107 protein-coding genes and 1 tRNA gene (2 of these 108 cut by a window edge) are annotated in these 112,155 nt (G+C 68.1%); 41 read left to right on the top strand and 67 right to left on the bottom strand.

From position 1 onward, the window contains the following. The 3 genes from hisD to thiL all read left to right on the top strand — a co-directional run. Nucleotides 1-606, top strand: the final stretch of a protein-coding gene (gene hisD, locus BM009_RS17465) for a histidinol dehydrogenase (protein WP_093298135.1). Its footprint begins 681 nt before the window's first position; only the last 606 of its 1,287 coding nucleotides appear in the window; its start codon lies beyond the left edge, outside the window; its stop codon occupies nucleotides 604-606. Nucleotides 607-618: 12 nt separating this feature from the next. Beyond that, a complete protein-coding gene (nusB, locus tag BM009_RS17460; protein ID WP_093298134.1) occupies nucleotides 619-1,080 on the top strand; it encodes a transcription antitermination factor NusB in 462 nt (153 codons plus the stop codon). Between the two features lie 235 nt (nucleotides 1,081-1,315). Continuing rightward, entirely contained in the window at nucleotides 1,316-2,215 is a 900-nt protein-coding gene (gene thiL, locus BM009_RS17455; RefSeq protein ID WP_093298222.1) for a thiamine-phosphate kinase, read from the top strand. A gap of 45 nt (nucleotides 2,216-2,260) precedes the next feature. Here the strand turns inward: thiL and ruvB are convergent, their stop codons facing one another. Together ruvB and BM009_RS17445 are read right to left on the bottom strand one after the other, a co-directional pair. After that, complete coding sequence (gene ruvB / locus BM009_RS17450) at nucleotides 2,261-3,283, bottom strand: Holliday junction branch migration DNA helicase RuvB (RefSeq protein ID WP_093298132.1); 1,023 nt, start codon at nucleotides 3,281-3,283, stop codon at nucleotides 2,261-2,263. Further along, nucleotides 3,280-3,543, bottom strand: a complete 264-nt coding sequence (locus BM009_RS17445; RefSeq protein ID WP_093298131.1) for a hypothetical protein — start codon at nucleotides 3,541-3,543, stop codon at nucleotides 3,280-3,282. The genes ruvB and BM009_RS17445 overlap by 4 nt, the downstream gene beginning before the upstream one ends. Nucleotides 3,544-3,602: 59 nt before the next feature. Between BM009_RS17445 and BM009_RS17440 the strand changes: the two genes are divergently transcribed. Then, nucleotides 3,603-4,493, top strand: a complete 891-nt coding sequence (locus BM009_RS17440) for a 2-hydroxyacid dehydrogenase (protein ID WP_093298221.1) — start codon at nucleotides 3,603-3,605, stop codon at nucleotides 4,491-4,493. A 155-nt stretch (nucleotides 4,494-4,648) separates the two neighbouring features. Here BM009_RS17440 and BM009_RS17435 read toward each other — a convergent pair whose 3' ends face one another. The 14 genes from BM009_RS17435 to yghU form a co-directional block, all read right to left on the bottom strand. Further along, entirely contained in the window at nucleotides 4,649-5,206 is a 558-nt protein-coding gene (locus BM009_RS17435) for a DUF4337 domain-containing protein (protein ID WP_093298130.1), read from the bottom strand. Between the two features lie 176 nt (nucleotides 5,207-5,382). After that, a complete protein-coding gene (gene ruvA, locus BM009_RS17430) occupies nucleotides 5,383-5,979 on the bottom strand; it encodes a Holliday junction branch migration protein RuvA (RefSeq protein WP_093298129.1) in 597 nt (198 codons plus the stop codon). A 121-nt stretch (nucleotides 5,980-6,100) separates the two neighbouring features. Next, nucleotides 6,101-6,343 (bottom strand): hypothetical protein, encoded by a 243-nt coding sequence (locus BM009_RS17425; protein ID WP_093298128.1) that lies wholly within the window; start codon nucleotides 6,341-6,343, stop codon nucleotides 6,101-6,103. Beyond that, nucleotides 6,340-6,558 (bottom strand): type II toxin-antitoxin system antitoxin, encoded by a 219-nt coding sequence (locus tag BM009_RS17420; RefSeq protein ID WP_093298126.1) that lies wholly within the window; start codon nucleotides 6,556-6,558, stop codon nucleotides 6,340-6,342. Before BM009_RS17420 ends, BM009_RS17425 begins: the two co-directional genes overlap by 4 nt. A gap of 9 nt (nucleotides 6,559-6,567) precedes the next feature. Continuing rightward, on the bottom strand, nucleotides 6,568-7,470 hold the full coding sequence (locus BM009_RS17415) for an SPFH domain-containing protein (RefSeq protein ID WP_093298125.1): 903 nt from the start codon (nucleotides 7,468-7,470) through the stop codon (nucleotides 6,568-6,570). A 132-nt stretch (nucleotides 7,471-7,602) separates the two neighbouring features. Then, entirely contained in the window at nucleotides 7,603-8,115 is a 513-nt protein-coding gene (gene pal, locus BM009_RS17410; RefSeq protein ID WP_093298123.1) for a peptidoglycan-associated lipoprotein Pal, read from the bottom strand. Nucleotides 8,116-8,180: 65 nt separating this feature from the next. Next, nucleotides 8,181-9,578 carry a Tol-Pal system beta propeller repeat protein TolB gene (gene tolB, locus BM009_RS17405; protein ID WP_093298122.1) on the bottom strand — a complete coding sequence of 466 codons (1,398 nt, stop codon included), beginning with the start codon at nucleotides 9,576-9,578 and terminating at the stop codon, nucleotides 8,181-8,183. Between the two features lie 10 nt (nucleotides 9,579-9,588). Continuing rightward, entirely contained in the window at nucleotides 9,589-10,521 is a 933-nt protein-coding gene (locus BM009_RS17400; protein ID WP_093298219.1) for a cell envelope biogenesis protein TolA, read from the bottom strand. Between the two features lie 13 nt (nucleotides 10,522-10,534). Then, nucleotides 10,535-10,975 carry a protein TolR gene (tolR, locus tag BM009_RS17395; protein WP_093298120.1) on the bottom strand — a complete coding sequence of 147 codons (441 nt, stop codon included), beginning with the start codon at nucleotides 10,973-10,975 and terminating at the stop codon, nucleotides 10,535-10,537. A gap of 4 nt (nucleotides 10,976-10,979) precedes the next feature. Beyond that, complete coding sequence (tolQ, locus tag BM009_RS17390; protein ID WP_093298119.1) at nucleotides 10,980-11,666, bottom strand: protein TolQ; 687 nt, start codon at nucleotides 11,664-11,666, stop codon at nucleotides 10,980-10,982. Between the two features lie 6 nt (nucleotides 11,667-11,672). Then, nucleotides 11,673-12,125, bottom strand: a complete 453-nt coding sequence (locus BM009_RS17385; protein ID WP_093298117.1) for a YbgC/FadM family acyl-CoA thioesterase — start codon at nucleotides 12,123-12,125, stop codon at nucleotides 11,673-11,675. Nucleotides 12,126-12,336: 211 nt separating this feature from the next. Beyond that, a complete protein-coding gene (locus BM009_RS17380; protein WP_093298116.1) occupies nucleotides 12,337-13,101 on the bottom strand; it encodes an exonuclease domain-containing protein in 765 nt (254 codons plus the stop codon). Between the two features lie 189 nt (nucleotides 13,102-13,290). Beyond that, entirely contained in the window at nucleotides 13,291-15,888 is a 2,598-nt protein-coding gene (topA, locus tag BM009_RS17375) for a type I DNA topoisomerase (RefSeq protein ID WP_093298114.1), read from the bottom strand. A gap of 94 nt (nucleotides 15,889-15,982) precedes the next feature. After that, nucleotides 15,983-16,882, bottom strand: coding sequence for a glutathione-dependent disulfide-bond oxidoreductase (gene yghU, locus BM009_RS17370; protein ID WP_093298112.1), 900 nt, complete (start codon nucleotides 16,880-16,882; stop codon nucleotides 15,983-15,985). Between the two features lie 130 nt (nucleotides 16,883-17,012). On the opposite strand from yghU, the gene BM009_RS17365 reads away from it, so the two are divergent. Then, complete coding sequence (locus BM009_RS17365; RefSeq protein ID WP_139216666.1) at nucleotides 17,013-18,386, top strand: hypothetical protein; 1,374 nt, start codon at nucleotides 17,013-17,015, stop codon at nucleotides 18,384-18,386. Between the two features lie 4 nt (nucleotides 18,387-18,390). On the opposite strand, the gene dprA is transcribed toward BM009_RS17365, so the two are convergent. Beyond that, a complete protein-coding gene (gene dprA / locus BM009_RS17360; RefSeq protein ID WP_093298109.1) occupies nucleotides 18,391-19,470 on the bottom strand; it encodes a DNA-processing protein DprA in 1,080 nt (359 codons plus the stop codon). Further along, nucleotides 19,463-20,047, bottom strand: coding sequence for a glycerol-3-phosphate 1-O-acyltransferase PlsY (gene plsY / locus BM009_RS17355; RefSeq protein ID WP_093298107.1), 585 nt, complete (start codon nucleotides 20,045-20,047; stop codon nucleotides 19,463-19,465). Before plsY ends, dprA begins: the two co-directional genes overlap by 8 nt. A gap of 141 nt (nucleotides 20,048-20,188) precedes the next feature. Here plsY and murI point away from each other — a divergent pair, with 141 nt between their 5' ends. Next, nucleotides 20,189-20,986, top strand: a complete 798-nt coding sequence (gene murI / locus BM009_RS17350; protein ID WP_093298106.1) for a glutamate racemase — start codon at nucleotides 20,189-20,191, stop codon at nucleotides 20,984-20,986. Between the two features lie 3 nt (nucleotides 20,987-20,989). Here the strand turns inward: murI and BM009_RS22695 are convergent, their stop codons facing one another. Continuing rightward, nucleotides 20,990-21,160 (bottom strand): hypothetical protein, encoded by a 171-nt coding sequence (locus BM009_RS22695; protein WP_175488095.1) that lies wholly within the window; start codon nucleotides 21,158-21,160, stop codon nucleotides 20,990-20,992. Between the two features lie 295 nt (nucleotides 21,161-21,455). Here BM009_RS22695 and hemA point away from each other — a divergent pair, with 295 nt between their 5' ends. Together hemA and BM009_RS17340 are read left to right on the top strand one after the other, a co-directional pair. Next, complete coding sequence (gene hemA, locus BM009_RS17345; protein WP_093298104.1) at nucleotides 21,456-22,700, top strand: 5-aminolevulinate synthase; 1,245 nt, start codon at nucleotides 21,456-21,458, stop codon at nucleotides 22,698-22,700. Nucleotides 22,701-22,802: 102 nt separating this feature from the next. Beyond that, entirely contained in the window at nucleotides 22,803-24,815 is a 2,013-nt protein-coding gene (locus BM009_RS17340) for an HAD-IIIC family phosphatase (RefSeq protein ID WP_093298103.1), read from the top strand. Here the strand turns inward: BM009_RS17340 and BM009_RS17335 are convergent. Together BM009_RS17335 and BM009_RS17330 are read right to left on the bottom strand one after the other, a co-directional pair. Next, a complete protein-coding gene (locus tag BM009_RS17335) occupies nucleotides 24,799-25,464 on the bottom strand; it encodes a class I SAM-dependent methyltransferase (protein WP_093298101.1) in 666 nt (221 codons plus the stop codon). The genes BM009_RS17340 and BM009_RS17335 overlap by 17 nt on opposite strands. Beyond that, entirely contained in the window at nucleotides 25,461-26,705 is a 1,245-nt protein-coding gene (locus BM009_RS17330) for a BtaA family protein (RefSeq protein WP_093298100.1), read from the bottom strand. Before BM009_RS17330 ends, BM009_RS17335 begins: the two co-directional genes overlap by 4 nt. Nucleotides 26,706-26,932: 227 nt before the next feature. On the opposite strand from BM009_RS17330, the gene msrB reads away from it, so the two are divergent. Beyond that, nucleotides 26,933-27,424, top strand: a complete 492-nt coding sequence (gene msrB, locus BM009_RS17325) for a peptide-methionine (R)-S-oxide reductase MsrB (protein WP_093298098.1) — start codon at nucleotides 26,933-26,935, stop codon at nucleotides 27,422-27,424. On the opposite strand, the gene BM009_RS17320 is transcribed toward msrB, so the two are convergent. Then, complete coding sequence (locus BM009_RS17320) at nucleotides 27,425-27,910, bottom strand: CHAP domain-containing protein (protein ID WP_254772340.1); 486 nt, start codon at nucleotides 27,908-27,910, stop codon at nucleotides 27,425-27,427. It lies immediately after the preceding gene. Nucleotides 27,911-28,375: 465 nt separating this feature from the next. On the opposite strand from BM009_RS17320, the gene BM009_RS17315 reads away from it, so the two are divergent. Further along, nucleotides 28,376-28,927: a hypothetical protein gene (locus BM009_RS17315; RefSeq protein ID WP_093298095.1), complete on the top strand. Its 552-nt coding sequence runs from the start codon at nucleotides 28,376-28,378 to the stop codon at nucleotides 28,925-28,927. A 6-nt stretch (nucleotides 28,928-28,933) separates the two neighbouring features. Here the strand turns inward: BM009_RS17315 and BM009_RS17310 are convergent, their stop codons facing one another. From BM009_RS17310 to BM009_RS17265, 10 genes are all read right to left on the bottom strand, one after another. Continuing rightward, nucleotides 28,934-29,665: an extensin-like domain-containing protein gene (locus BM009_RS17310; protein ID WP_093298094.1), complete on the bottom strand. Its 732-nt coding sequence runs from the start codon at nucleotides 29,663-29,665 to the stop codon at nucleotides 28,934-28,936. Further along, complete coding sequence (locus tag BM009_RS17305; RefSeq protein ID WP_093298092.1) at nucleotides 29,662-30,396, bottom strand: NUDIX hydrolase; 735 nt, start codon at nucleotides 30,394-30,396, stop codon at nucleotides 29,662-29,664. Before BM009_RS17305 ends, BM009_RS17310 begins: the two co-directional genes overlap by 4 nt. Nucleotides 30,397-30,665: 269 nt before the next feature. Then, nucleotides 30,666-31,718, bottom strand: coding sequence for an SMP-30/gluconolactonase/LRE family protein (locus BM009_RS17300; RefSeq protein ID WP_093298091.1), 1,053 nt, complete (start codon nucleotides 31,716-31,718; stop codon nucleotides 30,666-30,668). Between the two features lie 13 nt (nucleotides 31,719-31,731). Continuing rightward, the gene (locus BM009_RS17295) at nucleotides 31,732-33,075 is read right to left on the bottom strand and encodes a GntT/GntP/DsdX family permease (protein ID WP_093298089.1); all 1,344 of its coding nucleotides are present in this window, start codon (nucleotides 33,073-33,075) and stop codon (nucleotides 31,732-31,734) included. Further along, nucleotides 33,075-35,309, bottom strand: coding sequence for a glycoside hydrolase family 3 N-terminal domain-containing protein (locus BM009_RS17290; RefSeq protein ID WP_093298088.1), 2,235 nt, complete (start codon nucleotides 35,307-35,309; stop codon nucleotides 33,075-33,077). Before BM009_RS17290 ends, BM009_RS17295 begins: the two co-directional genes overlap by 1 nt. Nucleotides 35,310-35,320: 11 nt before the next feature. Beyond that, nucleotides 35,321-36,418, bottom strand: a complete 1,098-nt coding sequence (locus BM009_RS17285) for a Gfo/Idh/MocA family protein (RefSeq protein ID WP_093298086.1) — start codon at nucleotides 36,416-36,418, stop codon at nucleotides 35,321-35,323. A 112-nt stretch (nucleotides 36,419-36,530) separates the two neighbouring features. Further along, nucleotides 36,531-37,865, bottom strand: a complete 1,335-nt coding sequence (locus BM009_RS17280; RefSeq protein ID WP_093298085.1) for an ATP-binding protein — start codon at nucleotides 37,863-37,865, stop codon at nucleotides 36,531-36,533. Next, entirely contained in the window at nucleotides 37,862-38,584 is a 723-nt protein-coding gene (locus tag BM009_RS17275) for a response regulator (RefSeq protein WP_175488105.1), read from the bottom strand. The genes BM009_RS17280 and BM009_RS17275 overlap by 4 nt, the downstream gene beginning before the upstream one ends. 67 nt (nucleotides 38,585-38,651) lie before the next feature. Continuing rightward, on the bottom strand, nucleotides 38,652-39,953 hold the full coding sequence (locus BM009_RS17270) for a M20/M25/M40 family metallo-hydrolase (RefSeq protein WP_093298082.1): 1,302 nt from the start codon (nucleotides 39,951-39,953) through the stop codon (nucleotides 38,652-38,654). 40 nt (nucleotides 39,954-39,993) lie between these two features. Beyond that, entirely contained in the window at nucleotides 39,994-40,449 is a 456-nt protein-coding gene (locus BM009_RS17265; RefSeq protein ID WP_093298081.1) for a universal stress protein, read from the bottom strand. A gap of 130 nt (nucleotides 40,450-40,579) precedes the next feature. Between BM009_RS17265 and BM009_RS17260 the strand changes: the two genes are divergently transcribed. The 4 genes from BM009_RS17260 (at nucleotide 40,580) to lpdA (ending at nucleotide 44,015) form a co-directional block, all read left to right on the top strand. Next, nucleotides 40,580-41,884, top strand: coding sequence for a pyruvate dehydrogenase complex dihydrolipoamide acetyltransferase (locus BM009_RS17260; protein ID WP_093298079.1), 1,305 nt, complete (start codon nucleotides 40,580-40,582; stop codon nucleotides 41,882-41,884). 19 nt (nucleotides 41,885-41,903) lie between these two features. After that, a complete protein-coding gene (locus BM009_RS17255) occupies nucleotides 41,904-42,128 on the top strand; it encodes a hypothetical protein (RefSeq protein ID WP_368085934.1) in 225 nt (74 codons plus the stop codon). Then, complete coding sequence (locus tag BM009_RS17250; protein ID WP_093298076.1) at nucleotides 42,121-42,516, top strand: acyl-CoA thioesterase; 396 nt, start codon at nucleotides 42,121-42,123, stop codon at nucleotides 42,514-42,516. The genes BM009_RS17255 and BM009_RS17250 overlap by 8 nt, the downstream gene beginning before the upstream one ends. Before the next feature lie 101 nt (nucleotides 42,517-42,617). Next, a complete protein-coding gene (lpdA, locus tag BM009_RS17245) occupies nucleotides 42,618-44,015 on the top strand; it encodes a dihydrolipoyl dehydrogenase (RefSeq protein WP_093298074.1) in 1,398 nt (465 codons plus the stop codon). A 165-nt stretch (nucleotides 44,016-44,180) separates the two neighbouring features. Here lpdA and BM009_RS17240 read toward each other — a convergent pair whose 3' ends face one another. Next, a complete protein-coding gene (locus BM009_RS17240; protein ID WP_093298073.1) occupies nucleotides 44,181-45,002 on the bottom strand; it encodes a lectin OAA family protein in 822 nt (273 codons plus the stop codon). 377 nt (nucleotides 45,003-45,379) lie between these two features. Between BM009_RS17240 and BM009_RS17235 the strand changes: the two genes are divergently transcribed. Next, nucleotides 45,380-46,867: a hypothetical protein gene (locus BM009_RS17235; RefSeq protein ID WP_254772339.1), complete on the top strand. Its 1,488-nt coding sequence runs from the start codon at nucleotides 45,380-45,382 to the stop codon at nucleotides 46,865-46,867. A 67-nt stretch (nucleotides 46,868-46,934) separates the two neighbouring features. Continuing rightward, the gene (locus BM009_RS17230) at nucleotides 46,935-48,512 is read left to right on the top strand and encodes an alpha-N-arabinofuranosidase (protein WP_093298071.1); all 1,578 of its coding nucleotides are present in this window, start codon (nucleotides 46,935-46,937) and stop codon (nucleotides 48,510-48,512) included. Nucleotides 48,513-48,670: 158 nt separating this feature from the next. Here BM009_RS17230 and araD1 read toward each other — a convergent pair whose 3' ends face one another. Then, entirely contained in the window at nucleotides 48,671-49,666 is a 996-nt protein-coding gene (araD1, locus tag BM009_RS17225; protein ID WP_093298070.1) for an AraD1 family protein, read from the bottom strand. 123 nt (nucleotides 49,667-49,789) lie between these two features. Between araD1 and BM009_RS17220 the strand changes: the two genes are divergently transcribed. Continuing rightward, nucleotides 49,790-50,548 carry a FadR/GntR family transcriptional regulator gene (locus tag BM009_RS17220; protein ID WP_093298215.1) on the top strand — a complete coding sequence of 253 codons (759 nt, stop codon included), beginning with the start codon at nucleotides 49,790-49,792 and terminating at the stop codon, nucleotides 50,546-50,548. A gap of 266 nt (nucleotides 50,549-50,814) precedes the next feature. Here the strand turns inward: BM009_RS17220 and BM009_RS17215 are convergent, their stop codons facing one another. Beyond that, entirely contained in the window at nucleotides 50,815-52,116 is a 1,302-nt protein-coding gene (locus BM009_RS17215) for a sugar MFS transporter (protein WP_093298068.1), read from the bottom strand. Nucleotides 52,117-52,262: 146 nt separating this feature from the next. Here BM009_RS17215 and BM009_RS17210 point away from each other — a divergent pair, with 146 nt between their 5' ends. The 5 genes from BM009_RS17210 to BM009_RS17190 all read left to right on the top strand — a co-directional run bounded on the left by BM009_RS17210 (nucleotide 52,263) and on the right by BM009_RS17190 (nucleotide 58,828). Beyond that, entirely contained in the window at nucleotides 52,263-53,396 is a 1,134-nt protein-coding gene (locus tag BM009_RS17210) for an aldose epimerase family protein (RefSeq protein WP_093298067.1), read from the top strand. A 26-nt stretch (nucleotides 53,397-53,422) separates the two neighbouring features. Next, entirely contained in the window at nucleotides 53,423-55,216 is a 1,794-nt protein-coding gene (locus BM009_RS17205) for an IlvD/Edd family dehydratase (RefSeq protein ID WP_093298065.1), read from the top strand. A gap of 269 nt (nucleotides 55,217-55,485) precedes the next feature. Continuing rightward, entirely contained in the window at nucleotides 55,486-56,025 is a 540-nt protein-coding gene (locus BM009_RS17200) for a GNAT family N-acetyltransferase (RefSeq protein ID WP_093298064.1), read from the top strand. A 307-nt stretch (nucleotides 56,026-56,332) separates the two neighbouring features. Then, the gene (locus tag BM009_RS17195; protein ID WP_093298062.1) at nucleotides 56,333-57,832 is read left to right on the top strand and encodes an OprO/OprP family phosphate-selective porin; all 1,500 of its coding nucleotides are present in this window, start codon (nucleotides 56,333-56,335) and stop codon (nucleotides 57,830-57,832) included. Between the two features lie 138 nt (nucleotides 57,833-57,970). Further along, entirely contained in the window at nucleotides 57,971-58,828 is an 858-nt protein-coding gene (locus BM009_RS17190; RefSeq protein ID WP_093298061.1) for a PhzF family phenazine biosynthesis protein, read from the top strand. Here the strand turns inward: BM009_RS17190 and BM009_RS17185 are convergent. The 5 genes from BM009_RS17185 to cpdR all read right to left on the bottom strand — a co-directional run bounded on the left by BM009_RS17185 (nucleotide 58,812) and on the right by cpdR (nucleotide 63,053). After that, a complete protein-coding gene (locus BM009_RS17185; RefSeq protein ID WP_175488094.1) occupies nucleotides 58,812-60,032 on the bottom strand; it encodes a dicarboxylate/amino acid:cation symporter in 1,221 nt (406 codons plus the stop codon). The two genes, BM009_RS17190 and BM009_RS17185, sit on opposite strands and share 17 nt — an antisense overlap. A gap of 79 nt (nucleotides 60,033-60,111) precedes the next feature. Then, nucleotides 60,112-61,026: a hypothetical protein gene (locus BM009_RS17180; RefSeq protein ID WP_093298059.1), complete on the bottom strand. Its 915-nt coding sequence runs from the start codon at nucleotides 61,024-61,026 to the stop codon at nucleotides 60,112-60,114. Continuing rightward, nucleotides 61,023-62,180: a glycosyltransferase gene (locus tag BM009_RS17175; RefSeq protein ID WP_254772338.1), complete on the bottom strand. Its 1,158-nt coding sequence runs from the start codon at nucleotides 62,178-62,180 to the stop codon at nucleotides 61,023-61,025. Before BM009_RS17175 ends, BM009_RS17180 begins: the two co-directional genes overlap by 4 nt. Nucleotides 62,181-62,548: 368 nt before the next feature. Further along, nucleotides 62,549-62,623: transfer RNA gene (locus BM009_RS17170), tRNA-Val, on the bottom strand. A gap of 55 nt (nucleotides 62,624-62,678) precedes the next feature. After that, complete coding sequence (cpdR, locus tag BM009_RS17165) at nucleotides 62,679-63,053, bottom strand: cell cycle two-component system response regulator CpdR (RefSeq protein ID WP_093298212.1); 375 nt, start codon at nucleotides 63,051-63,053, stop codon at nucleotides 62,679-62,681. A gap of 112 nt (nucleotides 63,054-63,165) precedes the next feature. On the opposite strand from cpdR, the gene BM009_RS17160 reads away from it, so the two are divergent. Beyond that, complete coding sequence (locus BM009_RS17160; protein WP_093298057.1) at nucleotides 63,166-64,011, top strand: N-formylglutamate amidohydrolase; 846 nt, start codon at nucleotides 63,166-63,168, stop codon at nucleotides 64,009-64,011. Nucleotides 64,012-64,373: 362 nt separating this feature from the next. On the opposite strand, the gene BM009_RS17155 is transcribed toward BM009_RS17160, so the two are convergent. Together BM009_RS17155 and BM009_RS17150 are read right to left on the bottom strand one after the other, a co-directional pair. Further along, nucleotides 64,374-65,147 (bottom strand): SapC family protein, encoded by a 774-nt coding sequence (locus BM009_RS17155; RefSeq protein ID WP_093298056.1) that lies wholly within the window; start codon nucleotides 65,145-65,147, stop codon nucleotides 64,374-64,376. Nucleotides 65,148-65,200: 53 nt separating this feature from the next. After that, entirely contained in the window at nucleotides 65,201-66,649 is a 1,449-nt protein-coding gene (locus BM009_RS17150; protein ID WP_093298054.1) for an FAD-binding oxidoreductase, read from the bottom strand. A 75-nt stretch (nucleotides 66,650-66,724) separates the two neighbouring features. On the opposite strand from BM009_RS17150, the gene BM009_RS17145 reads away from it, so the two are divergent. Both BM009_RS17145 and BM009_RS17140 read left to right on the top strand, forming a co-directional pair. After that, entirely contained in the window at nucleotides 66,725-67,174 is a 450-nt protein-coding gene (locus BM009_RS17145) for a hypothetical protein (RefSeq protein ID WP_093298053.1), read from the top strand. Between the two features lie 83 nt (nucleotides 67,175-67,257). Continuing rightward, nucleotides 67,258-68,766: a DEAD/DEAH box helicase gene (locus BM009_RS17140; protein ID WP_093298052.1), complete on the top strand. Its 1,509-nt coding sequence runs from the start codon at nucleotides 67,258-67,260 to the stop codon at nucleotides 68,764-68,766. Nucleotides 68,767-68,783: 17 nt separating this feature from the next. Here the strand turns inward: BM009_RS17140 and BM009_RS17135 are convergent, their stop codons facing one another. From BM009_RS17135 to BM009_RS17100, 8 genes are all read right to left on the bottom strand, one after another. After that, entirely contained in the window at nucleotides 68,784-69,650 is an 867-nt protein-coding gene (locus tag BM009_RS17135; protein ID WP_254772337.1) for a metallophosphoesterase, read from the bottom strand. After that, nucleotides 69,651-72,206 (bottom strand): TonB-dependent receptor, encoded by a 2,556-nt coding sequence (locus tag BM009_RS17130; RefSeq protein ID WP_093298050.1) that lies wholly within the window; start codon nucleotides 72,204-72,206, stop codon nucleotides 69,651-69,653. 138 nt (nucleotides 72,207-72,344) lie between these two features. Next, on the bottom strand, nucleotides 72,345-74,000 hold the full coding sequence (locus BM009_RS17125) for a tetratricopeptide repeat-containing sulfotransferase family protein (protein WP_175488093.1): 1,656 nt from the start codon (nucleotides 73,998-74,000) through the stop codon (nucleotides 72,345-72,347). 201 nt (nucleotides 74,001-74,201) lie between these two features. After that, nucleotides 74,202-74,837, bottom strand: a complete 636-nt coding sequence (locus tag BM009_RS17120; RefSeq protein WP_093298049.1) for a glutathione S-transferase family protein — start codon at nucleotides 74,835-74,837, stop codon at nucleotides 74,202-74,204. Nucleotides 74,838-74,929: 92 nt separating this feature from the next. Then, nucleotides 74,930-75,793, bottom strand: coding sequence for a dienelactone hydrolase family protein (locus BM009_RS17115; RefSeq protein ID WP_093298048.1), 864 nt, complete (start codon nucleotides 75,791-75,793; stop codon nucleotides 74,930-74,932). A gap of 216 nt (nucleotides 75,794-76,009) precedes the next feature. Further along, a complete protein-coding gene (locus tag BM009_RS17110; RefSeq protein WP_175488102.1) occupies nucleotides 76,010-76,663 on the bottom strand; it encodes a DUF1013 domain-containing protein in 654 nt (217 codons plus the stop codon). 119 nt (nucleotides 76,664-76,782) lie between these two features. Then, a complete protein-coding gene (locus tag BM009_RS17105; protein ID WP_093298205.1) occupies nucleotides 76,783-77,805 on the bottom strand; it encodes a glycosyltransferase family 4 protein in 1,023 nt (340 codons plus the stop codon). A gap of 23 nt (nucleotides 77,806-77,828) precedes the next feature. Beyond that, nucleotides 77,829-78,707: a UDP-2,3-diacylglucosamine diphosphatase gene (locus tag BM009_RS17100; RefSeq protein ID WP_093298047.1), complete on the bottom strand. Its 879-nt coding sequence runs from the start codon at nucleotides 78,705-78,707 to the stop codon at nucleotides 77,829-77,831. A gap of 188 nt (nucleotides 78,708-78,895) precedes the next feature. Here BM009_RS17100 and BM009_RS17095 point away from each other — a divergent pair, with 188 nt between their 5' ends. Together BM009_RS17095 and BM009_RS17090 are read left to right on the top strand one after the other, a co-directional pair. After that, nucleotides 78,896-79,324: a hypothetical protein gene (locus tag BM009_RS17095; RefSeq protein WP_093298046.1), complete on the top strand. Its 429-nt coding sequence runs from the start codon at nucleotides 78,896-78,898 to the stop codon at nucleotides 79,322-79,324. A 20-nt stretch (nucleotides 79,325-79,344) separates the two neighbouring features. Then, on the top strand, nucleotides 79,345-79,767 hold the full coding sequence (locus BM009_RS17090) for a hypothetical protein (RefSeq protein ID WP_093298044.1): 423 nt from the start codon (nucleotides 79,345-79,347) through the stop codon (nucleotides 79,765-79,767). Here the strand turns inward: BM009_RS17090 and BM009_RS17085 are convergent, their stop codons facing one another. Then, nucleotides 79,768-80,778 (bottom strand): NAD(P)H-quinone oxidoreductase, encoded by a 1,011-nt coding sequence (locus BM009_RS17085; protein WP_175488092.1) that lies wholly within the window; start codon nucleotides 80,776-80,778, stop codon nucleotides 79,768-79,770. Nucleotides 80,779-80,857: 79 nt separating this feature from the next. On the opposite strand from BM009_RS17085, the gene BM009_RS17080 reads away from it, so the two are divergent. From BM009_RS17080 to BM009_RS17065, 4 genes are all read left to right on the top strand, one after another. Then, nucleotides 80,858-81,055 (top strand): DUF1192 domain-containing protein, encoded by a 198-nt coding sequence (locus tag BM009_RS17080; RefSeq protein WP_093298042.1) that lies wholly within the window; start codon nucleotides 80,858-80,860, stop codon nucleotides 81,053-81,055. Nucleotides 81,056-81,193: 138 nt separating this feature from the next. Continuing rightward, complete coding sequence (gene clpA / locus BM009_RS17075; protein WP_093298041.1) at nucleotides 81,194-83,515, top strand: ATP-dependent Clp protease ATP-binding subunit ClpA; 2,322 nt, start codon at nucleotides 81,194-81,196, stop codon at nucleotides 83,513-83,515. A 136-nt stretch (nucleotides 83,516-83,651) separates the two neighbouring features. Beyond that, the gene (locus tag BM009_RS17070; protein WP_093298039.1) at nucleotides 83,652-84,131 is read left to right on the top strand and encodes a nuclear transport factor 2 family protein; all 480 of its coding nucleotides are present in this window, start codon (nucleotides 83,652-83,654) and stop codon (nucleotides 84,129-84,131) included. Nucleotides 84,132-84,142: 11 nt separating this feature from the next. Beyond that, a complete protein-coding gene (locus BM009_RS17065; protein ID WP_093298038.1) occupies nucleotides 84,143-84,745 on the top strand; it encodes a cysteine hydrolase family protein in 603 nt (200 codons plus the stop codon). 381 nt (nucleotides 84,746-85,126) lie between these two features. Here the strand turns inward: BM009_RS17065 and galE are convergent, their stop codons facing one another. Next, the gene (galE, locus tag BM009_RS17060) at nucleotides 85,127-86,125 is read right to left on the bottom strand and encodes a UDP-glucose 4-epimerase GalE (RefSeq protein ID WP_093298036.1); all 999 of its coding nucleotides are present in this window, start codon (nucleotides 86,123-86,125) and stop codon (nucleotides 85,127-85,129) included. Between the two features lie 69 nt (nucleotides 86,126-86,194). Between galE and msrA the strand changes: the two genes are divergently transcribed. After that, nucleotides 86,195-86,740 (top strand): peptide-methionine (S)-S-oxide reductase MsrA, encoded by a 546-nt coding sequence (msrA, locus tag BM009_RS17055; protein WP_093298035.1) that lies wholly within the window; start codon nucleotides 86,195-86,197, stop codon nucleotides 86,738-86,740. Nucleotides 86,741-87,237: 497 nt separating this feature from the next. Here the strand turns inward: msrA and BM009_RS17050 are convergent, their stop codons facing one another. Further along, nucleotides 87,238-88,170 carry an L-threonylcarbamoyladenylate synthase gene (locus BM009_RS17050; RefSeq protein ID WP_254772336.1) on the bottom strand — a complete coding sequence of 311 codons (933 nt, stop codon included), beginning with the start codon at nucleotides 88,168-88,170 and terminating at the stop codon, nucleotides 87,238-87,240. Nucleotides 88,171-88,218: 48 nt separating this feature from the next. Here BM009_RS17050 and BM009_RS17045 point away from each other — a divergent pair, with 48 nt between their 5' ends. Next, a complete protein-coding gene (locus BM009_RS17045) occupies nucleotides 88,219-89,913 on the top strand; it encodes an acyl-CoA dehydrogenase family protein (protein WP_093298032.1) in 1,695 nt (564 codons plus the stop codon). Between the two features lie 69 nt (nucleotides 89,914-89,982). Further along, entirely contained in the window at nucleotides 89,983-90,414 is a 432-nt protein-coding gene (locus BM009_RS17040) for an endonuclease domain-containing protein (protein WP_093298030.1), read from the top strand. Between the two features lie 81 nt (nucleotides 90,415-90,495). Here BM009_RS17040 and BM009_RS17035 read toward each other — a convergent pair whose 3' ends face one another. Genes BM009_RS17035 through BM009_RS17005 form a run of 7 tightly spaced genes read right to left on the bottom strand, consistent with a single transcriptional unit; the run spans nucleotide 90,496 to nucleotide 96,472 of the window. After that, complete coding sequence (locus tag BM009_RS17035) at nucleotides 90,496-91,719, bottom strand: threonine synthase (protein ID WP_093298028.1); 1,224 nt, start codon at nucleotides 91,717-91,719, stop codon at nucleotides 90,496-90,498. Nucleotides 91,720-91,762: 43 nt separating this feature from the next. Continuing rightward, complete coding sequence (gene adhP / locus BM009_RS17030) at nucleotides 91,763-92,788, bottom strand: alcohol dehydrogenase AdhP (RefSeq protein WP_093298027.1); 1,026 nt, start codon at nucleotides 92,786-92,788, stop codon at nucleotides 91,763-91,765. 19 nt (nucleotides 92,789-92,807) lie between these two features. Next, nucleotides 92,808-94,328: an aldehyde dehydrogenase family protein gene (locus BM009_RS17025; protein ID WP_093298202.1), complete on the bottom strand. Its 1,521-nt coding sequence runs from the start codon at nucleotides 94,326-94,328 to the stop codon at nucleotides 92,808-92,810. 58 nt (nucleotides 94,329-94,386) lie between these two features. Next, nucleotides 94,387-94,638: a hypothetical protein gene (locus BM009_RS17020; protein ID WP_139216665.1), complete on the bottom strand. Its 252-nt coding sequence runs from the start codon at nucleotides 94,636-94,638 to the stop codon at nucleotides 94,387-94,389. A 5-nt stretch (nucleotides 94,639-94,643) separates the two neighbouring features. Next, complete coding sequence (lepB, locus tag BM009_RS17015) at nucleotides 94,644-95,486, bottom strand: signal peptidase I (RefSeq protein ID WP_093298023.1); 843 nt, start codon at nucleotides 95,484-95,486, stop codon at nucleotides 94,644-94,646. Between the two features lie 4 nt (nucleotides 95,487-95,490). Continuing rightward, nucleotides 95,491-95,853 carry a GntR family transcriptional regulator gene (locus tag BM009_RS17010; protein ID WP_093298200.1) on the bottom strand — a complete coding sequence of 121 codons (363 nt, stop codon included), beginning with the start codon at nucleotides 95,851-95,853 and terminating at the stop codon, nucleotides 95,491-95,493. A gap of 37 nt (nucleotides 95,854-95,890) precedes the next feature. Continuing rightward, nucleotides 95,891-96,472, bottom strand: coding sequence for a nitroreductase family protein (locus BM009_RS17005; RefSeq protein WP_093298021.1), 582 nt, complete (start codon nucleotides 96,470-96,472; stop codon nucleotides 95,891-95,893). A gap of 124 nt (nucleotides 96,473-96,596) precedes the next feature. Between BM009_RS17005 and BM009_RS17000 the strand changes: the two genes are divergently transcribed. Beyond that, nucleotides 96,597-98,192: a peptide MFS transporter gene (locus BM009_RS17000; protein WP_093298019.1), complete on the top strand. Its 1,596-nt coding sequence runs from the start codon at nucleotides 96,597-96,599 to the stop codon at nucleotides 98,190-98,192. A gap of 83 nt (nucleotides 98,193-98,275) precedes the next feature. Here BM009_RS17000 and BM009_RS23185 read toward each other — a convergent pair whose 3' ends face one another. The 3 genes from BM009_RS23185 to acs form a co-directional block, all read right to left on the bottom strand. Further along, nucleotides 98,276-98,410 carry a hypothetical protein gene (locus BM009_RS23185; protein WP_302847371.1) on the bottom strand — a complete coding sequence of 45 codons (135 nt, stop codon included), beginning with the start codon at nucleotides 98,408-98,410 and terminating at the stop codon, nucleotides 98,276-98,278. Nucleotides 98,411-98,598: 188 nt separating this feature from the next. Then, nucleotides 98,599-100,629, bottom strand: coding sequence for a M13 family metallopeptidase (locus tag BM009_RS16995; RefSeq protein WP_093298017.1), 2,031 nt, complete (start codon nucleotides 100,627-100,629; stop codon nucleotides 98,599-98,601). Nucleotides 100,630-100,905: 276 nt separating this feature from the next. Continuing rightward, the gene (gene acs, locus BM009_RS16990) at nucleotides 100,906-102,843 is read right to left on the bottom strand and encodes an acetate--CoA ligase (RefSeq protein WP_093298016.1); all 1,938 of its coding nucleotides are present in this window, start codon (nucleotides 102,841-102,843) and stop codon (nucleotides 100,906-100,908) included. A 135-nt stretch (nucleotides 102,844-102,978) separates the two neighbouring features. Here acs and BM009_RS16985 point away from each other — a divergent pair, with 135 nt between their 5' ends. From BM009_RS16985 to BM009_RS16970, 4 genes are read left to right on the top strand one after another with little or no spacing between them, the layout of a single operon-like run. Continuing rightward, on the top strand, nucleotides 102,979-104,460 hold the full coding sequence (locus BM009_RS16985; RefSeq protein WP_093298014.1) for an efflux transporter outer membrane subunit: 1,482 nt from the start codon (nucleotides 102,979-102,981) through the stop codon (nucleotides 104,458-104,460). Then, the gene (locus tag BM009_RS16980) at nucleotides 104,450-105,778 is read left to right on the top strand and encodes an efflux RND transporter periplasmic adaptor subunit (RefSeq protein WP_093298013.1); all 1,329 of its coding nucleotides are present in this window, start codon (nucleotides 104,450-104,452) and stop codon (nucleotides 105,776-105,778) included. Before BM009_RS16985 ends, BM009_RS16980 begins: the two co-directional genes overlap by 11 nt. Before the next feature lies 1 nt (nucleotide 105,779). Further along, nucleotides 105,780-106,484, top strand: coding sequence for an ABC transporter ATP-binding protein (locus BM009_RS16975; protein WP_093298011.1), 705 nt, complete (start codon nucleotides 105,780-105,782; stop codon nucleotides 106,482-106,484). Nucleotides 106,485-106,488: 4 nt separating this feature from the next. Then, nucleotides 106,489-107,691 (top strand): ABC transporter permease, encoded by a 1,203-nt coding sequence (locus BM009_RS16970; RefSeq protein ID WP_093298010.1) that lies wholly within the window; start codon nucleotides 106,489-106,491, stop codon nucleotides 107,689-107,691. Here BM009_RS16970 and BM009_RS16965 read toward each other — a convergent pair. Together BM009_RS16965 and BM009_RS16960 are read right to left on the bottom strand one after the other, a co-directional pair. Then, complete coding sequence (locus BM009_RS16965) at nucleotides 107,660-108,274, bottom strand: nucleotidyltransferase family protein (RefSeq protein ID WP_093298008.1); 615 nt, start codon at nucleotides 108,272-108,274, stop codon at nucleotides 107,660-107,662. The genes BM009_RS16970 and BM009_RS16965 overlap by 32 nt on opposite strands. Beyond that, nucleotides 108,261-109,172, bottom strand: coding sequence for an XdhC family protein (locus BM009_RS16960; RefSeq protein WP_093298007.1), 912 nt, complete (start codon nucleotides 109,170-109,172; stop codon nucleotides 108,261-108,263). The genes BM009_RS16965 and BM009_RS16960 overlap by 14 nt, the downstream gene beginning before the upstream one ends. A gap of 135 nt (nucleotides 109,173-109,307) precedes the next feature. Between BM009_RS16960 and BM009_RS16955 the strand changes: the two genes are divergently transcribed. Beyond that, nucleotides 109,308-110,297 (top strand): glycerophosphodiester phosphodiesterase, encoded by a 990-nt coding sequence (locus BM009_RS16955; protein WP_254772335.1) that lies wholly within the window; start codon nucleotides 109,308-109,310, stop codon nucleotides 110,295-110,297. An 11-nt stretch (nucleotides 110,298-110,308) separates the two neighbouring features. Next, on the top strand, nucleotides 110,309-110,533 hold the full coding sequence (locus BM009_RS16950; RefSeq protein WP_093298004.1) for a hypothetical protein: 225 nt from the start codon (nucleotides 110,309-110,311) through the stop codon (nucleotides 110,531-110,533). An 11-nt stretch (nucleotides 110,534-110,544) separates the two neighbouring features. On the opposite strand, the gene BM009_RS16945 is transcribed toward BM009_RS16950, so the two are convergent. Together BM009_RS16945 and BM009_RS16940 are read right to left on the bottom strand one after the other, a co-directional pair. Beyond that, nucleotides 110,545-111,531 carry an SGNH/GDSL hydrolase family protein gene (locus BM009_RS16945; RefSeq protein WP_093298002.1) on the bottom strand — a complete coding sequence of 329 codons (987 nt, stop codon included), beginning with the start codon at nucleotides 111,529-111,531 and terminating at the stop codon, nucleotides 110,545-110,547. 31 nt (nucleotides 111,532-111,562) lie between these two features. Continuing rightward, on the bottom strand, nucleotides 111,563-112,155 hold the 3' portion of the coding sequence (locus BM009_RS16940) for an iron-containing redox enzyme family protein (RefSeq protein ID WP_093298001.1). It continues 304 nt past the right edge of the window; the window shows 593 of its 897 coding nt (coding positions 305-897); the start codon falls outside the window, past its right edge; its stop codon occupies nucleotides 111,563-111,565.

Raw genomic sequence — 112,155 nt, 5'->3', positions numbered from 1 at the left:
GGCATCGACATGGTCGCGGGTCCTTCGGAGATCGTGGTGGTGGCGGATGGCAAGAACGATCCCGAGTGGATCGCCGCCGACCTGCTCAGCCAGGCCGAGCACGATCCCACCAGCCAGTCGATCCTGTTCACCGACGACGCCGGCTTCGCCGACAAGGTCGCCGCGGCTGTCGACGCGCAGATCGCCACGCTCGCCACCGGTGCCACCGCGCGCACCAGCTGGGACGCGAACGGCGCGATCATCCTGGTGCCCGACCTGCCCACCGCGATGCCGCTGGTCGATCGCCTCGCCCCCGAGCATCTCGAACTCGCCTGCGACGATGCCGAGGCGCTGTTCTACATGGTCCGCCATGCGGGCTCCGTCTTCCTAGGCCGGTTCACGCCGGAAGCCGTCGGCGACTATGTCGCTGGCCCCAACCATGTGCTGCCCACCGGGCGGCGCGCGCGCTTCGCGTCGGGCCTGTCGGTGCTCGATTTCATGAAGCGTACCTCGTTCCTGAGCCTGGATCCGTCCGGGCTCGCCGCGATCGGCCCCGCCGCCGTGGCGCTCGCAGAAGCCGAAGGCCTGCCTGCGCACGCAAAGTCGGTCGCGATCCGTTTAAAGTGATAGATTGAGATTATGGCCAGTCCGCAAGCAAAGTCCCGTTCCAAGGCCCGCGCCGCCGCGCGCCTCGCCGCCGTCCAGGCGCTCTACCAGCGCGAGATGGAGGGCACCTCGATCCCCGCGCTGCTGCACGAGTTCCACCAGCACCGGCTCGGCGCGATCATCGAGGACGTCGAATATGCCGAAGCGGACATCGCCTTTTTCGACGACATCGTCAGCGGCGCCGATGCGCGCCGCGAGGAGATCGACGGCATCATCGCAGGCAAGCTGAGCACCGGCTGGACGCTGGAGCGGCTCGACAAGCCGATGCGCCAGATCCTGCGCGCCGGCACCTACGAACTGCTCGCCCGCCCCGACGTGCCGACCGCGGCGGTGATCAGCGAATATCTGGATGTGACCGACGCCTTTTACGATCGCCGCGAAAAGGGGTTCGTGAACGGCATCCTCGACGCGATCGCCAAGGACGCACGCCGTTGACGCGCCCGCCTGCCCCGTGCCGGGCGGGCGGCACCGTGGATAGCACCAATCCTCCCCTGCGCCGCAGGGGAGGGGGACCGCGCGCCGAAGGCGCGTGGTGGAGGGGCCGCGGCGGCACGCCGCGGCTGCCCGCGCTCCGGGCAACGTCCGCGCCATATGGCGCGGCCCCTCCACCACGCTGCTGCGCAGCGCGGTCCCCCTCCCCCAGCCATGCTGGGGGAGGATTGGCATGCCGATGAACGAAGCCGCGTTCCTCGCTTACCTGCGCCACCTGCCGCTCCATGCCGGCGCGCGCGGGCTGCGCGACGATGCGGCCGTGCTCGGCGATCTCGTCCTCACCCATGACGTGCTGGTGGAGGGGGTCCATTATCTGCCCGACGATCCCGCGGAGGACGTCGCCTGGAAGCTGGTGGCGGTGAACCTGTCCGATCTCGCCGCCAAGGGCGCGGTGCCGGAGGGCGTGCTGCTCGGCTATCCGCTTGCGGGCGACGACGCTTGGGATTCGTCGTTCCTGGCAGGGCTGGACGCAGCGTTGGCGGCCTTTGCCTGCCCGCTGATCGGCGGGGACACGGTGAAGGCGCCTGCAGGCGTGCCGCGAACGCTGTCGCTGACGGCGCTCGGGCGCTCGACCCATGCGCCGGCGCGAAGCGGCGCGCAGGCCGGCGACCTGCTCTACGTGACCGGAACGATCGGCGATGGCGGGGCCGGGCTCGCAGTGGCGATGGCGGGCGAGGGCCCGGCGACGCTGCTCGCGCGCTATCGTCGTCCGACGCCGCGGCTGGAAGAAGGACAGGCGCTCGCCCCGGGCGTCCACGCGATGATGGACGTGTCCGACGGACTGCTGATCGATGCCGCACGCATGGCCGAGGCGAGCGGGCTGGCGGTGACGATCGACCTCGCCGCCGTGCCGCTGTCGGCGGACTATCAGGCGGTGCGCGGCGGAGATCGCGACGCGCGCCTCGCCGCGGCGACCGCAGGCGACGATTATGAGCTGCTGTTCGCCGCGCCGCAGGGTCCGCTCCCGCTGGCGGCGACCTGCCTCGGCGCGTTCAGTGAAGGCGAAGGCCTGACGCTCCACGATGCAGGCACGCCGCTCGCGCTGCCCGGGCGGCTAGGCTTCGAACACGGCGGGTGACCTAAAGCGTATCCTCCCCCGCCAGGGGGAGGATAGGGGCAAACCTCAGTCGAACAGCCCGTCCTGCGACCCTGCCGGCGGGTTGAGCCCGAGATGCTTCCAGCCCGGTCCGTTCAGGCACCGCCCGCGCGCCGTGCGCGCGATCAGGCCGAGCTGGATCAGATAGGGCTCGATCACTTCCTCGACGGTGTCGCGCGGCTCGCTGAGCCCGGCGGCGAGCGTCTCCACCCCCACCGGGCCGCCGCGGTAGACGTCGGCGATCATCATCAGATAGCGCCGGTCCATCGCATCGAGCCCCAGCCCGTCGACTTCCAGCCGATTGAGCGCCGCATCGGCCACCTTGGCATGCACCACCGCCTCGCCGAACACATTGGCGAAGTCGCGCACCCGGCGCAGCAATCGCCCGGCGATACGCGGCGTGCCCCGCGAGCGCCGCGCGACTTCCCGCGCGCCGTCGGCCGCGATCTCCAGGCCGAGCAGCCCGGCCGCGCGCGTCACCACCCGCTCCAGTTCGTCTACCGTGTAGAATTGCAGCCGCACCGGAATGCCGAAGCGATCGCGCAGCGGCGTCGTCAGCAGCCCCTGCCGGGTCGTCGCGCCCACCAGCGTGAAGCGCGGCAGATCAATCCGCACGCTGCGCGCCGACGGCCCCTCGCCGATCATCAGGTCGAGCGCGCGGTCCTCCATCGCCGGATACAGCACCTCCTCCACCGCCGGATTGAGCCGGTGGATCTCGTCGATGAACAGCACGTCGCCGTCCTCGAGATTGGTGAGCAGCGCCGCTAGGTCCCCCGACTTGACGATCACCGGCCCCGAGGTGGAGCGGAACCCCACCCCCATTTCGCGCGCGATGATCTGAGCGAGCGTGGTCTTGCCGAGCCCCGGGGGCCCGAAGAACAGCACATGGTCCAGCGCATCGCCGCGCGCCTTGGCGGCATCGATGAACACGCGGAGATTCTCGCGCGCCGCCTTCTGCCCGACAAACTCGTCGAGCGACTTGGGACGCAGCGCGGCGTCGACGTCTTCGGCACGGCGGCCGGCGGTGAGGAGGCGATCGGTATCGGTCATGCAGTCCAGATGGTTTGATAGCCGCTAGGGCCGAGTTGGTCGATCACGTCGAACCGCAGGCGAAGATAAGCGAGCACCGCGTCCGGCACCGGCCCCTGCCGCATCACCGCCACCCGCCCCGGCGTATCGAGATAGGCGCGGGCGATATGGTCGTCGCCGAAGTCGTAGACGAGATAGTTATAGTCCTCCTCCACCCCGCCGTCTGCATCAAGGATACGGTCGCGCAGATGGACGATGACGGGATCGGTATGCCCGCTCATCGCACGTTTTCCGTTGTTTGCGGCTGGCCAGCGGCGCCGGACAGGCGCATCAGATCGCCATGCCCGACCTGTACCTTGCGACGCCCGCATCGCCCAGCCTTCGCGCCGAGCTCGACCGACGCTTCACCGTGCATGACAAGGATCCGCCCCCGACCACCCGCGCGATCGTCGGCGGTGGGCAGCTGCAGCTGGGTGCCGAGATGCTCGAACGGTTTCCGACGCTCGAGATCGTGGCGATCAACGGCGTCGGCTATGACGGGCTCGACCTCGATGCGCTGCGCGCCCGCGGGGTGCGGGTGTCGACCACCCCCGACGTGCTGACCGACGACGTCGCCGATCTCGCCATTGGGCTGATGCTGGCGGTGCAGCGCCGGATCGCCGCCAACGACGCGCTGGTGCGCCGTGGCGGCTGGAAGGCGCCGCTCGGCCGGCATGCCAGCGGGCGACGGATCGGCATTTTCGGGATGGGCAAGATCGGCGCGGCGATCGCCGCCCGCGCCGCGCCCTTCGCGCGCGAGGTGCTCTATACCGCCCGCAGCGCGAAATCGGTGCCCTGGCGGTACCTGCCCGACATCGCCGCGCTGGCGGAGGAAAGCGACGTGCTGATCCTGGCGGCACCCGGCACGGCCGCGACGTCGCACATCGTCGACGCCGCGGTGCTGGACAAGCTCGGCCCCGCCGGCGTGCTGGTCAACGTCGCGCGCGGCAGCCTGGTGGACGAGGACGCCCTGGTCACCGCGCTCTGGGCAGGCACCATCGCCGGTGCGGGACTCGACGTGTTCGCCGACGAGCCGCACGTGCCCGAGGCGCTGCGATCGATGGAACAGGTCGTGCTGGCGCCGCATCAGGGCAGCGCCACGGCAGAGACGCGCGCGGCAATGGCGGCGCTGGTGCTCGCCAATCTCGATGCGCATTTCGCCGGCGAGGACCTGCCGACGCCGCTGCTCTGAAAATACGATCCTCCCCTGGAAGGGGAGGTGGCAGGCCGAAGGCCTGACGGAGGGGTGTCGCCAGTCGAAACGCAGGTCTGCCACACCAGCGTGGACACCCCTCCGTCGCTTCGCGACACCTCCCCTTACAGGGGAGGATCTTGGCGATCCCTCCCTCATCCCAGCAACGTGCTCAGCACGTCGGGATGGAAACCCCAGGCGGCGAAGCCGCACAGCCCCATGAACAGTCCGAACGCGCCGAACACCCAGGCGACGACCAGCAGCCAGCTGCTCTCCGCCAGCGCCGATACCGCGGCGACCGAGATCGCGGTGGCGATCGCTGCGTCGCTGGCATCGAACTGGTCGTCATGCACGTTGAGCGCGTCATATTGCGCCGCCTGCGCCTTGGCCTGCTCGGCGAGCTTGGGCGCCTCGACCTTGTACTTGGCGATGTCCCCATCGAGCCCCTTCAGCACCGGCGCCACCTTCGCTGGATCGCTCGCCACCGCGGCGATCTGCGCGCGGCTGGTTTCGGCGAGGTGCTGCTTGGTCTTGGTCGCCTGATACTCGTTCCACAGGTCGACCGAGCTCGATTGCGCCTGCTGCATCGCCTGGACGATATTGCCGTCCTTGATGCCGCACACACCGGTGAAGACCGACAGGATCACCACGGTGATCGCCACGCGGCGGTTGAGGCGCTTGTCCTTGGCTTCGGCGGAGACTTCGATTTCCATGGGGGGGTCCTATACCCGCTTGGTCCAACAGATCCTCCCCTGAAAGGGGAGGTGGCAGGCCGAAGGCCTGACGGAGGGGTGTCGCCGCCCGATACGGAGGAACACCGCTATGGCGGTGACACCCCTCCGTCGCTTCGCGACACCTCCCCTTCCAGGGGAGGATTGCGACGCAGACTTCACTTCGCCGCCTTGCGCAGTGCGAGCCGCACCAGCGCGTCGAGCGTTGCCGCGGGGCCCAGTTCGTCGCTCGCGGCATTGACCGCGGCGCTGGCTTCCGCAGGCTTGAAGCCGAGGTTGAGCATCGCCGACACGGCATCCGCCGCCGCCCCGCCGCTCGGCGCGGCCGCCGCGCCCACCCCGCCGAGCGCGAGCCCGCCGGCCTTGTCCTTCAACTCGTTGACGATGCGCTGGGCGAGCTTCGGCCCCACCCCGTTCGCCCGCGCGATCGTCGCCGAATCGGCGCGGGCGACGGCGGTGCGCAGCTCTTCCGGCGCGAGGATCGAGAGGATCGCCAGTGCCACCTTCGCGCCCACTCCCTGCACGCTGGTGAGCAGCTTGAACCAGTCGCGTTCGTCGGCGGTGGCGAAGCCCATCAGCCGGATCGAATCCTCGCTGACCAGCATCTCGGTGTGGATGGTTACCTGCTCGCCCACCGCGCCCAGCTTGTCGAGCGTCTTGGCCGAGGCACCGACCAGATAGCCGACGCCGTTCACGTCGATCACCGCATGGTCGGCCCCGCTGGACGCCAATGCGCCACGAAGATGCGCGATCATCGGCAAGGCTCCGAAACGACGGAGCGCGGCGGCAGGGGAGAGGCGAAACGCAGCATCGCAGGTACATAAGCGGAACAGCAACCGGGAGGAAGCGATTTCCGCGAGGCCCGACGTCGGTCGCTCAGGGCCGCCAGCGCCACCCGCCGTCGGTCTTCGCCCAGCTGATCCAGATCAGCGCCAGCGTCAGCGGCACCAGCAACGTCAGGAACAGCGGGTGCCGCGGCATTGCGAAACGCACGGTCAGCCCCGTCAGCAGCACGAACAGCGCCACGACCAGCCAGCCCTGCCACGTCGCCGGCGTGGCGCCATAGCCGAACGCCTTGGGCTTGAACCAGAAGCCCGGGCGCACATCCTCCTCGGTCATTCCTCGTCTCCTTCCACCTGCCTGGGCGGGCGGCCGCGCTTGGGCCGCACCGGATCCGCCAGCTTCACCCCCCGCCGCGCCAGCGCCTCGCGCAGCAGGCATTCCACCTGCGCGTTGACGCTGCGCAGGTCGGTCCCCGCGCTCCGCTCGATTGCGGCGTAGAGCGCCGGGTCGAGGCGAAGCGGGAAGGCCTTTTTCTGCGGGGGAACGCTCACGCTACGGCCTTACTGATACAGCGAGCCAGCATTCACCACCGGCTGGGTGTCACGCTCGCCGCAGAGCACCACCATCAGGTTGGAGACCATCGCCGCGCGGCGTTCGTCGTCCAGCTCGACGACATTCTTCGCCGAAAGCTGCTCCAGCGCCAGCTCGACCATCCCCACCGCGCCTTCGACCAGCGTCTTGCGCGCTGCGACCACCGCCTGGGCCTGCTGGCGCCGCAGCATCGCCCCGGCGATCTCCTGCGCATAGGCGAGATGGGTGAAGCCGCATTCGTCGACGGTGATGCCCGCCACCGCCAGCCGCGCGATCAGCTCGGCGCGGAGTTCGCCGCCGACCTGGTCGTGATTGCCGCGCAGGGTGACTTCCTGATGCTCGAAATCGTCATAGGGATAGCGCGAGCCGATGGTGCGCACCGCCGCCTCGATCTGGACGTTCACGAACGCCTTGTAATCGTCGACGTCGAACAGCGCCTGCGCGGTGTCGGTCACCCGCCACACCACCTGCGCCGCCATCTCGATCGGGTTGCCGCGCAGGTCGTTCACCTTGATCTTGTCCGAAATCATGTTGTTGGCGCGGACCGAGACCTTGCTCTTGATCAGCCATGGCCAGGACCAGCGCAGCCCCGTGGTGCGATCGGTGCCGCGACAGTCGCCGAACAGCAGGATCGCGGCCGCCTGGTTGGGCTGGAGCAGATAGAAGCCGGCGAGGACGAGCAGGAACACCAGCGCCGCGGCCACGAGCCAGCCGACCACCAGCCAGTCCGGCAGGCGGTTGATCTGCGGCAGCGCCAGTGCGCCGACGACCAACGCGGCCGCCGCGACCAGCAGCATGCCATAGCCGCTGGCGGTATGCGCCGCCGTCTCGCGGCTCTCCCGCAATGCGGGTGCGGTGCTCCGTGCGTCCATCCTCTTTCCCTCCTTAATTATGATATCATATTTATATCGGCTCAGAGGGTCGGGCAAGCGGATTCGGCGCGCACGAAAAAGGCCGCCGGAGCCTCTGCCCCGGCGGCCTCGCTTTCGGCCTCAGGCCTGAACTCAGTTCAGGACGAGCGTCACCGCGCGGCGGTTCTGCGCCCAGGCGGCTTCGTCCGAACCCATCGCGACCGGGCGTTCCTTGCCGTAGCTGATCGTGGTGATGCGATCGGCCGAGACGCCCTGCGCGGCGAGATAGTTCTTCGCGGCGTTGGCGCGGCGGTCGCCCAGCGCGAGGTTGTACTCGCGGGTACCGCGCTCGTCGCAATGCCCTTCCAGGGTGATGCGGACATTCGGGTGCGCGACCAGCCACTTGGCCTGGCTGTCGAGGATCGCGCGCGACTGCTGGTCGACGTCATACTGGTCGAGGCCGAAGTGGATCGTGTCGCTCGTCACTTCGCGGCGGAACTGCTCCGACATCGGCGTCGTCTGCGTGGTTTCGCCATTGCCATAGGGCTGGCTCGGTGCCGGGGTCTCGGTCGGCGCGGGCGGCAGTTCCTTCGGCGGCTTCTTCGAGCAGGCCGCGGTGGCGACGAGCGCCACGCCGAGCATCAGGCTGGGGACGAGCTTGGTCATGAAATCCTCCTTTTACGGGTGTCGCGCATGCCGCGCATTCGTTACGCTAGAGTTTCTACTCGGTGTCAGGGACGCACGGCGCCCCAATTTGGATCCGAACCATCGAGCGGCGTCGGCACTTTTCGCGTCGCGCGGCCGGTGAGGTCCACCGTCCACAGGTCCGGACGGCCCGATCCCTGCGCGGAGCGGAAGAAGATGATCACCCGGCCGTTGGGCGCCCAGCTCGGGCCTTCGTCGCCCCAGCTGTTGGTGAGCAGCTGCTCGCCGCCGCCCGAGGGGTTCATCACGCCGATGCGGAACGCGCCACCGCCCATGCGGGTGAAGGCGATCTGGTCGCCGCGCGGGCTCCAGGCCGGCGCCGCATAGCGCCCGCCGCCGAAGCTGATGCGGTGCTGGTTGGAGCCATCCGCGTTCATCACGTACAGCTGCTGGGTGCCGCCGCGATCGCTTTCGAACACGATCTTGGAGCCGTCGGGCGAGTAGGACCCGCCGGTGTCGATGCCGGGCGAGGTGGTCAGCCGCTGCGGGGTGCCGCCGCTCGAAGGCACGCGGTAGATGTCGGTATTGCCGCCGACCGCCATCGAGAACACCACCCAGCGCGCATCCGGCGACCAGTGCGGCGCGAAGTTGAGCGCGACATTCGCGACGAGCGTGCGATCCTGGCGCGAGGCCAGGTCGTAGATGTGGATCGACGGGCGATCGCGCTCGAAGCTCATGTAGAGGATCGCGTTGAGCCTGGGGCTCAGCCGCGGGGTCAGCACGATCGACTGGCCGTTGGTGAGGAAGCGGTGGTTGGCGCCGTCCTGGTCCATGATCGCGAGCTGCTTGCGGCGGCGGTTCTTCGGCCCGCTCTCGGCGATATAGACGACCTGGGTGTCGAAATAGGGGCCCTCGCCGGTGAGCCGCGCATAGATCGCGTCGGCGCATTTGTGCCCCGCACGACGCCAGTCGCCGGGCGAGACGACGAAGCCCTGGCGGATCAGCTCCACCTTGGACGACACGTCGTAGAGGTAGCAGCCGACCGTCAGCGTGCCGTTGGAATTGGCGCGGACATAGCCCTGCACCAGCGACTGCGCGCCGGTGCCGCCCCAATAGTCATAGGCGGGCGCGGTCACTTCGGAGAAGGCGACGGTGCGCAGCTGCGCCGGCGGCACTGGCGTGAACAGGCCCGAGCCGCGCAGATCGTTGGTGATGATGTCGGCGAGCTTCTGGCCCAGCACGTCGGTCGAACCCGCGGGGGTGTCGACCACCGCGGACGTCGGCATCGTGGGGATCGCGATCGGCATCGGCGCGGAGATGCCGCCGACGATGTCGATCACCGGCTGGCCGCCGCCCTGCTGCGCCGGCTGCGCGGCCTGGGCCTGCGCCTGCGGGCTGTTGGCGATCGGCGGCGGCGGGGTCGTCTGGGCGTGGGCCGCGGTTGCGAAGCAGACCGTCGCAACGGCCGCAAATTTGAATTTCATCGCTTCATCCTCATCCAGGCAGCTTGTAGCGAAGAGCTAGGCTCTTCCAGCCATTTGGTACGGCGTAGAGATCAGCAGGCAGTCCGCGTATCGGTGTACAACCCTTGAAGGTCGCCAGAGCGAGGTCCTTCACACGGGCCACATACCGAGCGTTGCTCGCATCGTCCCCGTCTACTCCCCTGATCTGGGGCTCGCTGGCCAACGAGCCGTCGGGCTTGAAGTTCAGGAGAACCGTTACCCGTATGCGCTCCGCACCGGGCCCAGGAGTGACTTGTCGATCAGCGCAAGGCTGGACCTGTCTTGTAATCAAGCCAACGAAGCTCGCAACTTCCTGTGCCGAGGCCTTGCTACCCGGGTTCTGCAGCGCAGTACTGTTGGTCTTGTTGTTCGATCGGCCGAGGTCGAGCCCGGCGAGGTTGCCGGTCGGCTTCACCGGACGCCGTTCGCTGCCCGTCGCCGCGCTCTGCGACGGCGCGTTGCTCGGCTTGGCAGGCGCTGCCTTGGCCGGCGGCGCCGGCTTGGCGGGCTGCGCGGGCTTGGCCGGCTGCGGCTTTTCGGCGGGCGCCGGCTTGGGCTTGGGCTGCGGCTTCTCCGCCGGCGCGGGCTTTGGCTGGGGCGGCTGCGGTTTTGGCTGCGGAGCCGGCTGCGGCTGCGGCGGCGCGGGCTGCGGCTTGGGTTGCGGCTGCGGCTCGGGCGAGGGCGGCGGCGCCGCCTCGGGCTCGACCGGCGCCTCGACCGGCGACTTCTTGGCGGCCAGCTCTTCCTGGCTCGGCACCGGCGCGCTGCTCTCCAGCCCCACCTTTTCGGCGAGCGAGATGTCGATCGGGATCGCCTTGGGCGGCTCCTGCGGCGGCGTCTTCGCGAAGCTGAGCGCCAGCGCGGCGAAGACCGCGGCATGCGCCACGATCGAAACGCCGAGCCCTACTCGCTCGCTACGGTCCATGGTCTCGCTCACCTCAGCGCTGGTCGCTCGGTTCGGTGAGCAGCGACACCTTGTTGAGCCCGGCCTGGTTGAGCTCGCCCATCACCCGCATCACCTTGCCATAGCCGAGCGCGGTGTCGCCGCGCAGATAGATGGCGGCGGGCTTGCCGTCGGGCCCCTTCTTCGCGGCGATCGCTTCCAGCCTGGCCGGCAGCTCGGCGTCGCTCACCGCATCATTGTCGAGGAACACCTGGCCCTTGTCGTCGATCGAGATCTGGACGGGCTTCTGCTCCTGGTCGAGCGCCTTGGCGCGGCTCTCTGGCAGGTTCACCTGCACGCCGGCCGTCAACAGCGGCGCGGTGACCATGAAGATGATCAGCAGCACCAGCATCACGTCGACGAGCGGGGTGACGTTGATCTCGGCCATCGGCGCGCGGCGGCCGCGGCCCTTGCCGGAGGGGAGGTGCATGGCCATCGGCTTAGCCCTCCATCTCCAGGCGGCGACTGAGCGTCGCGTGGAAGCCGTCGGCGAAGCGGTTCAGCCGCGCCTCGACGCGGTTCACGGCATGGCTGTAGCGGTTGTACGCGATCACCGCCGGGATGGCGGCGAACAGGCCGATCGCGGTGGCGAACAGCGCCTCGGCAATACCCGGTGCCACGACCGCGAGCGACGAGCTCTGCGCCGCGGCGATGCCGGTAAAGCTGCGCATGATGCCCCACACGGTGCCGAACAGGCCGACGAACGGCGCGACCGAGCCGACCGTAGCGAGGAAGTTCAGCCGATCCGAAAGCCGATCGATCTCCATCGCGACGGTGGCGCCCATCGCGGTGGCGAGGCGCTCGCGCGTGCCCTCGCGGTCGATCGTCTTGCCCGCGGTCGAGCGGCGCCATTCGCTGACGCCGGCGGCGAACACGCGCGCGATCGGCTGGTCGCGGCCGGCGGCGCGGCGGTGGAACTCGTCGAAGTCATCCGCTTCTCGATATTCGGTCTCGAAGCGCTGCATTTCCTTGCGCAGGCCGCTGACCTTCAGCGCGAAGCCGACAATGATCGTCCAGGTCCACAGGCTGGCGAGCAGCAGGCCGATCATGACCAGCTTCACGACGATGTCGGCTTCCAGGAACAGATGGATCGGCGACAGGACGGCACCGGTTGAGACGGACGGCATGGACGCTTAACTCTCCTTCCACACGAGCGGTTCGAACGCGGCCAGCCACTCGGCCGGCTGCCGCCGCGGGCGACCGCCGGGGGCGACGAACGCCACCTCCACGGTTGCTTCGGCGACTATGGTTTCGTCCCGCATGACTCGTTGCTGAATAGTGACGACGGCGGCGCGCAGGCGGGTCAGTCTGCTGACAACCACCAGCGTGTCGCCAAGTTTCGCCGGCGCGCGGTAGCGGATGTCTAGCCCGGCGACCGCATAGGCACCGCCGCCCGCCTCGAACACGCCGCGCTGGTCGATGCCTGCGACGTCGAGCATGTCCGATCGGGCGCGCTCCATGTAGCGCAGATAATTGGCGTGATAGACGACCCCGGTGAGATCGGTGTCCTCGAAATAGACGCGCAGCGCAAAGCGGTGCTCGCGGCCGTCGAACCGGCCGGCAGGGGCTTGGTCGCTGCAGGTCATGGATTGGCCTCTAGCGGAGGCGGAACGCTAGCGGAACCCCAAAGGGGGCTAAGCTTTGGTGGGTGGAAGGATGTTGGTAGTTGGCGGCGCTTCAAGCCCCTCCCCTTCAGGGGAGGGGTTGGGGTGGGGCAGTGTCTCACCGAAACCAACAGAGGTTCTGGAACCCCTCCACCCCCAACCCCTCCTCCGAGGAGGAGGGGCTTAAGGTAAGTCAGAACAACAGCCGCTGCGTGGAACTTCCCCGCCCCACCGGCGCCCCGCCACGCCGCCTTGCCAGCTCGGTTTCCGCGGTGAACCGCACATCCTCGTCGCGATCGGTGAGGAAGCCTTCCAGCGAATCCTCGGAGATCTCGCTCCACTCCTTGCCGCGATCGGGGCCGTAGCGGACGCGGGGCAGCAGCCCGGGCTGGCTCGACCATTCGACCAGCTGCGCGACGCTCGCCTCGTTGAGCATGTCGCGCAGGTGGAACGCGGTTACATAGGCGTCCGGGAAGGCACGGTGGGCGGGCAGGCCGCGTTCATGCTCCATGCCTTCGGGCCGGCGCCAGTAGCGCAGCATCTGGTTGGAGAAGCCCGGGCTGTCCGGCCACAGCCGCAGCGCGCATTTCCAGGTGCAGATCCAGTCGGCGCCGCGGGTGAGCGCGGGCGTGCAGAACTGCTCCTCGAAGCTCGCTCGATGCGCGGCGAGCGCGACGCGGCGCGGCCAGGGATCGAGGATCGGGCGGGCGACGTCGTGCCAATAGGGGGCCTCCGCCACGTCCTCGTCGCGGATATGGTGGATCGCCATGGTCAGCGGCGGGATGCCCCGGCCGGGATTGACGAGGCGGCTGCCGCCCTCGCCCTGCAGTTCCCAGCGGCCATCGGGCCCAAGCGCGACATCCTGCCAGCCGATCTCGCACACGGCATGGGCAGGCGGCTTGTCGCCGGTGGTCTCTAGGTCGATGACGCGGATGATCGAAGGAGGTGGCGGAGCCATGGCCGCGATGTGGGGGTTTTCGGGGGGAATTGCCAGCCGAAAGCGGCGCGGGGGAGGCTAAGCGCTCTTAAGCCCCTCCTCCTGGGAGGAGGGGTTGGGGGTGGAGGGATTCCAGAACCTCCGTTGGTCTCGGTGAGACACTGCCCCACCCCAACCCCTCCCCTGAAGGGGAGGGGTTGAGCGTGCGACTTACTCCGCCGCCTTCTTCTTCGCCGGCGCCTTCTTCGCGGCAGGCTTCTTGGCCGCCGGGGCCTTCTCGCCCGCCGCAGCCTTGGCCGCCGGCTTCTTCGCCGCGGCCTTCTTCGCCGGCGCCTTCTTCTTCGCCTTGCCCTTGGCCGGCCCCTGCGCCGCCTTGGCGTCGATCAGCTGGGCGGCTTCCTCCAGCGTCAGCGCGTCCTTGTCGATCGTCTTGGGCAGCGTCGCATTGGTCTCGCCGTCGGTGAGATAGGCGCCGTAGCGGCCTTCCATCAGCTTGATCTCGGCCTCGGTGCGCGGATGCTTGCCGAACACCTTGAGCGGCTCGCGTGCCGCGCCGCGCGCCGGGCGACCGCCGCCCGCCGCCGCTTCGGCCAGCTTGACCACCGCCGCGTTCATACCCGTCTCGAACACCTCGGCGGTCGACTGGAGCCGGGCATATTTGCCGTCATGCGCCAGATAGGGCCCATAGCGGCCGATCGAGGCGGTGATCGGGTTGCCGGTCTCCGGATGGTTGCCGATGGTGCGCGGCAGCTTGAGCAGCTTGAGCGCCCATTCGAGGTCGAGATCGACATCCTTCGGAATCGAGGCGCGCGCCGCATCCTTGCCCTCGCCGAGCTGGATATACGGCCCGAACCGCCCCGACTTGCGCTCGACATTGAGCCCCGTCTCGGGGTCCTGGCCCAGCACTTCCGGCCCCGTGTCCTCAGACCCCTCGCCGCCCGGCTGGCCGAAGCGGCGGGTATATTTGCACTCGGGATAGTTGGAGCAGGCGACGAACGCGCCGAACCGGCCGCCGCGCAGCGCCAGCTTGCCGACGCCGCAATTCGGGCACAGCCGCGGATCGCTGCCGTCCGCCTTGGCGGGGAACAGGTACGGCTCGAGGAACTGGTCGAGCGCCGCGGTGATGTCGGAGGGCTTCTGCTCCATCACCTCGGTGGTGCGCGGCTTGAAGTCGCGCCAGAAGGCTTCCAGCACCGCCTGCCACGCCGCACGGCCGCCGGAGACGTCGTCCAGCTCTTCCTCCAGCTCGGCGGTGAAGTCGAACGACACATATTTCTCGAAGAAGCGCTCCAGGAACGCGGTCAGCAGGCGGCCGCTTTCCTCGGCGAAGAAGCGGTTCTTCTCCACCCGCACATAGGCGCGGTCCTTGAGCACCTGGATGATCGAGGCATAGGTCGAAGGCCGGCCGATGCCGAGCTCTTCCAGCCGCTTGACCAGCGAGGCTTCGGAGAAGCGCGGCGGCGGCTGGGTGAAGTGCTGCTCGGCGTTGACCGCCTTCTTGGCGGGCGAGGCGCCTTCGGACATGCGCGGCAGGCGGCGGCTGTCCTCGTCGCCCTCGTCGTCCTTGCCCTCTTCGTAGAGCGCGAGATAGCCGGGGAAGAGCACCACCTGGCCGGTGGCGCGCAGGCCGTGCTGGCCGGTGCCGTCCGCCAGATCGACGGTCGTGCGCTCCATCCGCGCCGAGGCCATCTGGCTGGCCAGCGCGCGCTTCCAGATCAGGTCGTACAGCCTGGCATGGTCGCCCGAGCCCGCGCGGTCCTTGCCAAAGTCGGTCGGGCGGATCGCCTCGTGGGCTTCCTGGGCGTTCTTCGCCTTGGTCTGATACTGGCGCGGCTTGTCCGGCACGTACGAGCCGTCATAGCGATCGGCCACAGCCTTGCGCGCCGCCTGAATCGCCGAGGGGTCCATCTGGACGCCGTCGGTACGCATATAGGTGATCGCGCCGTCCTCGTAGAGCGCCTGCGCGATCCGCATGGTGTGGCTGGCCGAGAAGCCGAGCTTGCGCGCCGCTTCCTGCTGCAGCGTGGACGTCGTGAACGGCGGCGGCGGATTGCGCATCGCCGGCTTGGTCTCGACCGCGACGACGGTGAAGCGGCCTTCCTCGACCGCCTTCTTGGCCGCCTCGGCGCTGCCCTGGTCGCCGATCGACAGCCGGTCGATCTTCTCGCCCTTCCACTTGACGAGGCGCGCCTGGAACGGCGTGCCGTCCGATTCCATCTCGGCGATGACCGACCAATATTCCTGCGCGACGAAGCTTTCGATCTCGCGCTCGCGCCCGACGATCAGCCGCAGCGCCACCGACTGGACGCGGCCCGCCGACTTCGCGCCGGGCAGCTTGCGCCACAGCACCGGCGAGAGCGTGAAGCCGACCAGATAGTCCAGCGCGCGGCGGGCGCGATAGGCGTCGATCAGGTCGGTATCCAGCTCGCGCGGATGCTGCATGGCGTGGAGGATCGCCGGCTTGGTGATCGCGTTGAAGGTGACGCGCTCGACCTCCTTGGGGAGCGCCTTCTTGTTGCGCAGCACTTCCTGCACGTGCCAGCTGATCGCCTCGCCTTCGCGATCAGGGTCGGTCGCGAGGATCAGGCGATCGGCCTTCTTCGCCTCGTCTGTGATCGCCTTCAGCTGCTTCGACTTGTCGGCATAGGTCTCCCACTCCATCGCGAACGATTCGTCGGGGTTCACCGATCCGTCGCGGGCGGGCAGGTCGCGGACATGGCCATAGCTGGCCAGGACGCGGTAATCCTTGCCGAGATACTTCTCGATGGTTTTCGCCTTGGCGGGCGATTCGACGATGACAAGCTGCATGAAGTGGTTAGACCGATCCCTACGTGTACGCGTGCGAGGATGACGACCGGCACCGCACCGCGTCAAGCGGGCGCGGCGCCAGTCTTCGGAGCGATCAGGCGGTAGCCCGCATCCGCTCCAGCACGACATCTATATCGTGTGCCGAATGGCGTTCGGGAACCCGCTGGTCTTCGGGGCCGGTGCCGCGATTGACCAGTCGGCCGCGTTGCACCGGCTCGCGCTCGGCGATCTCCGCCGCCCAGCGCAGCAGGTTCGGATATTCCTGGGCGTTGAGGAACACGTCCGCCCCGGCATAGGTCTCGCCACGCACCACTGCGCCGTACCAGGGGAAGATCGCCATGTCGGCAATGGTATAGATGTCGCCCACCATGTAGCGGTTGTTCGCCAGATGCGTGTCGAGCACGTGGAGCTGGCGCTTGGCCTCCATCGCATAGCGATCGATCGCGTACTGGATCTTGATCGGCGCATAGGCGAAGAAATGACCGAAGCCGCCGCCGAGGAACGGCGCCGAGCCCATCTGCCACATCAGCCAGCTCAGCGTCTGCGCGCGCTTGGCCGTGTCGGTCGGCAGGAAGGCGCCGAACTTCTCCGCCAGATGGATCATCATCGCGCCGCTCTCGAAGATCGGCAGCGCAGGCGTGATCGAGTGGTCGACCATCGCCGGGATCTTCGAGTTCGGATTGATCGCCACGAAGCCGCTGCCGAACTGGTCGCCCTCTCCGATGCTGATCTTCCACGCGTCATACTCCGCGCCCGCGTGACCGGCGGCGAGCAGCTCCTCGAGCAGGATCGTCACCTTCTGGCCATTGGGCGTGCCAAGCGAGTAAAGCTGGATGGGGTGCTTGCCGACCGGCAGTTCCTTGTCGTGCGTCGCGCCCGAGACCGGCCGGTTGATGTTGGCGAACTGGCCGCCATTGCCGGGCGCCCATTCCCAAACCTGGGGCGGCACATAGCCGGCGGGGAGGTTGTTGGCGGGATCGGGGGCGTCGGCCATGTGGGTGTCTCCTCGGAGGAACTTGCCGGCGGCATGTAGGGCGCGGACGGCGACTTGCCAGTCCCACGCGCCGGTCTCGCACAACTTCCCCCGCTTGCGGCCGCTCGGTTCGCCGGGCAAAGGCGCCAGCATGACGGCAGCCCACCGCCTCCTCCGCATCGCCGGGTTCGCGCTGGTCGCGATCCTCGGCACCTATGCGATCGCGCTGATCCCCCGCGAGGTGCATCCGCTGGAGCTGACGTTCAACTCGATGCTCGACCATCTGCTGCGCGGCCGGTTCGACGTGTACCCGGGGACGGTGGGCCGCGAAGGGTTCACGATCCACGGGCAGGTCATGGCCTATTGGGGACCGCTGCCCGCGCTGCTGCGGCTACCGATGATGGTCTTTCCCGGCTGGCACATGCTCGATTTCACCATCGGCTCGTGCCTCGTGGCACTTGCCGGCATGATCGCGACCAAACTGTGGACGCTGCGGCTGATCCGGCGCGAACTGCCCGGCGTGCCCGCATGGTTAGGCCGCGCGATGGCGGTGGTGCTGGTGCTCGCGGGCGCGCAGACCTGCTTCCTGCGCTTCAGCCTCTACCAGGAAGTCTGCCTGTGGGCGGCGCTGTGGGGCGCTTTGTTCGTCGCGGCGGCGATCCATGCCCAGCTGCGGGGACTCGGGCGCGGGGCGCTGCTGGTGATGGCGCTGGCGGCGGGCCTTGCGATGCTGACCCGCGTGTCGCTCGGCATCGGGCTGGTCGCGGCGTTCGGCGGCGTGCTGCTGGTCGAGGCGGTGCGCAGCCGCGCGGATCTACGCGGCTGGCTTGCCGCTGCCGGCCTGCCGGTGCTGCTGCTGATGCTGTTCGGGCTGGTTACCGCCGGGGTGAATATCGGGCGCTGGGGCAATCCCTTCACCTTCGCCGACTATCACCATTACAACTACAACGCCTGGTACCCCGACCGGATGGTGCGAATGGCCGAACAGGGGCTGTTCAACCTCCACCGGGTACCGTTCGGGCTGGTCTATTATTTCGCACCGATCTGGGTGCTGCGCGGGGCCGACGGCCAGCTGCTGCTCGAGGCCACCCGCACCAAATGGATCGACGCCGCCGAACTGCCGCCGAGCAGCTTCCTGCTGACCGATCCGCTGCTGCTGGTGCTGGGAGCGCTGACGATCCTCGGCTGGGCCCGCCATGCGACCGCCGACCGCGCCCGCGGCATCGCGATCGCGCTGGGGCTGGCGATCCCCGCCGGGCTGATGCTGTGCGCCGTGAGCATGAACTTCCGCTACCGACTGGATTTCTACCCGCTGTTCGAGTTCCTCGCCTTTTCGGGTCTGATCCTCGCCGGGCGAGGCGGCCCCGCGCCCGGCCCGCGCTGGACGGCCGCCTTGGCGACCCTCTCAGTCCTCGCCTCGCTGTTGGTCGGCGCCGCCTATCTGGTCGGCCGTCTGGGTCCAGGCCAGCTGCTGATCGGCGACGGCATCGCCGCCTATTATCTCCAGGCCTTCGGGCTGCGCTGAGCGGCTAGCGCAGCGACACCCGCGCGCCGGCGTGCCGATCAAGCCGTGCCGCCAGTTCGAGCTCGAGCAGCACCGTCTGCACCACCGCCGGCGCGCAGCCCGACTGGCGGATCAGCTCGTCCACGCCCACCGGCACCGGGCCGAGCAGCCCGGTCACGCGCCGACGATCGGCGTCGCTGGCATCCTCCGGCGGCGCCGCGCCGAAGCGGTCGCCCGGCGCGCGCACCACGCGCGAGTCGATCGGCCGCACCTGCTCCCAGATGTCATCGGCCGACTGGACCAGGATCGCGCCCTCGCGGATCAGCAGATTGCAGCCCTGCGCGCGCGGATCGAGCGGCGAGCCAGGCACCGCCATCACCTCGCGCCCCGCCTCGGCGGCGATCCGCGCGGTGATCAGGCTGCCCGAACGCGGCGCCGCCTCGACCACCACCGTGCCCAGCGACAGCCCGGCGATGATGCGGTTGCGCGCCGGGAAGAAGCGCGCGAGCGGCTCGGTGCCCGGCGGCTGTTCGGTGACGAGCAGGCCCTGCCGGGCGACCCGCTCCTGCAGCTCGGCGTTCTCGGGCGGGAAGACGATGTCGATGCCGCTGGCGATCACCCCCACCGTGCCCCCGGCGAGCGCGCCCTGGTGCGCTGCGGTGTCGAACCCCCGCGCCAGGCCGGAGACCACCGTCGCGCCCTGCTCGACCAGCCCGATCGCCAGCTGGCGGGCGAAGCGGCATGCCGCCGCAGAGGCGTTGCGTGCGCCGACCATGGCGACGCAAGGCCGCTCCAGCAGTGCGGTGTTGCCGCGCAGGATCAGCGCCGGCGGCGCATTGTCCAGCTCGGCGAGCAGCGGCGGATAGGCGGGATCGTCGAGGAACAGGTAGCGCGCGCCGAGCCGCTCGACCGCGGCGATCTCGCGCCGCACCGCGCCGGCATCGGCGATCTGCGGCGCCCGCCCGCCGCCGCGCGCGGCGAGCATCGGCAGCGCCTCCAGCGCCGCCTCGGCGGTGCCGAAGCGGGCAATCAGCTGGGCATAGGTAACGGGACCGACATTGGCGGAGCGCAGCAGCCTCAGCCGCGGCTCCCGCCCGTCAGCCACGCTTGCTGCCGACCCGGGGTTCGGCGCCGCTGAGCAGCCGGTCGATATTCTCGCGATGCTTCCACAGCACGATCAGCGCCAGCGCCAGCAGCATCAGCACCAGGTCCAGCCGGCCGAAGAACGCCGCGCTCACCGGCGCGCTCACCGCCGCCGCCATGCCGGAGACCGAGGACATCCGCACCGTCGCCAGCAGCCCCAGCCACACCGCCGCATAGACCAGCCCCGAGGGCCAGTAGAGCGCGAGCACCACGCCCATCAGCGTCGCCACGCCCTTGCCGCCGCGGAACTTGAGCCACACGGGGTAGCAATGGCCGATGAACGCTGCGGTCGCCGCCAGCGCCGCCGTGCCGGGCAGGAAGGCGGCGGCGAGCAGCACCGCCACCGCGCCCTTGGCCATGTCGAGCAGCAGCGTCGCCGCCGCGAGGCCCTTGCGACCGGTACGCAGCACGTTGGTCGCGCCGATATTGCCCGATCCGATCTGGCGCAGGTCCCCCGCCCCCGCGGCGCGCGTGAGCAGCACCCCGAATGGGATCGAACCGAGCAGATAACCGAGCAACAAGGCCCCGGCCGGGGCCATCCATGGAACTTCCGTGGGCAATGCGGCCCCCTTTCGTTCCTCCGTTTAGCCGCATCCCTTACCCAAACGCAATGATCTGCATCAGCGTGCAGACGGGGCCTCTTGTTGACGCTGGCGCGGTGCCTCGGCCATGGCGGGCGCATGGCCGATCGTCGTCCCGTGCTGTTCTTCGATTCCGGTGTCGGCGGGCTGTCGGTGCTCGGACCCACCACCGCGCTGCTGCCCCAGGCGCCTTTGGTCTATGTCGCCGATTCGGCGGGCTTTCCCTATGGCACCAAGAGCGAGGCGGAAATCGCCGCGCGGGTGCCGGCGCTGCTCGGCCGGCTGGCGGAGCGCTACGATCCGCGCCTGATCGTGATCGCCTGCAACACCGCCTCGACGATCGCGCTCCGGCATGTCCGCGCCGCGCTCGACCTGCCGATCGTCGGCACGGTACCCGCGATCAAGCCCGCGGCGGAGATCAGCCGCACCCGCACCATCGGCGTGCTCGGCACTGCGGCGACGGTGCGCCAGCCCTATGTCGACGATCTCGCCGCGGGCTTCGCGGGCGACTGCACGGTGCTGCGCCACGGCTCGGCCGCGCTGGTCGAGCTGGCCGAGGCGAAGCTGGCGGGCGAGACGATCGCGCCCGAGGTGATCGCCAACGAACTCGACGGCCTGTTCCACCAGCCGGGCGGCGACCGCATCGATGTGATCGTCAATGCCTGCACGCACTTCCCGCTGCTGGAACCGGAAATGCGGGCGGTGGCGCCGGCGGGCATGCAGTTCGTCGATGGCGGCCCCGGTATCGCGCGCCGAGTCGCCTATCTCACCCGCGCGCAGAGCTGGCCCGCCGATCTGCCGCCCGGCCGCGCCGTGTTCACCGCGCGCGACCATCGTGCCGATGCGCTCGCCCCGACGCTCGCCCGCTATGGGCTCAGCCGAATCGAGACGCTGTAGCGCTCAGGCGAAGTCGCCGAGCACTGCCTGCGGATCGCGCACGGCGACCTTGGCGGTATAGCGATCGGCCATTTCCTGATGCACCCGCCGGGCGCTGCTGTCGTCGCACTTGCCTGCGCGCTCACGCTCCTGCCGCGCGCGCCGTTCAAAATATTCGATGTCGTTCTTCGCCATGGGCCGCTCTCCATGCCAGGCGGGAGCTCAGCGTCTCTCAGCCGCGGACATGCTGGCGCCCGAGTCGTCCGCGATACGCTTTGTTTACCACACGCGAAGCTGCAGATCCCTGATCTTGCGCAAACATCGATTACCGAGTGCGAGATTCTTCATCGCAACCGGATGCTGAGGATGCCGCAGGCACCCCCTATCTCCGGCTTGCGGGCCGTCCGGCCATGCCCCAGGAGCAATCCCGATCCTATACGGTGGTTCACGTGCTAGAATTGCTGAAAATTAAGGCGTAGAGACGTTTTCCATGCAGCGCCAAGACGCCTCCGCGCCCGCGATCGACTATACGCGGGTCTTCACCCAGGCCATCGACCGCCTCCACGCTGAGGGGCGCTACCGGGTCTTCATCGACATCCTGCGCAACAAGGGGATGTTCCCCAATGCGCGCTGCTTTGCCGGGCATAACGGGCCGAAGCCGATCACCGTATGGTGCTCGAACGACTATCTCGCGATGGGCCAGCACCCCAAGGTGATCGCGGCGATGGAAGAGGCGCTGCACGATGTCGGCGCCGGATCGGGCGGCACGCGCAACATCGGCGGCAACACCCATTACCATATCGATCTCGAGCGCGAGCTGGCCGACCTGCACGGCAAGGAAAACGCGCTGCTGTTCACCTCGGGCTACGTCTCGAACGAGGCGACGCTGGCGACACTGGCCAAGGTGATGCCGGGCTGCATCATCTATTCGGACGAGCTCAACCACGCCTCGATGATCGCCGGCATCCGCAATTCGGGCTGCGAGAAGCGCGTGTGGCGCCACAACGACCTCGCCCATCTAGAGGAACTGCTCGCCGCCGACGATCCCTCGGTCCCGAAGCTGATCGCGTTCGAGAGCGTCTATTCGATGGACGCCGATATCGCCCCGATCGCCGAAATCTGCGACCTGGCCGACAAGTATAACGCCCTCACCTATCTCGACGAAGTCCATGCCGTCGGCATGTACGGCCCGCGCGGCGGCGGCATTTCGGATCGCGAGGGGCTTGCCGACCGGCTGACGATCATCGAGGGCACGCTGGGCAAGGCCTTCGGCGTGATGGGCGGCTATATCGCGGCCGACCAGGTGATCATCGACGTGATCCGCAGCTATGCCCCGGGCTTCATCTTCACCACCTCGCTGTCGCCGGTGCTGGTCGCCGGTGCGCTGGCGAGCGTGCGCCACCTCAAGGAGTCGAGCGTCGAGCGCGAGGGCCAGCAGGCCGCCGCCGCGATGCTCAAGCAGCTGATGAACGACGCCGGGCTGCCGGTGCTGCCCTCGACCACCCACATCGTGCCGCTGATGGTGGGCGATCCGGTGAAGGCCAAGAAGATCAGCGACGTGCTGCTCGCCGAGTATGGCGTGTACGTGCAGCCGATCAACTATCCGACGGTGCCGCGCGGTACCGAGCGGCTGCGCTTCACGCCGGGCCCGTCGCACGATGAGGCGATGATGCGCGAACTGGTGGACGCGCTGGTCGAGATCTGGGGCCGGCTGGAGCTGCGACTGGCGGCGTAATATTACAGAACATCGTTAACGCCGACGCAAGTACGTTCCTAGAATATCCTTGAACACCAATGTCGCGAAGCCGCCTGGCGGCTCCGCGCCTGGAGGCTTAGGATGCAGGAACTCGTAGATCGTCCGACCGAGGCATCGGAGATCGCCACCTCGGAATTCGATGCGATCTTTCATCGGCTCGCCCAGCAAGGCGTGGAGGCACTGGCCACGACAGTGACGGAGCTGGCGGCACGGTCCCCATACTGGGACCTTCAGACGGCGCAATCGGCCTATGTCCAGCTTCTTAGCACCGCGAGCGAGGGGATCGAGACGGGTCGCGTGCTGGATACGTCGCGGGCGCTGGTACGGACACCGCAGCCGCTCGCGCGCGAGGTACGCGCGCTGCTGCACCTTGCCCTTTGCGGCGATTCCGGCTTCGACGTGACCCGCTTCTCCGATCAGTTGTTGCTGTGTGACACGGCACTGGGCGCGGCGGCAGGCGATGCGCAAGGTGCGTTGGCCACGCTTGCCGCCGAAACGAAGCGCCGCGGCAATGGCTTTGCCGAGGCGGCGGAATGGACCCGCTTCGCCATTGATGCCTGGGATGGCTTCAAGCCGAAGCTGTTGATCTGGGATCTCGACGATACGCTGTGGCACGGCACGCTGGCCGAGGGCGACGACGTCCAGCTGATCGCGCGGCGCGCGGAGATCGTGCGGGCGCTGAACGGCCACGGCATCGTTTCGGCCATCTGTTCGAAGAACGATCCCGCGGTCGCGCAGGCGCGACTCGAAGCGTTCGGCCTGTGGGACGCCTTCGTCTTCCCGCGAATCGCATTCGTCCCGAAGGGAGAGGCCGTTCGCCAGATGATCGAGGACATGCAGCTTCGTTCGCTGAACGTGCTGTTCCTCGACGACAATCCCCACAATCTGCACGAGGTGGCCGCGGCTTGCCCCGGTATCCGCACGATCGACGCCACGACTACCGCGTGCGACGATCTGCTCGAACAGATTCTGGCGGAACACCGCCACATCGCGCGGGACCGCGTTTCGGAATATCGCGTGCTGCAAACCAAGATCGACGAGCGCACCGGCCGCGGGATCAGCAACGAGACCTTTCTTGCGGCCAGCAACATCCATGTGCTGTTCACGCGACTGACCGAGAATGTTCAGTTCGCCGACCGCATCGAAGAGCTGATCAATCGCTCCAACCAACTCAATTACACCGGCTCGCGCGTCGAGCCCGGTTCGATGAGCGAATATATCATGCGGATCGATCTGCACGACACGCACGGCGTGTTCGTGTGGGACAAATATGGCAACTATGGGCTTGTCGGCTTCATGTCCGTCACGCCGGACACGCGCGAAGTCGAGCATTTCGTGCTGTCGTGCCGGGTCATGCACATGGGCATCGAGGCGGCAATGCTGCATCGGCTGGTCTGCTTCTATCGCCCGCCGGATTTCAAACACCTGCGCAAGCCGCTGCCCGAGCAGCCTGCCGTCGGGATTACCTACGCACCGGTGACCGATCCTGCCAACCTCGCCCGCATTCGGGAAAAGGAAGGCAAGCAGCGGGCAACGCCAAAGCTGCGGATCATCTGCGACTGCCAGTCGGGCGCGCTGCAGCACTACAGCCGGTTCGCCGACGAGATCGAGTTCGACGCGAACCCGCGTCTCTTCAGCCTGCCGATGATGAAGACGGGCACGTACCGCGAGCAGGTGTTCCCCCAGCACCTCGTCTTCGCGGCGGCAACCGACTATCTGCCCTTCCGCTGGGAAGAGCGCGATGTGCCCTTCGATCCGGAAACCTATGAAGAATGCGCCCGGGCCTTTTGTGAGGCCATGAACGACGGCGAGCGCCGCATGCTGGTGATCCTGCCGCCCGAGGATGCGCCGGACCGCTGCTATTATCCGGAAGCGCGAATCCGCAGGGCCTTTGCCCGGGACAATGGCCTCGGGTGGAACGCGCTGTGGCGCGCGCTGGCCAGCCAATATCCGGCGATAATCGACCTCATGGAACTCACCGGGCGCATCGCGCACGAAGAGATGGTCGATGCCTGCCACTATATCCCGCCGCGCCTCCGGGAGATCTCCGGCTGGATCGACGACTGGTACGCCAGCGTCAGGCCGGCCGCCTGAGCGCCGCACTCCAGGTATAGCCGCGCAGCGAGGAGCGGAACTCGGCCGTCAGCCCCTGCTCGGCCGCGACCGCCTCCACCACCTCGCGCAGGTCGGCGCGCGGGTAGACGTGGAAGGCGTTGAGCTCCTTGAAGTGGAAGCGCTTGGCGAAGCCGGGCAGCCGTTCATACTGGCCGAAGTCGACGATGTGCAGGCTGCCGCCCGGTGCGAGCGCCTTCGCCCCCAGCGCGATTGCTTCCTTCCAAGGCGGCATCATCGACAGCGTGTAGCTCATGAACACGCGGTCGGCCTGTTCCAGACCGAACAGCGCGTTCACATCGAACGCCCCGGCGTCACCCTGCGCGAGCGTGATCTTGTCGCTCAGGCCATGCTTGGCGACCGACTTTCGCGCGGTATCCAGCATCGCCTCGCTGATGTCGAAGCCGTGAAAGCGGGCGTTGGGCCAGCGCTTGGCCGCGACGATCAGGTTGCGCGCGGTGCCGCAGCCGACCTCCAGCACCGTGCCGCCGGGCGGCGGCGCGAGCTCGCGGATCAGCCGGTCGCGACCGAGCAGATAGAATTTGCGCGTGAGATCGTAAAAGTGGCGATGGAGCGCATAGGTTGCGTCCATCAGCCCCTTCTGGTCGCTCGCCCCGGCCTTGGCGCTCATGCGTGCGGCTTCAGCGTCCAGACATGGGTCGCGCCATAGACCGACGAGCGATCGCGGCGCGTCCAGTCGTCGAGCTTGGCCTGGTCCTCATATTGCCACTGATTCATCAACTCGTCGGGGATATGGCCGCGCACGACGTCCGGCACCGCGGCAGTGCGGTAGAGCACGCGCGCGCCCGGCTTGGCGGTGCGGGTGATCTCGGTCCAGATGCGGGTCAGCTGCTCGTCGGTCATCCAGTCCTGCGCGTCGAGCAGGATGTAGCGATCGAGCGACTGTGCCGGCATCGACTCGAGGTAATCGGCATAGTTGGTGTGGCGGATCTCGACCCGGTCGGCGCGGTCGCGGACCAGCTCGTAGTTCTTGCGCTCGAGATAGGGCGGCAGCGGCGCGCCCTCATGCTCGCCATAGCCGCGGCCGAACGCCTGCCAGGCGTAATAATTGTCCTTGAGGTCGAAGTCGCAGGCCAGCTTGCGCAGGCGGCTGCGCAGCGCGCCGGTGATGCCTTCCTGATCGTCGACCTTGAGCAGGTCATACTGCGCCGGCGGAATGCCGAAGCCGAACAGCGCGGCGGGCTGGTCGACCATCCAGCGCAGCAGCTTCTTGTCGAAGAACGGCGCGAAGCGCGTCTCGAAGATGTGGCGCTGCTCCTCGATGGTCTTGGCCTGGAGGATTTCCTTGGGATCGATGCCGTAGCGCGCGCCCAGCCAGTGGACGAAGCCGATCAGCCGGCCGAGCAGGCCCTGGCGGTAGAATCCGGTCTTGAAGCCGTTGATCCGGCGCACGCCATTGGGCGCGCGGCCTTCCCAGTAGGCGCGCGACGTATCGTCCAGCGCCCCGCGCAGATAGGTCTTGTAGGCGTCGATATTCTCCGGCCGGTTGGCCAGGCCGAAGAAGCGGTGGAACGCCTCATAATCCGGCAGCCGCAGCGCCGCCTGCTGCTTGAGCTTGTTGAGCGCGATGTGCGCCGGGTTGAGGTCCACCGCGGTGATCTTCGCGGGGTTCGCCGTCAGGTAGGAGAAGACATTGCAGCCGCCCGACGCGATCGTCACGATGTGGCTGTCGGGGGTGATCTGCAGCGCTTCCATGTCGATCACCGGGTCTTCCCAGATCTGGGCATAGACCAGGCCGCGGAACGCGAAGGTGAAGGCGCGCTCGAGGATGCCTTCCTTGGAAAGATGTTCGTGGCGGTGCACCGCACCCCGAACCGCATCGTTCTTCGGCGACTTGGCGATAGATGGCATTCGAAACGACTCCCGGCGAACCAGCCCGTCCGGCGCCCCGCCGAACAAGCTCCCCACACCCCCTGTGACAAAAGCTTTGCAGCCTTGTGACAGCGGCACCGGGAAATCAATCCTTCACCATGCGACCTGCCGCAGCGAGGCGACCGAAAGAAAGTAGCGACGCGGCTGCAACCTTTCGGCCGGGCGAACCGAACCTATATCGACACCATCCTTCCAAGAGGTTCGCCATGCCGATCGATCGCCGCCAGTTGCTTGCCGCCGCCGGAGCCGGGGCCATTGCCCTGCCGCTGTTCGCGTGCAGCAGCGCGCCCGCCGCGCCGCTGCCGAACTTCCCGTTCAAGCTGAGCGACGCCGAATGGAAGAAGAAGCTGAGCCCGGCCGCCTATAACGTGCTGCGCAATGGCGGAACGGAATATCCCTTCACCAGCCCGCTCAACAAGGAGCACCGCAAGGGCGTGTTCGGCTGCGCCGGCTGCGCGCTGCCGCTGTTCGATTCCGCCACCAAGTTCGACAGCGGCACCGGCTGGCCGAGCTTCTATCAGCCGCTGGCCAATGCCGTGGTGACGCGGAGCGATCGCAGCCTGGGGATGGAGCGGACCGAAGTGTTGTGCCGCCGCTGCGGCAGCCATCTCGGCCACGTCTTCGACGACGGGCCGAAGCCGACCGGCAAGCGCTATTGCATGAACGGGGTGGCGCTGCGCTTCACGCCGCGCGCCTGATCAGTTGATCGAGGCGATCTGGGTCAGCGTCGGCAGGCTGAGCGCCGCGACCTGGACGTTGGCCCAGTCGCTGGCCGGGGCCGAGTCCGGGTAGATGAAGCCGTTCACCGGATAGGCCGAGAGGCCGAGGCTGGCGGTGCGGCCATACCACACGCGCACTTCGCTCCAGTCGCCGGCGGCCGACACGTCCACCGCGCGAACGTCATGCTCGACGGCGCCGGGAGTCGACCAGTTGGCGTGGGTGAGCAGCACTTCGCGCGGGCTGACGACCTGCGAGACCATCGCGACATGGCCCATCGGCATGCGGGCGGTACGCTGGAACGACATCACCGCGCCGACCTTCGGGGTCTCGCCGCGCTGGTAGTGGCCGGCGGCCTGGTCCCACCAGGTCCAGGCATTGCCGCGCAGATCCACGCCCGAGGCCTGACGGGCGAACGTGACGCACTGCCAGAAGGTGCCCTTCGCCTGAGCGGGAACGACAGTCATCAGGGCGCACGCCGCCATCAGCGCAAAACGCGCTGCGAAACGAGTGAACATCTTTGGACCCCCCGGTCAGGAAAGGAAGTGGTTGAGGGTTGGTACCCAAACTATAGGACGGCCGTACACCCCTGCGGTTCGCCGATCCGACGAACCGTTGGAATGCGCCGACGAGGTGCGCTGAACCGTTTCTGAACGACGGGAACCAACCGCAAAACCGTCTTGCCGCGCGGCGCGCAACCGATTGCCCGGAATGGGATAGGGGCCGCGCCCTAGGGGAAAATACGACCTGAATTCAGACGCCTAAGGAAGTTCCCTTAGTGTCTTCGCTTCGTCGCAAACCGATGTTGCGTCGCAGCACATTTTAGGGTCCAATGCTCGTGGGGATACGGAGGGGGTCATTAAGCTCTGCGTTAACCAGTGCAGAGCATGATCCATCCCACGGGCCAAAAGGAACCGAGCGGGAGACGTACAATGGCTGCACGAGCAAAACCGGCCGAAGGCGCTATGACGCTGGCAGAGATGAAGGAATTCGCGGGCTTCGCCGCGGGCACCCAGCGCTATGTGCGCCGGTCGCTCGATGTGGGTCTGGAGCGCGACGATGCGCTGTCGCGCTGGTCGCGCGACGTGGTCGAAGCCGCCAGCATCCGTGCCCAGGCGCGCGTATATGAGCGCCTGAAGGACATCCGCACGCTGCTGCCCAACGAGAGCGACCTCGGCGCGATCGAGCCGTTCATGGCGCCGCTGGTGACGCTCTCCGCGTTCGACCTCGGCCAGGGCCGGCTGACCAGCTTCTCCTCCTATCGCTTCCTCTACGAGCGGCTGCTCGGCGCGGAAGTGCGGCCGTGGCTGCCGGCGGCGTTCTGCTCGGCCTCGGCACTGCCGCATCTCCATCCGGACCTGCGCCGCAAGCTGCTCCAGTCGATCAGCGAAGCCGCGGCGACGGCCTCGGGCTGGTCGAACCGCCAGCCGAGCTTCTTTCCCCAATGGGTGGAAAAGATCGACACCAACGCCCTGCCGAACTGAGGATCCTCAGCGGCAGGCCCGCCACCCCATCTCGCCGCGTGCAGCCTGGTCGAGATGGAGGTGGTCGCGGTGGGCGGCGTTGTAGTCGGGCGAGAGCACCGTCGCGAACAGCCGGCAGGCGCCGTCCCGCACCGCGCGCAGGAAGGCGGGCTTGTCCCCTTCCCCCTTCCAATCGTTCAGCACGCTTACCCGCCGCCCGTCGGCGAGGATGAACGCGGCGATGTCGACGGCATTGGCGCGCGCATGCTCGCTCCAGTCGCCGGTGGTGCGGCCATACATGCGCCGGCACGAATAGCTGCCGAAATGCTCGATCCGCACGACGCGGGATCCCAGGAACTTCTGCGCCTCGGGCTGGACGATGTTCCACTCCCACAGCGCCAGCCCCGCCGCCACCGGACAGGCGGTGCCGAGCGACGCCGGGCTGAACGCGATCGTGCGCGACCCGCCGCTGGTGAAGCGCACGCCATTGGCATAGCCGCATTCGCCCTGCCGCCGGACGGGCGCCAGCTTCTCGTAGCGCACGCCCGCCTGGGTGAGCAGCGCGCGGCACTGCCCGTCATCGCCCCCCAGCCCCGCGAGCTTGCGCCCGGTAAAGGCGCCGATCGGCTGCGACAGGTCGAGCGGCGTCCAGGGCACGTCCTGCGGGCGGCTGCGCGTCCACATCAGCAGGAGCAGGGCACCGCCGGCGATCAGCGCGAAGACCAGCAGCACCCAGACGGTCTGCTTGAGCGCCTTCACGCCCGCACCTCGCGGTCCATCCGCTCGGCGGTGACGGGATAGCCCAGGCCTTCCGGTATGCACAGCCAGTCGACTCCGCCGCGCGACTCGACGAAGGGGGTGATCGGCTCGATCGGGTATCGGCGGGCATGGGCCATTGCCGAGTCGAAATCGTCGAATAGCGCCAGCCGTTCCAGATTGCGGCGGGTGGGATAGATCACGGTGGCTTCGCCGCGATCGGCCAGGTCCAGCGCGCCCTGCGCGGTGACCCAGCACAGCCGGACATTCTCGCTGCCATCGACCTGCGGCGCGGCGCCCTCGGGCGCGCGGGCGAGATAGAAGCGGGTGTCGAACACGCGATGCGGCAGGCCGTAGGGCAGCCAGCGGGCGAAGGGCACCAGCGCGTCCAGATCCAGCGCCAGCCCGGCCTCGGCGAGCAGTTGGACGAATGGCGTGCCGGCATGGAGTTCGGCCCGCAGCGCGGCCAGCGACTCGGCGTCGCACGCTATACCGATCGCGATCCCTGCTTCCTCGATTGTTTCGCGGATTGCCGCGACTCGCGCCGCCGCATCGGGATGACTGTCGGTAAGGAGGTGATCGCCCGGATCGATCCGCCCGCCGGGAAACACCAGCGCCCCGCCGGCGAACGCCATCGCCCGCGAGCGCTCGACCATCAGCAGCTCCGGCGGCCCGCCCGCCACCGCGCGCATCACGATCACGGTGGCGGCGGGAATGGCTTCGGCTTGCGACATCGCTCCGGCTCTACGCCGGGCCGCGGACGCATGCCAGCCCAAGACATTTGGCGCGAACGGTAAGCGGCACCCTGGAAAAACCGGCGTCATTCCCGCGAAGGCGGGAATCCATTGCCCTGTGCGCTCGGGGAAGGAGCCGGGACTTCAGCGCCAATGGATTCCCGCCTTCGCGGGGATGGCGAGGTACGTTGGTCCCACGCAGTCCCCCTGCCCTGACGGAAGAGCAGCACCCTTGAGCGGGCGGCCGATCTCAAACGCGATCGCGCCGCTTACCAGCCGGAGGCGCGCAGGCGCAGGCGGAACACCTGGTCGCTAGAGGTGATGAACAGCGTCTTCCCGTCCTCGCCGAAGCAGCAATTCGCCGCCTTCTTGCCGGTCGAGATCAGCCCCAGCCGCCGCCCGTCCGGGGCCACGACGTAAATACCGCCGGGGCCGCTTGCGTAGAGATGCCCGCTCGCCGCAACCTTCATCCCGTCCGGATGTCCCTGCAGACCCTGGGCAACGGCAGCGCGATGATCGAGGAACAGCTTGCGCCCGGTCGCCAGACCGTCCTCGCCCAGGCTGTACGCCCAGGTGAACAGCGCCGCATCGTCCGAGACCGAAACGTACAGCGTCCGCTGGTCCGGCGAGAGGCCGATGCCGTTGGGCCGGGTCAGCTTCGATTCGATCAGGTGCACCGTGCCGTTGGTGTCCAGCCGGTACACACCGTTGAACGGCAATTCCTTGAGCGGGGACTGGTCGCCATCGGTGAAGCCATAGGGCGGGTCGGTGAAATAGATCGCGCCGTTCTTCGCCTGCACGAGATCGTTGCAGCTGTTGAAGCGCTTGCCCTGGTACTTGCCGGCGAGGATCGTCTTTTCCTTGGTCTCCAGATCCACCGCCGCGATGGCGCGGGTGCCGCTGTCCGCCATCAGCAGCTCGCCCTTGCGGCCCTGGATCATGCCGTTCGATCCCGCCTCGCGCACGCCCTTGGGGATCGGCCCGGCGAGGCCGGAGGGCACGAGGAACGGTTTGGTCTCCTTGCCGTCCCAGCGATAGGCGATATTCGCCGGCACATCGGAAAAGAGCAGATAACTGCGATCGAACGCGCTCGCTCCGCCGGCCGCATCGCCCGAGACCGCGCCGTCGCGGATCCACACCGGCCCCTCGGCCCATTGGATGCCGCTCGAAATCACCTCGAGCGGCGACTCCACGTCGAGCAGCGTGTCGAGCTCGGGATCGAACCGGGTGATCGTCCCCGCCCCCGCCGCGCGGGCGACGCCCGGCAGCAGCGGCAACGCGGCGAGGCCACCCAGCAGGGTGCGGCGGGTGGTGGCGAACATGGTCAGGATCCCCTCAGACGAACGGCCATAGCAGCAGCGCCATGGCGAAACTGGTCAGTCCGGCGATGGTGGCACCGATGGTCCAGCTGCGAAAGGTCTGCGCTTCGGTGAGGCCGAGATATTGCTTCACCAGCCAGAAGCCGGTGTCGTTGACATGGCTCGCCACGGTCGCCCCAGCGCCGATCGCGACGGTGACCAGCGCGATCCGGTCCGGCCCCAGCCCGGCCGCGGTGATCAGCGGCGCGGCAAGCCCCGCGGCCGTCACCATCGACACCGTCGCCGAGCCCTGCGCCACGCGGACGAAGGCGGAGAGCAGGAAGGCGAACACCGGGATCGACACCTGCGCTGCCTGCACCGCCATGGTGATCTGCTTGCCCGCGCCCGAGTCGATCAGCACTTCCTTATAGGCCGCGCCAGCACCGATGATCAGCACCATCAGGCCCGCGGGCTCCAGCGCGCGGGTGCTGATCCTGGAAAGCGTCTCGAACCCCGCCCCCGCCACGAAGCGCAGCCACGCCATCGCCGCCAGCACCGCGAGGATCAGCGCGGTGAAGGGGTGGCCGAGGAAGACGAGCGTGGAGCGCGCCAGCCCCGGCGCCATCGCCTCGCTCGCCACCGTGCCGATCAGGATCAGCGCCAGCGGCAGCAGCATCGCGGCGAGTGCCGGACCGAAGCCGACCGCATTGGTCTGCGGCGCGCCTTCGTCGAGCATCGGCGGCGCACCGATCGCGCCATAGCCGGGCGCGCCATGCGCCAGCTTGGCGAACACGGGGCCGGCAAGGATCGCCGAGGGGATGCCGCAGATCAGGCCATAGAGCGCCATCCGCCCATAATCGGTATGGAGCAGTTCGGCGACCGCGACGGGCCCCGGATGCGGCGGCAGCAGCGCGTGCATCGTCATCAGGCCCGCGAGCAACGGCAGCGCGAAATAGGTGACGCGCCGCTCCGCCCGCACCGCCAGCGTGGTAAGCAGCGGCGCGAGAATGATGAAGGCGACATCGAAGAACAAAGGCACGCCGATGAGGATGCCGATCGCGGTCAGCGCCCAAGGCACGCGTTTCTGCCCGAACAGGTCGAGCAGCCGCCGCGCGATCGCCTGCACGCCGCCCGACGCCTCCAGCATCCCGCCGAGTACCGCGCCGAGCCCGATCACCACCGCGACCGAGCCGAGCGCTTCGCCGGTCCCCTTCTTGATCGCCGCGATCACCGCCTGGGGATCGTTGCCGAAGACGAGGCCGGTCGCCAGCGCGACCAGCAACAGCGCGACGAAGGGCTGGAGCTTGAGGCGCAGCACCAGCAGGATGACCGTCGCGATGCTGCCCGCGACGATGAGCAGCGTATGCCAGGGCTCGCCCATCACGCGACCTCCACCTTGGTCGCAAGCGACGCGGCAGGCACCTGCCCCTCCGCGCCAGCGGTGACGCGGAACTTGGCTTCGCTCTTCAGGTCGGCTGACGAGGCGCCGGCCATCAGCCGGATGTCACCGGCCTCGACGATCCACTTGCCGTCCCGCCAGAAGGCGAACTGCTCGGGGGTAAGGGTGAAGCGGACAATGCGGCTCTGGCCTGGATTCAGGGCCACGCGGGCGAAACCGCGCAGCTCCGCCACCGGTCGCGAGACCGATGCGACGGGATCGTTGGCGTAGAGCTGCACCACTTCTTCCACCGCCATGGTGCCGCGATTGGTGACCTGCACCGAGGCGATGATCCGGCCGCCGGGGGCGAGCGTCTCGGCGCTCAGCGTCAGCGGGCCATAGACGATCTCGCCATAGGTGAGGCCGTGGCCGAAGGCGAAGAGCGGGCCGATCTCGGTATCGTGATAGCGCGCGCTGTCCACCGCCAGGTCCGGATTGGCCGGGCGGCCGGTGGGCAGGTGCGCATAGCTCTGCGGCGACTGGCCGGTCCTGCGCGGCATGCCGATCGGCAGGCGACCGCCGGGGGCGGCCTTGCCGGTGAAGATTTCCGCGATCGCCGGCCCGCTCTCGATGCCGAGCAGCCAAGTCTGGAGCACCGCAGGCACGCCGGTCAGCTCGCGTTCGAGCGCGAGCGGACGGCCGCCCATCAGGATGGCGACGATCGGCTTGCCGGTGCCCTTCAGCGCCTCCAGCAGCGCCGCCTGCCCGTCGGGCAAGCCGATCTCCGCATAGCTGCGCGCCTCGCCGGTGCGGTTGAAATCCTCGCCGAGCGCGACGAGCACCACGTCCGCGCGCTTGGCGGCCTCGACCGCCGCCGCGACATCGGTGCCCGGCTGATAGTCCGCACCGGCCAGCGCCGCCTTGAGCGTCACCGCATCCGTCGGCTGCCCCCGCGCGCGCCACGAACCGATCGCGGAGGAGGCATCGTCCGCCAGCGCGCCGATCAGCGCGAGCTTGGCGCCCGGCTTGAGCGGCAGCACCGCGCCTTCGTTGCGCAGCAGCACTACCGAGCGCTTGGCGAGGTCCCGTGCCTCGCTCCGCCGCAGCGGCGCCTTGTCGCGCGCCGGATCGCCGAAGCCATAAGGATCGTCGAACAGCCCCAGGCGCGCCTTGGTGGCAAGGATGCGCCCGACCGCCTCGTCGATCAGCGGCACGAGAGAAGCGTCCGCCGTCGCGGCTTCGGCGAGGTAGGTCGCATAGCTGCCGCTCGCCATGTCCATGTCGACGCCTGCCTTGAGCGCCAGCACCGCCGCTTCGCGCGCGTCGGCGGCGATGCCGTGGTTGACCAGCTCGCGGATCGCGTTCCAGTCGCTTACCACCAACCCCTGATAATGCCATTGCGCACGGAGGAAGCCGCGGACCAGATCGGCATTGGCGGTCATCGGCACGCCGTCGAGCGCATTGAACGCGGTCATGAAGCTGCCCGCGCCTGCCCGCGCCGCCGCATGGAAGGGCGGCAGATAGACTTCGTTGAGCGTCCGCGAGCCCACTTCCGCGCTGTCATAGTCGCGGCCGCCTTCCGCCGCGCCATAGCCGACGAAATGCTTGGCGCAGGCCATCATCCGCATGCCCTTGCCGAGATCGGCGCCCTGGAAGCCGGCGACCTGCGCCTCGGCGATGCGGGAGCCGAGATAGGCATCCTCGCCCGCGCCTTCGACCACGCGGCCCCAGCGTGGATCACGCGCCACGTCGACCATCGGCGTGAAGGTCCAGTGGAGCCCCGCCGCCCAGGCCTCTTCCGCCGCGATCCGCGCGGCCTGTTCTGCTACCTTGGGGTCCCAGCTCGCCGCCAGCGCCAGCGGCACCGGCAGGATGGTGCGATAGCCGTGGATCACGTCCATCGCGAAGAGCAGCGGGATCTTGAGCCGCGATTCCTCCACCGCGACGCGCTGCAGGTCGCGCAGCGGCTCGGCGCCGGCGACGTGGAGGAACGAGCCCATCTCGCCCTTGCGCACCCGGTCGAGCATCGCCGCATCGAGCTTGGAGTTAAGCGACTTCTGCCGCCCGCCGGCGATCTGGTTCATCTGCCCGACCTTCTCGGCCAGCGTCATCTGGCCGAGCAGCGCCTGGATACGCGCGCGGTGGTCGGCGCCCAGCGGTCGCGCCGCACGGGCTAGCGGGGTCCAGGCAGAAGCGGCGAGCATCGCGCCCGCCGCCAGTACATTGCGCCGATTCATCCGTCCGTTCTTCATGCCAGCGTGATCGCCCGGTGTTCGCGCGCCGCGCGGTAGATCGCCTCGATCAGCCGCATGTCACGCAGCCCTTCCTCGCCCGAGACGATCGGCTCGCGCCCGCTCATGATGCATTCGGGCAGATGGTCGAGCTGGCGGACGAACTGGTTCTTGGCGGGCTTGGGCAGCACGACCTGCTCGCGCTTGCCGCCGATCCGGGTCCACATCTCCTGCCCCTCGTAATTGGTGGCGGGCTCCAGCTCGACCCAGCCCCTCTGGCCGGTGACGCGGTAGTGATTGTGGTTCGAGCTGTAGCTCGACACGCAATCGGCGATCAGCCCGCTGGGAAAGCGGAACTGCCAGTCGATCCGGTCCTCCACCGCCTTGAAGCGCGGGTCGCTGCGATCGGTATATTCCATCGCGGTCACCTCGACCGGCTCCTCACCGGAGAGATAGCGCGCCGCATTGAGGCTGTAGATGCCGATGTCCATCATCGACCCGCCGCCGGACAGCGCCTTGTCGAGCCGCCATTGGTTGGGCGAGGCGTAGAAGCCGTGCTCGGCGAAGATCAGCGTCGGCTTGCCGAGCGCGCCGGACTTCACCGTCTCGATCGCCTTGAGGTTGTACGGCTCGAAATGGCAGCGATAGCCGATCATCAGCTTCTTGCCGGCCTTCTTCGCCGCGGCGATCATCGCCTGGCATTCGGCGACCGAGACCGCCATCGGCTTCTCGCACATCACATGCTTGCCGGCCTGGTGCGCGCGGATCGTGTATTCGGCGTGCATGCTGTTCGGCAGCACGACATAGACGATGTCGATGTCCGGATTGTCGCGGATCCGGTCATAGGTTTCATAGCTGTACTGATGGGTCTTGGGGATGCCGTATTCGGCGCCGTATTTCTCCAGCTTGGCGGGGGTGCCGCTCACCAGCGCCTTGAGCTCGGCGAACTCGCAGTCCTTGAGGTTGGGCATGATCTGCTTGGTGGCGTAATAGCCCAGGCCGACGATTGCATAGCCAAGCTTGCGCTTGGGCGCCGCCTGCGCCGCCGATCCGCCGAGCGAACTGGCCAAGACCCCGGCGCCGATCCCGCCGAGCACGTCGCGTCGTGTTCCCATGATCCTCGTCCTCCTCGTCCCCGGCGGCATTGGGTGCCGCACGGCCGACAGCGGTATCAACAATGGGGAGGGCGGGCCAGTAGCTCGGGGTCGTATATGGAAGCGGCTGAAATCAAAGCGGAAGCGTGACGGTGGCGCACAGCCCCCCGCCGCTGCGCCGGTGCAGCGTGATGTCCCCGCCATGCGCCCGCGCCGTCGCCCGGGCGCTGGCGAGGCCCAGCCCCATGCCGCCGGTATCGCGGTTGCGCGAGCGCTCGCCGCGGAAGAAGGGGTCGAACACCCGCTCCATATCCTCGTCGGGGATTCCCGGCCCGCGGTCGCGCACCGTGATCACCGCCTCATGGTCGCGCGCCGACAGCAGCAGCTCGGCACCGCCGGCATATTTGACCGCGTTGCCGACCAGATTGGCCAGCATCGCCTTGAGCGCCACTGGATCGGCCTCGATGACCACCGGGTCGCCCAGTTCCAGGCTGACGTCGGCGCCGCGATCGGCCGCGTCGTCGACCACCGTCTCGGCGAGCGAGCGCAGATCGAGCGGGCGGCGCACGCCGATGCGGCTGCTGTCGCGGACATAGGCCATCACCGCCGAGATCATCGCCTGCATCTCGCGGATATCGCCTTCGCAGGCGGCGCGGATGCCCGGATCGGCATCCTCGACGCGCAGCCCCAGCCGCATCAGCGGCGTGCGCAGATCGTGCGCCACCGCCGCGATCATCGTCGCGCGATCGTCGACATAACGGTTGAGCCGCGCCTGCATGTCGTTGAACGCGCGGGCGGCCTCGGCGATCTCGGCCGGGCCGTCGAGTTCGATCGGGGGCGCGCGCGGATCGCGGCCCAGCCGCTCGGCGGCGCGGGCAAAGGCGCCGATCGGCCGGGCGAAGCGCTGCGCCATCGCCCAGGCGAAGACGGCAGCCGCCAGCGCCGACAGGACCAGCCAGACGATGACGAACAGGCGCCAGGGCTCCAGCCCCTCGCCCGGCGACACCGTCCGCCAGCTGCCATCGGGCAGCTTCATCGATGCTTGGAACCCGCCGGTGACGACCACGTCCTGCGCCGCGGCGGCACTGGCGGGGGCCGGCGCCGGCGGCAGGCCGGCACGGTTATAGACCTGCGGGCGCTGCAGGAAGCCGACGGGGAAGCGCAAGATCACCTGATCGTGCGGGACGCCGAGCGCAGTCGCCAGCGCGACTTCGGTCCGCTCGACGCGCGGGTTCCAGGGCTGGCGCTCCACCGCGGGCGCGCGCACCACTTCGAACCCGTCGGGTGCCGCCGCGGGATTGCGCATCGCCTGGACGATCTGCCCGACGGTGTGCAGCTTCGGATTGGGCGTCTGGACCGCGAACAGCAGCCCGAAATTGAGCAGCTGCACTACCGCCACGCAGGCGAGCATCCGCACGAAGATGCGCAGGAACAGCGGCGAGCGGGATGCCGCCGTTCCCTTGCTCATGCGCGCGTCACGCGGGGGACGAACAGATAGCCTTCGTTGCGCACGGTGCGGATGATCTCGTCGGCGCCCGAGCGCAGCTTGCGCCGCAGCCGGCTGACCTGCACGTCGATCGCGCGGTCATAGGCATCCGAATCCGGACCGCGCGCGGCGGCGAGTAGCGCCTCGCGGGTCAGCACCCGGCGCGGGCGCTCGATGAACACGCGCAGCACCGCGAACTCGCCGTCGGTGAGGCCGACCAGCACGCCCTCGGGATCGAACAGCTCGTGGCTGCCCAGGTCGATCCGCCAGCCTTCGAAGGTGTAGACATCGCCCGCCGGCGGCGCCGCGGTGGTGCCGCGCTTGCGCAGCGCCGCGCGCACCGTCGCAAGGATCTCGCGCGGGCTGCACGGCTTGGGCAGATAATGGCCGGCGCCGACTTCGAGCCCGAGGATCCGGTCCTGCTCCTCGCCCAGCGCACTCAACAGGATCACGTCGGGGCCGTCGGCGGTGGCGATGCGGCGGCAGGCGGAGAGCCCGTCCTCGCCCGGCATCATCACGTCGAGGATCACCACGTCGACCGGCATCTTCTCGAGGATCACGTCCATGTCGCGCGCGCTCGACGCCGTCTCGACGCGGTAGCCGCGGGCGCCGAGGCTGTTGGCGAGGAGAAGGCGGATGTCGCGGTCGTCATCGACCACCAGCAGCGTCGCGGGATCGTCGAAAGCGGGATGGGTTGCCATACTCAAACTCGACTCTTGTACCATGTAGCCCCCGCTGAGGGCCCTATGGACCCATGTGCCCCAAGGTTCAACGTTCGCGCACCGGCCGCGCGCCGAAGCTGACCAGGCTCTCCGCCCCGTCCGCTGCCAGCGCCGCGACGCCGACGAAGGTATCGTCGACAATGATGCCCTTCAGCGCGGTTTCGGTCTTGTCGCCGGCCACGTCGACATGGCTGGTCCAGGCATCGCTGTCGGCGGAGCGCCAGTAGACGCGGTACTTGGCCGCGCCGGCGACTGCCGGCCATTTCACCGTGGTGTCGGTGGCGAGCGCGCCGCTGAGGATCACCGGCTCGGGCGCGGCAGGGGCGCTGGCGAGGCGGCGCAGCGTCGCGACGTTGAGCGCGGTGACCTTGGCGAGATAGGGGAAGTCCATCCGGTCGACCGTGTCGCCATAGACCTTGCCGCCTTCGGTGCGCAGATCCTGGTGCTGCGCGTCGTAATTCTCCACGCCGACCGAGAACCGCACCGCCGGAAAGCCAAGTGTCAGGAAGGGCGAGTGATCCCCGCCGCGCCCGAAGCGGTCCGGACGGCGCACCATCAGCACCTTCAGCCCCGCCTTGTCCGAGGCCGCGATCCCGCGGATCGCCTTGGCGAGCGCACGGCTGGGGCCGTCATCCTCGCCGCCATCGGCGCGGCGCGCCTTGCCCTCCGCCGTGCTTTCGGAGTCGCGCGCACCTTCGGAGAAAACGCGGACGCGGTCCGCAACGCGCCGGCCGTCCTGACCGATCGTGTTGCCGACGATGTCGTTGTTGAGCACCGCCGAGACGGTCCAGCCGCGTTCCTTGGCCGTCTCCGCCAGCAACTGCCCGCCATAGAGCCCCTGCTCCTCCCCCGAGAGCGCGGCATAGACGATGGTCGCCTTGAACTTGTGCTTCGACAGCAGCCGCGCCGACTCAAGCACCAGCGCGACGCCCGAGGCATCGTCATTGGCGCCGGGGGCATCGGCGGTGGTGTTCATCACGTCGGTGACGCGGCTGTCGATATGGCCCATCACGATCACCACGCGATTGGGCTCGCTGCCGCGCTGGATGCCGAGAACGTCGACGATCCGCACGCCATTGGGCGCGCGCGGCCCCTTGAACTCCCGCGCGACCTCGCTGGTCTCGATGCAGCCGCCACAGGCCGCGCCGATCTTCGTGAGTTCGCCGCCGAACCAGCGCCGCGCCGCGCCGATGCCGCGCGTCGGGTTGTCGGGATCGGACAGCGTGTGCCGCGTCCCGAAGCTGACCAGCTTTTCGACGCTGGCCTTCAACCGCTGCGGATCGGGGCGATCCTGCGCGAGAGCGGGGGTAGCGAGCAGGGCGAGCGGCAAAAGAGCTAGGATGCGCATGGGCTTATGCTGACGTGCCCGGCCGCGCCGGTCAATCGACTCAGCTCAGTCGGTCGATCGCATCCATGTCGAGCGAGCCCGGGATGATCATCACCGGCACGGTGAGCTTGCCCGAATCCGCACCGGTGAAGTGCGCGACCAGCTTGCCCGGCGGCCCGCTCGGCGCGGCGCCCAGCACCAGCGCGGCGATGTCGCCATTGGCCGCCAGCATCTCGCGCACCACCTTCGGGCCATCCCCTTCCCGGACGGTGATCGACGGGGTGAGGCCGGATTCGCTGAACAGCGTGCCCGCCGCGCGCATCACCAGCGCCTCGGCGCGTTCGCGCGCTTCCTCCTCGATCGTCGCCATCACGCCGCCCCATTGGACGAACTCGGCGGGCGGGATCAGCGCCAGGATTTCGACATTGCCGCCGGTCTTGCTCGCGCGCCGTGCGGCGAAGCGCAGCGCGATTTCGGCCTCGGGCGAATCGTCGATCACCACCAGATAGGTGCGCATGGGGGCCTTCCTTGCAATCCTGCGTTACGTGGACCGGCACGGGCCGCAGCGCAAGAGCGGGGCTTGACCCTAGGGACTGCGGCGGCAAAGGAGGGGCCAGCCACCCCCAGGACCAACGACGGGAACCTTCATGGGAATCGAAATCAAGATGCCGGCACTTTCTCCCACCATGGAGGAGGGCACGCTTGCCAAGTGGCTCGTCAAGGAAGGCGACACGGTGAAATCCGGCGACCTGCTTGCCGAGATCGAAACCGACAAGGCGACGATGGAATTCGAAGCGGTCGACGAAGGCGTGATCGGGAAGATCATGATCGCCGAAGGCACCGATAACGTAAAGGTCGGCACCGTGATCGCGGTGATGGCCGGCGAAGGCGAGGACGCATCGTCCGCCACCGCCGCCCCCGCGCCGAGCCCGACCCCTGCGCCCGCGCCGGCACCGGCCGCAAGCGCACCTGCTTCCACGCCGACTCCGGCCCCTGCCCCGGCGGCGCAGCCCGCCGCAGCTTCCGGTTCGCGCGTCAAGGCGAGCCCGCTGGCCCGCCGCATCGCCGCCGACAAGGGTGTCGATCTCGCCGGCGTGAGCGGCACCGGCCCGAACGGCCGCATCGTCAAGGCCGACGTCGAGGGCGCCAAGCCCGGCGCTGCCCCGGTTGCCGCACCGGCCGCCGCCGTTGCTGCCCCGGCTCCGACGGCTGCTCCGGCCGCTGCACCCGCCGAGACCAAGGCCGTCTGGTTCGACGACTCGATCCCGCACGAGGAAGAGAAGCTCTCGAACATCCGCAAGACGATCGCGCGTCGCCTCACCGAGTCGAAGCAGACCGTCCCGCACATCTACCTCACGGTCGACATCCGCCTCGACGCCCTGCTCAAGCTGCGCGGCGAGCTCAACAAGGCGCTCGAGGCGCGCGGCGTGAAGCTGTCGGTCAACGATCTGCTGATCAAGGCGCTGGGTGTCGCGCTGGCGCGTACGCCCAAGTGCAACGTCACCTTCACCGGCGACAAGCTGATCAAGTACAGCCGCGCCGACGTGTCGGTCGCGGTGTCGACTCCGACCGGCCTGATCACCCCGATCGTCAAGGACGCGGCGAACAAGAGCGTCTCGGCCATCGCGACCGAGATGAAGGACCTCGCCGCCCGTGCCCGGGAGGGCAAGCTGCAGCCGCAGGAATATCAGGGCGGCACCGCCAGCCTGTCCAACATGGGCATGTACGGCATCAAGCAGTTCGAAGCGGTCATCAACCCGCCCCAGGGCATGATCATGGCGATCGGCGCGGGCGAGAAGCGCCCGTACATCATTGACGACGCGCTCGGCGTGGCGACCGTGATGAGCGCCACGGGCAGCTTCGACCATCGCGCCATCGACGGTGCCGACGGGGCCGAGATGATGAAGATCTTCAAGGAACTCGTCGAAGGCCCGATGGGCATGATCGCCTGATCGGAGCCGGGCGGTGCGCGTGCTTGTAGAAGTCATCCATATCGTGGTCGGGTTGATCGCGGCGTGGATCATCGCGTCGCTCGCCGCCTGGTCGTACCGCCGCGCCACCCACGACATCTGGCTGGTCGCCTATGTCGCGATGGTGGCGGTGGTGGCGATGGGCATCGGCCCGCTCCGGCGGGCCTATGCGCAGGATCGCGAAACGCTCCGTCGCTTCAGCAGCAAGGGTCGACAGGATGATTGATCAACAGGGCGGCCCGCCCGATCGCCAGCCGGCGATCCGGGTGACGACGATGCCGGCGGATACCAATCCCTATGGCGACATCTTCGGCGGCTGGCTGATGAGCCAGATGGACATGGCCGCGGGGCTGTTCGCCTCGCGCTATTCGCGCGGCCGCGCGGTCACGGTGGCGGTGGAGGGGATGAAGTTCCACTCCCCCGTCGCGGTCGGCGACGAGGTTTCGGTCTTTGCCGAGCTCGTCAAGGTCGGCCGCACCTCGATGACCATCGAGGTCCAGGCTTGGCGCCGCGGCCGGCATGTCGAGGAAAGCTGCCTCGTTACCCAGGCGCAGTTCGTGTTCGTCGCGATCGACGCCGAAAAGCGCCCGCGGCCGGTAGAACAGATCGCGTAACGCACCCGCGGAAGCCGGGCGATCATGCAATTCGCCGGCGCCGCATTATGTACTCCCCAGCCCTCCCCTGCCGATGGGAAGGGAGCAGAAGGAAGCAAGTCTTGGCTGAATCCTACGACCTCATCGTTCTCGGCTCGGGCCCCGGCGGCTATGTCGCGGCGATCCGGGCGGCCCAGCTGGGCCTGAAGACCGCCATCGTCGAGCGCGAGCTGCTCGGCGGCATCTGCCTCAACTGGGGCTGCATCCCTACCAAGGCGCTGCTGCGCTCGGCGGAAATCTTCCACTATATGCAGCACGCCAAGGATTACGGCCTCATCGCCAACCAGATCAGCGCCGATCTGGACGCGGTGGTGAAGCGCTCGCGCGGCGTCGCCAAGCAGCTCAATCAGGGCGTCACGCACCTGATGAAGAAGAACAAGATCTCCGTCCACATGGGCACCGGCGTGCTGACCGCGAAGGGCAAGCTGACCGTCACCGCGGCGGACGGCAAGAAGACCGAGCTGGAAGCGAAGAACATCATCGTCGCCACCGGCGCGCGCGCCCGCGACCTGCCCTTCGCCAAGGCCGACGGCGAGCGCATCTGGACCTATCGCACCGCGATGACGCCGAGCGAGATGCCGACCAAGCTGCTGGTCATCGGCTCGGGCGCGATCGGCGTGGAGTTCGCCAGCTTCTACAACGACATGGGCGCGAACGTCACCATCGTCGAGATGCTCGACCGGATCGTGCCGGTGGAAGACAAGGACATCTCCGCGCATCTGGAGAAGGCGTTCAAGAAGCAGGGGATGACGATCCTCACCCAGACCGGCGTCGACAAGCTCGACGTCACCGCCACCGGCGTGAAGGCGTCGATCAAGGGCAAGGACGGCAAGGTCACCGTCGAGGAATTCAGCCACGTCATCGTCGCGATCGGCATCGTGCCCAACACCGAGAATATCGGGCTCGAGACGCTGGGCGTGAAGACCGAGCGCGGCCATATCGTCACCGACGCCGCCTGCCGCACCAATGTCGACGGCCTGTGGGCGATCGGCGACGTCACCGCGCCGCCCTGGCTTGCGCACAAGGCCAGCCATGAGGGCGTGATCGCGGTGGAAGCGATCAACGGCGGCCACCCGCACGCGATGGACGTCCGCAACATCCCGGGCTGCACCTATTGCCACCCGCAGATCGCCAGCGTCGGCCTTACCGAAGCCAAGGCCAAGGAAGCCGGCTATGAGGTCAAGGTCGGCAACTTCCCGTTCATCGGCAACGGCAAGGCGATCGCGCTGGGCGAGGCCGAGGGCTTCGTGAAGACGGTGTTCGACGCCAAGACCGGCGAGCTTCTTGGCGCGCACATGATCGGCGCGGAAGTGACCGAGATGATCCAGGGCTACACGATCGGCAAGACCGGCGAGCTGACCGAGGCCGAGCTGATGGAAACGGTGTTCCCGCACCCGACGATCAGCGAGACGATGCACGAAGCCGTGCTGGGCGCCTACGGCCGCGCGCTGCACATCTAAATCGGCGGCGGCGCACCCCGCGCCGCCCGCCTTCCAGAAAACAAGCTCCGGCCCGGGCACTCACCGGGCCGGAGCCGTTTCGGGCCGCGCCGTCGCGCCGCCCTGCCGGCCCCGATGCGGGGGATCACATCGAGGCAAGCCCGACTTCGCAGCCGGGCGCGGCCCTCAGGCCTCGGCGAGCGCCTGCTGCGACGCGCGTTCGAGTTCCAGCCCGATCGAGCCTTCGCCTTGATAGGTCATGGTACCATCGAGCTCGACGCCATTGCCCTTGGCGTTGATCGCCACCACGCCCTGATTGGTGCGGCAGCCCAGCACCCAGGTGCCGCCAGGATGCCAGGGCTGGTCGTTGCCGCCCCACTGGTTCACCACGCTGTAGGTATTGGCCATGATCAGCGTGCCGCGGAAGCCGATCGGGCCCTCGCCCTTGTAGGTGATCGTCCCCGCCAGCGTCTTGCCGGCATCGCCGCTGGAGACGTCGATCGCCACGACCGCCTGCTGCGGGCGGCAGCCGAGAACCCATAGGCCGCCCGGATGCCACGGCGCGTGATCACCGCCCCACTGGTTCTGCGCGTCATAGGCCACGCCGTCGGAAACCGCGGCCTTGACGCCGATGTCGCCCTCGCCCTGATAACGCATCGTGCCGGTGAGCGTCTGCCCCTGGTCGTTCGAGTGGAGATCGAACGCAACCGCGTTCTGGCCGTTGCGCGCGCCGAGCAGGAACAGGCCGGCATCGTGCCAGGGCGCGCCGGAGCCACCCCACTGATTCTCCACACGATAGGTGTTGGTCGTCACCAGCGTCGCGCGCACGCCGATCGGGCCCTCGCCCTGATAGGTCATCGTGCCGGTGAAACTATGCCCGCCGTCGCCCGACTGGATCTTCAGCGCGATCGGGCGCTGGTCGGCGCGGTTGCCGATATTGAAGATGCCGCCTTCGTGCCAGGGCGCACCGCTGCCGCCCCATTGATTCTGGACTGCAAATACCGTCATTGTTCCTCTCCTGCCAGATCATGCATTCGGCCGCCGCCCACCATGCACGAGCGGCGTCGAGTGCAAACGACTGCAAACAGACCTGGCACTTATGGCCAACTCTGCTTCCAATGGTTGTTTTATCGTTGTTTTGCCACCCCGCGGCAGTGACGACTCGCTGCCGCATGTTCATTTTACGCTACTTGCATTACTTCGCAATAAGCACTTTGCACACTTGGCAGCCTCCGAGACCATCTGCCGAAATACTCTACGCAATTTTAGACCGATGCTCAGCCGACGAATCGCCCTTCCCACGCGAGGGCGCGCGCTGGCGTCGCAGGAGGTTCGCTCCTAGAGTCGCGCGGCACTCCGCCCTTGTCCGCCAGGAAAGCCGCTCGATGACCATGTACCGCTCGCGTTCCCAGGCCTTTGGCGGATCGCCGCGCGGCCGGGGCGGGCGGGCGTTGCAGCGTCGGCCGGTGGGCACCCGCCGCAAGGCGCTTTCGGCGCTGATCGTCGCGGTCCTGCTCGCGGGCGTCACCCTCGCCTTTTTCTGGCCGGGCGTCGCCAGCTACGACAGCGTCGTCCAATATCAGCAGGTGCTGCACGGCCAATATGACGACTGGCATCCGCCGGCGATGGCGCGGCTGTGGGCTGTGTTCCATGGGGCTGGCTGGCGCGGGCAAGCGCCGATGTTCGCGCTGCAGCTGCTGCTCTACTGGAGCGGCCTGGCATTCTTCGCCGGCGCGCTTGCCCGGCGAGGACAATCGATCGCGGCGCTCCTCGTGCTGCTGCTCGGGATCTGGCCGCCGATCCTCGGCTGGCAAGTCGCGGTGCTCAAGGACGGGCAGATGGCCGGCGCGATCCTCGCCGCGGTGGGCCTGGCGAGCTGGTGGCGGCTCGACGACCGGCGGCTGCCGCTCTGGGCGGCGGTGCTGGTGCTGATACTGCTCGGCTATGCCACGCTGGTGCGCTTCAACGCCGCCTTCGCCACCGTGCCGCTGGCCTTCGGACTGCTCGGCGGCTGGCGGTGGGAGCGGCCGCGCTTCCAGCTGGTGCTGGTGGTGGCGGCGACCGCGGCGGTGATCGCCGTACTCACCCCGATCAACCAGCGGCTGCTGCACGCCGCGCCGAGCGGGGTCGAGCGCTCGCTGCCGCTGTTCGATCTCGCCGGCATCGCGCGCCATGCCGGTCCGCAGGCAGTGCCGCAGGTACCCGCCCGGCTATGGCATCGCGCCGAGGCCAGGGGCTGCCTCACCCCGATCCTTTGGGATCCGATCGGCGACGAAAAGGCCTGCGGCTATATCGTCGATACGCTCCAGCGTGCCGCGCCCGGCAGCAAGTTGCGCAGCGCCTGGATCGAAGCCATTGCCACCCATCCGCTCGCCTATGCCGAGCACCGGATCGCGCATTGGAACAGCGAGATGCGGCTGTGGATGCCCGCCACCATGCCGGGCACCGGGCCGCTGGCGCGCTCCGAGCCCAACACGATCGGGCTCGGCTCGCCCGACAAGCGGATCAACGGCTTCCAGAAGCTGGGCTATACGCTGGCGAGCAGCGCGGCGGGCGCCCCGATCCTGTGGTTCGCGGCGGCGATCGGCGTGCTGTTCTGCAGCTGGCCCGCGCGCGACGGCGCGGGTGGCGTCGCGGTGACGCTGGCGCTCTCGGCGATCCTCACCGAGCTGGCGTTCGGCGCGGTCGGGGTCGCCTCGGACTATCGCTACCATGTCTGGGGCGTGCTCGCTGCCGGTCTGGCGCTGCTCGCCGCCAGCGGCACCCGGCCACCGCCGCAGCGCGTGCTGGTCGCGGTGCTCGGCGTCGTGGCCGTCGCGGCGGTGGTGATCGTCGCCCGCTGGATCCTGCCGCCGGCGCTGCCGCCGCTCTGAACTGCCCACTTTAGTCGGAGTAGAATCCATGGCATGCATCCCCTGAGAAAAAGACCAGGGAGGATTCATGCTTCGAAAGACATTGCTCGCGGGTGCGGCGCTGCTGCTCGCGCCCCTGCCGGCGCTGGCGCAGGACCTGACGGTCACCGTCGACGCCACCGCCAAGCCAGGCCCGACGATCGACCGCCACATCTTCGGCCAGTTCGCCGAGCATCTCGGCAGCGGCATCTATGGCGGCATCTGGGTGGGCAAGGACTCAGCCATCCCCAACACCCGCGGCATCCGCAAGGACGTGGTCGCGGCACTCCGCGCGATTCACGTGCCGGTGGTGCGCTGGCCGGGCGGCTGCTTCGCCGACGAATATCACTGGCGCGACGGTGTGGGCCCGGCGGCGCAGCGCCGCAGCAGCGTCAACACCAACTGGGGCGGATCGGGCGAGCCGAACAGCTTCGGCACCGACGAGTTCATGGACTTCGCCGACCAGGTCGGCGCCGAGGCCTATGTCTCGGTCAATGTCGGCTCGGGCACGATCCAGGAGGCGGCCGACTGGCTCGCCTATATGACCGCCGACCCCTCCACCACCGCCGGCAAGGAGCGCGCCGCCAACGGCCATGCCGCGCCCTACAAGGTCAAGTGGCTGGGCCTCGGCAACGAAAGCTGGGGCTGCGGCGGATCGATGCGGCCGGACGCCTATGTCGACCTGATGAAGCGCTTCGCTCGCTTCACCCACAATCTCGATCCGGTGCAGGGCGAGAAGGGCGCGGAGCCGATGCAGCGCATTGCCGTCGGCCCCAACGACGCGGACACCACCTATACCGAAGCGGTGATGGCGGCATGGAAGGGCCATGACTGGGCGTGGAATATCGAAGGCCTGTCGATGCACGCCTATACCACCGGCGGCTGGCCGCCCTCCTATCCGAGCGTAGGGTTCGACGAGACCGGCTATGCCAAGCTGGTCAAGGCCGCGCTGGCGATGGACGGGATGATCGCCAAGCATTCGGCGATCATGGACAAGTACGATCCCGACAAGAAGGTGCCGCTGGTCGTCGACGAATGGGGCGTGTGGCTGGCGCCGCTGCCGGGTTCGAATCCGGGCTTCCTCTACCAGCAGAACTCGCTGCGCGACGCGATCATCGCCGCGCTGCACTTCAACATCTTCGCGCGCCATGCCGATCGGGTGCGGATGACCAACATCGCGCAGATGATCAACGTGCTCCAGGCGATGCTCCTCACCGACAAGGAGAAGATGGTCCTCACGCCGACCTATCACGTGTTCCGCATGTACGTGCCGTTCCAGGATGCGCAGGCCGTGCCGGTGTCGTTCGACGCGGGCACCTATACGCACGACGGCGTGACGATGCCGCGCGTTGACGCGATCGCGGCGCGGGGCAAGGACGGCAAGCTCTGGCTGGCGGTGACCAACCTCGATGCCGGCAAGCCGGCGCGGGTCGCGGTCAAGTTCGCGGGCGTGACGGCGAAGAGTGCGGCCGGCGAGGTGCTGACTGCCGCCAAGGTCGATGCGGTCAACAGCTTCGAGGCGCCGAACACGGTGGTGCCGAAGCCGATCCGCGGGACGGTGGCCAAAGGTGGTGTGACGCTGGAGCTGCCGGCCAAGTCGGTCGCGGTGGTCGCGATCGAAGGCTGACGTCGCGGCCCTTTCGCCCCCCTCCCGCTTGCGGGAGGGGACGGGGGAGGGTGTGTGAGGGTAGCGGGCGACGCCGGTTCAGCAAGAGCCTCCACGTCGCACCCTCCCCTAACCCCTCCCGCAAACGGGAGGGGGATTTGTCGGGAGAAATCTTCAGGTCACAGCGTCTTCACCGCCGCGATCCCCGCATCCGCCACCTGCGCCAGCGGGTTGCGGAGCGGCAACGTGAACGGCGCCGCCTCGATCTCGAACGTGTCGCCCACTTCCGTCTTAACGCCATCGCTGAACGACAGCGTCGCGGTGCCGAAGAAGTGGACGTGCACGTCGCCCGGCTGGCGGAACAGGCCGTATTTGAAATGATGATGCTCGAGATTGCCGAGCGTGTGCGACATGTTCGCCTCGCCCGAAAGGAACGGCTTCTCCCACAGCGTCGCGCCGTCGCGGACGATCCGGCTGGTGCCGCGCACGTCGCTCGGCGCCTCGCCGACCAGCAGTTCCGGCCCGAGCGCGGCCTGGCGCAGCTTGGAGTGCGCCAGCCACAGATAATTGTGCCGCTCGGTCACATGGTCGCTGAACTCGTTGGCGAGGCACAGGCCGAGGCGGAACGGCGTGCCGTCCGGAGCGATCAGGTAGATGCCGGCGAGTTCCGGCTCCTCGCCGCCGTCCTGCGCGAAGCCCGGCATTTCGAGCGTCTCGCCGGGGCCAACCAGATGGTGGCCATTGCCCTTGTAGAACCATTCCGGCTGCTGGCCGATCGCGCCCGCGCCGGGCTTGCCGCCCTCCACGCCCTCGAGGAACATCCGCATCGAATCGGTCTTGTGCTCGGACGCCGCCGCATCGCGGTGCATCTTGTCGCGGCCCTCGGCCGAGCCGAGATGGGTGAGGCCGGTGCCGGTCAGCACGAGGTGCGCGGCATCGGGATGGTCGATCGGCGCGAGCAGCTGGCCTGCCGCGAGGGCCGCCGCCGGATCGGCATCGCCGTCGCTGCCTGCCGCCGCCACCGCCTCGGCGAGCGACTGGCCGGCGTCGATCGCGTGCAGCGCCAGGCTGCGGACATCGGCGAAGCCACGGACGAAGCTTGCGCCGCTATCGTCGGCGGCGATCACCCGCCGCTGCCCGTCCGCCCCTCGATACTGCATCAGCCGCAACGCCATCGAACCACTCCTTGTCTCGGTTTAGTCCGACTTATTAGCGTCCGTCCCACTTGGCAATCGCGCATCGTTTGCGGGAGGGCCTAGCTTCGCGCTACACGGTGCATCATGCAGGAGAGCGAGCGGATGGCAGTGGACGATCAGGCGGACGGCGTGGACGAGGCAGGCGTGCAGCCGATCACCCGCACGCCCAAGGGCTCGGGCCGCCGCCTGCGGGGCGCGATCGCCCATTATCTCGGCACGCAGATCGTCTCCGGCGCGATCGCACCCGGCGAGAAGCTGACCGGCGAAGTCGCCAACGCCGAGGCGCTGGATGTGTCGCGCAGTGCCTATCGCGAGGCGGTGCAGGTGCTCACCGCCAAGGGGCTGGTCGAAAGCCGTCCCAAGGCGGGCACGCGGGTGCTGCCGCGCAGCCGCTGGAACATGCTCGATCCGCAGGTGCTCGCCTGGGCTTTCTCCGGCGAGCCCGACACCGATTTCGTCCGTGACCTGTTCGAGCTGCGCGCGGTGGTGGAGCCCGCCGCCGCCCGCCTCGCCGCCGAGCGCCGCGACCGCGACGACGTCAAGGCGATGCGCGACGCGCTCACCAAGATGCGCCGGCACACGCTGGCGACCGATGCCGGCCGGGCGGCGGATCGCGACTTCCACGATGCGCTGCTGGAAGCCACCCACAACAACGCACTGGTCGCGCTGAGCGCCAGCATCGGCGCGGCCGTGAGCTGGACCACCAAGTACAAGCAGCGCGCCCGCGCCCTGCCGCGCGATCCGGTGCCCGATCATATCAAGGTGTTCGACGCGATTGCCGCGGGGGATGCGGATGCTGCTGCGGCGGCGATGCGTACGCTGGTCGATCTCGCGCTGGAAGATACCCGCCTGTCGATGTGAGGGTGCCCCCCCCTCCACCACCGCCTTCGGCGGCGGTCCCCCTCCCCCGCTTCGCGGGAGAGGCAATGCTCTTCGTTACCTTTGAAGCGTTTCCTCCCTCGGAGCACAGCTCCGGGGGAGGGGGACCGCGCCGCGACAGCGGCGTGGTGGAGGGGGGCCCTCCCGCCCATACGAAAAGGGCGCCGCCCGCGGCGACGCCCCCTCCACCACCGCCTTCGGCGGCGGTCCCCCTCCCCCGCTTGCGCGAGGGAGGAAACGGGTATTCCTCAATCCTCAATCGCGTTGGTCGGCTTGCTGCCCCACAGCGCGTAGAACAGGATGTACAGCTCGCAGATCGCGGTCAGCAGGAACGAGTGCTGCAGGCCGTAGGTGTCGGCCAGCCAGCCCTGCACCGCCACCAGCGCACCGCCGGCGATCGCCATGATCAGCAGCCCCGAGCCCTCTTCGGTCAGCGGGCCGAGGCCCTTGATGCCGAGCGTGAAGATCGTCGGGAACATGATCGAGTGGAACAGGCCCACCAGGATCAGCGACCACATCGCCACTTCGCCCTGGGTGAACACGGTGACCACCATCACGATGAAGGCGGCGATCGAGAAGGCGGCGAGCACGATCGCGGCGTCCACCTTCTGCATGATCGCCGAACCGACGAAGCGGCCGACCATCATCCCGCCCCACAACAGGGTAAGGTAGCGGCCCGCCTGCTCGGTCGTCATGTTGCCGATCTCGGGCCGGCTGACGAAATTGACGAACAGGTTGCCGACGCCGATCTCGGCAATCAGGTAGATGAAGATCGCGCCGATGCCGAACACCAGGTTGCGGTGGCTCCACAGGCTGTGGTGCTTGCGCTCTTCCTTGGCGACGCGGCTGGTCGCCGAACCCATCGCCGGCAGCGGAAAGCGGGCGATCACGATCGCCAGCACCAGCAGCACCACGGCGACCAGCACATAGGGCAGGATCACGGCATGCGCGTCGGCCAGGCGCTCGGCCTGGGTCAGCGCGGCCGCGCCGGCATGCGCCGTGCCGCCCTTCGAGCGACCGAGAATCAGATACGCACCGAACAGCGGTGCAAGCATCGTACCCGCCGAGTTCATCGCCTGCACCAGGTTGAGCCGCGACGAGGCAGTCTCCGACGGGCCGATCACCGCGACATAGGGGTTGGCCGCGACCTGCAGCAGCGTGATGCCGCTGGCGATCACGAACAGCATGAACAGCGTCACGCCATAGGAAGGCAGGCTTGCTGCCAGCGTCATGCCCAGCGCGCCCGCCGCCATGATCAGCAGCCCAACGACCAGCGACTTCTGGTAGCCGATCCGCTCGATCAGCTTGGCCGAGGGGATCGAGGCGAAGAAATAGGCGATGAACCAGACGCTCTCGATCAGCGCCGCCTGGAAATAGCTGAGCTCGAACACGCTGCGCAGATGCGGCAGCAGCGTGCCGTTGATCACCGTGATGAAGCCCCACATGAAGAACAGCGTGGCCAGCAGGGCCAGCGCGCGTCCATATTGCGTGGGGGGAGAGGCTTGCCCGGCCCCCGCCGGAGCAGCCTTAGACGTCGGCATGACCGCCATGCTGGTATGATCCTCTCGTTTTTTGCCACGGGGAGACGCGGCGGGGTTGCTCTTCGCTTTCTAGTCCGAGTATTCACCCGGATGTCCAGCGTCAACGGCCGCGTCGCCGCTTGCAGCGAGCGATAGCCCATGGGGAGAGGTTTTGCATGAATTATCTTATCAAGGGCGCCCTGCTCGCCACCGCGATGATCCCCTTCTCGGCGCACGCTGGCGAAGCGACCCGCGCAGCCTTCGGCACCACCGCCGAAGGGCAGAAGGTCGAGGCGATCACCCTCACCAACGGCCATGGCATGCGCGCGACGATCCTAAGCTATGGCGCGATCCTCCAGTCGCTGTCGGCGCCGGACCGGAACGGCAAGTCCGAGGACGTGACGCTCGGCTATAACGACATGAAGGGCTATCTGGTCGCCCCCAACTATTTCGGCGCCACCGTTGGCCGCTATGCCAATCGCATCAAGGGCGGCACCTTCAGCATCGACGGCAAGACCTATACGCTCGCCAAGAACAACGGCCCCAACGCGCTGCACGGCGGCCTGAAGGGCTTCGACAAGCGGCTGTGGACCGTCGAGAAGGTTTCGAGCGGGGAGAGCGCCAGCGTCACGCTGCGCTACGTCGCCGCCGATGGCGAGGAAGCCTATCCCGGCCAGCTCACCGTTACCGCAACCTATGCGCTGAACGAGAAGAACGAGCTGTCGGTCGAATATACCGCGACCACGACCAAGCCGACCATCGTCAACATCACCAACCACAGCTTCTTCAACCTCGCCGGTGAAGCCTCGCAGCGCTCGATCTACGATCAGGTGCTGACGATCCCGGCCGAGACCACCACGCCGGTCGACAAGACGCTGATCCCCGCCGGCACGCTTCGCCCCGTCGAAGGCACGCCCTTCGACTTCCGCAAGCCGACCGTCATCGGCGCCCGCATCCGCGACGGCCGCGATCCGCAGATCGTGTTCGGCCAGGGCTATGACGAGAATTTCGTGATCGCGAAGGCGCCCTCCGCCCAGCCGGTGCTGCATGCCCGCGTCGAGGATCCGTCGAGCGGCCGGGTGATGGAGATCCTCTCCAACCAGCCGGGCGTGCAATTCTATACCGGCAACTTCCTGGACGGCACCGCGATCGGCAAGTCGAACCACGCCTATCGCCAGGGCGATGCCCTCGCGCTTGAACCCCAGGTCTTCCCGGACACGCCCAACCAGCCGGCGCTCGGCTCGGCGCGGCTCAATCCGGGGCAGACCTATCGCAACGTGATCGTCTATCGCTTCTCGACGACCAACTAAACTTCCCCTCCCGCAAGGCTTTTCCGATGACCGACTCTGCCCCCAAGCTGCGCAGCCGCGCCTGGTTCGATAACCCTGACAACGTTGATATGACCGCGCTCTATCTCGAGCGGTACCTCAATTACGGGCTGAGCCTGGAGGAACTGCGCTCGGGCAAGCCGATCATCGGCATCGCCCAGACGGGTTCGGACCTCAGCCCGTGCAACCGCCACCACCTCGTGCTCGCCGAGCGCATCCGCGAGGGCATCCGCGAAGCCGGCGGCATCGCGATCGAGTTCCCGGTCCATCCGATCCAGGAAACCGGCAAGCGGCCGACCGCCGGCCTCGATCGCAACCTCGCCTATCTCGGGCTCGTCGAACTGCTCTACGGCTATCCGATCGATGGCGTGGTGCTCACCACCGGCTGCGACAAGACCACGCCGGCCTGCCTGATGGCGGCGGCGACGGTGAACATCCCGGCGATCGCGCTGTCGGTCGGCCCGATGCTCAACGGCTGGCACCGCGGCGAGCGCACCGGCTCGGGCACGATCGTGTGGAAGGCGCGCGAGCTGCTGGCGGCGGGCGAGATCGACGACGAGGGCTTTATCCGCCTGGTCAGCTCCTCGGCGCCGTCGACCGGCTATTGCAACACGATGGGCACGGCGACGACGATGAACAGCCTCGCCGAGGCGCTGGGCATGATGCTGCCGGGCTCGGCGGCGATCCCGGCGCCCTATCGCGACCGGCAGGAAGTCGCCTATCGCACCGGCAAGCGCATCGTCGACATGGTGGCGGAGGACCTCAAGCCCTCCGACATCCTGACGCGCGAGGCGTTCCTCAACGCGATCGTGGTCAATTCGGCGATCGGCGGATCGACCAACGCACCGATCCATCTTGCCGCGATCGCCCGCCATGTCGGGGCCGAACTGGCGCTCGACGACTGGCAGACGCACGGCCACAAGGTGCCGCTGCTGGTGAACCTGCAGCCCGCCGGCGAATATCTCGGCGAGGATTATTACCGCGCCGGCGGCGTGCCTGCCGTGGTCGCCCAGCTGATGCAGCAGGGCCTGATCCACGAGAATGCGATCACCGCCAACGGCAAGACCATCGGCGAGAATTGCCGCGATGCGACGATCGAGGACGAGAAGGTCATCCGCCGCTTCGAGGCGCCGCTGGTCAACGAGGCCGGCTTCATCGTGCTGCGCGGCAATCTGTTCGACGCGGCGATCATGAAGACCAGCGTGATCGGTCCCGAATTCCGCGACCGCTATCTCTCCAACCCCAATGATCCCGAGGCGTTCGAAGGCCCGGTGGTGGTGTTCGACGGTCCGGAGGATTACCACCACCGCATCGACGACCCCGCCACCGGCATCACGCCGGACACGCTGCTGGTGATGCGTGGCGCCGGCCCGATCGGCTATCCGGGTGCGGCCGAAGTGGTCAACATGCGCGCGCCGGCCTATCTGATCCGAGAGGGCGTGCATGCGCTGCCGTGCATCGGCGATGGCCGCCAGTCGGGCACCTCGGCCTCGCCGTCGATCCTCAACGCCTCGCCCGAGGCGGCGGCGATGGGTGGCCTGGCGCTGCTCAAGACCGGCGACCGGGTGCGCATCGACCTCAACCGCGGCACCGCCGACGTGCTGATCCCCGCCGACGAGCTCGCCGAGCGCCGCCGCGTGCTGGCCGAGGCGGGCGGCTTTGCCTATCCCGCGTCGCAGACGCCGTGGCAGGCGATCCAGCGCGCCGTGGTCGGCCAGATGAACACCGGCGCGATCCTGGAAGGCGCCGAACAGTTCCAGCGCATCGCCCAGACCCACGGCATCCCGCGGGATAATCACTAAGGGCGGCAACAATCCTCCCCCGCCAGGGGGAGGGCAATCGCATATGGAATAGGGGACGGCGATAGCCCCAAAACCGCCGTCATCCCCGCAAAGGGGGGGATCCATTGGCGCTGGTGCCGCAGTTCTTTCCTCCAGCGCACAGGCGAATGGATCCCCGCCTTCGCGGGGATGACAGCGTATTGTCGGGCGAGCGCTGCCTCAATATTTTATCTGCCATTGCCCTGCCCGCCAGGGGCAGGATCGTCGCGCAGACCACCTTGGATACCCCCATGCCCACCTTCACCCACCGCCTCGCCCAGCCAGACGACTTGGAGGCGCTGCGGGCAGTGATGGCCCGCGCGATCGCGCAGCTCCAGCATGGCTTTCTCACCCCCGAGCAGGTTGCCGCCAGCCACCAGGTGATGGGCCTCGACACCCAGCTGATCGCCGACCAGAGCTATTTCCTGATCGAGGACGAGGCCGGCACGATCGCCGGCTGCGGCGGCTGGTCGTTCCGCGCGACGCTCTATGGCGGCGACGCGAGCATCGTCGCCCGCGAGCCCCAGCGGCTCGATCCGGCCCGCGACGCCGCCAAGATCCGGGCGATGTACACCGATCCCGCCTTCACCCGCCGCGGCATCGGCCGCCGCGTGCTCGGCCTGTGCGAGGATGCCGCCCGCGCCGCCGGTTTCGCGCGCGCCGAGATGATGGCGACGATGGCGGGCGTGCCGCTCTACGAGGCATGCGGCTATCGCCCGATTGAACCGACCCTGTCCGCCCCGATCGCGGGGGTGCGGGTACCGCTGGTGCGCATGGAAAAGGCACTCTGACGGTCGCGACGGCTATCCCCGGGAAACTCCCTAGGCGCCAGGCAACCTATCGCTAATCAAATCGGATCTAGGCGCAGCGTAGATTCTTAGCTTGAGCCACCAAATCCCGTATGCTCAACAATAAATACGTCCAGAAGCGAATTTTTTGCGCGTCTTTCTGGACCAGCCAGCGATACCGCGGGCCACTAACGCATTTCTACGTAAGAGATCATCTTTCATTTCATTGCCGGATCGTTCGAACGCACCCGTCCTATATTGGTACTCGGTTGCCCTTGGCGACGCAGGATCAACAAACGGGGTTGTGACGATGAAGATGAAGTTCCTGGCGGGCGCGGCGCTGTCGGCGCTGCTGTTCGCCACGCCGGCGCTCGCCCAGAGCACGCCGGGCGATCAGGCCGAGCTGGTCAAGCTGCTCAAGGCGCAGGCCGAAGAGATCGCCGCGCTGCGCGCCCGTCTCGACAAGATCGAAGGCAATCAGGCCGCCGCGCCCGTGGCGCATGCCGCTGCACCGATATCGGTGCCGCAGGCCGCGCGGGCAAAGCGCACCAACGTCGCCAATGACGAGACCGTCGCCGACTCCTTCGCGCCGCAGCTCGCCCCCGTCGGCCTTGCCGACCAGAGCGTCGCCCAGGCCCGCGCGACCGCCAATGTCTCGAACGTCACCACCGAATGGCGCGGCGGCCTGCCGATCTTCCGTTCGGCCGACGGCAAGTATCTGTTCAAGATGCGCGGTCGTATCATCAACCATGTCAGCTCGACCTTCGGGTCGAACTATGACGCCCGCAACATCACCACCACCGGCGCCCGTGCGCTGCGTATCGGTATCGAGGGCGCGGTCGGCCCGCACTTCTTCTACCAGTTCGAAAACGACTTCGCCGACAACACCTCGGACGTCGGCACGATGTTCGTCGGCTGGCGCAACGATGTGGGCAAGGTCTCGTACGACGTCCGCTTCGGCAACATGTTCAACGACCGCAGCTTCGAAGGCTCGAGCGGGTCGGACGCGCCGCCGTTCCTCGAGCGCAACGTGGTCGCCACCTCGATCATCCCGCAGCGCGGCTTCTACGGCATCGCGCTGATGCCGCGCCTGTTCTGGAAGACCGGCCACGCTTCGGTGACGATCAGCGGCGACAGTGTCGACGCCAGCCAGGCGATCAACGACAGCCGCACCGTGCTGGCGCGCGCGCACTGGAACCCGTTCAAGACCGATCGGTCGATCGTCCATGTCGGCCTGTGGGGCTTCGACGAGGCGCTGTCGTCGCGCGGGCCCGGCACGCTGACCCGCAACACCGTGATCGGCGGCCGCTTCAACGGCAATCTGCGCGTGCAGACCGGCACGCTGGTCGGCGGCACCGGCACCACCGGCTATGGCGCGGAACTGGGCGGCTATGCCGGCCCGTTCTGGGTGATGGGCGAAGCCGGCAAGCGCGTCGCGCGCCTCAATGCCGGCCGTCCGGACTTCGAGAGCAAGGCGTGGAGCCTCTCCACCGGCTTCTTCGTCACCGGCGACCTGCCGCCGTACAACCCGCGCCTCGGCACCTTTGCCCAACCGCGCGTGTTGCGGCCGGTGTTCGATGGCGGCCCGGGCGCGATCGAAGTCCTCGCCCGCTACGAGAGCATCGATTATTCGGGCATCCCGAACGCGACCAAGGGCAATGCCGCGACGATCGGCACCAACTGGTATCTGGACAGCATCATCCGCCTCCAGCTGAACCTGATCCACTGGAACACCAGCAACCGCGCCGGCTCGTACACCGGCAAGGACAAGGGCGAGACGATCAGCGCCGGCTTCGGCGTCACCTTCTGATCCCCCCGAACCAGGCTGCGCGGCCGTCGCTTCCGATGGGAGCGGCGGCCGCAAGGCTGTTCAGGATCCGCTTGTCACCAGGGCGAGGATCGGCGATCCCGTGCCCGCGCCGCGCGCGCGGCAGGGGAGATGCACCGAATGACGACGCCCTTTTCACTGGTCGACGTGTTCCATGACGGCCCGTTCACCGGCAATCCGCTGGCGGTGGTGCAGGGCGGCGGCGAGCTCGACACGGCGATGATGCAGGCGATCACCCGCTGGTTCAACCTGAGCGAGACGGTGTTCCTGCTGCCGCCGAGTGTTCCCGGCGCCGACTATCACGCACGCATCTTCACGCTCGACCGCGAACTGCCCTTTGCCGGACACCCGACGCTCGGCGCCTGCCATGCCTGGTTGGCGGCGGGCGGCGTACCGGCCGCGGCGGATCGGATCGTCCAGCAATGCGGCGCAGGGCTGATCCCGATCCGCCCCGAGGGCGACCGCCTCGCCTTCGCCGCGCCGCCGCTGCTGCGGGGCGGACCGGTGGATGCGGAGACCCGCGCCAAGCTCGCCGCGGCACTGCGGATCGATCCGAGCGCGATCGTCGACGCTGCCTGGGCGGATAACGGACCCGGCTGGGTCGCCGTGCTGCTCGAGTCGGCGGAAGCGGTGCTGGCGGTGGAGCCGGTGCGGCATTGGGACGGTCCGCTGGACATCGGCCTGATCGGCCCCCACCCCGCCGGCGCGCCGGTGGCATGGGAAATCCGAACCATCTTCAAGGGCGCGTTCGGCGCGGTGATCGAGGATCCGGTGACCGGCAGCTTCAACGCCTCGGCCGCGCAGTGGCTCTATGAAAGCGGCCGCGTGACCGGCGGCTATGTCGCCGCGCAGGGCACCCGGCTCGATCGGCGCGGGCGCATCTTCGTCGAGTATGAGGCGGACGGCCAGGCCTGGGTCGGCGGGCGCAGCATGACGATCGCCGAGGGCAAACTGCCCGGTCTCAGCGCCCTCGCCTGACCAGCCGCGCGACGAGGGTGGTCGCCGTCACCTGGCCGGTGACGCTGGCGGTGGTGATGAACATGTCCGGGATTGCCGACACCGCGATGTAGAGCGGGATCATCGCCAGCGGCGCGCCGAGGATCTGCATGCCCGGCGCGTCGCACGCATAGAGGATCGCCGCCCCCGGCAGCCCCGGCGTGGCGATGCCCGCGATCACCGCCGACAGTCCGGCCAGCACCCATTGCACCGGCGAGGCATGCACGCCCGCGGCATGCGCGGCGAGAAACACCTCGATCACCGTGACGCCCGTGGTTGCCAGTCGAAAGGTGGAGATGGCGAGCGGCAGCGTGGTGCCTGCCACCTCCTGCGGTAGCTGAAGCCCGTTGAGCGCGACCTCCATCGATACCGGGGCAGTCGCCATCGACGAGCAGGTGCCCGCCGCGGTGGCCTGCGCCGGCACGATGCCGCGCGCGAACCGGCCGAGCGGCATTGCCCGCAGCGCGACGACGAGCAGGTAGCACATGCCGATCGCGAGCAGGCAGAAGAGGATCTCCGCCGCCACGTCGCGCGCCAGCACGCCGGCGACGCTCGCGCCTGCCGCCTTGCCCGCACCCATCGCCAGCACGAAGATGCCGATCGGCGCGGCAAGCAGGATCCAGTCGACGATTTGCGTCATCGCCTTGCCGAGTTCGTCGATCACGCCGGCGAGGCCGTTGCCGCCGGTGCGCGCAATCGCCACGCCCAGCAGCACCGCGAACACCACCAGCGGCAGCATCGCGCCGCTGGCCGCCGCCGCGATCGGGTTTTCGGGGAGGATGGCGAGGATCTGCTCCGAGGCGCTCGGCACGTGCGGCACCGCCGGCGGGCCGGCCGCAAGGAGCCCGGCGAGCGGGTCCGGGCCCAGCGGGAACAGCCACAGCACGATCTCCAGCGCGAGCCAGGCGAGCAGCGCAGCAAGCACCAGCATCGGCAGGAACACCGCGAAGCTGGTCGCGAGCAGCCGCCCGCCCTGGCCATGGCGCACCGCATTGACCACGCCCGTCACCACCAGCGCGAATACCAAGGGCACCAGGGTCATGGTCAGCGCGCGGATCCAGAAGGCGCCGACCGGCGCGACCAGGTCGATCCACGGCACCAGGAACGCGCCCGCGGGCCAGCGGGCGGCAAAGCCGAGCAGCACTCCCGCCAGCAGCGCGCCGATCACCAGCGCCGTCTTCGCCATATCCCGTCCCTTTCCTGATCCGGGGCGGCTGATGGCGGCAGCGTCCGGCATATGCCAGAGGCTTTTTTCGCCTCGGCCCTCAGGCCAGACGCGCGCGGGGTCGCGCGACGAAGTCCGCGAGCGCAGAGACGCCGCCGACCACGACATGCGTCGCCAGCATCAGCGTCGCGACAAACAGCACCGCGCCGGCCAGCCCAGCGGAGTCGCCGAGCAGCGCGACGATCAGCGGCGCAAGCAGCGCCTCGCGCGCGGGGACGAAGGGCAGACGCGACATCATCATCCGCAGCGTCCCCACCAGGAACAGCGCCGCCACCGATATTGAGGGCAGCAGCAGCTTCCACAGCAGCGCAGTAAGCACCAGGCTGAGCAGGATGCGGGCGGTGTGGATTCCGATCGTCACCGCCAGCTGCCGCGGCGGCAGCGCGAAGACGAAGCGCCGGAAGAGAAAGATAGCCAGCGACGACAGCACGATCGTCGCGGTAGAGATCAGCAGCGTGGTGAACAGCGTGCCCTGGGCCAGCCCCTGGACGATCGGCGCGTTGAGCACCAGCATCGCGAGCGTGACGAGGTTGCCCGCCAGCGCCGAGGTGACCGCCACGTCGCGCAGCGTCTCGAACGGCCGCCCTTCGGGACCGAGCGTCCGCCGCGCCCAGACATAGAGCTGCGCATCGCCCGAATAGCCGAGCACCACTTCGTTCGCGGCCTGTTTGCGCAGCAGCGCCGGAAAAGCGGCGGCGCCCAGGCCCCAGATGCGGCGCAGGATCAGCCAGTCCATGAACGGCGACAGCACATAGGTCGCGACGAAGCACAGCCAGAACAGCGGGTTGGTGGGCGTCTGGGTGAGCACGGTGAAGTCGAGCCCATCAAGCTGCCAGAATACTGCGGCCAGGATGATTGCCGAGAACGCGAGGCCGATGATCGCGAGCAGCCGCTCCCGCGTCGTCGTGGAAAGCGATGCATAGGCGGCACGTACCGCCTGCACGGGGGATTTCATGCAGGAACCTCTTGCTCCCTCGGCATCGGCCGGCGGGCGGCGCGCGCTTCCGCCGCCGCGACGAACAGCGCCAAATAATCCTGTGCCGAACGCTCGATGGTGAAACGCCGCAGCGAGGCGAGCAGCGCCGGCCGATCGGGCGCGGCGCAGGACGCGGTACGGATCGCCTCGGCGAGCAGCGCCTCGTTCTGCGGCACGATCGTGCCGAACCGGCCTTGGCCGAGCAGGCTGCGCAGGCCGGCACCGCAATCGGTGGAGACGACGGCGAGGCCCGCGGCCAGCGCTTCGATCACCACCGCCGGCACGCCTTCGTAGCGCGAGGACATCAGGAGCACGTCATAGCCGTGCAGGTGCGCGGGCGCGTCCGCGACATGGCCGGCAAAGCGCACGCGATCGGCGATACCGAGCGACGCGGCCAGCGCCTCCAGCGCGGCGCGTTCGGCGCCGTCGCCGAAGATCGTCAGCGTCTCGCCCGGCTGCACCGCGCGCGCGAAGGCGCGCAGCATCAGCGCAAAATGCTTTTGCGGCACCAACCGGCCGATCGCGACGAAGCGGCGCGGCCCGGCGGGGGGCGCGGCGCGCTGGGGAAGCAGCTGCGTGGCGCAGATCGCCGGATCGTGGACGACATGGCCGCGCTGCGCCATCACCGGCGGCAGTTCGGGCAGCATCGCCTCGTCCATCACCACCCAGCTGCGCGCGCATCGCGCCTGGATCCGCAGCCACAGCCGCCAGAAGAAACGCCCGACCGGGTTAAGGTCGCGCCGCGCGAGATCGTTGCTGACCTTGACGACGATCGGCGGGCAGCGCCGCCCAAGCAGCAGCGTCATCGCCACGGCAACGATCGTGTAGGTGGACCCGGCGACGAACAGCACGTCGGGCCGCAGCCGGCGAATCGCGGCGGGCAGCGTGAGGATCATCCACAGCGTTTCCCAGCCGCCCTGATGGGTGCGGGGCTGGCGCGGGATTTCATGGCCGATATCGGCAAACTCGCCGCGCATCGCCCCATCCTCGCGGCCGAGGAACAGCGGCGCGTCCACCCCCATGGCGCGCCAGTGGCGAACCAGCCGCAGTGCCACGCGCTCCACGCCGCCCGGCGCGAAGCTGTGCAGGAAGGTGAGAACGCGGATTCGTCCGCTGCTACTATGTGGCGACAATCGCGGATCCCCTTGCCATCATTGCGATCGTCCCGCCAACTTGCCAGCTTCTATTCGACCCGGACACTAAGGAGCACCCCGCATGCTCCGAAGTCTCCGCGTCATCCCGCGGCAAGTTCAGCGACAACAATCCACATCGTCATGACGACGCCGATGCGCGGGATCCGCACCACCGACTGAAAATCTTTTTCGGGTGCCGCGTGCGGCGTGAGATCGATACGCCGGAAAGGCTGCCACGCCAAGCCGCAAGCGCAATCAGGCTCCGCGCGTCCCGGCCGCCACAGATCGCCATGCTGCACCGAGGTACGAATGCGCCCTGCCCGTAAAGCAAAAACCCCGCCAAGCCGGTGGCTTAGCGGGGTCTTTGATGGTGGGCGCGGCAAGGATTGAACTTGCGACCCCTGCGATGTCAACACAGTGCTCTACCACTGAGCTACGCGCCCGAAACTCGGGAAGCGCGCCTCTAGCGAGGGTCAGCCCCCCGCGCAAGCGCTAATTTCAATTCAGCCCCACATTCTCCGATTCGAACATCCGGTCGACCTCCAGCACCAGGTCGCGCAGGTGGAACGGCTTGGAGAGCACGCGGGCCTGCGGCACCTGCTTGCCGGCGCGCAGCGTCACCGCGGCGAAGCCGGTGATGAACATCACTCGCATCTCCGGCGCAATCTCCGCCGCGCGCTGGGCGAGCTCGATCCCGTCCATCTCGGGCATCACGATGTCGGTGAGCAGCAGGTCGAATCGCTCGGCCTCGAGCAGCGGCACCGCCGCCGTCCCGCGATCGACAGCGCTGACCGCATAGCCCGAACGCTCAAGCGCACGGGAGAGGTATTCGCGCATCACGCGGTCGTCCTCGGCCAGCAGAATCCGGATCATCTTCACCCCATCGGTACCAACCGCTCGGTCCTTATGCGGCAAGACCTTAAGATTTTCCAGCCGCCGCACCGTATGATTTGCCCACGCGAGCGCCCGGGCCTAGGCTGGCAGGGTGACTAGCGCCGCCAGCTTCGATCGCCATGGCCCGGCTCTGCCGGGAAGCCCCGTGGTGCTCTCCGCCCCGCATGGCGGGCGCGACTATCCGGAGTCGCTGCTCGCGGCGCTGCGCGTCTCCCCCACCGTGCTGCGCGCCCTGGAGGACCGCCATGTCGACTCGCTGGCGCTGGGCGCACGGCGCGACGAGACGCTGTTCGTCGCCACCCGTGCCCGCGCCTGGATCGACCTCAACCGCGCCGAGCATGAACGCGACCCCCAGATCGACGACGGCGCGCATCTGATCGGCCGGCCGCTCTCGGCCAAGGTGCGCAGCGGGCTGGGACTGGTGCCGCGGCGCGTGGGCACGCTCGGCCAGCTCTGGCGCGGGCGCTTCGCTGCCGAGGACGTGACGGCCCGCATCCTTGCCGACCATCGTCCCTATCATCTTGCGCTCGGCGAGGCGCTGGCGGCGGCGCGGGCGCGGTTCGGCATCGCGCTGCTGCTCGACATCCATTCGATGCCGCCGCTGGGGTCGCCCGAGAGCGCACCGCGGCTGGTGATCGGCGATCGCTTCGGCCGGGCCGCCGCTGCGCGTTTCGGGACGCGGGTGGTGGCGGTGGCGCGGCAGCACGGCATCGCGGTCGCCGCCAACACGCCCTATGCCGGCGGGCACATCCTCGAGCGGCACGGCGATCCGCGGCGCGGGGTGCATGCGCTGCAGCTCGAAATCGATCGGTCGCTCTATCTGGACGCGGCGCTGGATGCGCTGGGCCCGGGGGCCGAAGCGGTAACGGCACTCCTCCGCGCGATCATCGACGCGCTCGCCGACGAAACCCTGCCCGGCGCCCTCGCCGCCGAGTGAAACGCCCATAAAAAACCACCCCGTGGTTACCCACGAGGTGGCCAAGGTTCAGGGAGGAGACACGCCCGAAGGCGCGTCGCACGGCATCGCGAAAGGGGGGACACGAGCCGTACCTACAAGATATAGAGCGCGGGCGATCGAGTTCAAGGCAACTCATCGCAGAAGTTCTTCGATTAAACGGCGGGGATGTTTTTGTGGCCGCGGGGCGGCTGGAGATGCCCGACGGTCGCGGACAAATCTTAAGCCCCTCCTCCTTGGAGGAGGGGTTTGGGGGTGGAGGGATTCCAGAATGCCTGTTGGTCTCTGTGAGACTCTGCCCCACCCCGAACCCCTTCCCCTAAAGGGGAGGGGCTTAAATAGGATCAGCCGACCAGCTGGACCTCGGGCTGCCAGCCCGAGCGCATCTGGCGGGCGAACAGCTCGCGCATCTGCGCCAGCGAGAAGAGGTGGGCGTAGATCAGCGGCAGCATGCCGTTCTGGACGATCTTGCGCAGCTGGTCGCCGCGCATCTCGTTCAGCTTGTTCTCGTCGACCATCATGAAGCCGCGATAGATGAAAGGCTGCGCGGCGCCGTCCGGCTGAATCGAGACTTCGCCGTCGATCAGTAGGTTCATGTCCTTCAGCTCGCGCATGAACTGGCTGGTGCGGGCGCCGGCCGTCTCGAACTGCTCGTTGAACTGCAGGATGTTCTTGGTGATCTCGCTCGGCTCGCCATTTTCGAACAGGGCCTCGCCCTCCTCGAACTTGCCGATCACGTCCGAGGTCGGATCGAAGCACAGCGACAGCTCGTCGCTCTCCGGGCGCAGGCGCGCGAGCAGGAACGGGTAGCGGCGGATATAGGCCGGCACGTAGAAGTTCGGGTCGACCAGCTTGCCTTCGGCGTCGAAGAAGGTGTTCACGCCTTCGTTCAGGCCCATCAGCGCCAGCGGCACGGGATCCTCGCCCACCGAGAAGACGATCGGCATGAAGCGCTGCACCAGCGGGAATTCCTCGACGGTCACCGGCACGGCGTGCTGGTTGGCGAGGAACGGCGCGCGGTCGGTCGAACGCGAACGGAAATCGGCATGGACCTGGCTCGAAAGCGGTTCGAGCTGATTGTAGAACAAGGGAAGCGACTGCTGCGGCGCGCTGGCCATGAGGATCTCCTGAGAACTTTTTTCGTCGAAAGGCGTTTCAACCGGCCCGCGGTCTATTTGCTGGCGGTGGTCGGCGCAAGCGCGACCAGCTTTCCCGGATTGAGAATCAGCTTCGGGTCTAGCGCCGCCTTGATCGCGCGCAGCGCCGCCATCCGCGCCGGAGTCGACAAGCGCGCGAGTTCGTCGCGCTTCATCTGGCCGATGCCATGCTCGGCCGAGATCGACCCGCCCGCGGCCACCACCATGTCGTGCACCAGCCGGGTGATGTGCGGCGCCTCCTCGGCATACCAGCGGTCGCGATCGACGCCCTTGGGCGCGCGGACGTGGAAATGGACGTTACCGTCGCCTAAATGGCCATAGGCGATCGCATGCGTGCCGGGGAAGCGCGCCTCGGCCTCCGCTCCGCCTTCGATCATGAAGCGCGGCATGTCCTCGACCGGCACCGAAATGTCGTGCTGGACCGCCGGCCCGGCCGAACGCTCGGCCTCGGAAATCGAATGGCGGATGCGCCAGAAACCCTCGGCCTGCGCTTCGCTCGCGGCGATCACCGCGTCCTGCGCCAGTCCCGCCTCGAAGGCTTGGGCGAGCATCCGCTCGAGCACCGCCGCGGGCGCCTCGGCGGTGGGATCGCTGGTCACCGCCTCGATCAGCACGTGCCAGCGATGCGTGCCGGAGAGCGGCAGGCGCGTGCCCGGCACATGCTCCAGCACCAGCGCGACGGTGTCGTCGGGCATGATCTCGAAGCTTTCGACCATGTCGGTCGCCGCCTGCAGCCGGCGCAGCAGGGTGAGCGCCCTGGCCGGGCTCTCCAGCCCCACCCAGGCCACCGCCCGCGCCGCCGCGGCCGGTACCAGCCGCAGCGTCGCGGCGGTGACGATGCCGAGCGTCCCCTCGGCCCCGACCAGCAGCTGGTTGAGGTCGTAGCCGCGATTGTCCTTCTTCAGCGCCGACAGCCCGTCATGCACCGATCCGTCGGGCAGCACCGCCTCGACGCCGGCGACCAGCGCGCGCATCGTGCCGAAGCGCAGCACCTGCACGCCGCCGGCGTTGGTCGATACCAGCCCGCCGATCGTCGCACTGCCCCGCGCGCCGAGATCCAGCGGGAAGCGCCGCCCCGCAGCTTCGGCAGCGTCGCGGAAGGTGCCGAGAATCACCCCCGCTTCCGCCACTGCCAGGTTGGCATCGGCATCCATGCGCCGGATCCGGTTCATCCGGCGCGTCGACACCAGCAGCGCCGATCCGTCCGCCGGAGGAATCGCCCCACCCACCATGCCGGTATTGCCACCCTGCGGCACCAGCGCGACGCCGAGGTCATTGGCAAGCGCCACCAGCGCGCTGACTTCCTCGGTCGAGGCGGGGGAGAGAATCGCGGGCGCCGCACCGTGGTAGCGTCGGCGCCAGTCGGTGAGCCAGGGCTCGATGTCCTGCGGATCAGTGGTGACCGCCTTGGGGCCGAAGCGTTCGGCGGCAAAGGCATTGATGCGCTGCTGCTCGGGTGTCATGATGGTTGCGCACTAGCATGGTGTGCGGCAGTTCATCCACCGTTCAAGCCCATGGCTCTACCGTCCCATCCCACCATGTTGAAACTGCCGATCGCCGCTGCCGGCCTTGCGCTGCTGCTCGCCGCCCCCGCGGCGCGGCCGGCCATGGCCGTCGATGCCGCCATGGCGCCGTCTTTCCAGCAGCATGTTTCGATCCACGTACCGCGCATGACGGTGACGACCACGACGATCGTCGTCCGCGAATCCCCGGCGATGGTCGAGCGCCACGCCAAGAGCTGCGTCGAGGTCGGCCGCATCCAGGGCTTCACCGTCAACGCCGCCGACAGCGTCGACCTGATCCTCGAGGACGGATCGCTGCTCCGCGCCAAGCTCGGCGCCGAATGCCCGGCGCTCGGCTTCTATTCGGGCGCCTATCTGAAGCCGACCAAGGACAGCAAATTCTGCGCGGGACGCGACGCGCTGCGTTCCAGATCGGGTAGAACCTGCCCCGTTCAGGCCTTCAAGAACCTCGTTCGCGCACGGTGAAGCTTGACTTTTGCGGCTGAATCCGCAAGCGCCATGGCTTCTGTAAAGGTGCATAGCAACGCGCCCTATTTCCGGACATTTGCATGAGCTTTGCCGACCTCGGCCTTTCTGACGACCTTCTCCGCGCGGTAACCGACGCCGGCTATACCGAGCCGACGCCGATCCAGCGGCAGGCGATCCCGTCGGTGCTGATGGGCAAGGACCTGATCGGCATCGCCCAGACGGGCACCGGCAAGACCGCCGCCTTCGTGCTCCCGATGATCGACGTGCTCGGCGAAGGGCGCACCCGCGCGCTGATGCCGCGCTCGCTGATCCTCGAGCCGACGCGCGAGCTGGCGGCGCAGGTCGCCGAGAATTTCGAGAAGTATGGCGTCAACCACAAGCTCTCGATGGCGCTGCTGATCGGCGGCGTGCAGATGGGCGACCAGGTCAAGGCGCTGGAAAAGGGCGTCGACGTCCTCATCGCCACCCCGGGCCGGCTGATGGACCTCTATGGCCGTGGCAAGATCCTGCTCACCGGCTGCAGCCTGCTGGTGATCGACGAGGCGGACCGGATGCTCGACATGGGGTTCATCCCCGATATCGAGGAAATCTGCACCAAGCTGCCCAAGGTGCGTCAGACCCTGCTCTTCTCGGCGACGATGCCGCCGCCGATCAAGAAGCTGGCGGACCGCTTCCTCACCGATCCCAAGACGATCGAAGTGGCGCGCCCCGCCACCGCGAACATCAACATCACCCAGCGCATCGTCCAGGTGCCGGCCACCGCGCATGTGAAGCGCGACGTGCTGCGCCGCCTGCTGCAGCAGGATGAGGTCTCCAACGCGATCATCTTCTGCAACCGCAAGACGACCGTGCGCGACCTGAACAAGAGCCTGAAGAAGCACGGCTTTCGCTCGGCCGAAATCCACGGCGACATGGACCAGTCGGCCCGCATCGCCGAGCTGGACCGGTTCAAGAATGGCGACGTCAACATCCTCGTCGCCTCGGACGTCGCCGCGCGCGGCATCGACGTGAAGGGCGTGAGCCACGTCTTCAACTTCGATGCGCCCTGGCATCCCGACGATTATGTCCACCGCATCGGCCGCACCGGCCGCGGCGGCGCGACCGGCATCGCCTATACGCTGGTGACGCCCGAAGATGCCGAGAACATCGTCGAGATCGAGAAGCTGACCGGCCACAAGATCGAGCGCGTACCGAGCCCCGTCGCTTCGGACGGCAGCGAGGATGCGCCCGCGCCCAAGCGTGAACGCGGCAAGAAGCGCGAGACCAAGAAGGCCGAGCCGCGCCGCGAGGAAGCTGCCGCCGAGGCACCGGCCAAGCCCAAGTCCCGTCGTGCCGCCCCGGCGCGCGAGGAAGCCGCTGCAGCGCCCGCACCGCGCGAGGAAAGCCGCGCCCGTCAGCAGCGCGAGGAGCGCCCGGCCCGTGACGAGCGTCCCGTCCGCGAGGAGCGCCCAGCCCGCGCCGAGCGCCCGGTCCGCGACGAGCGTCCGGCCCGCGACGACCGCCGTCGCCGCCGCGACCAGGATGACGGCCCCGACGACGGCTGGAACGGCCCGATCCCGGACTTCCTCAACTACACGATCGACGCCTGAACCGGCGCGGGTGCGGTTCAGCCGCCCCGCCCGTGCAACGTGACCAACCACCAGTCCGGCGGCGCGCCCAGGCGGATCGGCATCGTGCCGCTGCCTACGCCCGCCGTAACCACGATCGTGCGCCCATCCTGGTGGACAATCCCGCAACGCAGCTGCGGGTCGTAGAGCCGTCGCCAATGCTCCTGCGGAGCGTGCAGCAACAACGGCCCCCAGCCGGGCAGCACCACCTGGCCGCAATGGGTATGCCCTGCCAGCACCAGCGTCAGCTCGCGCGGCAAGCGATGCACCAGGTCCGGCGCATGGGTGAGCAGTATCGGAACGCCGCCGACCCGCCGCCATGCCGCAATCGCCGCTGCCGCATCATCGTGGCCGGAATAGGCATCGTCCACGCCGACGATCGCCACCGCCCCCGCGCGCAATGCCGTGTTCGTCAGCACGTGCACCCCCGCGCCCTCCAGCGCCTGGCGGATCGCGGCCGGGGCCGTCCAGTGATCGTGGTTGCCCAGCACCGCGACGACACCCAGGCGCGCCCGGAGACCCGACAGCGGCACCTGCAGCCCGGCCGCCCGCGGGGCAGCACCGCTCGCATCATGGCCGACGATCATGTCGCCAGCGATCAGCACCAGGTCAGGCCGTACGGCATTCACCTGCGCGACGATCCACCGCAGCCGGGCATCGTCCATCGCCCCGCCGCCCAGATGGATGTCCGAAAGCAGCGCCATCCGCACCGGTGCGCCCTCCGTCGGCCAGCCCTGCACGCGAACGTCCAGCGTGCGCATCACGGGGTCGGCCCACGCCTCGCGAAACCCCATCGCGGCGGCAAGCCCGGCCAGTCCCGCCAGCAGCAGCGCGGCCGCGCCCACCACCCGGCGTCGGCGCGTCACCTAGAACTTCGCCCCCGCGCGTATCCCGATGGTGCGCGGTGCGATCGGCACGATATAGGTCCGCTGCCCGCACGAGCCGCATTCCTGGAAGCGCGACAGCTGGCCGCGCTCGTCGGCGACGTTGCTGACGAACAGCTCGATGTTGAACCGCTCGAAGGTCATGCCCGCGGCAAGACCGACGGTGGTGAACGCCTCGAGCCGCCCGAGCTGCTCGGCCGGGCTGACGATCGCACCGGTCCCGGTCTGGAGGATCGCCGTACGGATGTCGGACGCGGCCGAGCTCTGGTGCGACACCGTCGCCTGGCCATAGCCCTTCGCGCTTCCCACCGGCACCGTGTAGCGCGCGCTGCCGCTCAGCTTGACCTGCGGGGTGATCGGCAGCCGCGTTCCCTTGGGCGCCGACACCAGGTTGTCCGGCCCGGCACAGGTGAAGCTGGGGTCGTCGAACAGGCACAGATTCTTCGTCGTCTTGGCGTCGGTATAGCTGCCCGCCGCGGTCAGAGAGAGGCCGCCGCGGGTAAAGGCCGCATCCGCCTCCACGCCGCGGATCCGCGCATTGGGGCCGTTGTGGATCTCGGTGAAGCTGTTCGCGCCCAGGAAGGAGAATTGGAACTTGTTCCAATCCTGCTGATACACCGCCGCGTTCAGCCGCAGCGCCCCGTCGAGCCACGTCGTCTTGGCGCCAAGCTCGTAATTGGTGAGGTAATCGGCCTGATAGGGCGCCACGTCGACGCGGCGGTTGATGCCGCCCGGGCGGAAGCCGCGCGAGACGGTGCCGTAGAGCAGGATGCCCTGCACCGGCTTCCAGCTGAGGTTGAAGCGATAGGTCGCCCCCTGCCCCTGCGCCCGCACGGGCACCAGGCCCGCACCGCGCGCATAGACCGCAAGGTTGGTGCAAGGCCCGCCAGCCACCGCCGCCGGCAACAGCGTCGTCGATCCACCCGCCGCTACCGCGTCGCGCAGGCGCGTGCCGTCGCTGGTGAAGCACTGCGCCACGCCGGTGCGCGAGCTGCCCGCGCCGTTATAGGGCGTCGCGCTGAAGCCATCGGCCGGATTGCGGCCGAAGCCGAAAAAGCCGATCAGCGTGTTGTCGTAGATGAAGGCGCGGCCGCCCGCCGTGGCCGTCAGCTTGTCGGTCAGGTCGTAGCTGACCTCGCCGAACGCGGCATAGTCGCGGTCGACGCGGTGCTGCTGGGTGAGCCACAGCGTACCCGGATGGCCGTTGACCGACAGGTCGTCGGCGAGGCCGGTCACCCGATAATCCTGATGGATGTCGTTCGACTGGCGCTGGTAGAACAGCCCCGCCACGAGCCGCAGCCGCTCGCTCGACGGCGAGGCGACCCGCAGTTCCTGGCTCAGCTTCTTGAAGTGATCGGTCGCGACGATCCGCTGGCGCGGGTCGATCGGATTGCCGGCATTGTCCGAGAAGTAGAAATAGCCCGCCAGGCCGCCGACCGAGGAATAGAGCGAGTCATAGGCTTCGGCATAATCGGTATAGTCGCTCGACTGGGTGTCGCGCCGGTCGAGATAGGCGCTGGCATAGGTCAGGTCCCAATTGCCCAGCTTGCCTTCGATCGTCAGCGCCGCCTGGATGAAGCGGTCGCGGCGATATTCGGGGAAGAAGTGCTGGACCTGCAGGTCGCCTACCTTGGGGTCATAGCCATAGGCGCCGTGGCTGCGCGTTTCCTGGTAGATGGCGGCGGGCGTGACCGTCCAGTTCTCGTCCAGGTCCACCTTCAGCGCGGCGCGGCCACCCCACAGGTCGGTATCGTTATAGTCCTTCTTCACGAAGGCCTTGTTGTCGACGACCACCCCGCCCTTGGTGGCGGTGCAGGCGGTGCCGGTCGGCTCGGGCAGGTAGCTGCGGCAGCCGGCGACATTGTCGATATAGCCCGCGTCATGCTGGTAGAAGCCGACCAGCCGCAGCGCCGCCATGTCGTTGATCGGCAGGTTGAGCATGCCTTCGAGCTTGCCGCCGACGCCGCCCTTGTTGACCGTGTTCACCTCGCCGTCGACGCGGCCATAGGTACCCTTGTGGTCCGGCTGGTTGGTGATGATGCGGATCGTGCCCGCTTCCGACGAGGCGCCGTAGAGCGTGCCCTGCGGCCCCGACAGGCTCTCGATCCGGGCGATGTCGTAGACATGCACGTCGAGATTGCCGCCAATCGTGGTGACCGGCTGCTCGTCGAGATAAACGCCCACCGAGGGCAGCGAACCCGAATGGTTGCCGTCGCCGCCCGAGGCGACGCCGCGCATATAGACGACATTGGTGCCCGGCGTGCCGCCCAGCGCCTGGAACGAGACTGAGGGCAACTGCTGGACGTAATCGGTGAAGTTGCTGACGTTGAGCTCGTCCAGCTTCTGCGTGCTCAGCGCCTGGATGCTGAGGGGGACGTTCTGCAGGCTCTCGCTGCGCTTCTGCGCGGTGACGACGATGTCGTTCGAGTCGGTGGTCGGCGGCGGCGCGTCGGCCTGTTGCTGGGCCAGCGCCGGCGCGGCGGCGAGCATGGTGGAAGCGAGCAGCAGCGAACGAACGACGCACCGATTGAGCGGCATGGAAAACCCCCGATTGTTGCGTTGCAGCGTCTTGCGCAACGATCTTCTGGTCAAGCGACGCGACTGCGGCGTGACCGCAAGACGCAAGGATTGTTCATCTGGTGTGACAATTCAGCAACGAACCGGAAGCACCATAGCTCACGCCGCGGCGAATGGCGGTACCTCGGGATATGCCGTCAGCACCGCGCCCAACGCAGCCTTCAGCGGATCGAGCCAGGGTTCGAACGGCTTCCAGCCCTCCACGCCGTCGCGGAAGATCGGACGGCGCACCTGCTCGGAGCTGGCGGTGCGCACGGCCCGCTCCGTCTCGTAGAAGGCGAGGCAGGCCGGCTCGAACTCCAGCCCGCAGGCGGCGAGCAGCGCGCGAACCTGCGCCTCGGTATCCTCGACCATCGCCTCGTAGAAGACCCGGTGCACGCGGCCCGGCGCGACCGCGTCGACATGCGCCATCAGCCGCACATAATCGGCATAATAGCGCCCCATGTCGTCCAGCGCGTAGCTGAAGCCCTGGCCGCGCGCGAAATGCTGCTTGAAGTTGGAGAAGCAGCAGCCGAGCGGGTGGCGCCGCGCGTCGATGATCCGCGCATTGGGCAGCGCCAGCAGGATCAGCGGCACATGCGCCCAGTTGTTGGGCAGCTTGTCGATGAAGAAGGGGCGATCGGTGCGGCGCTGGATGCGGGTGCGGCGGAGATAGGCCTCGCCGATTGCCCGGAGCTGTTCGCCCGAGAGGTCCGCCAGGCCGGCGGGATAGCCGGCGATCTCGCGCGCGAGCACCGGCAGGTCGGCGAGTTCGGCGGTGCCTTCGACCAGGCTGTGGCTCGACAGGATCTGCTCGACCAGCGTCGATCCGGCGCGCGGCATGCCGAGGATGAAGATCGGGTCGGGCGCGGGGTACCCCTGCCCTTCGCGAGTCGCCAGCAGCGCTGGGGTCAGGTGCGCGATGTGCGCGTCGACCAGCCGGGTCGTGTCCTCGGCCGCATAGCGGAGCGACTTGCGACGCAGCGCATTGCCGGCGGCGTAATGCGCAAAGGCGGGGGCAGTCTGTCCCCGCTCCTCCAGTGCCTTGCCCAGTGCGAAATCGAGGTGGAAGCGGTCCTCCTCGGCAAGCTGGTCGCCCGCCAGCGCGGCTTCCATCGCGGCGAGATCGGCCTCGTCGAAGCGCACGGTCTTGAGGTTGGCGAGGCTCCACCACGCCTCGCCCAGCGCCGGCAGCAGCGCGATGGACCGGCGATAGGCGGCGACCGCATCGGCCTGGCGCCCGACCGTCTTGAGCATATGGCCGTAGCTCATCCACACCCGCGGCTGGTTCGGTGCCTGGTCGAGCACGCGTTCGTACAGGCTGATCGCCGCGTCGAAGTCGCCCAGGCGCGCGTTCGCCGCCGCCTGGAGGTTGGTATGGGTCGGATTGTCCGGCTCGTCGGCGAGGACCCGGTCTAGCTCGGCCAGCGCGTCGACCGGCCGGTTGAGCCGGTACAGCACCAGCGCGAGGTTGGCGCGCGCCGGAGTGAAGCCCGGCGCCAGCTCGACCGCGCGGCGCAGCAGCGACTCGGCATCGCGATAGCGCCCGATCCGCCCGGCGAGTTCGGCGAACATGCGGATCGCGGCGACGTCAAACGGATCGTCCTTCAGATGCGCACGCAGCAGCGGCTCGGCGAGGTGCAGCTGGTTGTCGTGCAGCGCCAGCGCCGCCTCGATCAGCCGCGGCGGGTAGCGGCCCGCCGTCGCGATCCAGCTTTGCGGCGGCGCTGGCGGACGCCGGCCGACCGCGCCTCGTTCTGCAGCGGCGCCGGTCATGCCAAACGGCCCCCACAGCACCCGACCGTCATCCCCGCGGAGGCGGGGATCCATTGACGCTGATGGTGCGGTTCTTTCCCCCAGCGCACAGGCAAATGGATTCCCGCCTTCGCGGGAATGACGATGGAAGTGGAAATTGCCTCAGCCGTTATCATCCCGTCCCCGCGCATCGCGCAAGCATCGGCGCGTGGGGCGTGCGGATCAAGCGGGTTCGGCGGCCTTTTGCAGTTCGGCCGCGGCTGCGTCGTCGAGCGCCCAAGCGCGCTTGTAGGCCTCACGGCTTTGCACGCGCTCGACATAGGCAAGGAACGAATCGCGCTTGGGCAGCATGCCGAACATCACCGTCCAGCCGATCTGCGAGCCGAGATAGACATCCGCCGCGGTGAAGCGATCGCCGGTAGCATAGGGGCGCGACGACAGCAGCCCGTCGAGCACGTCGACTACCAGATCGTAGTTGCCGTAGCCGAACATGCGCGACTGCTCGCCCGAATCGAACTTTGCGAAGTGGTTGGTCGTGGCCTGCTCCACCGGACCCGCCGCGTAGAATAACCAGCGATAATAGTCGGCGCGCTCTTCCGGCAGCGGCGTCAGGCCTGCCGCAGGAAAGGCTTCCGCCAGATAGGCGCAGATCGCCGCGCATTCGGTGACGACCTTGCCGCCATGGACGATCGCCGGCACCTTCCCCATCGGATTGATCGCCAGGTAAGTGTCGCCCTTCATCGTCGAGGCATAGTCGAGCACCTCAACCCGGTAGGTCGCGCCGACCTCCTCGAGCATCCAGCGCGCGATCCGGCCGCGCGACTGCGGGTTGGTGTAGAGAATCAGTTCGTCCGTCATGGCCCCGTACCCCTGTTGCTCCCGACTCGGTCGGTCGGGAACAAGAGGGGAACATGATTCGGCCGACGGGTCAACCGATCAGGGGCAGGCGATCACAGGCTGGCAAAGGTCGCGAGCAGGCGGTCCCAGGCGCGGTCGGCCTGGGCGGCGTTGTAGACGCGGCTGTCGGGCGGGCACCAGCCGTGCATCGTGCCGGCATACACCTCGATCTCCGCCGGCACCTTCGCCGCGGCGAAGGCGGTGCGCAGCGCGTCCTTGTCGCCGGGCGCGCGCGCATCGTCATTCTCGGCGATGGCGAACAGGTAGCGGCCCTGCAGCTGCGGCGCGAGCTTGTGCGGGCTGTCGGCCGCCTCGGTGACCAGCGGTGCGCCGTGGAAGCTGCCCCCCGCCTTCACCCGCCCCGGCAGCGCGGCGGCCGTACGCACGACGAACGGCCCGCCCATGCAATAGCCGGTGCTGCCCATCCCGCGCTTGGTGTCGACCTCCGGCTGGGCGTCGAGGAAGGCGGCGAAGGTCCTGGCGTCGGCAGTGATCGCGGCGGGGGTCAGCGGATCGCGCCACGGCATGATCATCGCACGTACCTCGGGCTGGTCGAACGACTGGCCGGGCTTGAGGAACGGCGCCTTGGTGGAGCGGTAGAACTGGTTGACGGTCAGCACCGCATAGCCCGATTGCGCCAGCCGGTCGGCCATCTGCCGGAAGGCCGGGCGCAGGCCCATGATGTCGGGCCAGACCAGCACGGCGGGATGCCTGCCGCTGGTGGGCGCGACGAAATAGGCGTCGGCGGTGCCGTCCGCAGTCTTGATCGTGACGTCGCGGCCCTTCACTGCCGCGGCGTTGGCCGGGCTCGGCAGGACGGCGAGGATGCCGGTCGCGGCGGCGGCGGCGGCGAAGCCGCGGCGAGTGAGGCCGCCCAGGGCACGGTCGTTGTCGGCTGCGGTATGTTCGTCACACATGGCGATCCTCCTCCAATGGGGTGCGGGATCTGGCCCGAGTCACCCTCACCCTCCCCACCGCCTTCGGCGGCGGGGCCCCTCCCTCTCCCGCAGGCGGGAGAGGGCAAAAGCCCTGATAGCCTAGCCCGCGACCCCCGCAAAGCTGCCCCAAGAAGCAGAACGGGCCCCGGCGCTGGATGCGCCGAGGCCCGCTCGTCAACGCCCGGGAAGGCGAAATCAGTGCTTGAACAGGCTCTCCGCGGTGTGCTCGACCGGCGCGGCTTCCTGCGGCTCGGGCACGTGGCTCGCGGCATAGCGCTCGGCGCGGAGCTGCTCGATCAGCGCCTCGCGGTCGCCCTCGAGGCGGGTGTCGGTCGGCGCCTCGATGCCGGCGGCCTTGGCGGCCTTGGCCACCAGCGCGTCGAGCTCGCGCTGCGAGCACAGGCCCAGCGTCACCGGATCCTTCGGCACGATGTTGGCGATGTTCCAGTGGGTACGGTCACGGATCGCGGCGATGGTGGTGCGGGTGGTGCCAATCAGCTTGCCGATCGCGCCGTCCGACACTTCCGGATGGTGGCGCAGGATCCAGGCGATGCCGTCCGGCTTGTCCTGGCGCTTCGAGACCGGCGTGTAGCGCGGGCCCTTGGTGCGGCGGACCTGCTCGGGCCCCTTCTGCATCTTGAGGACATAGTTGGGGTTCGCCTGCCCCTTCTCGATCTCGTCCATCGTCAGTTCGTGCGCGCGCACCGGATCGCGCCCGGTGAGCTTGGTCGCCGCAGTATCGTCGGCGATCGCCTGCACTTCGAGGATGTGGAGACCGCAGAACTCGGCGATCTGCTCGAACGACAGCGACGTGTTGTCGACCAGCCAGGAAGCGGTCGCGTGCGGCATCAGCGGCTGGGCCACGGTGGATCTCCGGAACTTGAAACAATAAGGGCCGCCCATCACGGGCGGCCACACATGGTCTTGATGTAGGGGAGCTTGCCCGCAGGAGCAAGCGTTTCCGCGATTCAGGCGGCGGCCTTCTCGCAGCCGATCGGCACCAGCGCGGTGAGGAACTGCCGCGCGCTCGCCTCCCAGGTGAAGCTGCGGCCATAGGCGGCGCAGGCGGCGCGATCGAGCGTCAGCGCCTGGTCGATCGCCGTGCCGAGATCCTCGTCCATCACGCCGGTCTCCGGGGTCAGCACGTCGACCGGGCCGGTCACGGGATAGGCGGCGACCGGCGTACCGCAGGCCAGTGCCTCGATCATCACCAGCCCAAAGGTATCGGTGCGGCTGGGAAAGACGAACACGTCGGCCGCGGCATAGGCGCTGGCGAGATCGGTGCCGAACTGCGCGCCGAGGAACACCGCGTCCGGATATTTGGCCTCCAGCATCGCCCGCGCCGGGCCGTCGCCCACCACCACCTTGGTGCCGGGCCGGTCGACGCGGAGGAATGCCTCGAGATTCTTTTCGACCGCTACCCGGCCGACATAGAGCATCACCGGCCCGGGCAGTTCCGCCATGCGCGGGTGCGGCGCGATACCGGGATGGAAATGGGCGAGATCGACGCCCCGACCCCAGTGGCGGACCTGCGGCAGGCCATGATCGACCAGCGACTGGCGGATCGACGCAGTGGAGGCGAGGATCGTCGCGCTCGGCGTGTGGAACCAGCGGATATAGCGCCAGATCCACTCGGCCGGCACGCCCGAGCGCGCCGAGACATAGTCGGGGAACTGGGTGTGATAGGCGGTGGTGAACGGCCGCTTCTGGCGCAGGCACCAGCGCCGCGCGGCGACGCAGAGCGGGCCCTCGGTGGCGAGGTGGATCGCGTTGGGGGCGAACTCCTCCAGCATCGCGCCGACGGCGGCGACGCTGGTGATCGCCAGCCGGATCTCCGGATAGGTCGGGCACGGCAGCGAATAGAATTTGTCGGGAGAGACCACCAGCACCTGATGGCCCTGGCTCTCCAGCACCCGCCGCACCGACTGGAGCGTGCGGACGACGCCGTTGACCTGGGGCTCCCAGGCATCGGTCACGATCGCGATACGCACGGCTTCGATCTCCGCCGCTGCCGTCACGCCGCCGCCAGTCTGGCCTCGGACTCCGGCAGCGACTCGCGCGCTGCCATCTCGTCGGCCCAGTGGAGAATTTCCATGGACCCGTCGTAATGCTCCACCAGCGCCGTGCAACCCTCTACCCAATCGCCGTCGTTATAATATTCGATGCCGTCGATCGGGCGGATCTCCGCCTTGTGGATGTGCCCGGCGATCACGCCGTCGACGCCGCGCGCACCGGCTTCGCGCGCGACGATCTCCTCGAACTTGGAGATGAAGGACACCGCATTCTTCACCTTCTGCTTGGCGTATTTGGAGAGCGACCAATAGGGCAGCCCCATCCAGCGCCGCACCGCGTTGAGCCAGCGGTTGAGCGTCATCATCATCTCGTACGCCGCGTCGCCCAGATGGGCGAGCCAGCGGTGCGACATGGTGATCGCGTCGAACTCGTCCCCGTGGAGCACCAGCAGGCGGCGGCCGTCGGCAGTGGTGTGGATCGCCTGGCGCTTGATCTTCACGCCGCCGAAATCCAGCCCGGTGAACTGGCGGAACATCTCGTCGTGATTGCCGGGAATATAGACGATCTCGGTCCCGCGCTTCGCCCGCTTGAGCACCCGCCAGACGATGTCGTTGTGCGTCGCCGGCCAGTATAGCCGCTTCTTCATCGCCCAGCCGTCGATGATGTCGCCCACCAGATACATGACGTCGCTGTCGACATGGTCGAGAAAGTCGATCAGCATTTCGGCATTGCAGCCGCGGGTGCCGAGATGGACGTCGGAGATCCAGATCGCGCGATACTTGCGCCGCGCGCCGATCGGTCGTTCCGGAATCGTGGGAGTCGTCGCGTGGAAGTCCGCGAGACCCGCGACATCAAACGAAAGCCTGGTGATCGTGGCCATGCCCAAGTTCCCGTGCAGCTGCCCTGTACCGGATCTCGCCTATGCCTCGGCATTGTTACAAATCGAATCCTTTGGATTTCATCGGACTGTCATAGTCACGCGCGGGCGGGACCCGGTTGTAACAATTCGAAGCAGTCGCCGCACCGCCACGCCCACCGCCTCTACAATGCGCCCGGGGAGGACAATGCATGCCCGTGCAAAAGCTTCGCGCGATCACCTGCGACATCTTGGCGATGACCGAGGCGATTCACCGCGCAGCGGAACCGCCGATCGACCCGCAGCGCCTCGCCGAGCTGCGCAAGAATGTCGCGCTCGCCTACAATGTCTTCTTCGCCGAGCAGGAACGGGTCCTGCTCCGGCCGCTGCGCGCAAGCGGCGATGCCACGCTGATGGCGATCGCGCGAAGCTGTGTCGAGCGCGACCTCGAGGGGCGGCAGAAAGGCCTGGAGCATTATCAGCGCTGGACGCTCACGCGCATCCTCGAAGACCCTGACGGCTATCGCGCAGATGTGCGGCAGGTGCTTGCGTGGATCGGAGCGCGCACGCTCTATGCCGAGCAGACCGCCTATCCCGCGCTCGCCAGACTCATTTCGTCGCTAAAACGACCAACCGTCTGAAACGCCGCTAGAATGGCGTCATGCCATTCCAATCGCTGTTCGCCGCCACCCAGAATCTCACCGACGCCGCCAAGGCCCTGTCCCAGCTCGACCCCCGGCCGACCGCCGCCGCGCTCAACGCCGCGCGCGAGCGCCTGCTCGATGCGATGCGCGCCCACACCCTCACCAAGGACCGCCTGCTGCTCGCTACCCTGCGCGAAAGCGAGGATTGCGCGCACCAGGCGATGGCGCGCCGCACCACCGAGCAGGATCTGGAGTGGCGGCAGCGGACGCTGGACCATTGCGCCGCCTGGACGCACCGCAAGATCCTCAATGATCCCGATGGCCACCGCGCCGCCGCGCAGCGCCTGCTGCGGCTGTGCGAGCGCCGCGCCGCCCACCAGGAGCAGTTGTTGCTGCCGATGGCGGAGGAAGCGCTGGAGCAGCGCCCCCTCGCCGCCTGATCAGGCGGGCTGGTCGCCGATCGTCAGCACGATCTTGCCGACATGCTCGCCCGCTTCCATCCGCCGGTGCGCGGCGGGCGCCTCGGCAAGCGGGAAGCTGCGGTCGATGATGGGCTTGAGCTTGCCCTCGGCGACGAGCGGCCAGACATGACGGCGCAACTCGTCGGCGAGCAGCGACTTGAACTCCACCGAGCGCGGCCGCAGCGTCGATCCGGTGAGCGTCAGCCGGCGGCGCATCACGTCCCACACCGGAATCGTCGCGGTCGCGCCGCCCTGGACCGCGATCGAGACGTGACGGCCGTCCTCGGCAAGGCACTGGAGGTTGCGCGCGACATAGTCGCCGCCGACCATGTCGATCACGATCTGCACGCCCTTGCCGCCGGTGAAGGCCTTCACTTCCTCGACGAAATCCTGCGTCTTGTAGTTGACCGCGAGATCGGCGCCCAGCTTGCGGGCCGCGGCGCACTTCTCGTCCGATCCGGCGGTGACCAGGATGGTCAACCCGAACAGCTTGGCCAGCGCGATCGCCATCGTGCCGATGCCGCTGGTGCCGCCATGGACCAGCACGCTTTCGCCCGGCTGCGCCCAGCCGCGATCGAACAGGTTCGACCAGACGGTGAACAGCGTCTCGGGCAGCGCCGCCGCCTCGACCAGGCTCAGCCCCGCGGGCACTTCCAGGCACTGGCCGGCCGGCGCCACCGCATATTCGGCATAGGCCCCGCCCGCGATCAGCGCACAGACCTTCTTGCCCATCAGCGACTCGTCGGCGCCTTCGCCGATGCCGACGACCGTGCCGGCGATCTCCATGCCGAGAATCGAGGGCGCGCCCGGCGGCGGCGGATATTTGCCTTGCCGCTGCAGCACTTCGGGCCGGTTCACGCCGGCCGCCGCGACTCGCACCAGCACTTCGCCCTTCCCCGGCTTGGGAACGGGGCGTTCGACGGGAACAAGGACTTCTGGGCCGCCCGGCGCATCGGGGTCGATGGCCAGCATCATTTCGGCTGCGATCATTCGGTTCGTCGCTTTTTGGCCTAAGGGGAACTTCGGGGCCTTATTGACATCGACCTCCCCAGGGTCAACGTTTCGTCGCATGGACGCCGACGAAAATCTTCCGCGTCGATCCGACGATCTCGCGGTGCAGCTGGCAAAGCAGGACCTCGACCCCTTTTCGGTGGCCGAACTAGAGGCCCGAATCCAGGTGCTCGAATCCGAGATCGTCCGATGTCGAGAAAAGATTCAACGCGCCGTTCACCATCGTGCAAGCGCTGACGCTCTATTTAAGAGATGAGCGTCAAGGCACCGGAATTCGGGCGATACGCCACGAACCTCCGGTGCGGGGCCGCAGCGCTTGATGCGGGGCCTGCCACTCCCGACATAGGGGAAGACGGGCTCAGCACCCTTTCGGCCCGACTGGAGTTGTATCCGAATGCCTAGTTTCGCCTCCGCTCTCGAAGCCACCCTCCACAAGGCGCTCGAGGCTGCGTCCTCGCGCCGGCACGAATATGCGACGCTCGAGCATCTCCTGCTCGCGCTGATCGACGACGAACATGCCTCAAAGGTAATGGGCGCGTGCGGGGTGGACCTGGGCGAACTGAAGACCACCGTGGCGCACTATCTCGATACCGAGCTGGAAGCGCTGAAGGTGGACAATGCCACCGATCCCTCCCCCACCAGCGGGTTCCAGCGCGTCGTCCAGCGCGCGATCCTGCACGTCCAGTCCTCGGGCCGCGACGAAGTGACCGGCGCCAACGTGCTGGTCGCGCTGTTCAGCGAGCGCGAGAGCTATGCGGTCTATTTCCTGCAGCAGCAGGACATGAGCCGGCTCGATGCCGTCAGCTTCATCAGCCACGGCGTCGGCAAGGGCGGCACCACGCCCACCGAGGCGAGCACCCCCAAGGGCGCTGCCGAGGAAGACAAGTCGAACAAGCAGGAGGCGAAGACGGGCAAGGGTGAGAGCGCGCTCAAGCAATTCACCGTCGACCTCAACGAGAAGGCGAAGATCGGCAAGGTCGATCCGCTGATCGGCCGCGCGGCCGAAGTCGACCGCACCGTCCAGATCCTCTGCCGGCGCAGCAAGAACAACCCGCTCTATGTCGGCGATCCCGGCGTGGGCAAGACGGCCATCGCCGAGGGCCTGGCGCGCAAGATCATCGAGGGCGAAGTGCCTGATGTCCTCAAGGACGCGGTGATCTACTCGCTCGACATGGGCGCGCTGCTCGCCGGCACCCGCTATCGCGGCGACTTCGAGGAGCGCCTCAAGCAGGTCGTCTCGGAGCTCGAGAAGCTGCCGCACGCGGTGCTGTTCATTGACGAGATCCACACCGTGATCGGCGCGGGCGCGACCAGCGGCGGCGCGATGGATGCGTCGAACCTGCTCAAGCCGGCGCTGTCGGGCGGCTCGATCCGCTGCATCGGCTCGACCACCTACAAGGAATTCCGCAACCACTTCGAGAAGGACCGCGCGCTGCTCCGCCGCTTCCAGAAGATCGACGTCAACGAGCCGTCGGTCGAGGATACGGTGAAGATCCTGGCGGGCCTGCGCTCGGCGTTCGAGCAGCACCACTCGGTCAAGTACACGCCCGACGCGATCAAGTCGGCGGTGGAGCTGTCGGCGCGCTACATCAACGACCGCAAGCTGCCGGACAAGGCGATCGACGTGATCGACGAAGTCGGCGCGATGCAGATGCTGGTGGCGCCGTCCAAGCGCAAGAAGGTCATCACGCCCAAGGAGATCGAGCAGGTCATCGCGACCATGGCGCGCATCCCGGCCAAGACCGTCTCGTCGGACGACACCCGCGTGCTCGCCAATATCGAGCAGGATCTGAAGCGCGTCGTGTTCGGCCAGGACAAGGCGATCGAAGTGCTCAGCTCGGCGATCAAGCTGAGCCGTGCGGGCCTGCGCGATCCGGACAAGCCGATCGGCAACTACCTGTTCTCGGGGCCCACCGGCGTCGGCAAGACCGAAGTGGCGAAGCAGCTCGCGACGCTGCTCGGCATTCCGCTCCAGCGCTTCGACATGTCCGAGTACATGGAACGCCACTCGGTCAGCCGGCTGATCGGTGCCCCTCCGGGCTATGTCGGCTACGACCAGGGCGGCCTGCTGACCGACGCGGTCGACCAGAACCCGCATTCGGTGCTGCTGCTCGACGAGATCGAGAAGGCACATCCGGATCTGTTCAACATCCTGCTGCAGGTGATGGACAACGGCAAGCTGACCGATCACCACGGCAAGACCGTCGACTTCCGCAACACCATCCTCATCATGACCACCAATGCCGGTGCGTCGGACATGGCGAAGGAAAGCGTGGGCTTCGGCGATCTGAGCCGCGAGGATGTGCAGGAAGAAGCGGTGAAGAACCTGTTCACCCCCGAATTCCGCAACCGCCTCGATGCGATCGTGCCGTTCGGCTATCTGCCGCCGGAAGTCGTCGCCCGCGTGGTCGACAAGTTCGTGCTCCAGCTGGAGCTGCAGCTCACCGATCGCGGCGTCCACATCCATCTGGACGAGGAAGCCAAGGCGTGGCTCACCAAGCGCGGCTATGACAAGCTGTACGGCGCGCGCCCGATGGGCCGCCTGATGCAGGAGAAGATCAAGCAGCCGCTCGCCGAGGAACTGCTGTTCGGCAAGCTCGTCCATGGCGGCGAAGTGAGCGTGAAGCTGAAGGACAATGCGCTGGCGTTCGAGATCGTGCCGGCCGCACCGAAGAAGCCCAAGAAGGGCAAGAAGGAAGCGCCGGCGGACGTGTGAGCCTTTCCCGCTTCGGTTAAAAAAAACAGCATCGGCCCGGGGGAGCGATCCCTCGGGCCGATTGCGTTGTTGGTGTGCCGAACGACAGCGGCTACGCTCCCGCCACGCGCGCGTGGGGCGTGCATCGGGGGAACGCATGACCGCCATCGCACTGATCGCCGCGCTGCTCGCCGCAACGGACCCGTCCGCCGCCGATCCGCTGACGGCGGAGATCAGCGCGCTCGATGCGACGGTGTTCGACGCCTATAACCGCTGCGACCTGCCGGCCTTTTCCGGCTATTTCGATCCCAAGGTCGCCTTCTACCACGACAATGGCGGCGCTACCTTCGACCGCGACGCGATGGTCGACGGCGTGCGGAAGTATATCTGCGGCAAGGTGCGCCGCGAGCGGATCGCGGCCTCGTTCCGCGTCTATCCGATCAAGGACTATGGCGCGATCGAGGAAGGCGAGCACCGCTTCTGCGAGCTGGCGAGCGGCCGCTGCGAAGGCATCGCCAAGTTCGTGATGGTATGGGCGAAGCAGGAGGGCCGGTGGCGGATCACCACCGTGCTGAGCTATGGCCACCGCGCGGCGACGCCCGCCGAGCAGCGGGACGCGGACGGCAAGACGGAATAGCGGTTGCGGCAATGGACCGCCCGGTTACACTTCCGACCGTGAGCCATGCCAACGACAAAGCGCTGGTCCTGATCGACCTGCAGCGCGCCATGTCCGATCCCGCGCTACCGCCGCGGAACAACCCGCAGGCGGAAGCGAACGCTGCGAGGCTGCTCGCGGCATGGCGGCGCGGCGGCGGCCCGATCGTGCATGTCCGCCACCTCTCGCTCGATCCGGCGTCCGGCTTCCGACCGGGACAGCCCGGCGCCGAATTTCAGCCCGCCTTTCTGCCGATGGGAAGAGAGCATGTCGTCGACAAGCACGTCACCGACGCCTTTGCCGGCTCCGGGCTGGAGCGCTATCTGCACCTTCGCTCGATCACCGGCCTCGTCTTTGCCGGGGTCGCGACCAACTATTCGGTCGAGGCGACGGCGCGTTCGGCCGGCTGCCTAGGGTTCCGCGCAACGGTCGTTTCCGACGCCTGCTTTACCTTCGCCCGGCACGATCTTGCCGGCGCACTGCGGTCCGCGGAAGACATCCACCTCGCCTCGCTCAGCAACTTGGACGGCGAATATGCGGCGATCCGCTCGACCGATTCCGTGCTTTCCGGGGTCTCGGAGACGGTGCCGGCCTGACCGGCGCAGCACCATCTCCCCAAAGGCGGATCAGCGCTGCTGTTGGCCCACGCGCCGCCACCACGACCGGCCGATCGCAAGCCACATCGCGCGCCACCGCGCGATAACCAGTGGCCAATGGCTCCTGGGACAGCGGCCGCAACGTGGCGGCGTCGGCCGACTGCGCGTCCACCGATTGGATGCTGGCGTTCTCGCAACGCGTCACAGGCGTCACGGCGTCGACGGCGGCAGCTGCGGTAGCTGCGGTAGCTGCGGTAGCTGCGGGTGCATCCTCCGCGGTGATCGACAGCAGCAACAGGATCATCAACATGCCCGGCCCTCCGACGCACCCTGCCTCTCCCGGCCAGCGATGCACCGGCATGATGGGAGGAAGGCCGCTGCCTATCGCCCGCGTTCGGCCAGCTTGCGCTCCCAGGCGAGCGCATCGCGGACGATGCCGTTCAGGTCGGCATGCTTCGGCCGCCAGGGCAGCGCCGCGAGGATGGCGCTGTTGTCCGCCACCAGCGCATCGGGATCGCCGGCGCGGCGACCTTCCAGCTTGCGCTCGATCGTCATGTTGGTGACGCGGTCGACGGCGTCGAGCACCTCCAGCACCGAGAAACCGCGGCCATAGCCGCAGTTCATCGTGTGGCTCTCCTCCGGCCGGGCGATCAGCAGGTCGAGCGCGTCGACATGCGCGGCGGCGAGATCGCTGACATGGATGTAATCGCGCACCCCGGTGCCGTCCGGCGTCGCGAAGTCGGTGCCGAACACGCTGACATGGTCGCGCTTGCCCGTCGCCGCCTCCACCGCGACCTTGATCAGATGCGTCGCACCCGCGGTCGACTGGCCGCTGCGCCCCTGCGGGTCCGCGCCCGCGACGTTGAAATAGCGCAGCGCGCAGTAATTGAGCGGGTGCGCGGCGGCGACGTCCTTCAGCATGATCTCGGTCATCAGCTTGGACATGCCGTACGGGTTGATCGGCTGCTTGGGTGCATCCTCGCGGATCGGCACCTGGTCGGGGATGCCATAGGTCGCCGCGGTCGAGGAGAAGATGAAGTGGCGCACGCCTTCCGCCACCACGCTTTCGATCAGCGCGCGGCTGGCGACCGTGTTGTTGCGATAATATTTGAGCGGATCGGTCAGCGACTCCGGCACCACCACCGATCCGGCGAAGTGCATCACCGCGATCACGCCGTGCTCGCGGATCGCGCCGCGCACCGCCTCGGCATCGTCGATGTTCGCCACCACCAGCGTGGCGCGCGGATCCACCGCCCAGTCGAACCCGGTCACCAGATTGTCGACCACCACCACGCGCCAGCCCGCGTCGAGCAAGGCCAGCACCGCATGGCTGCCGATATAGCCTGCACCGCCCGTCACCAGCACCGCACCGTCGCGCATCACGTCATCCTCTTTGTTCCGCCCCGGCTCCACCCTATCTTGGGGCCACAAGCAAGGAGTTCCTGAGACATGACCATTGAAACGGCGACGCTCGCCGGCGGTTGCTTCTGGTGCACGGAAGCCGTGTTCAACGACGTGATCGGCGTGCAGGGCGTCGAAAGCGGCTATATCGGCGGCACCAAGGAAAACCCGACCTACAAGGAAGTGTGCAGCGGCGACACCGGCCATGCCGAGGCGATCCGCGTCAGCTTCGACACCGATGTGGTGAGCTATGGCGAGATCCTCGACATCTTCCTCGCCACCCATGACCCGACCCAGCTCAACCGCCAGGGCAACGACATCGGCACCCAGTATCGCTCGGCGATCTTCCCGCATTCGGCGGAGCAGGAGCGCGAGGCGCTGGACGCGATCGAGCGCGCCCGCCCCGATTGGCCGCAGCCGATCGTCACGTCGATCGAGCCGCTGGGCGAATGGTGGCCGGCCGAGGACTATCACCAGGAATATTGGCAGGGCGACGGCCAGCGGAACCCCTATTGCCTGGCGGTAATCCCGCCCAAGCTCCGCAAGCTGCGCAAGAGCTTCGCCAACCGCACGAAAGAGGGCGCAGCAGCTTAAGGCCGCGCCCTCCCACGGGGGTGTTCGAGACCGCGGCCGGCTTGCGAAGGCTGGCCGCGGAACGAAGGCGCGCGGTGCTGCGGGGGCAGTTCGGCGCCATTCGGGTTCCGCTCTCGTCCACTGGCCCGATCCCCGAACGCGCGGCCCGGTATTCGGGCGACGGCGGCGCAGACGATCGTCCAGCAGTTGCCGCGTCGCTCGTCTTTGTTGCGCAAGCTATACGACACGCCGGAACCTAAACGCTTCGCAACGGGTGTAAAGGCAAGATCGTATACAGCCTACTCATAATGAGAATGTCAGGCAGAATCATCCAGTTTGGATCGACTTTACACAAGACAAACGATTGGCTGATTTGCGCTCCCGGTCAGGTCAGTCCAGTTTAGGTTAACTTCATCTTTGCCGTCGGATCGCCGCGCATGCGCGTGGGATGATCGTATACCCAGCATGTGCAGTGTGGATCTTACCAACGACTAGTCCGACAAACCATCGGCAGGCGGTCAGGTCCGCGGGTGCGCAGCGCGCGCCAGGCGGTCTTGAATGGCCAGACCAAGCCCGTGCAGCGGCACCGGCGCCACTGCGATCCGCGGCCGATCGGACGCGTCGGCGCGGTGCAGCGCGTCGAACAGACGCGCGGCCGCTTCGCGCAGGTCGCCCGTGGCGGACAGCGTGTCGTCGCCCGCAATGGCACCGAAGCCGATCAGCCACTCCCCCGCCTCGGCGCGCGCGGCATCCAGCCGCACCGGCTTGGACGGCGCATAATGGCTGGCCAGCTGCCCCGGCGCGGTGATCGCCCCCGGCGTCGTGCCGCTGCCATAGCCCGGCAGCTGCTCGGCGGTGACCGGCCCCGGCCGCAGGATGCGCCGCGTGGCCGGCTCGACGATGGTGGATTCGATGCCGTCCATGGTCGCGCCGTCGTCGATCACCAGCGGGATGCGGCCGGCAAGACTGGCGGCGACATGGGCGGCGCGCGTCGGGCTGATGCCGCCGCTGACATTGGCCGAAGGCGCGGCGAGCGGCAGCCCGCTCGCCCGGATCAGCCCCTGCATTGCGCGGTGATCGGGCATGCGCAGTGCCACCGTTGGCAGGCCGGCGGCGACCAGGCTCGCCACCGGGGAGCCCTCCGCCAGCGGCAGCACCATGGTCAACGGCCCCGGCCAGAAGCGCGCCGCCAGCGCAAGGGCCTCGTCGTCGAAGCGCGCGATCGTGCGGGCCTGCGCCATGTCCGCCACATGCACGATCAGCGGGTTGAACGAGGGGCGCCCCTTGGCCGCGTAAATCCCCGCCACCGCATCCGAATCGGTCGCGTCGGCGGCGAGCCCGTAGACGGTTTCGGTCGGCACCGCGACGCATTGGCGTGCGCGAATCAGCGCCGCCGCTTCGCCGAGCGCGGCCTCGCCGTAGGGTAAGATGCGCGGATTTGCTGGGGTCACCCGCAAGGCGCTATATTGGCTGCAACAAGATCACAAGAGAGAGGCCTGATGTTCACCCCCGCCACCGCCGAGCAGCGTTTCGTGCTCGACCATATCGTCCGCCTGTCCGAGATCAGCGAAGAGGCCACGCCCGACCTGCTCGACGCCGTGCTGGAGGGCGCCGGCCAGTTCGCCGCGGGCGAATGGGCGCCGCTCGAACGGCTGGGCGACACCGAAGGCGCGCGCTGGACCGAGCAGGGCGTGAGGATGCCGGAGGGCTTCGCTGCGGCGTACCGCGCCTATGTCGAGGGCGGCTGGGGCACGATCGGTTCCCCCGCCGAGCATGGCGGCCAGGGCCTGCCGGTGAGCCTGTCGGTCGCGGTGCTGGAGACGCTGGGCACCGCGAATATGGGCTTCTGCCTCTGCCCGGTGCTGACGGTCGGCGCGGTCGAAGCGCTGCACCATCACGGCTCGCCCGAACAGCAGGCGCTCTATCTGCCGAAGCTCGCGACCGGCGAATGGACCGGCACGATGAACCTCACCGAGCCGCAGGCCGGCTCGGACGTCGGCGCGGTGAAGACCAAGGCCGAGCCGGCGGGCGACGGCAAGTGGAAGATCAAGGGCACCAAGATCTACATCTCGTTCGGCGACCACGACATGGCGGACAATATTGTCCATCTGGTGCTGGCACGCACGCCCGGCGCACCGGCCGGCACCAAGGGCCTGTCGCTATTCCTCGTGCCCAAGTACCGGCTCAAGGACGACGGCACGCCGGGTGATTTCAACGACGTGCATGTCGTGTCGATCGAGCACAAGATGGGCCTCCACGCCTCGCCCACCTGCGTGCTGAGCTTCGGCGACAAGGACGATTGCATCGGCGAGCTGATCGGCCCCGAGCTGGGCGGCATCCGCGCGATGTTCACGATGATGAACAATGCGCGGCTGAACGTCGGGCTGCAGGGCGTGCAGGTAGCCGAGCGCGCTACCCAGCGCGCGGTCGCCTATGCCCGCGAGCGGGTGCAGGGGGTTCGCGGCGGCGCCCCCACCGCGATCATCGAGCATCCCGATGTCCGCCGCATGCTGCTGCGGATGAAGGCGCAGACCCAGGCGGCGCGGGCGCTGGTCTATTATGCCTTCGGCCAGCTCGATCGCGGCCGCGCGGGCGATGCGGAAGCGGACAAGCGCGTCGAACTGCTCACCCCGCTCGCCAAGGCGCACGCGACCGATCTCGGCAACGAAGTCGCCAGCCTGGGCGTCCAGGTCCATGGCGGCATGGGTTATATCGAGGAGACCGGCGCCGCCCAGCATTTCCGCGACGCGCGCATTACCCCAATCTACGAAGGCACCAACGGCATCCAGGCCGCCGACCTGGTCGGCCGCAAGCTGAGCATGGACAATGGCGCGACGCTGCTCGGCCTGCTGGCGGACATGCGCGCGGAGGCGGAGGATGCCGGGCTGCGCGCGCTGATCGACGCGTGCGAGGACGTCGGCCGCAACCTGCTGGGCAGCGATGCCGATGATCGGCTGGCGGCGAGCTATCCGTTCCTGACGATGCTGTCGGTCGCGGTGTGCGGCTGGCTGATGGAGAAGAGCGGCCGGCTGGCGGCTACCGGCGAGGGCGAACCGGCCTTCCTCCAGATGAAGCAGGCGGCGGCGCGCTTCTATGTCGAGCAGATCGTCCCCGAAGCGCTCGGCCTGCGCGCAGCGGCGATGGCGAAGGCGGCGGTGCTCTACGCCGTGGAGGCGGAGGCGTTCGCGGCGTGAGGGGAGCCGTGTAAATCCTCCCCCGCCAGGGGGAGGTGGCGCCGTAGGCGACGGAGGGGGAGGTCAGCGATGCGCTTGGGAAGCCGGGAAGACAGCCGCCGCAACGCCAAGCACCTCCGCGACGAAATGACGCCGCCGGAGATCGCCCTCTGGCTGGCCCTCCGCAAGAACGACGCCGGCCTCCGCTTCCGCAAGCAGCACCCGGCAGGGCCCTACGTCCTCGACTTTTACTGCGCCCCAGCCGCGCTCGCCATCGAAGCCGACGGCGAAGCGCATGCCCGCGGCGACCGGCCGGAACGGGACGCCACCCGCGATGCGTGGCTGAAAGCCCAAGGCGTTCGCGTCCTCCGCTACGCGGCGACGGAGGTACTGAACCACACCGACGGCGTCGTCCGCCAGATCCTCGCGGTCGCGATCGACCGAAGGGTCAAACTGCAAGCTGCTCGCCGACCTCCCCCTCCGTCGCCTTCGGCGCCACCTCCCCCTGGCGGGGGAGGATAGAGAGGCACGCTAGAATCCTCACCCGCCAGGGGGAGTGGCCCGCGCAGCGGGTCGGAGGGGGGAGGTACGCGCTGCGCCCCCTCACAACGCTCCCAGATCCCCCACCGCATCCTTGTCCAGCCAGGTCCCCGCCTCGGGCATGGGATACTTCAACCCCGTCGCACAGTTGAAAAGCACGGTCCGCTCCTCCGGATCGACCAGCCCGTCCCGCATTGCCTGCCGGTACGCCGCCAGCGTCGCCCCGCCCTCCGGACACAGCAGCAGCCCGTCCTTGCGCGCGCAGTCGTCCACCGCCTCGAGGATCGCGGGATCCCCCACCGCCAGCGCGCGACCGCCGGATTCGCGCACCGCGCGCAGGATCAGGAAATCGCCCACCGCGCGCGGCACGCGGATGCCTGCCGCCACCGTCGCGGCATTCTCCCAGCGCTCGGCATGTTCCTCGCCCGCCTCGAACGCGCGGACGATCGGCGCGCAGCCCGAGGCCTGCACCGCATACATGCGCGGGCGCTTCGAGCCGATCCAGCCGAGCCGCTCCAGTTCGTCGAACGCCTTCCACATGCCGATCAGCCCGGTGCCGCCGCCGGTGGGATAGAAGATCGCGTCGGGCAGCTCCCAGCCGCACTGGGCGGCGAGTTCCAGCCCCATCGTCTTCTTGCCCTCGATCCGATAGGGCTCCTTGAGCGTCGAGAAGTCGAACCAACGCCCCTCGGCAGCCCCGCGCCCGACTATCGCGCCGCATTCGTCGATCTGGCCGTTGACCCGGTAGACCCGCGCGCCCTGCGCGGCGATTTCGCGGACATTCACTTCCGGCGTCTCCTCCGGGCAGAGGATCACCGTCTCGATGCCGCAGCGCGCAGCATAGGCGGCCAGCGCCGCGCCGGCATTGCCATTAGTCGGCATGGCGATGCGGGTGACGCCCAGTTCGCGCGCCATGCTGACCGCCATCACCAGCCCGCGCGCCTTGAACGAACCGGTCGGCAGCCGGCCCTCGTCCTTGACGATCGCGCCGGGACCGCCGGATTTGGGGATGGCGATCAGCGGCGTCTCGATCTCGCCCAGCGAGACGATGTTCTCCGCCCGTCGCACCGGCAGCAGCTCGCGCCAGCGCCAAAGGTCGGTCGGCCGTGTTTCCAGCGCGTCGCGGGTCAGCGCACCGCCGGCACCCGCCAGATCATAGCGCACCAGCAGCGGCCGCCCGACGCGCGAGAGCCCGTGCAGCTGGTCCGCCGCATAGGTCTCGCCCGTCATCGAGCATTCGAGATGGGTGACGAAGCTTGGCCGCTCGGCCGTGAGATTGTCCTGCATGGGCGGCAGCTTAGGAACCGCCGCCGCCCCTGTCGATGGCGCTTCAAGCCATGTCGAGAACGATCCGCCCCTCGATCTCGCCCCTGCGCATCCGGTCGAACACGCTGTTGACGTTCTCCAGCTTCTCCGTCGCCACGGTCGCATGGACCTTGCCCTGCCCGGCAAAGTCGAGCGCCTCCTGCAGGTCCAGCCGCGTTCCCACGATCGAGCCGCGCACGGTGATGCCGTTGAGCACCGTGTCGAAGATCGAGAGCGGGAAGTCCCCCGGCGGCAGGCCGTTGAGCGACACGGTACCGCCGCGCCCGACCATGCCCAGCGCCTGCTGGAATGCCTTGGTCGAGACCGCTGTGACCAGCACGCCCCGCGCGCCGCCGACCGCCTTCTTGACGAACGCCGCCGGATCCTCGTGCCGCGCGTTGACCGTCAGTTCGGCGCCCAACTTCCGCGCCAGCGCCAGCTTCTCTTCATCGATGTCGACCGCGATGACGTTGAGCCCCATCGCCTTGGCATATTGCACCGCCATGTGCCCGAGCCCGCCGATGCCGGAGATCGCCACCCAGTCGCCCGGCTTGGTGTCGGTGACCTTGAGGCCCTTGTAGACCGTCACCCCCGCGCACAGCACCGGTGCGATCTCCACGAAGCCGACATTGCTCGGCAGGATGCCGACATAGTTGGGATCCGCCAGCACATAGTCGGCGAAGCCGCCGTTCACCGAGTACCCCGTGTTCTGCTGGCTCTCGCACAGCGTCTCCCACCCGCCCAGGCAGTGCATGCAATGGCCGCAGGCGGTGTAGAGCCAGGGCACGCCCACCCGGTCGCCCTCCCTCACATGGCTGACGCCCGCCCCCACTGCGGCGACATGGCCGACGCCTTCATGGCCCGGGATGAAGGGCGGCTTGGGCTTGACGGGCCAGTCGCCCTCCGCGGCATGGAGATCGGTGTGGCACACGCCGCTCGCCGCGATCTTCACCAGGATCTGGCCGGGGCCGACCTGCGGCACCGCCACTTCCTCGATCACCAGCGGCTTGCCGAATTCGCGGACGACGGCGGCTTTCATGGTCTTGAGCATGGGGCTCCCCTCCGATGGTTCAGAACAGGCCACGCGCGGCGGTGTCGTAGCTGACCAGCAGGTTCTTGGTCTGCTGATAATGGTCGAGCATCATTTTGTGCGTCTCGCGGCCGAAGCCCGATTCCTTGTACCCGCCGAACGCTGCGTGCGCGGGATAGACATGGTAGCAATTGGTCCAGACGCGCCCGGCCTCGATCGCACGGCCGATTGCGTAGGCATGGGTGCCGTTGCGGCTCCACACGCCGCCGCCCAGGCCATAAACGGTGTCGTTGGCGATCTCGATCGCCTCCTCCACGGTCTTGAAGGTGGTGACCGAGAGGACGGGCCCGAAGATCTCCTCCTGGAAGATCCGCATCTTGTTGTGGCCGACGAACACCGTCGGCTCGACGAAATAGCCCTGGTCGAGCTCGCCGCCGGGCAGCGCCCGCTTGCCGCCGGTCACGCACTCGGCAAGCTCGCTGCGGCCAATGTCGATATAGCCGAGGATCTTGTGGAGCTGGTCCTCGGAGGCCTGCGGCCCCATTTGCGTGGTCGGATCGAGCGGATCGCCGACGCGGATCGCGGAGACGCGCTTCACCGCGCGTTCGATGAACTTCTCGAAGATCGTCTCCTGCACCAGCGCGCGGCTCGGGCAGGTGCACACCTCGCCCTTGTTGAAGGCGAACAGCGCGAAGCCTTCCAGCGCCTTGTCGAGGAACGCATCGTCCTCCTGCATCACGTCGGCGAGGAAGATGTTGGGCGATTTGCCGCCCAGCTCCATGGTCTGCGGGATCAGATGCTCGGCGGCATATTGCATGATCTGGCGGCCGGTGGTGGTCTCGCCGGTGAAGCTGACCTTGCCAATGCGCGGATTGGCGGCGATCGCCCGGCCGACCGACGCGCCCGGCCCGGTGACGATGTTGACCACGCCCGGCGGCAGGATGTCGGCGGTCAGCTCGGCGAAGAGCAGCAGGCTGAGCGGCGTCTGCGAGGCGGGCTTGATCACCGTGCAGTTGCCCGCCGCGAGCGCCGGCGCGATCTTCCACGCTGCCATCAGCAACGGAAAGTTCCACGGGATGATCTGGCCGACCACGCCGATCGGCTCCTTGAAATGATAGGCGATGGTCTTCGCGTCGATCGTCGAGATCGTGCCTTCGGCGGCGCGGATGCAGCCCGCGAAATAGCGGAAATGGTCGATCGCCAGCGGCACGTCGGCGCCGCGCGTCTCGCGGATCGGCTTGCCATTGTCCATCGTCTCGGCCAGCGCGAGCAGCTCCAGATTCGCCTCGAGCCGATCGGCGACGCGGTTGAGGATCAGCGCCCGCTCTTGCGGCGACACGGCGGCCCAGCGCACCCGTGCGGCATGCGCGGCATCGAGCGCCGCCTCGACATCGGCGGGCGTGGACTGGGCAATCTCGGCCAGCGGCCGGGTGTTGATCGGGCTGTGATCGGTGAACCAGTGGCCCTCGATGGGATCCACCCAGCGGCCGCCGATGAAATTGCCATAGCGGGCGGGCTGGTGACCTTGCGTCCGCACGGTCTGGATTGCCTGTTCGAACATCGCTTCCTCCATCCGAAACCCTGTCGGCGGGAGGCATGCGCCCGGACCTGCGAAAACCCTATTCGGAGAGGTGCTTAGGGGAAGTACCCAATGGCGGCGCACCGGCTTCTTCGCCAGCCGCCTCGCCCTGCTCGCGGCGCTTCTGCAGCGACTCGGTGGCCTCCGCCCTGGCGGGATCGAACAGATGCCCGAAGGCGAGACCGAGCATCAGCGCGGCGGCACCGGCCTTGCCCCGCGTGCGGCCAAGGCCCCAGCGGACCAGCAGCGGTATCGCCAGCACGATCGCCGCCGCGACGGCCCATGGCAGCATGCCGCTCAATCGGCGTGCTTGGGCCGCAGGCTGGTGAAGCTGCGGTCCCAGCGCACCGCGGTCACATAGGCGAGCGGGTCGAACCACGATCCCTCGCCGTCGAAGCTGTGCGTCACCAATTCGGCGCGCCCCGCGATCGTCGCCAGCGGCACAGGACCGTCCAGCCCCAGCTCGTCCGAGCCGAAGCGGCTGTCGGCGGACTGGTCGCGATTGTCGCCCATCAGGAAAACATGGCCCGCGGGTACGGTGATCGGCCCATACTTGTCGCCGGGGCTGAGGAAGCCGTTGGGCAGCACGGTATCGCCTAGGTCGATCACATCGTAGCTGGCGCCGTTCGGCAGTGTCTCGCGATAGAGCGGCGGTTCGCAATAGAGCTTGCCATCGGCCTCCCGCGTGCGGAACGCGGCGATCGGACCCTCGTCGCACGGCACCGCCACGTCGACTGGGATCCTGGCGCGCCCCTCGGCGACGCGCGGCACGGGCTTCCCGTTGAGGATCACCACGCCGCGGCGGACCGCCACCGTGTCGCCCGGCAGGCCGATCACCCGCTTGATCAGATCCTCGCCGTCGCCGCGCCGTACCACGAGGACGATGTCGCCGCGCGCCGGCGTGCCGCCGAACAGCCGCGCGGCCGCGATGTCCTTGCCGTGGAGCAGCAACGAGGCCTGCGAGAAGCCATAGGGGAATTTGCTGGCGACCAGCCGGTCCCCGGTGCGCAGCGCAGGCATCATCGATCCCGAGGGGATGTAATAGGGCCGCGCCACCGCGCTTTGGAACAGGAAGAAGATACCCAGCGTCGCCGCCCAGCCGGCCAGCGTGCGCTTCCAGCCCGGCTTGGGTTCGGCCATGGCGTCAGGCGATCTCGTGGCTGCCATCGAGCAGTTCGCGTGCATCGAGGCCGAGCAGCGCGATATGATCCTTCACCCGCGGCCAGAAACCGGTGAGGAAGCGTTCGCGCTCCGCCGTCCGCAGCCGCTCGACCGCGCCGGGCACCACGAACATGCCGACGCCGCGACGGACCTCGACATAGCCGTCGTCCTGGAAGCTCTGATAGGCCTTGGCGACGGTGAGCGGGTTCGCGCCATGCTCGGCGGCGAGCGCGCGGACCGAGGGAAGCTGGTCCCCGGCGCGGTACTGGCCGCGCAGGATCGCCGCGGCGATGATCGCGCGCAGCTTGAGGTAGACCGGGCTGTCTTCGTGCTCCAGGGCTGTCATGCTGCCATAATACAGCACGTGGCTTCCGAGTCCATACTCAGGGATTCCACCGATGGACGATCTGGGACAGTTCGCCGCGCGGGCGCTCTTCCAGCGGACGCGACGGCGTGCCGATAAAGACGAAGCCGGCGATGCGCTGGCCGTCGCTGCCGAACAGGTCGCGCACCGCATCCGAATAGGCCGGCCAGCCGGTCAGCCAGCCGCCGGCAAAGCCCATGGCGTGCGCGGCGTGGAGCAGGTTCATGCAGGCCGCCCCTGCCGAGAGCTCCTGCTCCCACAGCGGCACCTTGTGCGGCTGGACGGGGGCGGAGAGCACCACCACCAGCGCCGGTGCCTGGGTGGCGAATTGCGCTGCGGCTTCCTCGTCGCGTGCGGTCGCGTCGGGCTTTTCGGCGCGCAGGATCTCGACCAGCTTCAGCGCGAGCGCGGGGCGCGCTTCGTCCGGCACGATCACGAAGCGCCAGGGGGCGAGCTTGCCGTGATCGGGCGTGCGCGCGGCGATCGCCACCATCTGGTCGAGCTGCTCGGGACTCGGGCCCGGCGCCGCCAGGTCGCGCGGCTTGCCCGATCGGCGGGTCTGGAGGAGGCTGAGCGGCGTGGTGCGGTCGTTGAAGGTCATGCCCCGCGCTCTATCGCCTGGTATCGCCTGCAACAACCGCTCTTCACAGGAGCGCGCAGGCCGCTAGTCTGCGCCGCTTTGGCGGGCACGAACCCGCGAGGTCGCATAGGGAAACATCGGTCGCATGGCATCTGTTGCAACGGGCGGGGGCGTACCCGCTACGGCAAAAACGCTCCTTGGACACCCGCGCGGGCTGTTCATGCTGTTCTTCGCCGAAATGTGGGAGCGCTTCTCCTATTACGGCATGCGGGCGATCCTGGTCTTCTACCTGACCAAGCATTTCCTGTTCGGCGAAAGCCCCGCCTACGCGGTGTACGGCGCCTATACCTCGATGGTGTACATCACCCCCGTGCTCGGCGGCTATCTGGCCGACAAGTATCTGGGCGCGCGCAAGGCGGTGTTCGCCGGCAGCCTCTTCATCGCGCTCGGCCATCTGCTGATCGCGCTGGTCGAGGGGCCCTCCGGCCAACAGGGTGGGTATCTGCAGGGCTTCTATGTCGGCCTGGCCTGCATCATCGTCGGCACCGGCTTCCTCAAGGCCAACATCTCGGTGCTGGTCGGCCAGCTCTATCGCCGCGACGACCTGCGCCGCGACGGCGCCTTCTCGATCTTCTACATGGGGATCAATCTCGGCGCGTTCATCGGCCCGATCCTGGTCGGCTATCTCGGCGAGCGCGTCGGCTGGTCCTGGGGCTTCGGTGCCGCCGGCATCGGCATGCTGCTCGGCACGGTCGTCTTCGTGCTGTTTCGCGGTGACCTGCACGAAGCCGGCAAGCCGGCGGATGCGGCGCTGCTCGCCGCGCGCACGCCGGTGGTGCTGTCGCGCGAATGGCTGATCTATCTCGGTTCGGCCGCGGCGGTCGGCGTGTCCTATCTGCTGATCAGCAACGAAAGCCTGGTCGGCACGCTGCTGCTCGCCACCTTCGGGCTCACCTTCCTCTACATCTTCTATCGCGCGCTGTTCACCCTGCCCAAGGTCGAGCGGATGCGCATCTTCGGCGCGCTCTACCTGATCGCGCTCTGCCCGCTATTCTGGGCGCTGTTCGAGCAGGCGGGCTCGTCGCTCAACGTGTTCACCGATCAGCGCGTCGACCGCCACCTGTTCGGCTGGGAAATGCCCGCCTCCTGGTTCCAGTCGGTCAACAGCTTCTGGATCATCACCCTGGCGCCGGTGTTCGGCGGCCTGTGGGTGTGGCTGGGCAAGCGCGGGCTGGAGCCGAGTGCGCCGCTGAAGTTCGCGCTGGGGCTGATCCAGGTCGGCCTGGGCTTCGTGGTGCTGGTGCTGGGCGCGGCCAAGGGCGATGCGCTGACGCCGATGCTGTTCGTGGTGCTGCTCTACCTGCTGCACTCCACCGCCGAGCTCTGCTTCTCGCCGGTCGGGCTGTCGAGCATGACGCGCCTGTCGACCGGATCGATGGTCGGGCTGATGATGGGCACCTGGTTCCTGTCGACCGCGGCGGGCAATTTCCTCGCCGCCAAGATCGCGCAGGCGACGGGCGGCGAAGGCGCCGGGCCGGAACGCGTGCTCGACGTCTATTGGTCGATCGGCTGGTACATCATCGTCATCGGCGTGATCGCGGTACCGGTCAGCTGGTGGATCGCCAAGCTGATGCATCTCGATACGATCGGCAAGGACGAGGCAGGCCATGGCCTCGCCGGGGAATCGACGCTGGCCGAACCGGCTGCCGCCGGCACCCGCACTACCGGCGAGGAGCGCTAAGAGGGACGGGGCGCCGCGGAAATGGGGGCACAGCGGCGCCCCTGTCGTTCGCCCGAGGGGGAGTGGGCGAACGAGTCTCGAAATCAGGCCGCGAGCGGCAGGAACGCCAGCGCTTCCTGCTCATTGGCTGCCGCGAGCGCACGGACGTTCGCGGTGCTCGTCTGGCCAGTGGCGGCCATACGGCGATGGGCGAAATAGAGCGCGATCAGCGAAAACATGGGAACCTCAATACAGCTTTGCTGCAATGCAGCGCGGGCGCCGCATCTGGTTGCCTCCGCGTGAGTCCGCAACTGCAAAGCCGCTTCCCCCCAGTTGCAGTTGCTGCAAGTGCGAACGTTTTCCCTGCCAGAACGCAAAAAGGCCCGGCATCGCTGCCGGGCCTTTTCCGTATAAATACGAATGGCGCTTACCAGATGTGCACGCGCTGCTCCGGCGGCAGGTACAACTTGTCGCCCGGCTTGATGTCGAACGCCTTGTACCAGGCATCGACGTTGCGGACGATGCCGTTGACTCGCGCGGTCGCCGGCGAATGTGGATCGGTGAGGAGCTGCTGGCGCTGCGCATCCTCGCGCACCTTCGTCCGCCAGGCCTGCGCATAGGCGAGGAAGAAGCGCTGGTCGCCGGTGAGCCCGCCAATGCTCTTCGCCTTGCCGTGCTTGGCCTGGTACTTCTGATACGCCCCGTACGCCGCCTCGACGCCGCCGAGATCGCCGATATTCTCGCCCAGCGTCAGCCGTCCGTTGATCTTGGTGCCGGGCACCGGCTCATAGGTGTCGTACTGGCCCGCGAGCGCCTTGGTGCGCGCGGCGAAATCTTCCTTCGCCTTGGGCGTCCACCAATTCTCGAACTTGCCGGTGGGGCCGAACATGCTGCCCTGGTCGTCGAAGCCATGGCCCATCTCGTGGCCGATCACCGCGCCGATCGCGCCGTAATTCACCGCCGGATCGGCATTGGGATCGAAGAAAGGCGGCTGCAGGATCGCCGCCGGGAAGGTGATCTGGTTGAGCGAGGGGTCGTAATAGGCGTTCACCGTCTGCGGCGTCATCGCCCACAGGCTGCGATCGACCGGCTTGGGGAAGCGCGACAGCTCCAGCCGATGCTCGAATTCGCCCGAACGCATCACATTGCCGAGCAGATCGTCGCGTTCGACCTTCAGCGTCGAATAATCGATATAGGTTTGCGGGTGGCCGATGCGCGGCTCGAACGCCGCCAGCTTGGCAAGCGCTGCCTTGCGGGTTGCCTCATCCATCCAGGTCGAAGCCTCGATCCGCTCGCGATAGGAATCGCGCAGATTCTCGATCAGCTCGGCCATCTGCTTCTCGGATTCGGGCGGATAGTATTTGGCGACATAGGCCTTGCCCACCGCCTCGCCGAGCGCACCGTTGACCATCTGCACGCCGCGCTTCCAGCGCTCGCGCTGGACCTGCACGCCGGAGAGCGTCTTCGAGTAGAAGTCGAACCGCGCCTGGTCGAACGCCTTGGGCAGATAGGTCGCGTGATCGCTGACGAAGCGATAGGCGAGATAATCCTTCCACGTGGCCAGCGGAATGGCGGCGAAGATCTTGCCGAGCGCGATCAACGCGGTGTTCTGGGTCATCAGGATCTGCGGCGAACTGTCGACACCGTACGTCTTCAGCATCAGCGCCCAGTCGAACTCGGGGGCCTTGGCCGTCAGTCCCGCGATCGACTGCGGATCGTTGAGCTTGACCAGGTCGCGGCTCTGCTCCGGCGACCATTGCACCTTGGCCATCGCGGTCTCGAGCGCGACGATCGCGTCGGCCTTGGCGCTCGCATCGGGGATGCCGGCCAGTTCCTGGATCTGCTGCACATAGGCCCGATAGGCCTTGCGCACCGCATCGAACTTCGGCCCCTGGTTGAGGTAATAGTCGCGCGGCATGCCAAGGCCGCCCTGGCCGACGGCGGCGGTGTATTTGGTCGGATCGGCGAAGCCCGGAGTCACGCCGACCTCGACCGGCGAGGCATAGCCGGTGGTGGCGAACAGCACCTGCAGCGCGGTCTTGTCCTGCACGCCGGCGATGCGATCGAGATAGGGTTTGAGCGGCGCGGCACCGCGCGCGGCGATACCCGCTTCGTCCATCCAGCTCGCATAGAAGTCGCCGACCTGCTTGCCGCTGGCACCATAGGCGTCGGGATTTTTCGCCATGTCGTCGAGCAGCGCGCGGACATTCGCCTCGGCCGCGACGACGAGGTCGACGGCAACGCCGGCCGAACCGCGGTCGGCGGGAATCTGGGTGCGTGCCGCCCAGCCGCCATTGGCGAAGGTCCAGAAGTCGTCGCCGGGCTTCACGCCGGTCTGCTGCGCGGCCAGATCGACACCGAAGCTGCCATATTTGGGCTTGCCGCTCTGGGCGAGCGCAGGCGCGGCGACGAGCAGCGCAACCGCACTGGTCAGCAACAAGGAACGACGCATTTTCATGATGTTAGGCTTCCCCACCACGTGTGTGTTAGCCAAGTGTAACGGGGGGTGCGGGACGCCGCAATGGTATTTTGTTACAAGTGATACTGTCCACATGCGTTGCTCCTCTCCCTTGAGGGAGAGGATAGCGGAGCTTGGCGGCTTGCCGCCTAGCGTAGCTTGGAGAGGGTGAGCGGCTGCAACGCAGCCGCGCGAGGCAGCGCCTCGCAATGCCCCTCTCCCTCCCACCGCCTTCGGCGGCGGGCCCCTCCCTCTCCCCGGTGGGGAGAGGGTTGTTTAGGACACCCTATTGGCGACCAGATCGTCGACCACCGCGGGATCCGCGAGCGTCGAGGTATCGCCCAGGCTGCTGACATCGCCTTCGGCGATCTTGCGCAGGATGCGGCGCATGATCTTGCCCGAGCGCGTCTTGGGCAGGCCCGGCGCGAACTGGAGTGCGTCCGGCGTTGCGATTGGCCCGATCTCGCCGCGCACCCAGTCGCGCAATTCCTTGCGCAGCGCCTCGCTGGCCTCGACGCCGGCGTTGAGCGTCACATAGGCATAGATGCCCTGCCCCTTGATGTCGTGCGGCATGCCGACGACGGCGGCCTCGGCCACCTTGTCGTGGAGCACCAGCGCGCTCTCCACCTCGGCGGTGCCCATGCGGTGGCCCGAGACGTTGATCACGTCGTCCACCCGGCCGGTGATCCAGTAATAGCCATCGGCATCGCGGCGGCAGCCGTCGCCGGTGAAGTATTTGCCGCGATAGGTGGTGAAATAGGTCTGGAAGAACCGCTCGTGATCGCCCCAGACGGTGCGCATCTGCCCCGGCCAGCTCCGCGCGATGACCAGATTGCCCTCGGTCGCGCCCTCCAGCAGCGCGCCGTCGCCGTCGACCAGCTGCGGCTCGATCCCGAAGAAGGGCATCGAGGCCGAGCCTGGCTTGAGCGCGGTGGCGCCCGGCAGCGGCGTGATCATGTGCCCGCCGGTCTCGGTCTGCCACCAGGTGTCGACGATCGGGCAGCGCCCCTCGCCCACCACGTCATGATACCAGCGCCATGCCTCCGGGTTGATCGGCTCGCCGACCGAGCCGAGCAGCTTGAGCGACTCCCGGCTGGTGGCGGTAACGTAGCTGTCGCCTTCCTTCATCAGCGCGCGCAGCGCCGTGGGAGCGGTGTAGAGGATCTCGACCTGGTGGCGATCCACGATCTGCCACATGCGCCCGGCGTCGGGCCAGGTCGGCACGCCCTCGAACATCAGCGTGATGCCGCCGTTCGCCAGCGGGCCATAGACGATATAGCTGTGCCCGGTGACCCAGCCGATATCGGCCGCGCACCAATAGACCTGCCCCGGGCGGTAATCGAACACGACCTCGTGGGTATAGGCGGCCCAGAGCAGATAGCCGCCGCTCGAATGCAGCACGCCCTTGGGCTTGCCGGTCGAACCCGAGGTGTAGAGGATGAACAGCGGGTCCTCGGCATCCATCGGCTCGGCCGGGCAATCGGCAGAGACCTTGGCGGCTGCCTCGTGATACCAGAGATCGCGGCCGGGCTGCATCGCCACCTCGCCGCCGGTCGCCTGCACCACGATGACCTTCTCGAGCACCGGCGCGTGGCGTTGCGCGGCATCGACATTGGCCTTGAGCGGCACGCGCTTGCCGCCGCGCCGCCCCTCGTCGGCGGTAATCACGATGCGGCTGTCACAATCGACGATGCGGCCGGCCAGTGCCTCGGGGGAGAAGCCGCCGAATACCACCGAATGGACCGCGCCGATCCGCGCGCAGGCGAGCAGCGCGACGGCCGCTTCGGGGATCATCGGCATGTAGACGGTGACGCGGTCGCCCTTCCGCACGCCTTCGGCCTTCAGCACGTTGGCGAAGCGGCAGACCTGTTCGTGAAGCTCGCGATAGCTGATCCGGCGCGCCTCTTCCTTGGGATCGTCCGGCTCCCACAAGATCGCGGTCTGGTCGCCGCGCGTCGCCAGATGACGGTCGAGGCAGTTGGCGGCGACGTTGAGCTTGCCGTCGGCGAACCAGCGGATGCGGAAGTCGGCTTCGTCGAAGGACCAGTCCCCGGCGGTCTGCGGGGGCACGATCCAGTCGAGCCGCTTGGCCTGATCGAGCCAGAACCCGTCCGGGTCGGACAGGGACTGGGCGTGGAGACGTTCATACGCTGCGGCATCGACGCGGGCGTGCTTTGCCCAGGCTTCCGGCACCGGATACAGATTTTCGCTCATCGAGACCCCTCCTGGTCGGCGGGCATCTAGGAGCGCAAGGGGTGGGTAGGCAAGGCACCCGTGGTTGCAACATCGTTACAATGTGCAAACAAATTTCGGTGGAACCGGGAAACCGTATCAGCCATATAAAACGCTATGGCACGACCTGCGCTTGCTCTGTTGCTCTGTGCGGCGCTGCCGCTTGCAGCCTGCTCCACCGGTTCCAGCCATCCGCAGCAGGCCTCTGCCCCGATCGATCTGCCCGATCGCTTTTCGGTCGACCCGCAGGTGCAAGCCCGCGAGGATCTGGTGCGCTGGTGGGACAGGTTCGACGATCCCATGCTCGGCCAGTTGATCGGCCAGGCGCAGACCGCCAATCTCGACATTGCCCAGGCGGTGATCCGGCTGCGCCAGGCGCGCGAGTCGCTGGTCCAGTCGCGCTCGGCCCTGCTGCCGACGGTGAGCGGATCGGCCGGCTATTCGCGCAACGAGCCGCTGCGCGGCGGCAGCGTCACCACGCAGCTGCCCGACGGCACCATCGCCTCCTTCTCGCAAGGCGGGAGCAGCAACTTCTCGCTGGGTCTGGACGCGAGCTACCAGGCCGATCTGTTCGGCGGGGTGCGCAGCGGCGTCCGCAGCGCCCAGGCGACCTATGAGGCCGCTGGGTTCAACCGTGCCGCGGTGCTGCTCTCGGTGGAATCCGAAACCGCGCGCAACTATGTGCTGGCGCGGCTGTCCCAGGCGCAGCTGGCCAATGCCCGCGAGAGCCTCGCCATCCAGGACGAGAACCTCCAGATCGCGCAGTGGCGAGTGCAGGCGGGGCTCGTCTCCTCGCTGGACGCCGAGCAGGCGCGTGCCCAGCGCGCCCAGACCGCCGCCTCGATCCCGCAGCTCCAAAGCAGCTATGCCGCCAATGTCGCCCGGCTGGGCGTGCTGACCGGCCGGGCGCCCGGCGCGCTGCGAGCAGCGATGGAGACGTCCAAGCCAATCCCGCGCGGTCCTGCCAGCGTCGCCGCCGGCATCCCCGCCGATGCGCTGCGCCAGCGGCCCGACGTGCGCGCGGCCGAGCGCAACCTCGCCGCCGCCACCGCGCAGATCGGCGTGTCGCGCGCCCAGCTCTATCCCAGCCTCGCGCTCGGCGGCAGCGTCAGCGCCGGCAGCGGTTCGGTGCGGTCGCTGCTCGACATCATCACCGGCCGCGCCTTCGCCAATGTCGCGCAGACCATCTTCGATGCGGGCCGGCTGCGCAGCCAGCTCCGCTCGGCGCGGGCCGGGGCGGACGGCGCCTTCATTAGCTACAAGGCCAGCGTGCTGCAGGCGATGGAGGAGATCGAGAATGCGATCGTCGCCCTCCAGGCCGCGCGCGAGCGCGAGGCGGCGTTCCGCACCGCGCTGGAAGCCGCAACCAACCAGGCGCTGCTCGCCCGCTTCCAGTATCGCTCGGGCCTCACCGACTTCACCACGCTCAACCAGTCCGAAAGCGCACTGCTTTCGGCCAAGAACGGCCTGTCTCAAGCCGAATCCGAACAGGCGACCGCGCTGGTCCAGCTCTATGTCGCTCTCGGCGGCGGCTGGGACGAAGCCGCGCCGATCTCGCCCCTCCCTCCAAGAACAGGCAGCGCCACCGATGGCCAGTGAACCGCAGGACCTCGACACCTTTCTGGGCACCAAGCGGCGTCCCTGGTGGCGGCGCAACCTGCGCTGGATCATCATCGCGCTGGTCGTGGTGGTGCTGGGGCTGCTGGTCTCGCGCTGCTTCGCGCCCAAGCCGCCGCCCAGCTATATCACCGCACCCGCCGAGAAGGGCGCGCTGTCGGTCACCGTCTCCGCCACCGGCCGGCTGGCACCGATCCGGCAGGTGACGGTGGGCTCGGAAATCTCCGGCCTCGTCCTCAAGGTGCTGGTCGACGTCAACGACCGCGTGACCGAGGGGCAGCCGATCGCGATCATCGATCCCTCGCGGCTCGACGACACGATCACGCAGAGCCGCGCGACCCTCTCGGCAAACCAGGCGGCGGTGGCGCAAACCCAGGCGACCCTCGACGAGGCGACCGCGCAGCTGCGCCGCATGGAAGAGGTCAGCCGGCTTTCGGGCGGCAAGGTGCCCGCCAAGACCGAGCTCGACACCGCCCGCGCCGCCGTCGCCCGCGCCCGCGCCAACCTGCGCTCCGCGCAGGCCAACGTCGTCTCCGCCCAAGCCTCGCTCTCCTCGAACCAGACGCAGCGCTTCAAGTCGATCATCCGCTCGCCGGTGAACGGCGTGGTGCTCGCCCGCCAGGTCGATGCCGGCCAGACCGTCGCCGCGCAGTTCAGCACGCCGAACCTGTTCGTGATCGCGCAGGACCTGACCCACATGAAGCTGGAGGTCGCGATCGACGAGGCCGATGTCGGCTCGGTCAAGGTCGGCCTGCCGGCGAGCTTCACCGTGGATGCCTTCCCCGGCCGCACCTTCCCGGCGCAGATCACCCGCGTCGACCTTGGCTCGAACCTCACCGCCTCGACCGCGACGACGAGCGCCACGACCAGCACCACCACCACCGCCAACCAGGTCGTTTCCTATGCCGCGATTCTATCCGTTGCGAATCCGGATCTGACGCTGCGCCCGGGCATGACCGCGACCGCGACGATCGGCGTCGAGAAGCTGGACAACGCACTGCTGATCCCCAATGGCGCGCTGCGCTTCACCCCACAGGATGCCGGCGCCAAGAATGGCGGCGGCGGAATCCAGTTCGGCCCGCGCCGCGAGGAGCAGCAAAAGGCGATCGGCCGCGGCAGCAAGCAGACGGTCTATGTCGTCGGCAGCGACGGCAAGCCGCAGAAGGTGGAGGTCGTCACCGGCCCCAGCGACGGCAGCCGTACCGCGGTGACCAGCGCCCAGCTCAAGCCGGGCATGAAGGTGATCGTCGGCGTCCAGGCCAATGGTGCGGCGAAACCCGCCAAGGACGACCAGAACTGACATGGCCGAGCCGCTGATCCAGCTCCAGGGCATCACCAAGACGTTCGGCGAGGGGCCGACCGCGTTCCAGGCGCTCAAGGGCGTCGATCTCGCGATCGATGCCGGCGCGTTCCTGGCGGTGATGGGGGCCTCGGGATCGGGCAAGTCGACGACGATGAACATCCTCGGCTGCCTCGATGTACCGACTGGCGGCAGCTATCGGTTCCGCGGCGTGCCCGTCGAAAAGCTCGATCGCGACCAGCGCGCCTATCTGCGCCGCCGCTATCTCGGCTTCGTCTTCCAGGGCTTCAACCTGCTCGCGCGGACGACGGCGCTGGAGAATGTCGAGCTGCCGCTGCTCTATCGCGGCGAGCACCGCAAGGCGCGGCGCGAGGCGGCAATGGCGGCGCTGGAGCAGGTGGGGCTCGATCGCTGGGCGGATCATACGCCCTCGGAGCTTTCGGGCGGCCAGCAGCAGCGCGTCGCCATCGCCCGCGCGATCGTAACGCAGCCCGATGTGCTGCTCGCCGACGAACCGACCGGCAATCTCGACAGCGAGCGCTCGGTGGAGATCATGAAGCTGCTCCAGCGTCTCAACGCCGAGCTCGGCATCACCGTGCTGATGGTCACCCACGAGCCCGAGATGGCGAGCTTCGCGCGGACGATCGTGCACTTCAAGGACGGGCTGGTGGAACGCACCGAAACCCCCGCCGGCATGGGGGTCTGAAGCGATGCTGTTCACCACCCTCCTCCTCTCGCTGCGCGAAATCCGCCGCCACATCCTGCGCTCGTTCCTGACGACCCTGGGCATCATCATCGGCGTCGCCGCGGTGATCACCATGGTGACGCTGGGCAACGGCGTCTCCGCCTCGGTGCAGGCATCGATCAGCTCGCTCGGCAACAATACGCTCGCCGTTTTTCCGGGCGGGGGGCGCGGACGGGGTGGCAGTACCCCGCCGCCCAGCTTCGAGAATGCCGACATATTGGCGATTCGCCAGCAGGTGAGCGGCGTCCGGGCGGTCGCCCCGCAGGCCTCCTCCTCGGCGCTGGCCGTGCGCAATGCGCAGAACTGGACCGCCTCCGTCACCGGCACCACCAACGACTATTTCGATGCACAGAAACTCGAATTCGCCGGCGGCCGTCGCTTCACCGATGCCGAGCAGAGCGCGGGGAAATCCGTCTGCGTGATCGGCGACACGATCCGCGCCAACCTGTTTGCCGACGAGGATCCGGTCGGTGAGCGCTTCCGCCTCGGCACGGTGAGCTGCGAAGTGATCGGCGTCCTCAAGAAGCGCGACAATGCCGGGTTCAGCGATCCCAACTCCACCGTATTGCTGCCGCTCAAGACCGTGCAGCGCCGTTTCGTCGGCAACCAGAACGTGCTGGCGATCCTGGTCGCGGTTGCAGACGGCTATGAGCCGTCGGCCGTCAAGCAGTCGCTGACGGGTCTGCTACGCGAACGCCGCCACTTGAGCGCTGGTCAGCCCGACAATTTCGACATCTTCGACACCGCGGAATTCGCCGCTACGGTACGCAACCAGACGCAGCAGCTCACCCTGTTCGTCGCAGCCATCGCGGCGGTGAGCCTGCTGGTGGGCGGCATCGGCATCATGAACATCATGCTGGTGTCCGTCACCGAGCGGACCCGCGAGATCGGTATCCGCCTCGCGATCGGGGCGCTCGGCAAGGAAGTGCTGCTGCAGTTCCTCGTCGAGGCGGTGGCGCTGTCGTGCCTGGGCGGGCTGGTCGGCGTCGGCCTCGCCTTCTTCGCCTCCTGGGGCCTGGCGGCGCTGGCCCAGCTGCCCTTCCAGTTCGACCTGTCGATCAACCTGGTCAGCTTTGCGATCTCTGCGCTGATCGGCATCGTGTTCGGCTTCTTCCCGGCGCGGCGCGCCGCGGCGCTCAATCCGATCGACGCCTTGCGGCACGAATAGCCGCGGCCGCTTCGCGCCCGCGCAGGTCTTCCAGGTCCTGCCGGGTATCGATGTCGACCAGTTCCTCGGGCCGCGTGATGACATGGTGGCCGCGCAAGATCAGCGTCCGCGCGCCGGCGTCGCCCTCCAGGCTCCACAGCTCGGCGAAATGGTCGCGGCCGATCAGCGCCGGGGGCATCGGCTGGACGCCGTCGCTGGAGGCGACCAGGGTCGCGCCATTGTCCGATCGGTCGAACAGCCGGTAGCAATGCGCAACGGTGACGCGCGGCATGTCTGCCAGTGCGATCAACACCGCTTCTGCTCCGGCCTGCTCCGCCGCCTGGACGCCGTAACGCACCGAACGCGCCTGGCCCTGCGACGGATCGGGGTTCTCCACCACCTGGAACCCGCGCGACGTGAAATCGAGCGTCGTGTCCGACACCACGGCGACGCGGGCGAGGAACGGGATCTTCTCCAGCGCGGTCACCACGTGGAACGCCAGCGGATGACCGAGATATTCCTCGGTCAGCTTGTCGCCGTCGGCAAAACGCTCGGACTTGCCCGCGGCGAGCAGGACGAGCGCGGTCTTTTCAGGAGTCAGCATGGAAGGTCTTCACCATGGCGGCAGCGATGGACAGGGCGATCTCGGACGGACCGATCGCCCCGATCGAAAGCCCCGCCGGTCCTTCGATCCGCGCGAGATCCTGCGCAGAGACGCCCGCGGCGCCAAGTCGTTCCAGCCGCGCCGCCTGGCTGCGCCGCGAACCCAGCGCCGCGACATAGCCGGTGGGGTGCGCCAGCGCAGCGATCAGCGCGGCATCGTCGATCTTGGGATCGTGGCTCAGCGTCACCACCGCCGTCGCCGGATCAGGCTTGAGCGCCGTGACCGCCTCGTCGGGCCAGCGGTCGTCGAGCGTCACGCCGGGGAAGCGCTCCTCGGTGAGGAAGCGTCCGCGCGGATCGATCACCGTGGTCGCGATGCCCAGCTCGCGCGCCAGTCCCGCCAGCGCCTGCGCGATCTGCACCGCCCCGACGATCAGCAGCCGCCGGGGGGGATCGTAGCGGTTGACGAAGCCCGAGCCGCCGATCGCGCTCTGCCGGGTGGTGAGATCGGTGCCGACTTCGATCGGACGACCCTCCGCACGGGCCTCGCGGATCGCATCGAACAGCTCGGGCGGGAACCCGTTGGCGGCGACTGGCTGGACCAGCACCGCGATCTGCCCGCCACAGGGCAGTCCCACTTCCCACGCCGCCGCATCGGCGACGCCATAGTCCTTCACCACAGCGGGCGCGCCGGCGATCACCTCGGCGGCGGTCTGCAGGATGTCGGTCTCGACGCAGCCGCCGGAGACCGATCCTTCGAAGCGGCCGTCCTCGTGCACCAGCAAATGGCTGCCGCGCGGGCGCGGGGCCGAGCCCCAGGTGGTCACCACCGTCGCCAGCGCCATCTTCGCGCCGCGCCAGGCCTCGGCCGCTGCCAGCACGCCGTCATTGTCCGCCACTTGTCGCGCTCCCGTCACATCCGCTTTCTACCCGCCTAGCCGAAGGAGAGTTTCGTGACGAGACTGATGTTATTGGCCATGGCGCTGCTGGCGCCGAGCGTCGCTTTCGGACAAGGTCATCCCATGCAGAAGCCCATGCCTCGTATCGTCGTGATCGGCCATCGCGGCGCCAGCGGCGAGCGGCCCGAGCACACATTGCTCTCCTATCAGCGCGCGATCGACGTCGGCGCCGATTTCATCGAGCCCGATCTCGTCCCCACCAAGGACGGCGAGCTGGTCGCCCGGCACGAGAATGCGATCACCGACACGACCGACGTCGCAGCGCATCCCGAATTCGCGGCCCGCAAGACGACCAAGACGATCGACGGCCAGACGATCACCGGCTGGTTCACCGAGGACTTCACCCTCGCCGAGCTCAAGACGCTGCGCGCCAAGGAGCGGCTGCCCAAGCTCCGCCCCGGCAACACCGCCTATGACGGCCAGGCCACGATCCCGACGCTCGACGAGATCATCGCGCTCGCCAAGAAGGAGTCCGCGCGGCTGCACCGCACGATCGGCATCTATCCCGAGACCAAGCACCCCAGCTATTTCGCCTCGATCGGGCTGCCGCTGGAGGCGCGTCTGGTCGCCAAGCTCAAGGCGGCCGGCTGGGACCGCGCCGATGCGCCGGTATTCATCCAGTCGTTCGAAGTGAACAACCTCAAGCGGCTCCACACCATGACCAAGGTCCCGCTGATCCAGCTGATGGCGGGCAGCGAAGGGCCGGCCGACCACGCCTATGCCAGCTACAAGGAGATGGCGACGCCGGAAGGGCTGAAGGCCGTTGCGGAATACGCCACCGGCATCGGCCCCGAGCTGACCCAGATCATCGCCAAGGACGGCACGCCCTCGACATTGGTCGCCGATGCCCATGCGGCAGGCCTGAAGCTCCACCCCTGGACCTTCCGCGCCGAGAACTTCTTCCTGATGCCCGCCTATCAGGTCGGCACCGATCCGGCCGCGCATGGCCGGCTGGCGGAGGAGATCACCGCCTTCCTCAAGGCCGGGATCGACGGCTTCTTCACCGATTTCCCTTCCATCGGCGTGCCGGCTCGGGATAAGTTCCTGACATCCAACGGCAAGTAAGGCTTACCCCGATGCGCATCCTCCCCGTTCTGCTGATGTTGCCGCTGCTCGCGGGGGGATGCGTGGTGAAGACTGCCGCCAATGTGGTGACGCTGCCGGTCAGGGCCGGTGCCAAGGCGGTCGACTGGACCACCACCAGCCAGGAAGAGGCCGATCGCAACCGCGGCCGGGAAATGCGCAAGCGCGAGAAGGAATGCCGCAAGCATCCCGAGCGCTGCCAGAACGCGCAGCGCTAGGGGCATTCGGCTCAGTCCGGCTTGCCCACCGCTTCCTCGACCAGGTCGGCCATGCGCCGCTGGTCCGACAGCGAGGGATGGAAGTTGCAGGCGGTAAGCGCCAGCGTCGGCACTTCCACTGCCTTGACGTTCGTCGCCGCGGCTACGGCGCGCACGTCGGCGACGAAATTGGCGGCGCCCATCAGCAGGAACCGTGCGCCGGGATTGGCCTGCTGCAACCGGCGGACGAACGCGACATAGGTCGACCGATAGTCGGCCCGCAACGCCGCCTCGTCCTTCCACGCCTCGCCACCGTGCACCGGGGTCGAGAAATCGTTGGTGCCGAGGTTGATCACGATCAGCTGCGGCTTCCAGTCATCGGCGGCAGCGGGCGCGGGCTCGCCGGGGATCGAGCGGGAGTAGAGTAGCGGCATCGTCTCGCCGGGATTGCCGCCGGCATAGTTGCGCACCACCCCGCGCCCGGAAAAGGCGATCACGCGGTAGTCGGCATCCCATTTCTTCGCGAGCAGCGGCCCGAAGGCGAGCGACGTATTGGTCGTGTCGTGCACCGCATCGGGGGTGCAGGTGCGGCTGTCCGAGGTGTCGCCATAGCCGACGCTGTGCGAGTCACCGATGAACTCCACCCGACGCGCGCGGGAAATCGGCGACAGCGGCGTGCCGTTCGTCGTGATGCCCAGCATGCGGCTGTAGCCCGACTGCGTCTCGGTCAGCTTCTCGACGCGGATGACATGCTCGCCGTCCGCCAGCCCATCGAACCGGCGTTCGACGCGGCCGGGCTTCTTCAGCACCGCACGCTCAACGCCGTCGATCAGGATGGCAAGATGGTCGATGCCGGCCTCTATTGAGACCGTCACCGCCGTCCCCTTGAACCGCCCTTCGAAATAGACGCCCGGCCAGCCGAAGCGGCCATCTTCGGTCACCCGCCCGCCGGCATGCAGCGGCACAGGGGTTTCGGCAGGCGCAAGCATCAGCGCGGCGGCAAGGGCTAGGCGAAGCATGGTGCCCGCCTAGCAACCCGCCGGGCGCGCGTCAGCCCCAGAGACGCTCGCGATAGGCCTCGAAGCAGCGCGCGCCGCAGCGCAGCCGGATCAGCGCCCCTTCGGCCATCGCGGTCGCGCGGCGCGGATCCTCTTCCACCGCGGGACGGATCGCCTCGCGGTTCCAGTCCTCGCTGTGCTTGATGTCGAGCACCGCGTGCAGCGTGAAGTAGCGCGCTTCCTTGGGGCTCAGCCCGACGCGCTTCAGCCCCTCGGCAGTCGCGGCCGATCGGCCCGGCGCGGTCAGCTCGATCACGCCCAGCGCGCCCACCGAATGCCAGGCATAGCGGCGGCTGCTTGCCATCGCGGTCATCGCATTGGCGAGGCACAGGCTTTCCCACACGGTGTTCTCGATCACCGGTGTCACTGCCAGCGTCTCGACCAGCGCGTCGAGCATCGGACCGTGCATGCCCTTCTCGGTGCCATGGCCCATCTCGTCCCAGTAATTGCGGGCGAGTTCGAGCTTGGGCCGGGTCGGCAGCTTGACCTGCGTCATCGCGACGAGATCGTCGAACCCCGCCTCGCCGGCGGCTTCCTGCTCGAAGAACCATCGAAGCTGGTCTCGGTCGGCCTGTTCGGCAAGCC

Source organism: Sphingomonas sp. NFR04 (assembly GCF_900114095.1).
In the GTDB taxonomy this organism is placed as follows: Bacteria; Pseudomonadota; Alphaproteobacteria; order Sphingomonadales; family Sphingomonadaceae; genus Sphingomonas.
The sequence above is the reverse complement of the archived record's forward strand: the minus strand, read 5'-3'. Positions and strand labels throughout refer to the sequence as shown.

Coding starts and splice junctions, on each gene's coding strand:
- BM009_RS17215 (WP_093298068.1), bottom strand. CDS start 52,116: ATGGCGGTCATGCCGACGTCTAAGGCTGCTCCGGCGGGGGCCGGGCAA.
- BM009_RS17080 (WP_093298042.1), top strand. CDS start 80,858: ATGGACGCCGACGAAAATCTTCCGCGTCGATCCGACGATCTCGCGGTG.
- BM009_RS17110 (WP_175488102.1), bottom strand. CDS start 76,663: ATGCCGCACGCGACCGCTTCCTGGCTGGTCGACAACACGTCGCTGTCG.
- BM009_RS17115 (WP_093298048.1), bottom strand. CDS start 75,793: ATGTGTGACGAACATACCGCAGCCGACAACGACCGTGCCCTGGGCGGC.
- BM009_RS17085 (WP_175488092.1), bottom strand. CDS start 80,778: ATGATCGCAGCCGAAATGATGCTGGCCATCGACCCCGATGCGCCGGGC.
- BM009_RS17100 (WP_093298047.1), bottom strand. CDS start 78,707: ATGGCCACGATCACCAGGCTTTCGTTTGATGTCGCGGGTCTCGCGGAC.
- BM009_RS17065 (WP_093298038.1), top strand. CDS start 84,143: ATGGACCGCCCGGTTACACTTCCGACCGTGAGCCATGCCAACGACAAA.
- BM009_RS17210 (WP_093298067.1), top strand. CDS start 52,263: ATGAATTATCTTATCAAGGGCGCCCTGCTCGCCACCGCGATGATCCCC.
- BM009_RS17335 (WP_093298101.1), bottom strand. CDS start 25,464: ATGAGCGCCAAGGCCGGGGCGAGCGACCAGAAGGGGCTGATGGACGCA.
- BM009_RS17150 (WP_093298054.1), bottom strand. CDS start 66,649: ATGACACCCGAGCAGCAGCGCATCAATGCCTTTGCCGCCGAACGCTTC.
- BM009_RS17205 (WP_093298065.1), top strand. CDS start 53,423: ATGACCGACTCTGCCCCCAAGCTGCGCAGCCGCGCCTGGTTCGATAAC.
- pal (WP_093298123.1), bottom strand. CDS start 8,115: ATGACCAAGCTCGTCCCCAGCCTGATGCTCGGCGTGGCGCTCGTCGCC.
- BM009_RS17045 (WP_093298032.1), top strand. CDS start 88,219: ATGTTCACCCCCGCCACCGCCGAGCAGCGTTTCGTGCTCGACCATATC.
- BM009_RS16945 (WP_093298002.1), bottom strand. CDS start 111,531: ATGCTTCGCCTAGCCCTTGCCGCCGCGCTGATGCTTGCGCCTGCCGAA.
- BM009_RS17280 (WP_093298085.1), bottom strand. CDS start 37,865: ATGAGCAAGGGAACGGCGGCATCCCGCTCGCCGCTGTTCCTGCGCATC.
- lepB (WP_093298023.1), bottom strand. CDS start 95,486: ATGGCCGAACCCAAGCCGGGCTGGAAGCGCACGCTGGCCGGCTGGGCG.
- murI (WP_093298106.1), top strand. CDS start 20,189: ATGGCCGATCGTCGTCCCGTGCTGTTCTTCGATTCCGGTGTCGGCGGG.
- BM009_RS17020 (WP_139216665.1), bottom strand. CDS start 94,638: ATGCTGCCATGGGCCGTCGCGGCGGCGATCGTGCTGGCGATACCGCTG.
- galE (WP_093298036.1), bottom strand. CDS start 86,125: ATGCGCGACGGTGCGGTGCTGGTGACGGGCGGTGCAGGCTATATCGGC.
- BM009_RS16995 (WP_093298017.1), bottom strand. CDS start 100,629: ATGAAAATGCGTCGTTCCTTGTTGCTGACCAGTGCGGTTGCGCTGCTC.
- BM009_RS16975 (WP_093298011.1), top strand. CDS start 105,780: ATGGCCGAGCCGCTGATCCAGCTCCAGGGCATCACCAAGACGTTCGGC.
- BM009_RS16950 (WP_093298004.1), top strand. CDS start 110,309: ATGCGCATCCTCCCCGTTCTGCTGATGTTGCCGCTGCTCGCGGGGGGA.
- BM009_RS17155 (WP_093298056.1), bottom strand. CDS start 65,147: ATGGCCAGCGCGCCGCAGCAGTCGCTTCCCTTGTTCTACAATCAGCTC.
- BM009_RS17415 (WP_093298125.1), bottom strand. CDS start 7,470: ATGGACGCACGGAGCACCGCACCCGCATTGCGGGAGAGCCGCGAGACG.
- BM009_RS17240 (WP_093298073.1), bottom strand. CDS start 45,002: ATGACGGTATTTGCAGTCCAGAATCAATGGGGCGGCAGCGGTGCGCCC.
- BM009_RS16985 (WP_093298014.1), top strand. CDS start 102,979: ATGGCACGACCTGCGCTTGCTCTGTTGCTCTGTGCGGCGCTGCCGCTT.
- BM009_RS17270 (WP_093298082.1), bottom strand. CDS start 39,953: ATGCGCATCCTAGCTCTTTTGCCGCTCGCCCTGCTCGCTACCCCCGCT.
- BM009_RS17285 (WP_093298086.1), bottom strand. CDS start 36,418: ATGGGAACACGACGCGACGTGCTCGGCGGGATCGGCGCCGGGGTCTTG.
- BM009_RS17365 (WP_139216666.1), top strand. CDS start 17,013: ATGACGGCAGCCCACCGCCTCCTCCGCATCGCCGGGTTCGCGCTGGTC.
- BM009_RS17000 (WP_093298019.1), top strand. CDS start 96,597: ATGGCATCTGTTGCAACGGGCGGGGGCGTACCCGCTACGGCAAAAACG.
- msrA (WP_093298035.1), top strand. CDS start 86,195: ATGACCATTGAAACGGCGACGCTCGCCGGCGGTTGCTTCTGGTGCACG.
- yghU (WP_093298112.1), bottom strand. CDS start 16,882: ATGGCCGACGCCCCCGATCCCGCCAACAACCTCCCCGCCGGCTATGTG.
- BM009_RS16965 (WP_093298008.1), bottom strand. CDS start 108,274: ATGCTGACTCCTGAAAAGACCGCGCTCGTCCTGCTCGCCGCGGGCAAG.
- acs (WP_093298016.1), bottom strand. CDS start 102,843: ATGAGCGAAAATCTGTATCCGGTGCCGGAAGCCTGGGCAAAGCACGCC.
- BM009_RS17190 (WP_093298061.1), top strand. CDS start 57,971: ATGACGACGCCCTTTTCACTGGTCGACGTGTTCCATGACGGCCCGTTC.
- BM009_RS17180 (WP_093298059.1), bottom strand. CDS start 61,026: ATGAAATCCCCCGTGCAGGCGGTACGTGCCGCCTATGCATCGCTTTCC.
- BM009_RS17125 (WP_175488093.1), bottom strand. CDS start 74,000: ATGACCGGCGCCGCTGCAGAACGAGGCGCGGTCGGCCGGCGTCCGCCA.
- BM009_RS17200 (WP_093298064.1), top strand. CDS start 55,486: ATGCCCACCTTCACCCACCGCCTCGCCCAGCCAGACGACTTGGAGGCG.
- BM009_RS17220 (WP_093298215.1), top strand. CDS start 49,790: ATGGCAGTGGACGATCAGGCGGACGGCGTGGACGAGGCAGGCGTGCAG.
- plsY (WP_093298107.1), bottom strand. CDS start 20,047: ATGGCCCCGGCCGGGGCCTTGTTGCTCGGTTATCTGCTCGGTTCGATC.
- BM009_RS17235 (WP_254772339.1), top strand. CDS start 45,380: ATGACCATGTACCGCTCGCGTTCCCAGGCCTTTGGCGGATCGCCGCGC.
- ruvA (WP_093298129.1), bottom strand. CDS start 5,979: ATGATCGCGCATCTTCGTGGCGCATTGGCGTCCAGCGGGGCCGACCAT.
- BM009_RS17195 (WP_093298062.1), top strand. CDS start 56,333: ATGAAGATGAAGTTCCTGGCGGGCGCGGCGCTGTCGGCGCTGCTGTTC.
- BM009_RS17140 (WP_093298052.1), top strand. CDS start 67,258: ATGAGCTTTGCCGACCTCGGCCTTTCTGACGACCTTCTCCGCGCGGTA.
- BM009_RS16955 (WP_254772335.1), top strand. CDS start 109,308: ATGCCTCGTATCGTCGTGATCGGCCATCGCGGCGCCAGCGGCGAGCGG.
- BM009_RS17400 (WP_093298219.1), bottom strand. CDS start 10,521: ATGGACCGTAGCGAGCGAGTAGGGCTCGGCGTTTCGATCGTGGCGCAT.
- BM009_RS17290 (WP_093298088.1), bottom strand. CDS start 35,309: ATGAATCGGCGCAATGTACTGGCGGCGGGCGCGATGCTCGCCGCTTCT.
- BM009_RS17145 (WP_093298053.1), top strand. CDS start 66,725: ATGTTGAAACTGCCGATCGCCGCTGCCGGCCTTGCGCTGCTGCTCGCC.
- BM009_RS17025 (WP_093298202.1), bottom strand. CDS start 94,328: ATGTTCGAACAGGCAATCCAGACCGTGCGGACGCAAGGTCACCAGCCC.
- hemA (WP_093298104.1), top strand. CDS start 21,456: ATGCAGCGCCAAGACGCCTCCGCGCCCGCGATCGACTATACGCGGGTC.
- BM009_RS16970 (WP_093298010.1), top strand. CDS start 106,489: ATGCTGTTCACCACCCTCCTCCTCTCGCTGCGCGAAATCCGCCGCCAC.
- clpA (WP_093298041.1), top strand. CDS start 81,194: ATGCCTAGTTTCGCCTCCGCTCTCGAAGCCACCCTCCACAAGGCGCTC.
- BM009_RS17385 (WP_093298117.1), bottom strand. CDS start 12,125: ATGACCTGCAGCGACCAAGCCCCTGCCGGCCGGTTCGACGGCCGCGAG.
- BM009_RS17330 (WP_093298100.1), bottom strand. CDS start 26,705: ATGCCATCTATCGCCAAGTCGCCGAAGAACGATGCGGTTCGGGGTGCG.
- cpdR (WP_093298212.1), bottom strand. CDS start 63,053: ATGATCCGGATTCTGCTGGCCGAGGACGACCGCGTGATGCGCGAATAC.
- msrB (WP_093298098.1), top strand. CDS start 26,933: ATGCCGATCGATCGCCGCCAGTTGCTTGCCGCCGCCGGAGCCGGGGCC.
- BM009_RS17260 (WP_093298079.1), top strand. CDS start 40,580: ATGGGAATCGAAATCAAGATGCCGGCACTTTCTCCCACCATGGAGGAG.
- BM009_RS17445 (WP_093298131.1), bottom strand. CDS start 3,543: ATGAGCGGGCATACCGATCCCGTCATCGTCCATCTGCGCGACCGTATC.
- araD1 (WP_093298070.1), bottom strand. CDS start 49,666: ATGGCGTTGCGGCTGATGCAGTATCGAGGGGCGGACGGGCAGCGGCGG.
- topA (WP_093298114.1), bottom strand. CDS start 15,888: ATGCAGCTTGTCATCGTCGAATCGCCCGCCAAGGCGAAAACCATCGAG.
- BM009_RS17035 (WP_093298028.1), bottom strand. CDS start 91,719: ATGCAGGACAATCTCACGGCCGAGCGGCCAAGCTTCGTCACCCATCTC.
- BM009_RS23185 (WP_302847371.1), bottom strand. CDS start 98,410: ATGTTTTCGCTGATCGCGCTCTATTTCGCCCATCGCCGTATGGCCGCC.
- BM009_RS17380 (WP_093298116.1), bottom strand. CDS start 13,101: ATGGCTCCGCCACCTCCTTCGATCATCCGCGTCATCGACCTAGAGACC.
- BM009_RS17435 (WP_093298130.1), bottom strand. CDS start 5,206: ATGGAAATCGAAGTCTCCGCCGAAGCCAAGGACAAGCGCCTCAACCGC.
- tolQ (WP_093298119.1), bottom strand. CDS start 11,666: ATGCCGTCCGTCTCAACCGGTGCCGTCCTGTCGCCGATCCATCTGTTC.
- BM009_RS17275 (WP_175488105.1), bottom strand. CDS start 38,584: ATGGCAACCCATCCCGCTTTCGACGATCCCGCGACGCTGCTGGTGGTC.
- BM009_RS17425 (WP_093298128.1), bottom strand. CDS start 6,343: ATGACCGAGGAGGATGTGCGCCCGGGCTTCTGGTTCAAGCCCAAGGCG.
- tolB (WP_093298122.1), bottom strand. CDS start 9,578: ATGAAATTCAAATTTGCGGCCGTTGCGACGGTCTGCTTCGCAACCGCG.
- BM009_RS17265 (WP_093298081.1), bottom strand. CDS start 40,449: ATGCGCACCTATCTGGTGGTGATCGACGATTCGCCCGAGGCCGAAATC.
- BM009_RS17340 (WP_093298103.1), top strand. CDS start 22,803: ATGCAGGAACTCGTAGATCGTCCGACCGAGGCATCGGAGATCGCCACC.
- BM009_RS17320 (WP_254772340.1), bottom strand. CDS start 27,910: ATGACTGTCGTTCCCGCTCAGGCGAAGGGCACCTTCTGGCAGTGCGTC.
- ruvB (WP_093298132.1), bottom strand. CDS start 3,283: ATGACCGATACCGATCGCCTCCTCACCGCCGGCCGCCGTGCCGAAGAC.
- thiL (WP_093298222.1), top strand. CDS start 1,316: ATGAACGAAGCCGCGTTCCTCGCTTACCTGCGCCACCTGCCGCTCCAT.
- BM009_RS17440 (WP_093298221.1), top strand. CDS start 3,603: ATGCCCGACCTGTACCTTGCGACGCCCGCATCGCCCAGCCTTCGCGCC.
- nusB (WP_093298134.1), top strand. CDS start 619: ATGGCCAGTCCGCAAGCAAAGTCCCGTTCCAAGGCCCGCGCCGCCGCG.
- BM009_RS22695 (WP_175488095.1), bottom strand. CDS start 21,160: ATGGCGAAGAACGACATCGAATATTTTGAACGGCGCGCGCGGCAGGAG.
- BM009_RS17295 (WP_093298089.1), bottom strand. CDS start 33,075: ATGGGCGAGCCCTGGCATACGCTGCTCATCGTCGCGGGCAGCATCGCG.
- BM009_RS17090 (WP_093298044.1), top strand. CDS start 79,345: ATGCCATTCCAATCGCTGTTCGCCGCCACCCAGAATCTCACCGACGCC.
- BM009_RS17250 (WP_093298076.1), top strand. CDS start 42,121: ATGATTGATCAACAGGGCGGCCCGCCCGATCGCCAGCCGGCGATCCGG.
- tolR (WP_093298120.1), bottom strand. CDS start 10,975: ATGGCCATGCACCTCCCCTCCGGCAAGGGCCGCGGCCGCCGCGCGCCG.
- BM009_RS17040 (WP_093298030.1), top strand. CDS start 89,983: ATGCGCTTGGGAAGCCGGGAAGACAGCCGCCGCAACGCCAAGCACCTC.
- BM009_RS17305 (WP_093298092.1), bottom strand. CDS start 30,396: ATGTCGCAAGCCGAAGCCATTCCCGCCGCCACCGTGATCGTGATGCGC.
- BM009_RS17230 (WP_093298071.1), top strand. CDS start 46,935: ATGCTTCGAAAGACATTGCTCGCGGGTGCGGCGCTGCTGCTCGCGCCC.
- adhP (WP_093298027.1), bottom strand. CDS start 92,788: ATGCTCAAGACCATGAAAGCCGCCGTCGTCCGCGAATTCGGCAAGCCG.
- BM009_RS16980 (WP_093298013.1), top strand. CDS start 104,450: ATGGCCAGTGAACCGCAGGACCTCGACACCTTTCTGGGCACCAAGCGG.
- BM009_RS17120 (WP_093298049.1), bottom strand. CDS start 74,837: ATGACGGACGAACTGATTCTCTACACCAACCCGCAGTCGCGCGGCCGG.
- BM009_RS17300 (WP_093298091.1), bottom strand. CDS start 31,718: ATGTTCGCCACCACCCGCCGCACCCTGCTGGGTGGCCTCGCCGCGTTG.
- BM009_RS17005 (WP_093298021.1), bottom strand. CDS start 96,472: ATGACCTTCAACGACCGCACCACGCCGCTCAGCCTCCTCCAGACCCGC.
- BM009_RS17010 (WP_093298200.1), bottom strand. CDS start 95,853: ATGACAGCCCTGGAGCACGAAGACAGCCCGGTCTACCTCAAGCTGCGC.
- BM009_RS17070 (WP_093298039.1), top strand. CDS start 83,652: ATGACCGCCATCGCACTGATCGCCGCGCTGCTCGCCGCAACGGACCCG.
- BM009_RS17185 (WP_175488094.1), bottom strand. CDS start 60,032: ATGGCGAAGACGGCGCTGGTGATCGGCGCGCTGCTGGCGGGAGTGCTG.
- BM009_RS17130 (WP_093298050.1), bottom strand. CDS start 72,206: ATGCCGCTCAATCGGTGCGTCGTTCGTTCGCTGCTGCTCGCTTCCACC.
- BM009_RS17095 (WP_093298046.1), top strand. CDS start 78,896: ATGCCCGTGCAAAAGCTTCGCGCGATCACCTGCGACATCTTGGCGATG.
- BM009_RS17315 (WP_093298095.1), top strand. CDS start 28,376: ATGGCTGCACGAGCAAAACCGGCCGAAGGCGCTATGACGCTGGCAGAG.